The organism is Pseudomonas sp. NPDC087626 (assembly GCF_044743405.1).
Lineage (GTDB): Bacteria > Pseudomonadota > Gammaproteobacteria > Pseudomonadales > Pseudomonadaceae > Aquipseudomonas.
The window spans coordinates 167,595-282,937 of record NZ_JBIUWJ010000001.1 but is presented as its reverse complement, the minus strand read 5'-3'; the positions used below and the strand labels follow the sequence as shown (position 1 = coordinate 282,937).

General features: G+C 61.3%; 100 protein-coding genes, 1 pseudogene and 1 riboswitch (1 of these 102 only partly in view). Of the genes and pseudogenes, 56 read left to right on the top strand and 45 right to left on the bottom strand.

Features of this window, described 5'->3' with window-relative positions:
• The first annotated feature begins 25 nt into the window (after window positions 1-25).
• Window positions 26-913: an EamA family transporter RarD gene (gene rarD, locus ACIOVD_RS01305; protein ID WP_159998275.1), complete on the top strand. Its 888-nt coding sequence runs from the start codon at window positions 26-28 to the stop codon at window positions 911-913.
• Between the two features lie 222 nt (window positions 914-1,135).
• On the opposite strand, the gene ACIOVD_RS01300 is transcribed toward rarD, so the two are convergent.
• Window positions 1,136-1,654 carry a glycine cleavage system protein R gene (locus ACIOVD_RS01300; protein WP_095164307.1) on the bottom strand — a complete coding sequence of 173 codons (519 nt, stop codon included), beginning with the start codon at window positions 1,652-1,654 and terminating at the stop codon, window positions 1,136-1,138.
• Between ACIOVD_RS01300 and ACIOVD_RS01295 the strand changes: the two genes are divergently transcribed.
• Window positions 1,653-1,838: a hypothetical protein gene (locus ACIOVD_RS01295; RefSeq protein WP_143501081.1), complete on the top strand. Its 186-nt coding sequence runs from the start codon at window positions 1,653-1,655 to the stop codon at window positions 1,836-1,838. The two genes, ACIOVD_RS01300 and ACIOVD_RS01295, sit on opposite strands and share 2 nt — an antisense overlap.
• Window positions 1,839-2,155: 317 nt before the next feature.
• Window positions 2,156-4,333, top strand: a complete 2,178-nt coding sequence (locus ACIOVD_RS01290) for a malate synthase G (protein WP_095164309.1) — start codon at window positions 2,156-2,158, stop codon at window positions 4,331-4,333.
• A gap of 77 nt (window positions 4,334-4,410) precedes the next feature.
• Here the strand turns inward: ACIOVD_RS01290 and ACIOVD_RS01285 are convergent, their stop codons facing one another.
• The gene (locus ACIOVD_RS01285) at window positions 4,411-4,857 is read right to left on the bottom strand and encodes a response regulator (RefSeq protein WP_095164311.1); all 447 of its coding nucleotides are present in this window, start codon (window positions 4,855-4,857) and stop codon (window positions 4,411-4,413) included.
• A 252-nt stretch (window positions 4,858-5,109) separates the two neighbouring features.
• Here ACIOVD_RS01285 and ACIOVD_RS01280 point away from each other — a divergent pair, with 252 nt between their 5' ends.
• The 10 genes from ACIOVD_RS01280 to ACIOVD_RS01235 all read left to right on the top strand — a co-directional run bounded on the left by ACIOVD_RS01280 (window position 5,110) and on the right by ACIOVD_RS01235 (window position 16,285).
• Window positions 5,110-7,050 (top strand): putative nucleotidyltransferase substrate binding domain-containing protein, encoded by a 1,941-nt coding sequence (locus tag ACIOVD_RS01280; RefSeq protein WP_159998277.1) that lies wholly within the window; start codon window positions 5,110-5,112, stop codon window positions 7,048-7,050.
• Window positions 7,047-7,754, top strand: a complete 708-nt coding sequence (locus ACIOVD_RS01275; RefSeq protein WP_159998279.1) for a PolC-type DNA polymerase III — start codon at window positions 7,047-7,049, stop codon at window positions 7,752-7,754. Before ACIOVD_RS01280 ends, ACIOVD_RS01275 begins: the two co-directional genes overlap by 4 nt.
• 110 nt (window positions 7,755-7,864) lie before the next feature.
• Window positions 7,865-8,383, top strand: coding sequence for an RNA polymerase sigma factor (locus ACIOVD_RS01270; RefSeq protein ID WP_095164315.1), 519 nt, complete (start codon window positions 7,865-7,867; stop codon window positions 8,381-8,383).
• Entirely contained in the window at window positions 8,380-9,348 is a 969-nt protein-coding gene (locus tag ACIOVD_RS01265) for a FecR domain-containing protein (RefSeq protein ID WP_159998281.1), read from the top strand. The genes ACIOVD_RS01270 and ACIOVD_RS01265 overlap by 4 nt, the downstream gene beginning before the upstream one ends.
• 131 nt (window positions 9,349-9,479) lie before the next feature.
• A complete protein-coding gene (locus ACIOVD_RS01260; RefSeq protein WP_095164317.1) occupies window positions 9,480-11,894 on the top strand; it encodes a TonB-dependent siderophore receptor in 2,415 nt (804 codons plus the stop codon).
• A 59-nt stretch (window positions 11,895-11,953) separates the two neighbouring features.
• On the top strand, window positions 11,954-13,084 hold the full coding sequence (locus ACIOVD_RS01255) for a PepSY-associated TM helix domain-containing protein (RefSeq protein WP_401125632.1): 1,131 nt from the start codon (window positions 11,954-11,956) through the stop codon (window positions 13,082-13,084).
• Window positions 13,081-13,260, top strand: a complete 180-nt coding sequence (locus ACIOVD_RS01250; RefSeq protein ID WP_095164319.1) for a hypothetical protein — start codon at window positions 13,081-13,083, stop codon at window positions 13,258-13,260. Before ACIOVD_RS01255 ends, ACIOVD_RS01250 begins: the two co-directional genes overlap by 4 nt.
• 171 nt (window positions 13,261-13,431) lie before the next feature.
• Window positions 13,432-14,061, top strand: coding sequence for a glutathione S-transferase (locus ACIOVD_RS01245; protein ID WP_095164320.1), 630 nt, complete (start codon window positions 13,432-13,434; stop codon window positions 14,059-14,061).
• A gap of 91 nt (window positions 14,062-14,152) precedes the next feature.
• On the top strand, window positions 14,153-15,172 hold the full coding sequence (locus tag ACIOVD_RS01240; RefSeq protein WP_401125630.1) for an RHS repeat-associated core domain-containing protein: 1,020 nt from the start codon (window positions 14,153-14,155) through the stop codon (window positions 15,170-15,172).
• Window positions 15,173-15,280: 108 nt separating this feature from the next.
• Entirely contained in the window at window positions 15,281-16,285 is a 1,005-nt protein-coding gene (locus ACIOVD_RS01235; RefSeq protein WP_401125627.1) for an RHS repeat-associated core domain-containing protein, read from the top strand.
• Window positions 16,286-16,380: 95 nt separating this feature from the next.
• On the opposite strand, the gene creD is transcribed toward ACIOVD_RS01235, so the two are convergent.
• The 4 genes from creD to ACIOVD_RS01215 all read right to left on the bottom strand — a co-directional run bounded on the left by creD (window position 16,381) and on the right by ACIOVD_RS01215 (window position 20,586).
• Window positions 16,381-17,742, bottom strand: a complete 1,362-nt coding sequence (gene creD / locus ACIOVD_RS01230) for a cell envelope integrity protein CreD (protein WP_401125625.1) — start codon at window positions 17,740-17,742, stop codon at window positions 16,381-16,383.
• Between the two features lie 91 nt (window positions 17,743-17,833).
• Window positions 17,834-19,252 carry a two-component system sensor histidine kinase CreC gene (gene creC, locus ACIOVD_RS01225; protein WP_401125623.1) on the bottom strand — a complete coding sequence of 473 codons (1,419 nt, stop codon included), beginning with the start codon at window positions 19,250-19,252 and terminating at the stop codon, window positions 17,834-17,836.
• Window positions 19,252-19,932 (bottom strand): two-component system response regulator CreB, encoded by a 681-nt coding sequence (gene creB, locus ACIOVD_RS01220; protein WP_401125621.1) that lies wholly within the window; start codon window positions 19,930-19,932, stop codon window positions 19,252-19,254. Before creB ends, creC begins: the two co-directional genes overlap by 1 nt.
• 150 nt (window positions 19,933-20,082) lie before the next feature.
• Window positions 20,083-20,586: an ATP-dependent zinc protease gene (locus ACIOVD_RS01215; protein ID WP_401125619.1), complete on the bottom strand. Its 504-nt coding sequence runs from the start codon at window positions 20,584-20,586 to the stop codon at window positions 20,083-20,085.
• A gap of 285 nt (window positions 20,587-20,871) precedes the next feature.
• Between ACIOVD_RS01215 and ACIOVD_RS01210 the strand changes: the two genes are divergently transcribed.
• The gene (locus tag ACIOVD_RS01210) at window positions 20,872-21,759 is read left to right on the top strand and encodes an acyltransferase (RefSeq protein ID WP_401125617.1); all 888 of its coding nucleotides are present in this window, start codon (window positions 20,872-20,874) and stop codon (window positions 21,757-21,759) included.
• A 7-nt stretch (window positions 21,760-21,766) separates the two neighbouring features.
• Here the strand turns inward: ACIOVD_RS01210 and ACIOVD_RS01205 are convergent, their stop codons facing one another.
• A complete protein-coding gene (locus tag ACIOVD_RS01205) occupies window positions 21,767-22,312 on the bottom strand; it encodes a DUF2780 domain-containing protein (RefSeq protein ID WP_095164329.1) in 546 nt (181 codons plus the stop codon).
• Between the two features lie 266 nt (window positions 22,313-22,578).
• Here ACIOVD_RS01205 and ACIOVD_RS01200 point away from each other — a divergent pair, with 266 nt between their 5' ends.
• Window positions 22,579-23,637, top strand: a complete 1,059-nt coding sequence (locus tag ACIOVD_RS01200) for an RHS repeat-associated core domain-containing protein (protein WP_401125614.1) — start codon at window positions 22,579-22,581, stop codon at window positions 23,635-23,637.
• Between the two features lie 35 nt (window positions 23,638-23,672).
• A complete protein-coding gene (locus tag ACIOVD_RS01195; RefSeq protein ID WP_401125612.1) occupies window positions 23,673-24,695 on the top strand; it encodes an RHS repeat-associated core domain-containing protein in 1,023 nt (340 codons plus the stop codon).
• Between the two features lie 52 nt (window positions 24,696-24,747).
• Here ACIOVD_RS01195 and fdhA read toward each other — a convergent pair whose 3' ends face one another.
• From fdhA to ACIOVD_RS01155, 8 genes and pseudogenes are all read right to left on the bottom strand, one after another.
• Window positions 24,748-25,947 (bottom strand): formaldehyde dehydrogenase, glutathione-independent, encoded by a 1,200-nt coding sequence (gene fdhA, locus ACIOVD_RS01190; protein ID WP_095164333.1) that lies wholly within the window; start codon window positions 25,945-25,947, stop codon window positions 24,748-24,750.
• A 201-nt stretch (window positions 25,948-26,148) separates the two neighbouring features.
• Entirely contained in the window at window positions 26,149-27,006 is an 858-nt protein-coding gene (purU, locus tag ACIOVD_RS01185; protein WP_095164335.1) for a formyltetrahydrofolate deformylase, read from the bottom strand.
• Between the two features lie 151 nt (window positions 27,007-27,157).
• A complete protein-coding gene (locus ACIOVD_RS01180; protein ID WP_095164337.1) occupies window positions 27,158-27,790 on the bottom strand; it encodes a sarcosine oxidase subunit gamma in 633 nt (210 codons plus the stop codon).
• A 128-nt stretch (window positions 27,791-27,918) separates the two neighbouring features.
• Complete coding sequence (locus ACIOVD_RS01175; RefSeq protein WP_095164338.1) at window positions 27,919-30,936, bottom strand: sarcosine oxidase subunit alpha; 3,018 nt, start codon at window positions 30,934-30,936, stop codon at window positions 27,919-27,921.
• Window positions 30,933-31,262, bottom strand: coding sequence for a sarcosine oxidase subunit delta (locus ACIOVD_RS01170; RefSeq protein ID WP_095081389.1), 330 nt, complete (start codon window positions 31,260-31,262; stop codon window positions 30,933-30,935). The genes ACIOVD_RS01175 and ACIOVD_RS01170 overlap by 4 nt, the downstream gene beginning before the upstream one ends.
• Window positions 31,263-31,277: 15 nt before the next feature.
• Window positions 31,278-32,528 (bottom strand): annotated as a pseudogene (locus tag ACIOVD_RS01165) (sarcosine oxidase subunit beta family protein).
• A gap of 24 nt (window positions 32,529-32,552) precedes the next feature.
• The gene (glyA, locus tag ACIOVD_RS01160) at window positions 32,553-33,806 is read right to left on the bottom strand and encodes a serine hydroxymethyltransferase (RefSeq protein WP_095164340.1); all 1,254 of its coding nucleotides are present in this window, start codon (window positions 33,804-33,806) and stop codon (window positions 32,553-32,555) included.
• 282 nt (window positions 33,807-34,088) lie between these two features.
• On the bottom strand, window positions 34,089-34,805 hold the full coding sequence (locus ACIOVD_RS01155; protein ID WP_401125607.1) for a TraX family protein: 717 nt from the start codon (window positions 34,803-34,805) through the stop codon (window positions 34,089-34,091).
• A 131-nt stretch (window positions 34,806-34,936) separates the two neighbouring features.
• On the opposite strand from ACIOVD_RS01155, the gene ACIOVD_RS01150 reads away from it, so the two are divergent.
• Together ACIOVD_RS01150 and ACIOVD_RS01145 are read left to right on the top strand one after the other, a co-directional pair.
• Window positions 34,937-35,977 carry a low specificity L-threonine aldolase gene (locus ACIOVD_RS01150; protein WP_401125605.1) on the top strand — a complete coding sequence of 347 codons (1,041 nt, stop codon included), beginning with the start codon at window positions 34,937-34,939 and terminating at the stop codon, window positions 35,975-35,977.
• A 218-nt stretch (window positions 35,978-36,195) separates the two neighbouring features.
• Window positions 36,196-37,020: an SDR family oxidoreductase gene (locus ACIOVD_RS01145; protein ID WP_401125602.1), complete on the top strand. Its 825-nt coding sequence runs from the start codon at window positions 36,196-36,198 to the stop codon at window positions 37,018-37,020.
• A 126-nt stretch (window positions 37,021-37,146) separates the two neighbouring features.
• Here ACIOVD_RS01145 and gbcB read toward each other — a convergent pair whose 3' ends face one another.
• Window positions 37,147-38,247 (bottom strand): glycine-betaine demethylase subunit GbcB, encoded by a 1,101-nt coding sequence (gbcB, locus tag ACIOVD_RS01140; protein WP_095164347.1) that lies wholly within the window; start codon window positions 38,245-38,247, stop codon window positions 37,147-37,149.
• A 282-nt stretch (window positions 38,248-38,529) separates the two neighbouring features.
• Here gbcB and gbcA point away from each other — a divergent pair, with 282 nt between their 5' ends.
• On the top strand, window positions 38,530-39,825 hold the full coding sequence (gbcA, locus tag ACIOVD_RS01135) for a glycine-betaine demethylase subunit GbcA (RefSeq protein WP_095165185.1): 1,296 nt from the start codon (window positions 38,530-38,532) through the stop codon (window positions 39,823-39,825).
• 296 nt (window positions 39,826-40,121) lie between these two features.
• Window positions 40,122-40,457, top strand: coding sequence for a hypothetical protein (locus tag ACIOVD_RS01130; protein ID WP_143501085.1), 336 nt, complete (start codon window positions 40,122-40,124; stop codon window positions 40,455-40,457).
• A gap of 193 nt (window positions 40,458-40,650) precedes the next feature.
• Here the strand turns inward: ACIOVD_RS01130 and ACIOVD_RS01125 are convergent, their stop codons facing one another.
• The 7 genes from ACIOVD_RS01125 to ACIOVD_RS01095 all read right to left on the bottom strand — a co-directional run bounded on the left by ACIOVD_RS01125 (window position 40,651) and on the right by ACIOVD_RS01095 (window position 49,566).
• The gene (locus ACIOVD_RS01125; protein WP_401125599.1) at window positions 40,651-41,523 is read right to left on the bottom strand and encodes an RHS repeat-associated core domain-containing protein; all 873 of its coding nucleotides are present in this window, start codon (window positions 41,521-41,523) and stop codon (window positions 40,651-40,653) included.
• A 126-nt stretch (window positions 41,524-41,649) separates the two neighbouring features.
• Window positions 41,650-42,420 (bottom strand): electron transfer flavoprotein subunit beta, encoded by a 771-nt coding sequence (locus ACIOVD_RS01120; protein ID WP_401125597.1) that lies wholly within the window; start codon window positions 42,418-42,420, stop codon window positions 41,650-41,652.
• A gap of 15 nt (window positions 42,421-42,435) precedes the next feature.
• The gene (locus ACIOVD_RS01115; RefSeq protein ID WP_159998311.1) at window positions 42,436-43,656 is read right to left on the bottom strand and encodes an electron transfer flavoprotein subunit alpha/FixB family protein; all 1,221 of its coding nucleotides are present in this window, start codon (window positions 43,654-43,656) and stop codon (window positions 42,436-42,438) included.
• A complete protein-coding gene (dgcB, locus tag ACIOVD_RS01110) occupies window positions 43,656-45,605 on the bottom strand; it encodes a dimethylglycine demethylation protein DgcB (RefSeq protein ID WP_401125595.1) in 1,950 nt (649 codons plus the stop codon). Before dgcB ends, ACIOVD_RS01115 begins: the two co-directional genes overlap by 1 nt.
• Before the next feature lie 163 nt (window positions 45,606-45,768).
• Window positions 45,769-47,829, bottom strand: coding sequence for a dimethylglycine demethylation protein DgcA (dgcA, locus tag ACIOVD_RS01105; RefSeq protein WP_095164363.1), 2,061 nt, complete (start codon window positions 47,827-47,829; stop codon window positions 45,769-45,771).
• Window positions 47,830-47,844: 15 nt separating this feature from the next.
• Complete coding sequence (locus ACIOVD_RS01100; protein ID WP_008033249.1) at window positions 47,845-48,375, bottom strand: DUF5943 domain-containing protein; 531 nt, start codon at window positions 48,373-48,375, stop codon at window positions 47,845-47,847.
• 213 nt (window positions 48,376-48,588) lie between these two features.
• The gene (locus ACIOVD_RS01095; protein ID WP_159998315.1) at window positions 48,589-49,566 is read right to left on the bottom strand and encodes a dipeptidase; all 978 of its coding nucleotides are present in this window, start codon (window positions 49,564-49,566) and stop codon (window positions 48,589-48,591) included.
• Between the two features lie 234 nt (window positions 49,567-49,800).
• Between ACIOVD_RS01095 and ACIOVD_RS01090 the strand changes: the two genes are divergently transcribed.
• Window positions 49,801-50,199 carry a lysozyme inhibitor LprI family protein gene (locus ACIOVD_RS01090; RefSeq protein WP_320333169.1) on the top strand — a complete coding sequence of 133 codons (399 nt, stop codon included), beginning with the start codon at window positions 49,801-49,803 and terminating at the stop codon, window positions 50,197-50,199.
• Between the two features lie 42 nt (window positions 50,200-50,241).
• Window positions 50,242-50,658 carry a DUF3010 family protein gene (locus tag ACIOVD_RS01085; RefSeq protein WP_095164369.1) on the top strand — a complete coding sequence of 139 codons (417 nt, stop codon included), beginning with the start codon at window positions 50,242-50,244 and terminating at the stop codon, window positions 50,656-50,658.
• A 21-nt stretch (window positions 50,659-50,679) separates the two neighbouring features.
• Here ACIOVD_RS01085 and ACIOVD_RS01080 read toward each other — a convergent pair whose 3' ends face one another.
• Window positions 50,680-51,624: a GlxA family transcriptional regulator gene (locus tag ACIOVD_RS01080; RefSeq protein ID WP_095164371.1), complete on the bottom strand. Its 945-nt coding sequence runs from the start codon at window positions 51,622-51,624 to the stop codon at window positions 50,680-50,682.
• 194 nt (window positions 51,625-51,818) lie between these two features.
• On the opposite strand from ACIOVD_RS01080, the gene choX reads away from it, so the two are divergent.
• The 6 genes from choX to ACIOVD_RS01050 all read left to right on the top strand — a co-directional run bounded on the left by choX (window position 51,819) and on the right by ACIOVD_RS01050 (window position 57,257).
• A complete protein-coding gene (gene choX / locus ACIOVD_RS01075) occupies window positions 51,819-52,763 on the top strand; it encodes a choline ABC transporter substrate-binding protein (protein WP_095164372.1) in 945 nt (314 codons plus the stop codon).
• An 88-nt stretch (window positions 52,764-52,851) separates the two neighbouring features.
• Window positions 52,852-53,739 (top strand): 3-keto-5-aminohexanoate cleavage protein, encoded by an 888-nt coding sequence (locus ACIOVD_RS01070; protein ID WP_159998321.1) that lies wholly within the window; start codon window positions 52,852-52,854, stop codon window positions 53,737-53,739.
• A 142-nt stretch (window positions 53,740-53,881) separates the two neighbouring features.
• The gene (locus tag ACIOVD_RS01065; RefSeq protein ID WP_095164376.1) at window positions 53,882-54,847 is read left to right on the top strand and encodes an L-carnitine dehydrogenase; all 966 of its coding nucleotides are present in this window, start codon (window positions 53,882-53,884) and stop codon (window positions 54,845-54,847) included.
• Between the two features lie 138 nt (window positions 54,848-54,985).
• The gene (locus ACIOVD_RS01060) at window positions 54,986-55,462 is read left to right on the top strand and encodes a thioesterase family protein (protein WP_401125591.1); all 477 of its coding nucleotides are present in this window, start codon (window positions 54,986-54,988) and stop codon (window positions 55,460-55,462) included.
• A 21-nt stretch (window positions 55,463-55,483) separates the two neighbouring features.
• Entirely contained in the window at window positions 55,484-56,647 is a 1,164-nt protein-coding gene (locus ACIOVD_RS01055; protein WP_401125590.1) for a gamma-butyrobetaine dioxygenase, read from the top strand.
• Between the two features lie 346 nt (window positions 56,648-56,993).
• Window positions 56,994-57,257, top strand: a complete 264-nt coding sequence (locus tag ACIOVD_RS01050; RefSeq protein WP_159998327.1) for a hypothetical protein — start codon at window positions 56,994-56,996, stop codon at window positions 57,255-57,257.
• 98 nt (window positions 57,258-57,355) lie between these two features.
• Here the strand turns inward: ACIOVD_RS01050 and ACIOVD_RS01045 are convergent, their stop codons facing one another.
• Window positions 57,356-58,459: a GlxA family transcriptional regulator gene (locus ACIOVD_RS01045; protein WP_095164384.1), complete on the bottom strand. Its 1,104-nt coding sequence runs from the start codon at window positions 58,457-58,459 to the stop codon at window positions 57,356-57,358.
• A 491-nt stretch (window positions 58,460-58,950) separates the two neighbouring features.
• Window positions 58,951-60,327 carry an L-serine ammonia-lyase gene (locus ACIOVD_RS01040; protein ID WP_095164386.1) on the bottom strand — a complete coding sequence of 459 codons (1,377 nt, stop codon included), beginning with the start codon at window positions 60,325-60,327 and terminating at the stop codon, window positions 58,951-58,953.
• Window positions 60,328-60,762: 435 nt separating this feature from the next.
• On the opposite strand from ACIOVD_RS01040, the gene ACIOVD_RS01035 reads away from it, so the two are divergent.
• The 3 genes from ACIOVD_RS01035 (at window position 60,763) to choV (ending at window position 63,799) form a co-directional block, all read left to right on the top strand.
• Complete coding sequence (locus ACIOVD_RS01035; RefSeq protein WP_095164388.1) at window positions 60,763-61,710, top strand: choline ABC transporter substrate-binding protein; 948 nt, start codon at window positions 60,763-60,765, stop codon at window positions 61,708-61,710.
• Between the two features lie 65 nt (window positions 61,711-61,775).
• Window positions 61,776-62,624, top strand: a complete 849-nt coding sequence (gene choW / locus ACIOVD_RS01030; RefSeq protein ID WP_095164390.1) for a choline ABC transporter permease subunit — start codon at window positions 61,776-61,778, stop codon at window positions 62,622-62,624.
• Window positions 62,621-63,799 (top strand): choline ABC transporter ATP-binding protein, encoded by a 1,179-nt coding sequence (choV, locus tag ACIOVD_RS01025; protein ID WP_095164392.1) that lies wholly within the window; start codon window positions 62,621-62,623, stop codon window positions 63,797-63,799. Before choW ends, choV begins: the two co-directional genes overlap by 4 nt.
• Before the next feature lie 201 nt (window positions 63,800-64,000).
• Here the strand turns inward: choV and ACIOVD_RS01020 are convergent, their stop codons facing one another.
• Entirely contained in the window at window positions 64,001-65,941 is a 1,941-nt protein-coding gene (locus tag ACIOVD_RS01020) for a BCCT family transporter (protein WP_237235030.1), read from the bottom strand.
• A 378-nt stretch (window positions 65,942-66,319) separates the two neighbouring features.
• Here ACIOVD_RS01020 and betI point away from each other — a divergent pair, with 378 nt between their 5' ends.
• The 10 genes from betI to yccS all read left to right on the top strand — a co-directional run bounded on the left by betI (window position 66,320) and on the right by yccS (window position 80,900).
• Entirely contained in the window at window positions 66,320-66,913 is a 594-nt protein-coding gene (gene betI, locus ACIOVD_RS01015) for a transcriptional regulator BetI (protein WP_095164396.1), read from the top strand.
• Between the two features lie 110 nt (window positions 66,914-67,023).
• On the top strand, window positions 67,024-68,496 hold the full coding sequence (betB, locus tag ACIOVD_RS01010) for a betaine-aldehyde dehydrogenase (RefSeq protein ID WP_095164398.1): 1,473 nt from the start codon (window positions 67,024-67,026) through the stop codon (window positions 68,494-68,496).
• A gap of 128 nt (window positions 68,497-68,624) precedes the next feature.
• Window positions 68,625-70,328 carry a choline dehydrogenase gene (gene betA / locus ACIOVD_RS01005; RefSeq protein ID WP_095164400.1) on the top strand — a complete coding sequence of 568 codons (1,704 nt, stop codon included), beginning with the start codon at window positions 68,625-68,627 and terminating at the stop codon, window positions 70,326-70,328.
• 285 nt (window positions 70,329-70,613) lie between these two features.
• The gene (locus ACIOVD_RS01000) at window positions 70,614-71,309 is read left to right on the top strand and encodes an RraA family protein (protein WP_095147478.1); all 696 of its coding nucleotides are present in this window, start codon (window positions 70,614-70,616) and stop codon (window positions 71,307-71,309) included.
• Between the two features lie 87 nt (window positions 71,310-71,396).
• Entirely contained in the window at window positions 71,397-72,839 is a 1,443-nt protein-coding gene (locus ACIOVD_RS00995) for a TldD/PmbA family protein (RefSeq protein ID WP_401125586.1), read from the top strand.
• Window positions 72,839-74,176 (top strand): TldD/PmbA family protein, encoded by a 1,338-nt coding sequence (locus tag ACIOVD_RS00990; protein ID WP_159998337.1) that lies wholly within the window; start codon window positions 72,839-72,841, stop codon window positions 74,174-74,176. Before ACIOVD_RS00995 ends, ACIOVD_RS00990 begins: the two co-directional genes overlap by 1 nt.
• Before the next feature lie 98 nt (window positions 74,177-74,274).
• A complete protein-coding gene (gene mdtD, locus ACIOVD_RS00985) occupies window positions 74,275-75,702 on the top strand; it encodes a multidrug transporter subunit MdtD (RefSeq protein WP_095164406.1) in 1,428 nt (475 codons plus the stop codon).
• A gap of 105 nt (window positions 75,703-75,807) precedes the next feature.
• The gene (dbpA, locus tag ACIOVD_RS00980; RefSeq protein ID WP_237235031.1) at window positions 75,808-77,145 is read left to right on the top strand and encodes an ATP-dependent RNA helicase DbpA; all 1,338 of its coding nucleotides are present in this window, start codon (window positions 75,808-75,810) and stop codon (window positions 77,143-77,145) included.
• Window positions 77,146-77,303: 158 nt separating this feature from the next.
• On the top strand, window positions 77,304-78,482 hold the full coding sequence (locus ACIOVD_RS00975) for an NAD(P)/FAD-dependent oxidoreductase (protein ID WP_401125583.1): 1,179 nt from the start codon (window positions 77,304-77,306) through the stop codon (window positions 78,480-78,482).
• Between the two features lie 234 nt (window positions 78,483-78,716).
• On the top strand, window positions 78,717-80,900 hold the full coding sequence (yccS, locus tag ACIOVD_RS00970) for a YccS family putative transporter (RefSeq protein ID WP_095164411.1): 2,184 nt from the start codon (window positions 78,717-78,719) through the stop codon (window positions 80,898-80,900).
• A gap of 157 nt (window positions 80,901-81,057) precedes the next feature.
• Here yccS and ACIOVD_RS00965 read toward each other — a convergent pair whose 3' ends face one another.
• Window positions 81,058-81,795, bottom strand: a complete 738-nt coding sequence (locus ACIOVD_RS00965) for an ABC transporter substrate-binding protein (RefSeq protein ID WP_159998339.1) — start codon at window positions 81,793-81,795, stop codon at window positions 81,058-81,060.
• A 264-nt stretch (window positions 81,796-82,059) separates the two neighbouring features.
• Between ACIOVD_RS00965 and ACIOVD_RS00960 the strand changes: the two genes are divergently transcribed.
• Window positions 82,060-82,512, top strand: coding sequence for a GNAT family N-acetyltransferase (locus tag ACIOVD_RS00960; protein ID WP_159998341.1), 453 nt, complete (start codon window positions 82,060-82,062; stop codon window positions 82,510-82,512).
• 64 nt (window positions 82,513-82,576) lie between these two features.
• Here ACIOVD_RS00960 and ACIOVD_RS00955 read toward each other — a convergent pair whose 3' ends face one another.
• Genes ACIOVD_RS00955 through ACIOVD_RS00945 form a run of 3 tightly spaced genes read right to left on the bottom strand, consistent with a single transcriptional unit; the run spans window position 82,577 to window position 85,555 of the window.
• A complete protein-coding gene (locus ACIOVD_RS00955; RefSeq protein ID WP_095164416.1) occupies window positions 82,577-82,873 on the bottom strand; it encodes a helix-turn-helix domain-containing protein in 297 nt (98 codons plus the stop codon).
• 23 nt (window positions 82,874-82,896) lie between these two features.
• Entirely contained in the window at window positions 82,897-83,388 is a 492-nt protein-coding gene (locus ACIOVD_RS00950) for a M48 family metallopeptidase (RefSeq protein ID WP_095164418.1), read from the bottom strand.
• A 43-nt stretch (window positions 83,389-83,431) separates the two neighbouring features.
• A complete protein-coding gene (locus ACIOVD_RS00945; RefSeq protein WP_401125579.1) occupies window positions 83,432-85,555 on the bottom strand; it encodes a putative bifunctional diguanylate cyclase/phosphodiesterase in 2,124 nt (707 codons plus the stop codon).
• A 327-nt stretch (window positions 85,556-85,882) separates the two neighbouring features.
• On the opposite strand from ACIOVD_RS00945, the gene ACIOVD_RS00940 reads away from it, so the two are divergent.
• Together ACIOVD_RS00940 and alr are read left to right on the top strand one after the other, a co-directional pair.
• Window positions 85,883-86,551, top strand: a complete 669-nt coding sequence (locus tag ACIOVD_RS00940; RefSeq protein WP_401125576.1) for a polysaccharide lyase family 7 protein — start codon at window positions 85,883-85,885, stop codon at window positions 86,549-86,551.
• Between the two features lie 166 nt (window positions 86,552-86,717).
• Window positions 86,718-87,947 carry an alanine racemase gene (gene alr / locus ACIOVD_RS00935; RefSeq protein ID WP_401125575.1) on the top strand — a complete coding sequence of 410 codons (1,230 nt, stop codon included), beginning with the start codon at window positions 86,718-86,720 and terminating at the stop codon, window positions 87,945-87,947.
• Window positions 87,948-88,018: 71 nt separating this feature from the next.
• Here alr and fba read toward each other — a convergent pair whose 3' ends face one another.
• The 6 genes from fba to tkt form a co-directional block, all read right to left on the bottom strand.
• Complete coding sequence (gene fba / locus ACIOVD_RS00930) at window positions 88,019-89,083, bottom strand: class II fructose-bisphosphate aldolase (protein ID WP_027617054.1); 1,065 nt, start codon at window positions 89,081-89,083, stop codon at window positions 88,019-88,021.
• Window positions 89,084-89,199: 116 nt separating this feature from the next.
• Complete coding sequence (locus tag ACIOVD_RS00925) at window positions 89,200-89,532, bottom strand: MliC family protein (protein ID WP_095164426.1); 333 nt, start codon at window positions 89,530-89,532, stop codon at window positions 89,200-89,202.
• Window positions 89,533-89,591: 59 nt separating this feature from the next.
• Entirely contained in the window at window positions 89,592-89,813 is a 222-nt protein-coding gene (locus tag ACIOVD_RS00920) for a hypothetical protein (protein WP_095164428.1), read from the bottom strand.
• Between the two features lie 33 nt (window positions 89,814-89,846).
• Complete coding sequence (locus tag ACIOVD_RS00915) at window positions 89,847-91,010, bottom strand: phosphoglycerate kinase (RefSeq protein ID WP_095164430.1); 1,164 nt, start codon at window positions 91,008-91,010, stop codon at window positions 89,847-89,849.
• A gap of 25 nt (window positions 91,011-91,035) precedes the next feature.
• The gene (epd, locus tag ACIOVD_RS00910) at window positions 91,036-92,091 is read right to left on the bottom strand and encodes an erythrose-4-phosphate dehydrogenase (protein ID WP_095164432.1); all 1,056 of its coding nucleotides are present in this window, start codon (window positions 92,089-92,091) and stop codon (window positions 91,036-91,038) included.
• A gap of 151 nt (window positions 92,092-92,242) precedes the next feature.
• Window positions 92,243-94,240 (bottom strand): transketolase, encoded by a 1,998-nt coding sequence (gene tkt, locus ACIOVD_RS00905; RefSeq protein WP_159998351.1) that lies wholly within the window; start codon window positions 94,238-94,240, stop codon window positions 92,243-92,245.
• Between the two features lie 273 nt (window positions 94,241-94,513).
• Here tkt and ACIOVD_RS00900 point away from each other — a divergent pair, with 273 nt between their 5' ends.
• The 4 genes from ACIOVD_RS00900 (at window position 94,514) to ACIOVD_RS00885 (ending at window position 99,046) form a co-directional block, all read left to right on the top strand.
• Window positions 94,514-95,509: a metalloregulator ArsR/SmtB family transcription factor gene (locus ACIOVD_RS00900; protein WP_095164446.1), complete on the top strand. Its 996-nt coding sequence runs from the start codon at window positions 94,514-94,516 to the stop codon at window positions 95,507-95,509.
• Window positions 95,510-95,528: 19 nt separating this feature from the next.
• The gene (metK, locus tag ACIOVD_RS00895; protein ID WP_401125570.1) at window positions 95,529-96,719 is read left to right on the top strand and encodes a methionine adenosyltransferase; all 1,191 of its coding nucleotides are present in this window, start codon (window positions 95,529-95,531) and stop codon (window positions 96,717-96,719) included.
• Between the two features lie 152 nt (window positions 96,720-96,871).
• Entirely contained in the window at window positions 96,872-98,557 is a 1,686-nt protein-coding gene (gene ligB, locus ACIOVD_RS00890; RefSeq protein WP_401125568.1) for an NAD-dependent DNA ligase LigB, read from the top strand.
• A 93-nt stretch (window positions 98,558-98,650) separates the two neighbouring features.
• Window positions 98,651-99,046: a DUF1090 domain-containing protein gene (locus ACIOVD_RS00885; protein WP_095164451.1), complete on the top strand. Its 396-nt coding sequence runs from the start codon at window positions 98,651-98,653 to the stop codon at window positions 99,044-99,046.
• A gap of 79 nt (window positions 99,047-99,125) precedes the next feature.
• On the opposite strand, the gene ACIOVD_RS00880 is transcribed toward ACIOVD_RS00885, so the two are convergent.
• Complete coding sequence (locus ACIOVD_RS00880; protein WP_095164453.1) at window positions 99,126-99,575, bottom strand: cytochrome c; 450 nt, start codon at window positions 99,573-99,575, stop codon at window positions 99,126-99,128.
• Window positions 99,576-99,704: 129 nt separating this feature from the next.
• Here ACIOVD_RS00880 and ACIOVD_RS00875 point away from each other — a divergent pair, with 129 nt between their 5' ends.
• Window positions 99,705-100,877 carry a murein transglycosylase A gene (locus tag ACIOVD_RS00875; protein WP_401125564.1) on the top strand — a complete coding sequence of 391 codons (1,173 nt, stop codon included), beginning with the start codon at window positions 99,705-99,707 and terminating at the stop codon, window positions 100,875-100,877.
• A 9-nt stretch (window positions 100,878-100,886) separates the two neighbouring features.
• On the opposite strand, the gene ACIOVD_RS00870 is transcribed toward ACIOVD_RS00875, so the two are convergent.
• Both ACIOVD_RS00870 and ACIOVD_RS00865 read right to left on the bottom strand, forming a co-directional pair.
• The gene (locus ACIOVD_RS00870) at window positions 100,887-101,270 is read right to left on the bottom strand and encodes an MAPEG family protein (RefSeq protein ID WP_095164457.1); all 384 of its coding nucleotides are present in this window, start codon (window positions 101,268-101,270) and stop codon (window positions 100,887-100,889) included.
• A 38-nt stretch (window positions 101,271-101,308) separates the two neighbouring features.
• Entirely contained in the window at window positions 101,309-102,142 is an 834-nt protein-coding gene (locus ACIOVD_RS00865) for an EamA family transporter (RefSeq protein ID WP_095164459.1), read from the bottom strand.
• 193 nt (window positions 102,143-102,335) lie between these two features.
• Here ACIOVD_RS00865 and ACIOVD_RS00860 point away from each other — a divergent pair, with 193 nt between their 5' ends.
• The gene (locus ACIOVD_RS00860; protein ID WP_401125562.1) at window positions 102,336-103,511 is read left to right on the top strand and encodes an MFS transporter; all 1,176 of its coding nucleotides are present in this window, start codon (window positions 102,336-102,338) and stop codon (window positions 103,509-103,511) included.
• On the opposite strand, the gene ACIOVD_RS00855 is transcribed toward ACIOVD_RS00860, so the two are convergent.
• The 3 genes from ACIOVD_RS00855 to ACIOVD_RS00845 all read right to left on the bottom strand — a co-directional run bounded on the left by ACIOVD_RS00855 (window position 103,492) and on the right by ACIOVD_RS00845 (window position 106,840).
• Window positions 103,492-105,354, bottom strand: a complete 1,863-nt coding sequence (locus tag ACIOVD_RS00855; protein WP_401125560.1) for a DUF3857 domain-containing transglutaminase family protein — start codon at window positions 105,352-105,354, stop codon at window positions 103,492-103,494. The genes ACIOVD_RS00860 and ACIOVD_RS00855 overlap by 20 nt on opposite strands.
• 127 nt (window positions 105,355-105,481) lie before the next feature.
• A complete protein-coding gene (locus ACIOVD_RS00850; RefSeq protein WP_401125558.1) occupies window positions 105,482-106,363 on the bottom strand; it encodes a formate/nitrite transporter family protein in 882 nt (293 codons plus the stop codon).
• A 72-nt stretch (window positions 106,364-106,435) separates the two neighbouring features.
• Window positions 106,436-106,840, bottom strand: coding sequence for an acyl-CoA thioesterase (locus ACIOVD_RS00845; RefSeq protein WP_027617039.1), 405 nt, complete (start codon window positions 106,838-106,840; stop codon window positions 106,436-106,438).
• A gap of 197 nt (window positions 106,841-107,037) precedes the next feature.
• A riboswitch (S-adenosyl-L-homocysteine riboswitch) is annotated at window positions 107,038-107,140 on the top strand.
• Window positions 107,141-107,163: 23 nt separating this feature from the next.
• Between ACIOVD_RS00845 and ahcY the strand changes: the two genes are divergently transcribed.
• The 5 genes from ahcY to ACIOVD_RS00820 all read left to right on the top strand — a co-directional run bounded on the left by ahcY (window position 107,164) and on the right by ACIOVD_RS00820 (window position 113,750).
• Entirely contained in the window at window positions 107,164-108,573 is a 1,410-nt protein-coding gene (ahcY, locus tag ACIOVD_RS00840; RefSeq protein ID WP_401125555.1) for an adenosylhomocysteinase, read from the top strand.
• 200 nt (window positions 108,574-108,773) lie between these two features.
• Window positions 108,774-109,619, top strand: coding sequence for a methylenetetrahydrofolate reductase [NAD(P)H] (gene metF, locus ACIOVD_RS00835; protein ID WP_401125553.1), 846 nt, complete (start codon window positions 108,774-108,776; stop codon window positions 109,617-109,619).
• An 84-nt stretch (window positions 109,620-109,703) separates the two neighbouring features.
• Window positions 109,704-110,786 (top strand): hypothetical protein, encoded by a 1,083-nt coding sequence (locus tag ACIOVD_RS00830; protein ID WP_401125550.1) that lies wholly within the window; start codon window positions 109,704-109,706, stop codon window positions 110,784-110,786.
• Between the two features lie 56 nt (window positions 110,787-110,842).
• Complete coding sequence (locus ACIOVD_RS00825; protein ID WP_159998376.1) at window positions 110,843-111,658, top strand: ABC transporter substrate-binding protein; 816 nt, start codon at window positions 110,843-110,845, stop codon at window positions 111,656-111,658.
• 226 nt (window positions 111,659-111,884) lie between these two features.
• Window positions 111,885-113,750: a DEAD/DEAH box helicase gene (locus ACIOVD_RS00820; protein ID WP_320333189.1), complete on the top strand. Its 1,866-nt coding sequence runs from the start codon at window positions 111,885-111,887 to the stop codon at window positions 113,748-113,750.
• A gap of 66 nt (window positions 113,751-113,816) precedes the next feature.
• Here the strand turns inward: ACIOVD_RS00820 and ACIOVD_RS00815 are convergent, their stop codons facing one another.
• On the bottom strand, window positions 113,817-114,410 hold the full coding sequence (locus ACIOVD_RS00815; protein ID WP_095164477.1) for a YceI family protein: 594 nt from the start codon (window positions 114,408-114,410) through the stop codon (window positions 113,817-113,819).
• A 31-nt stretch (window positions 114,411-114,441) separates the two neighbouring features.
• Window positions 114,442-114,993, bottom strand: coding sequence for a cytochrome b (locus ACIOVD_RS00810; protein WP_095164479.1), 552 nt, complete (start codon window positions 114,991-114,993; stop codon window positions 114,442-114,444).
• Between the two features lie 300 nt (window positions 114,994-115,293).
• Here ACIOVD_RS00810 and ACIOVD_RS00805 point away from each other — a divergent pair, with 300 nt between their 5' ends.
• Window positions 115,294-115,343, top strand: the 5' portion of a protein-coding gene (locus ACIOVD_RS00805; RefSeq protein ID WP_095164481.1) for an adenosylmethionine--8-amino-7-oxononanoate transaminase. 1,357 nt of this gene lie beyond the right edge of the window; only the first 50 of its 1,407 coding nucleotides appear in the window; its start codon is at window positions 115,294-115,296; its stop codon lies off the right edge, out of view.

Below are 115,343 nucleotides of genomic sequence, written 5' to 3'. Positions count from 1 at the left end.
TTAGTTGCCTAAGCAAGGATTCTGCATGCAAGCCGCCAACCCGCGTCGCGGTTACATCCTGGGCCTGAGTGCCTACATCATCTGGGGCTTGTTCCCGCTCTACTTCAAGGCCATCGCCAGCGTACCCGCCGTGGAAATCATCATCCACCGGGTGCTGTGGTCGGCGCTGTTCGGCGCGTTGCTGCTGATGATCTGGAAACACCCGGGCTGGTGGCGCGAACTGCGGGAGAACCCGCGCCGCCTGGCGATCCTGGCCCTGAGCGGGACGCTGATCGCGGCCAACTGGCTGACCTACGTCTGGTCGGTAAACAACGGGCGCATGCTCGAAGCCAGCCTCGGCTACTACATCAACCCGTTAGTGAACGTGCTGCTGGGCATGCTGCTGCTCGGTGAGCGCCTGCGTCGCATGCAGTGGCTGGCCGTTGGCCTGGCAGCCGTAGGTGTGGCGCAGCAGGTCTGGCAAGTCGGCAGCCTGCCCTGGGTGTCGCTGGTGCTGGCATTGACCTTCGGTTTCTACGGCCTGATCCGCAAGCAGGCGCCGGTCAAGGCCCTGCCTGGGCTGGTAGTGGAGACCTGGATGCTGGTGCCGATTGCGGTCGCATGGCTGCTCTTCAACCCGACCGCAAGTAGCGCCCAAGCTGAATTCTGGACCACCTCCGAAGCCTGGTGGCTGGTGGCGGCCGGTCCAGTGACGCTGGTGCCGCTGGTCTGCTTCAACGCCGCCGCCCGGCACCTGCCCTACACCACCCTGGGCTTCCTGCAATACCTGGCGCCGACCCTGGTGCTGTTGCAGGCAGTGCTGCTGTTTGGCGAACACCTGTCCTCCAGCACCCTGGTGGCCTTCATGTTTATCTGGGCTGGGTTGGCGGTCTACAGCATCGATGCCTGGATCAGTTTGCGTCGACGCAACTGATCAAAAAACGCACAACAAGCTGCAAGCCACGGTGTACGTGGCCTGCAGCTATCCTTCCCAAGGTTATCCACAACCTGATCCCCGCCGTTTGTGCACAAGCCCTTGAAACTGCTGGTTTTTTGACCAATATCCCGTAGGCCACGGCCCGCCTGCGCTGCAGGCCTGTCTCTACAGGTTATCCACAGGCAGGTGCAGGTTTTTCTTGGATAACCCTACCTGCGCCTACGGATCGCTACGCAACACCAACTCCACCATCAAGTCATCGGCCAGGGTTTCCAGCCGCGACTGCAGCACGTCCAGCGACAGGGTCAAGGGCACCGCAAGAATGGCTTCGGCATGAAACAGCGGTTCACTGCTCATGGGTGCTGGCCGCACCTCGGTCACCAACCGCTCGAGGTTGACCCCTTGCTCACTGAGCAGGCGGGTAATGTCGCGCACAATTCCCGGACGATCGTTACCTACCAACTCCATGGCAATCGGCTTCCAGGTGCAGGACTGTTCGATCCCGCTCTCGGCAATCAATACCCGAATCCCGTGGCTGGCCAACGCCTGCAGCGCATCCACCAGTTCGTCGTAGGCCTCGGCCGGCACCCCCACCCGCAGGATCCCGGCAAATTGCCCGGCCATCCGCGACATGCGGCTTTCCAGCCAGTTGCCGCCATGTTCGGCGATACATTGGGCAATGCGCTCGACCTGACCGGGTTTATCCGGGGCGAATACCGTGAGTACGAGGTGGTCCATGGCGCAGCCCTCTAGTCATGACTTTTGTTCTGGAAAGGCAAGTATAGGCAAGGGGCTGGTGATGCTCGGCCGCGATGCGTCGGTGAGTCGATTGCCGGTGATTGGCGCAACAGCGGAAACCCTGAAAACCACAAATCGTGTACAAGTTTTTATATTTAACTGGAACAATCTCATGGTTTTTTGAGAACATCCCGTGCCCTGACGTGACTGCAATGCGTCATGGGGTCGCAGAACGACGTAATTAGTCTAATTTTCACAACCGCAATTCATCATGTAGTATGCCGCAGCGCGCACTACATAACGTTGGATCGATGTCTGCCGCAGGCCCAATCGCAACCCTGAAAGCCCCGTCAGCAAGGCCTCCAAGCCGTTGATTGGTCCCGCCCAGCCGCCCGTCATGGCATGTACTGGTAGGGCGGTTTGTGGTTTAAATGGCCAGTGGCTTCATTGTCATAATTGAAGAGCTGAAAAGCGAAATAGCTGAGCAGAGTGAGGCAAGCAATGACTGAACACGTTCAAGTCGGTGGCCTGCAGGTCGCCAAAGTCCTGTTCGACTTCGTGAACAACGAAGCCATTCCCGGTACCGGCCTCACCGCCGATAAGTTCTGGGCCGGAGCCGACAAGGTCATTCACGACCTGGCCCCGAAGAACAAAGCCCTACTCGCCAAACGCGATGACTTCCAGGCGCGTATCGACGCCTGGCACCAGTCCCGTACCGGCCAAGCACACGATGCTGTGGCCTACAAAGCCTTCCTGCAAGACATCGGTTATCTGCTGCCAGAAGCGGCCGATTTCCAGGCTACGACGCAAAACGTCGACGAAGAAATCGCCCGGATGGCCGGCCCGCAACTGGTGGTGCCGGTGATGAACGCCCGCTTCGCCCTGAACGCCTCGAACGCTCGCTGGGGTTCGTTGTACGACGCGCTCTATGGCACTGACGCCATCAGCGAAGCCGATGGCGCGCAGAAAGGCAAAGGCTACAACAAGGTCCGCGGCGACAAGGTCATCGCCTTCGCCCGCGCCTTCCTCGACGAAGCCGCACCGCTGGCCGCCGGCTCCCATGTCGACTCCAGCCGCTACGCGATCGTTGCTGGCAAGCTGGTGGTCAGTCTCAAGGGCGGCAGCAACACCGGCCTGCGCAACGACGCGCAATTGATAGGTTTCCACGGCGACGCCGCGGCACCGACCGCAGTGTTGCTCAAGCACAACGGCCTGCACTTCGAAATCCAGATCGACGCCAGCACCCCGGTCGGCCAGACCGACGCAGCCGGTGTCAAAGACGTACTGATGGAAGCGGCGCTGACCACCATCATGGACTGCGAAGACTCGGTCGCTGCCGTCGATGCCGACGACAAAGTGGTGATCTACCGCAACTGGCTCGGCCTGATGAAGGGCGACCTGTCGGAAGAAGTCAGCAAGGGCGGCCAGAGTTTTACCCGCACCATGAACGCCGACCGCACCTACACCGCGCCTGATGGCAGCGAACTGAGCCTGCACGGCCGCTCCCTGCTGTTCGTGCGTAACGTCGGCCACCTGATGACCATCGATGCGATCCTCGACAAGGACGGCAACGAAGTTCCGGAAGGCATCCTCGACGGCCTGGTGACCAACCTGGCGGCGATCCACAGCCTCAACGGCAACACCACCCGCAAAAACAGCCGCACCGGTTCGGTCTACATCGTCAAACCGAAAATGCACGGTCCTGAAGAAGCGGCGTTCACCAACGAGCTGTTCGGGCGCATCGAAGACGTCCTCGAACTGCCACGCAACACCCTCAAAGTCGGGATCATGGACGAAGAGCGGCGCACCACCATCAACCTCAAGGCGTGCATCAAGGCCGCCAGCGAGCGCGTGGTGTTCATCAACACCGGCTTCCTCGACCGCACCGGCGATGAAATCCACACCTCCATGGAAGCCGGCCCGATGGTTCGCAAGGCCGACATGAAGGCTGAAAAATGGATCGGCGCCTACGAAAACTGGAACGTCGATATCGGTCTGAGCACCGGCCTGCAAGGCCGCGCGCAAATCGGTAAAGGCATGTGGGCCATGCCCGACCTGATGGCCGCCATGCTCGAGCAGAAAGTCGCTCACCCACTCGCCGGTGCCAACACCGCCTGGGTGCCGTCGCCGACTGCTGCCGCCCTGCACGCCCTGCACTATCACAAGGTCGACGTGTTCGCCCGCCAGGCCGAACTGGCCAAGCGCACCCGCGCCTCGGTGGACGACATCCTGACCATCCCGCTGGCGGTGAACCCGCAGTGGAGCGCCGAGCAGATCAAGAACGAACTGGACAACAACGCCCAGGGCATTCTCGGTTATGTCGTGCGCTGGATCGACCAGGGTGTCGGTTGCTCGAAGGTCCCGGACATCAATGACGTTGGCCTGATGGAAGACCGTGCGACGCTGCGTATCTCCAGCCAGCACATCGCCAACTGGCTGCGCCATGGCATCGTCACTGAAGATCAGGTGATGGAAAGCCTCAAGCGCATGGCGCCGGTGGTTGACCGCCAGAACGCCAACGACCCGCTGTATCGTCCGCTGGCACCGAATTTCGACAGCAACATCGCCTTCCAGGCGGCGGTTGAACTGGTGATCGAAGGCACCCAGCAGCCGAACGGCTACACCGAGCCGGTCCTGCACCGTCGCCGGCGTGAATTCAAGGCTGCCAATGGCCTGTAAGTAAGCGCTGACGCCGGACAAAAAAAGGCCCTGATCGACAGATCAGGGCCTTTTTTCGTGGTGCCGGGTGTGACTGGTTAGAGCGACATGCCCAGCTCATGCCTGACCAACTCCAGCAACTTGCCGGTATCGATCGGCTTGAGCAGGAAGTCCACCACGCTCATGTGCATGGCCGCAATCGCGTCCTGCACGTCGGCCTCGCCGGAGACAATGATGATCGGCAGTGCGGCCCGGACCGATTCACGCACCTGGCGGATCAGATCCAGCCCATCGACATGCCCCATGCGCAGATCGGTGATCACCAGGCCGATCGAGGGGGTAGTCTCCAGCAGCTTCAGCGCGCTTTCGCCACTGGCGGCGGTCATGCACCGAATGCCGGCAAGGGCCAGGAACTGCTTGAGCAATTCGCGGGCATCCTGGTCATCATCGACGATCAATACCCGCTGGGCCGGTAAATCCGGCTCAAGCATGATTGCACTCAGCGCTTCACGCTCGGCATCGCTCAAAATATCGTGGTCGGACATAGGTCACTCAACAGTTTCAGATCGTTCCCCTAGCACAATTATCTGACATCGCTAAGCAGAGCTTAAATGTGCGCTTCGTCGGATACTTTTCCAAGAGGGTCGGGCAAAGGTTTTAGGTACCCATGACGTAGGACCGCTCCGAGTTTTTTAATCGAGGTCCCGCGACCTAGACTTACGTCCAATGGGCACCCCGTGCGCAGGGGCCGACCATGCAGATACCCCAACAACAATAAATCGAAAAAGACTGCGGTCATGGTTATGAGTAAAACGGACGCCTTCACCCAGGCTGGGAAAACCGCGGTGTTGCAGAACATCCAGGGCACCTTGCAGTTCCTGCAGCGGTTCCCGCCGTTCAACCAGATGGAACACGCGCACCTGGCATACCTGGTGGAGCAGTGCCAACTGCGTTTCTACGCGCCTGGCGACAGCATCATCAAGCCGGCCGACGGCCCGGTTGAGCACTTCTACATCGTCAAGCAGGGCCGAGTGGTCGGCGAACGTCCGCATAGCGCCAAGGGCGGCACCGAAACCACCTTCGAAATCACCACCGGCGAGTGTTTTCCCCTCGCCGCGCTGCTCGGTGAGCGGGCGACCCGCACCGAGCACCTGGCGGGCGAAGATACCTTTTGCCTGCAGTTGAACAAGCTGGCGTTCATCAAGCTGTTTGCCCTTTCCAGCACCTTTCGCGACTTCGCCCTGCGCGGCGTCAGCAGCCTGCTGGACCAGGTCAACCAGCAAGTCCAGCAGAAGGCCGTGGAAACCCTCGGCACCCAGTACTCACTCAACACCCGCCTCGGCGAACTGGCGATGCGCCACCCCGTGACTTGTAGCCCGACCACGCCCCTGCGCGAAGCCGTGACCCTGATGCACGAGCAACAGGTCGGCAGCATCGTGATCGTCGATGAACACAAGGCCCCCCTGGGGATTTTCACCCTGCGCGATTTGCGCCACGTGGTCGCCGACGGTACTCGCGACTTCGACCAGCCCATAGCCCGGCACATGACCCAGGCGCCGTTTTACCTGAGCCCGGACCACAGCGCATTCGACGCGGCCATTGCCATGACCGAACGGCACATTGCCCACGTCTGCCTGGTCAAGGACCAACGCCTGTGCGGCGTGGTCTCCGAGCGCGATCTGTTTTCCCTGCAGCGGGTCGACCTGGTGCACCTGGCACGGACCATTCGTAACGCGCCACGGGTCGACAACCTGGTGGCAATTCGCGGTGAGATTGGCCAACTGGTCGAGCGCATGCTCGCCCACGGCGCCTCCTCGACCCAGATCACCCAAATCATCACCCTGCTCAACGACCACACCGTGTGCCGGGTGATCGAGCTGACACTGGCGGAAAAGGGCGACCCGGGCATCCCCTTCAGTTGGTTGTGCTTCGGCAGTGAAGGCCGCCGCGAGCAAACCCTGCACACCGACCAGGACAACGGCCTGCTGTTCGAGGCGCGCGATGCTGCCCATGCCGCCGAGATCCGCGGCCGGCTACTGCCCATCGCCCAACAGATCAACCACAGCCTGGCGCTCTGCGGCTTCACACTGTGCAAGGGCAACATCATGGCCGGCAATCCCGAGCTGTGCCTGTCCCGAGCCGAGTGGGCCAGGCGTTTCGCCGCCTTCATCCGCGAGGCCACCCCGCAGAACCTGCTGGGCTCGAGTATCTACTTTGACCTGCGGGTGGTTTGGGGCGAGGAGCAGGGTTGCGCGCAACTGCGTCGAGCCATCCTCGACCAGGTAGCCGACAATCGCCTGTTCCAGCGCATGCTGGCTGAGAATGCCTTGCGCCAGCGGCCACCGGTGGGGCGTTTGCGCGAGTTCGTCCTGAGCAAAAAGAGCGGCGAAAAAGCCACCCTCGACCTCAAGGTGCAGGGCCTGACGCCCTTCGTCGACGGCGCGCGCCTGTTGGCCCTGGCCAACGGCATTGAAACCAACAACACCCTGGAACGTTTCCGCGAGCTGGTGGCCAAGGAAATCATCGAGCCCCTGGACGGCGCTGCCTACGAAGAGGCCTATCACTTCATCCAGCAAACCCGCATGCAACAGCATCAGCGCCAGAGCCGCGAGAACCTGCCCTACTCCAACCGAGTCGACCCGGACAGCCTCAATCACCTGGACCGGCGCATCCTGCGTGAATCCCTGCGCCAGGCCCAACGCCTGCAAAGCAGCCTCAGCCTGCGGTACCAGCTATGAGCCTGTTTTCCTGGCTGCGTGCGGCCACCCCGACCCTGACCCTCGAACAGCAACAGCGCCTGGCACAACTGCCCAGCGCACCGACCCTGGACGATTGCAGCCTGCGCGAGCAACGCTGGGTGGTGCTCGACCTGGAAACCACCGGCCTGAACCTGAGCAAGGACCTGGTGCTGTCCATCGGCGCCGTGGTCATCGAAGATGGCGCGATCGATTTCAGCCAGCAGTTCGAGCGCACCCTGCAACGCCACGCACACAAACTCGGTCCCAGCGTGTTGCTGCACGGGCTGGGGCCGAGCGCGATTGCCGCCGGCAGCGATCCGGTGGACGCCCTGCTGGACTTCATGGAGTTTGTCGGCGACAGCCCGCTCCTGGCCTTCCATGCCCCCTTCGACCAACACATGCTTGGCCGCGCCTTGAAGGACAGCCTGGGTTATCGCCTGCAACATAAGTTTCTTGATGTTGCCGACATGGCTCCACTGCTCTGCCCCCAAGCGCACATCCGCGAAGCCGGCCTGGATGACTGGATCAACTGGTTCCAGTTGCAGATCTTCGAGCGCCACAACGCCAGCGCCGACGCCATGGCCACGGCCGAGCTGGCGTTGATCCTGTTCAGCCGGGCGCGGGCGCAACAGATTCACAGCCCGCTGGAGCTGCAACAACGGCTCAGCCAGTGGAAGCGACGCCAGCAAAAACACTCCTTTTAATCCAGCTTTCGGCACAATCGACCCGACCAACGCCAATTGCGCACGGGCATGGGCTCTGAGACAATCGCGAATAATTCTCGTTAGTTTAAACGTGTATTCGGTGAAGCCATTTGTCGTCAGTCCAAAGCCCTCACAGTGAACTGGTTGGTGCGTTGTATCGCGACCATCGCGGTTGGCTATTGGCCTGGCTACGGCGCAACGTGGCCTGCCCCTCCAAAGCCGAAGACCTGAGCCAGGACACCTTCGTCCGCTTGCTCGGGCGCGAAGCCTTCAAGCAGCCCCGCGAACCCCGAGCCTTCCTGGTGGCGATCGCCAAGGGCCTGCTGTTCGACTATTTCCGTCGCGCCGCACTGGAACAGGCCTACCTCACTGAGTTGATGCTGATCCCCGAAGGCGAGCAACCCTCGGTGGAAGAACAGCAACTGATCCTCGAAGACCTCAAGGCCATCGACCGCCTGCTCGGCAAGCTGTCGAGCAAAGCCCGCGCCGCCTTCCTCTATAACCGCCTCGACGGCCTCGGCCATGCCGAAATCGCCGAGCGCCTGGGCGTCTCCGTGCCACGGGTGCGGCAGTACCTGGCCCAGGGCATCCGCCAGTGTTATGTGGCGCTGTACGGCGAGCCCGCTTGAGCCCGCTCAGCTCCAAGCCAGTCTCGGCGCGGGTACTCGACGCCGCCATCGCCTGGCAACTGTCTCTCGATTCGGGCGCCGGCAGTGCGGTGGAACGCGAGGAGTTCGCCAAATGGCACGCCGCCGATGAAGAACATGCTCGCGCCTGGCAGCAACTGGGCATGCTCGATCAGCGCTTCAGCGTGGCCAGTGGACCGGGGCGGGTAGCGCTGCTGCAATCGCGTGAAGGTATCCGGCGCCGGGTGCGCAAGCTGGGCAGCGGGATCGCCAGCGTCCTGCTGGTGATCGGCCTGGGATTGTTCGCCAGCGAACGCTACCTGCCCCTCGACTATTGGCTGGCCGACCAGCGCACCGCCACCGGCGAGCAACGCACCCTGCGCCTCGCCGACGGCACGCTGATCAACCTCAACACCCACAGCGCGCTGGACGTGCGTTTTGATGAGAAGCAGCGCCGGATCGTCCTGCAGGAAGGGGAAATCCTCATTGAAACCGCACACAACGATACGCGCCCCTTCATCGTCGAAACCCGCGACGGCCAGATGCGCGCCCTCGGCACCCGGTTCCTGGTCAAGCGCGAAGACCACGGCACGCGCCTGAGCGTGTTGCAGTCCGCGGTGGCCGCACGCCCCGAGACCCTGGCTGACGAACAGATTCTCAAGGAAGGCCAGCAGGTGTTGATGCAGCGCGACGGCCTCGGCCCGCTGCTGGCGCTCAACCCCGGCAGCGACGCCTGGACTCGCGGCATGCTGGTGGTCGACAACGTCCGCCTCGAAGACCTGGTCCACGAACTCGATCGTTATCGCCCGGGCCACCTCGGCGTCGATCCGGCCGTCGCCGACCTGCGGATCACCGGCAGCTTCCCGCTGCACAACACCGACCTGGCCCTCAGTGCCCTGCTGCCGACCCTGCCAGTGCAGATCGAGCAGCACACCTCGTGGTGGGTCACCGTGGTCGCCAAACCCTGAGGGTTGAGGACAGCCCCGGTAAGCGGGGCTATTTTTCCTGAATCGAAATTATTTCGATCCGCCCCTATCACTTTTTCAATCTCGTTCGGCACATAGGCAATTGAGAAATATTTCCATTCAGGAGCCGCCGTATGTCACGTTCGCTAGACACCTTGTTGCGCCCCAGTCTGTTGGCCCTGGCCATTGCCTTCGGCACCCCGCTGACCAGCACCCTGCTGGTGGCCGCTGAACAGACGTCCAGCGTTCGCGCCTACAACCTGCCGGCCGCGCCCCTGGCCAGCACCCTGAACCAGATCGCCAGCCAGGCCGGCCTCGCCTTGAGCCTCAACCCGTCCCTGGCTGCCGGCAAGACCTCCGCCCCGGTCAACGGCCAGTACGACGCCGCCAGCGCCCTGAGCCAAGCCCTGCGCGGCACCGGCCTGCAACTGGAACAAAGCAGCGCCGGCACCTACAGCCTGGTAGCGGTTCCCGAGGGCGTGATGGCACTGCCGGAAACCAGCGTGATCGGTATCGAGGGCAGCGAAAGCGCCTGGGGCCCAGCCGCCGGTTTTGTAGCGACCCGCACCGCTGCCGGGACCAAGACCGACACCGCCATCGTCGAAGTGCCTCGCTCGATGACCGTGATCACCCGCGAGCAACTGGATGAGCGCCAGGTGCTCAACCTCAATGACGCCCTGCGCTACACCGCAGGCGTACAGAGCAGCGGCTACGGCTCCGACTCCCGGGCCGACTGGCTGCGCGTACGTGGCTTCGACCCCTCCCAGTTCCTCGACGGCCTGCCACTGCCCAAGGGTTCGTTCTCCAACCCGAAAGTCGAACCCTGGAACCTGGAGCGCATCACTGTACTGCGCGGCCCGGCCTCCTCGGTCTACGGCCAGACGCCACCGGGCGGCATGCTCGACATGGTCAGCCGCCGTCCGCAACTCGAAAGCGCGCACCAGATCGAAGCCCAGGCCGGCAGTAACGAACATAAGCAGATCAACTTCGACAGCACCGGCAAGATCGACGACGAAGGCCAGTTTCTCTACCGCGTCAGTGGCGTGGTGCGCGACAGCAATGCGCCAGTCGACCACATCCCGGACAAGCGCTACAACATCGCCCCAAGCCTGACCTGGAACATCAATGAAGACGCGAGCCTGACCTTCATTTCCCAGTACACCCGCGACGACACCGGCATCACCGGTCAGTTTTTGCCGCTGCAAGGCACCAAGCTCGGCTCACCGGCCGGGGATATTTCCCACCACAAGAACCTTGGCGAGCCGGACTGGGACTTCTATGACCGCACCTACTACGCCCTGGGATATGCCTACGAACAGCGCCTGAACGACGTCTGGCAATTCCGTCAGAACCTGCGCTACACCAAGAGCGACCTGGAATTCCAGGCGGTCAACGTAGCCACCTTCAACGAAGTCGACGAGGCTGGCAACGTCAACCGCGAGTCGGGCATCGTCAACGAAGACATCAGCCAATTCGCGGTCGACAACAACTTCCAGGCCGACTTCGACACGGGTGCCATCCGCCATACCCTGTTGCTGGGCCTCGATCACCAGCGCGCCAATACCAACTACCAATGGCTGTACGGCATGGGCGTGCCACCGATCAACGTCAACAACCCGATCTACGGCGCGGACATGTCGGGCGTCACGTACTTCGCCATGCAGGACTACAACCAGAAAACCCACCAGACCGGCCTCTACGTCCAGGACCAGATGGCCCTGGACAACTGGCGCCTGACCCTCGGCGGTCGTGAAGACTGGGTGCACACCGGCACCACCTTCCATAACAACAACGATGTCACCAACACCCAGCGCGACAAGGCCTTCTCCGGCAACGTCGGCCTCAGCTATGTGTTCGACAACGGCGTGACGCCATACATTTCCTACACTGAGTCGTTCCAGCCGAGCATCGGCGCCAACGTCTCGGCCACCGAGGCGTTCAAGCCGACCGAAGGCCACCAGTACGAAGTCGGCGTGAAGTACCAGCCAGTGGGCAGCAAGAGCCTGTTGACGGCGGCGGTCTACGACCTGCGCCAGGAAAACGTCAGCGTCACCGAAGGCAGTATCACCCGCCAGGTTGGTGAGCTGAAGGTCCGCGGGCTGGAACTGGAAGCGACCACCGAGGTCACCGACAACCTCAAGGTGATTGGTTCCTACACCTACACCGACACAGAAATCAGCAAAGGCCTGGAGAGCGAAGTCGGCAACCGCATGGCGCTGATTCCGCGCAACCAGGCCACCCTGTGGGCTGATTACACCTGGCACGCCGGCGCGCTCGACGGCTTCGGCGTTGGAGGCGGGGTTCGCTACGTTGGCGACACCTACGGCAACACGGCCAATACCGATATCGCCCATGTCAGCTCCTACACCGTGTATGACGCCGCCGTCCATTACGACCTCGGCCGCCTGGACAAAACCATGAAGGGTGTCACGGTCGCCGTCGAAGCCAAGAACCTGTTCGACAAAGACTACCTGGCCAACTGTGATGGCTACTGGTGCTACTACGGCGATGAGCGCAACGTAGTCGCCAGCGTCAACTACAAGTTCTAAGCCGCACCCCCTGATTGAAGGGCCACCCGTACGGTGGCCCTTGTCCATTTGGATGACCGATGAAAAGCAAAACCATCCGCCGCTGGTCCTTTATCCACACCTGGACCAGCCTGATTTGCACGGCGTTCCTGCTGATGCTCGCCCTGACCGGCCTGCCGTTGATCTTTCATCACGAGATCGAGCACCTGCTGGGCGATGCGCCCGTGCTGCGACAGATGCCGGCCGAAACCCCGCATCTGGACCTGCAGCAACTGGTCGAAAAGGCCCAGGCCCATCGTCCCGACGAAGTCATGCAGTACTTCGGCTGGGATGAGGACGAGCCCAACGGCGTGATCGCGATCATGGCCAAGACCGCCGGCACCGAGCCCAACTTGTCCCACACCTACATGCTCGACGCCCGCACCGGCGAACCGGTGGCCATGCCCTCGGCCAACGGCGGGCTGATGATGGTCATCTTGCGCCTGCACGTCGACATGTTCGCTGGGCTGCCGGGCAAGTTGTTGTTGGCGTTCATGGGCATTCTGTTCGTGCTGGCGATCGTTTCCGGCGCGGTGCTGTACCTGCCGTTCATGCGCCGCCTGAAGTTCGGTACCGTGCGCCAGGACAAATCCACGCGCCTGCGCTGGCTCGATCTGCACAACCTGATCGGCGTCGTCACCTTGACCTGGGCGCTGGTGGTGGGTGTCACCGGTGTGGTCAGCGCCTGCGCCGACCTGCTGATTGCGGCCTGGCGCAGCGAAGCCCTGAGCGCGATGATCGAACCCTACCGCGACGCACCGCCCCTGACCCGCCTGGCACCCGCCAGCCAGTTGCTGGAGATTGCCCAGCGGGCCGCACCCGAGATGCAGACAGACTTCATCGCCTTCCCTGGCACCCGTTTCTCCAGCGAACACCACTACGCGGTGTTCATGAAAGGCAATACCCACCTGACCTCCCACCTGCTGACCCCGGTGCTGATCGACGCCAGTACCCTGCAAGTCACCGCGATCGCCGAACGACCGTGGTACATGGACGTCATGGGCATGTCGCAACCACTGCACTTCGGTGACTACGGTGGCATGCCGATGAAAATCCTCTGGGCGGCACTCGATGTACTGACCATCATCGTCCTCGGCAGCGGCCTGTACCTGTGGATAGTCCGGCGCCGGGCGGCAAAACCGCTGGCCGTGGCCCAGGAGAGCACCCAATGAGACCGCGCCAGTCGAACTTCTGGAAAGTCTTCGCCACCCCCACCGTGATTGCCCTGCTCAGTGCCGCAGGGTTGTTCGCGGCGCTATTGGGTGATGGGATCTGGGATGGCTTGAGCTGGATCGGCTTGGGCGTGCCGGCCGTTTTGGGACTTCGGGGGTTGTTGCGTAGGAGTTGAAATCTACTGTGTTTGAACGGGCTGAACACAAAGTAGATAAACAACCGCTAGCCCTGTGGGAGTGGGCTTGCCCGCGAAGGCGATTTCACAGGCGCCATCAACCCCCTCGCCAGCCACGCCGGAACTTACTAGGCTAAGCCTCTGCTCCCCGATGATCGCCGAGGAATGCCCATGTCCGCCCCCAGCATGACCCTGTTCCACAACCCTGCCTCGCCCTTCGTGCGCAAAGTCATGGTGCTGCTGTACGAAACCGGACAACAGGACCGCGTGGCGTTGCAGGCCAGCGTGCTCACCCCGGTCAACCCGGACCTGAGCCTGATCGACGACAACCCCCTGGGCAAAATCCCGGCTCTGCGCCTGGCCGACGGCAACATCATTCACGACAGCCGGGTCATCCTCGACTACCTCGACCAGCAGCACGTCGGTAACCCGCTGATCCCCCGCGAAGGATCGGCGCGCTGGCGGCGGCTGACCCTCGCTTCGCTGGCCGACGGGATCATGGACGCGGCCGTGCTGGTGCGCTACGAAGTCGCCCTGCGTGCCCCAGAGAAGCACTGGGACGAATGGCTCGACGGCCAGCGCGAGAAAATCCGCCGCGCCCTGGCATTGCTGGAAAAAGACGCCATCGCCGAGCTGACCTGCCACTTCGACATCGCCGCCATCAGCGTCGCCTGTGCCCTGGGCTACCTGGACCTGCGTCACCCGGATCTGGATTGGCGCACATCGAATCCGCAACTCGCCGCCTGGTATTTCGAAGTGAGCCAGCGAACTTCGATGATTGCGACGATGCCGAAGGTTTGAAGTGACACTATCAGTTCTGATAGTAGGCAACCGCTCATAAAACTCCGATGCTGAAGGTCCTGATTTTGGGACCTTGCACGGAGCTGCGTCGATGCCCTCCTCATCTCGCTTGACCAAGTTGTGCCGCTACCACTACGACCCACTGGATCGCCAGGCCGCTTGCACCCTCGCAATCGTGCAGCCGGCCACCCTCCAGCGCTTTTACTGCACAAGCCGCTTGGTCACTGAAATCCACGGCGCAGTCCGCACCAGTCTGTTCCAGCACGACGACCAGTTGTTGGCGCAACAGCGGCACCATAACGAAAAAGTCGATACCACCTTCCTGGCGACCGATCAGCAGCGCACGGTATTGAGCGCGCTCGACGCAATCCGCCCCCATCCCCTCGCCTATACCCCCTACGGCCATCGCCCGGCAGAAAGCGGCCTGCTCAGCCTGCTCGGCTTCAATGGACAACGGCCGGACCCCGTGACCGGGCATTATCATTTAGGCAATGGTTATCGGCAGTTCAATCCGGTGTTGATGCGGTTTAACAGTCCGGACAGTTGGAGTCCGTTTGGTGAGGGTGGGTTGAACGCCTATGGGTACTGTGAGGGGGAGCCGGTGCTTGGGAGTGATCCAATGGGGCACTCGAATATTTTTCGAAGCGCCTGGAAAGGAATAAAAAATACATTTTTTGGTAGAACGCCAGGTAAATACAGAAAGGCGCCCCCAGTCGCTACGACTACCGCAACCACACCAGTTTCAACAACATCAGCAAGCAAAACTGCGCTTGAGCTGGCCCCAGATCTCAACATCGAGGATCATAGAAACACACTACTCAACCAATTGACCCCCGAGGAAATAAAACTAAACTACGGAATTAACAACCCACACCCAATGAAACCAAACACTGCTAATCCGAGCACCACCCATCAAGTCACTTACAATATTCTGGTGAGAACCGATACACGCCCTCGAAGCATTCTAGAGTTGACACAATATCTGGACAACTCCCAAGCAAGACTTGATACCCAGCCGCATTCCCCCATACAAAGACAACACCGAGAGCAGCTGATTGCTCAGCTCAAATCCGATATAGCCGCAAAAATGAACGAAACTCGCAAACAATAAAGGTCAGCAAGCATCCACGAAACCCTAGCAGTTCTGCTAGTAGGCAAGACCTAATAAACCGCCGATGCTGAAGGTCCAGCTTTTTGGATCTAGCACGGAGCCCAGTCGATGCCCTCCTCATCTCGCCTGACCGAGTTGTGCCGCTACCACTACGACCCACTGGATCGCCAGGCCGGCTGCACCCTCGCACTCGTGCAGCCGGCCACCCTCCAGCGCTTTTACTGCACAAGCCGCTTGGTCACTGAAATCCACGGCGCAGTCCGCACCAGCCTGTTCCAGCACGACGACCAGTTGTTGGCGCAACAACGGCACCAGAACGACCAGGTCAATACCACCCTCCTGGCGACCGATCAGCAGCGCACGGTATTGAGCGCGCTCGACGCAACCCGCCCCCATCCCCTCGCCTATACCCCCTACGGCCATCGCCCGGCAGAAAACGGCCTGCTCAGCCTGCTCGGCTTCAATGGGCAACGGCCTGACCCCGTGACCGGGCATTATCATTTAGGCAATGGTTATCGGCAGTTCAATCCGGTGTTGATGCGGTTTAACAGCCCGGACAGTTGGAGTCCGTTTGGTGAGGGAGGGATAAACGCCTACACATATTGTGGAGGAGAACCAGTGAATAGGACGGACTCAAATGGCCATGACTGGTTAGCTCTTAAAGCATTAAGAAAGCTCAACATCATTAAAAAGAAGACCAGAGTCCCCAAAGAATTGGTGAAATACAATAGTGTCGAACATCCAATTACGAAACTTGAAAAAAAGACTCGAAAACAAATGGTTGACGACTTCAATAAAGGAATACCATCAGAAGAAAAATTATCAAGGCGCGAGGGCCGCTATTGGATTAACGAGAGAAGGAAACATGGCAAAACGCCGAGAGAATTAATTGCCGAAGCAGAAGAAAAATTTAAAAAAAATCTACCACCTGAAACCCTGAACTCCAGTCGCGAGCCTGTAAAAACTCACGTTCGTAATCGCCATGCACCACTCAAAGAAAGCACTGGAGAAGCCGCCCCCTCAACTAGACTACAGGCAAGGATCGCACGTGACCGTTTGAACGCAGGCCGATCCACGCCCCACTCTCTTTTAAGCGACATACGTGACACCTGAATACTCGACTCACACAACACTTTGGGGGAAACAGGCTGGCAATCTGCATCGCCAGCACTGCCCCCAACACCTGATCTTCCCTTAACCCCAACGACCTACTCACCTCCCACCTCCGCCTTGCTCACCTTCCCCCGCCCCATCCCATACCAATCCAATCTGCGCGTCAGCACCATAAACACCCCCAGCAACCCAAACAGCAACAACGAGCCCATCAACAACGCGTAATCCTCGGCACTCAACAATCCGTAAAGCAGCCCATACAACGCCGCCAACCCCGCTGAAAAGCTCAAGCCATGCACCGCACTGCGCAACACGTGGCAGACATAAAAGCCGATCAACAACACGCAGGCACTGGCCGACAGCAGATACGCCAGGGCAAACCCGATGTGCTCGGACAGCGACAACAGCAGCAGGTAGAAGAACGCCAGCGCCACGCCGACCAAGGCGTATTGCACCGGGTGCACGGCCAGGCTTTTCAACACTTCGAAGAGGAAGAAACCGGCGAAGGTCAGCACGATGAACAGCAGGGCGTATTTGATTGCCCGCTCGCTCTTGAGGTACTGGTCCACCGGGTCGATGAAGCTCACGCCGAAGCTGCGGCTTTTGAATTCGTCACAGCTGCCACGGGCAACACAGTTGCTCAGCGCTTCTTCCAGGTTGGTGGAGAAGAACGAGGTCTGCCAGTTGGCCGTGAAGCCTTCAGCGCTGATCGCTCGTTGGGCCGGCAGGTAGTTACCGATAAAGCTGGGGTGGGGCCAGTTGGCGGACACCGTCACGTTGCTGGTCCTGCCTACCGGGGTGACCTGCAACTGGCCGGTGCCCTGCAAGCGCAGGTCGAACGCGAAGCTCAGTTCGTTGGCTTTGCGAACATCCAGTGGCGCCAGCGTGACATGCACCCCCTCCCCCAACCATTCCTCTTGAGTGCCCGGTACAAAGTCCAGGCGCTGGCCATCGAGTTCCAGTTGCAGCGCGTTTTCGATGCCGCGGATATCACTGATGCCCACAGCCAGATAGGGCGAATCAAACGTGTAGTCGGCAAAGTCTTCATCGATCCCCAGTTGCTGCGGAATCGAAAAGTGCCCGCTAATTCGGTTATCCGCATGGAACAACCGCGCCTCGTAGATGCCACGGGCACGCAGTTCGGTCTGCACCTTCGCGTCGAGCTCAAAACGCTCCGGCAGGAAATACAGGCGCCCGCGCTCCAGGCTGGTTTCCTGATAACGCGCGTTGGTTTTTTCGTTGTGTTTCCAGGTACGCACCACCTTACGGTACGGCACCACCATCACCGGTCCGCTCAGTTGCTGGCTGTAACTGGAGCTGCGGGCGATGTCTTCGAGGACGCCGTCGCGTAGTTGCTGACGGTCGTCAATCATGCCGCTGATCATCAGTAACGGAATCAGCAACAACAGAATCAATAGGGCAATTGCCCCGAGTTTCAAGGCCAGGCTGCGGTTCATGGGGTCTCTCCCTGTTCGAATGAGGGAAAGTCTGCAAGGCCCGTGTGTGGGTTTTATGGAGGGAATATGCAGAGTGTGTGGAGAACAGCAGCTACGGTAGACGCAGCTTCACCTCAACGCCGCCCTCGACATTCCCGATCGTCAGCAGACCACCGTGCAACTTCACCACCTCTTCAACAAAATTCAGCCCCAGCCCGGTGCTTTTACGTCCACTGTCGGGCCGTGGCAGCGAGTAGAAACGCTCGCTCAGGCGTCCCAGGGCGTAGTCGGGAATCGGGTCGGCCTGATTGAACAGACTGAACTCGATCTGCTCGCCCAGCCGTTGTGCGCTAAACCGCAGGACACCGTGGGACGGGGTGAAATCCAGGGCGTTCTCCAGCAGGTTAGCCAGCGCCTGGCGCAACAGAAAGGCTTCGCCTGTCAGCGCCAGGTCAGCAGCAAGGTGTTTTGCAATGCGCAGCTGTTTGCGTTCAATACGCGCCTGTTGGGTATCGAGCAACTCATCGACCAAGGCCGCCAACGGTACCTGTACTCGCTCCTCGAGGGTTTGCCGTTGCTCGACCTGGGCCAGGTTCAACAGTCGCTCGATCAACTGCTGCATACGCGCGCTTTCAGTGTCGATGTTGCTGACGAAACGCTGGCGTTGGGTGTCTGGCATCTGCTCCTGCAACAGTTCGGCGGCACCGCGAATCGCCGCCAGCGGGCTCTTCAGTTCGTGGGTCAGGGTGTGCACATAACGCTCCACATACGCCTTGCCTTCCAGTTGCGTACGCATGTGTTCGACCGCCGTGGCCAGTTGCTCCAGCTCACCGCCACGGTAGTGCGGCAGCTCGGCCCGGCGCCCTTCGCTGACCGCCTGGGCATACTCGGTCAAGCGCCGCAGCGCCACGCTCAACCACCACGACAATGCCGCTCCGAACAGCAGGCCAAGGCCGATCAAGCCCGCGCCGTAGCCGAGCAAACGGCGCTCGGTGCGGTCGACGTAAGGCTGCAGTGAGCTGTTGGGTTTGGCCACGGTGACCACGCCGATGATCTGCCCGTTGTCGCGAATCGGCGCGCCGACGTGCATCACCGAAGAACTGGCGTCGTCAGGATCACTGCGGGTTGAACGCGCGCCGTACTCACCGCGCAGGGTCAGGTACACATCGTTCCAGCGCGAGTAATCCTGACCAACTGCAAGAGCGCTGGAGTCCAGCACCACCACACCCCTGGCGTCGGTCACGTAGATGCGATGGTTGACCTGATTCTTCGCCAGGCCCCAGATACTCGCCCCCGGCTGCCGCTCGCCATAAGCCTTGAGCAACTGCGGCCAGCGGTTCTGATTGAGGGTCCCGGCCTTGAAGTCGTCGCGCAGGATCTCGGCCATCAGATTGGCGGTGTCCACCAGGGTTTCTTCGGTGGACTGACGCACGCCGGGACGGATTTCTTCCATCACCGTGTTGAGCACAAAGTACCCGGTCAGGCCGACGAACAGCACATAGACCAGGAAGATCCGGATCGCCAATGGCATCAACTGGTCCCTGGGCTGTAGCTGTAACCGAGGCCACGGTGGGTCTGGATCGGCTCGGCATTGGCCGCCACCAAGCGCAACTTGGCGCGCACGCTCTTGATGTGGCTGTCGATGCTGCGCTCGTACCCAGCGTCGCTGGCAATGCCCAGCGCGTCGAGCAGTTGTTCGCGACTAAACACCCGCTCGGGTTGTTCCAGCAAACACTGGAGCAAGCGGAACTCATGCCGGGTCAGGCTCAATGGCTGGCCGCGATAGGTGATCAGCACGCGCTCGCTGTCCACCAGGAACAACGCACTGGTGGACTCGATCCCCGGACGCGGTGCCATGCGCTTGAGAATTGCCCGCACCCGCGCCGCCACTTCCCGTGGGCTGAATGGCTTGACCACATAATCATCAGCGCCAATCTCCAGGCCCACCACGCGGTCGATCTCACCATCACGGGCGCTGAGGAACATCACCGGCACTTCGCTGAACCGGCGCAACTGCTTGCAGGTTTCAAATCCGCTGATGTCCGGCAGGCCGATGTCGAGAATGATCAGGTCGGCGGGAGTCGCCCGCTGATGCTCAAGGGCGGCCGCCCCCAGGCTCACCCAGGTGGTGGTGAAACCCTCGCCTTGCAAGGCAAACACCAGGGTATCGGCAATCGCCGCTTCGTCTTCGACAATCAGGATATGAGGCATGGCATCCAGGCCCGGCAGTTAAGTGGGCGAACGGTGGCCCAGGATGTAATCGACGTCAATCTGACAAGTGTTATGCAACGCCAAATACCGTAAGACCTTTTCTTCCCCGCCTGTAAGAAATAGCTGAAAAGTCTCCATCAGCGGCTCGCCTCAACACTCCGGCTTATCCGCCGTAAACCTGCGAGCCGGATTCACCGCCGCGCCAAACTCACGCAGCGCCTTGGCACCGATCAGCAGCGGGTAGTTGAAACTACTGCGGTCGGTGAGGTTGACCTCGACGGTGCGCTTGACGTCGCCCAGGCACAGTTCCAAATCAACCACCGGACGCTTGGTCGGCGCTGCCACATCTTCGTCCTCGTCCTCTTCGGAGCGGGTCTTGATCTTACTGATCCGCGCCACCTTGTGTTCGTAGACCTTGTTGCTGGCATCCTTGGTCGCCAGGCGGAAACGCACCCACTCCTCGCCATCGCGGGTGAAGGTCTCGATGTCCTTGGCCGACAGCGAGGCCGTCAGCGCGCCGGTGTCCATCTTGGCCTTGAGCACTTCACCGCCGATCTCCGGTAGCTGGATGTATTCGTAACGGCCATACAGGGTCGGCTCGGCGGCCATGGCCGGCAGGGCCAGGAGGGATAACAGTGCGAGGATGGATTTCACGTGGTGGATTCCCTTGAGGAGTGAGCAGCGGGATTTTAGACAGTCTGTCAGCTATTCGTTCGCTCTTCGGAGCGCCATCGCGGGCAAGCCCGCTCCCACAGGGATCTGTGCCGAACCATTGTGGGAGCGGGCTTGCCCGCGATGAGGCCAGCGAGAACACCACTAAAACCAGATCATCTGGCGCAGCATACCCGCGCTAAAGTGAAACATTCGTCAGCCCGCAGATTTGGCCTGGGCCTCGAAGCTGCTTATCATGGCCCGCCCAAATGCTTTCAAGAGTTACTTATGCGCCGCCTGCTCACCGGCTGTTTCGTCACCCTGCTGCTGTTGCTTAACACCCTGGTCCTGATCGGGCCGCTGCTGGTGTTTGCCCTGTTCAAACTGCTCCTGCCCGGCCGTTATCGCGATGCCGCAAGCGCGGCGGTGATGTGGATCGCCGAGACCTGGGCACAAATCGACAAGCTGATTTTCGCCTGCTGCATCCCCACCCGCTGGGACATTCGTGGCGGCGAGGGACTGCGGGTCGACACCTCTTACCTGGTGGTCAGCAACCATCAGTCCTGGGTCGATATCCCGGCGCTGATCCAGACCCTCAACCGACGCACGCCGTTCTTCAAGTTCTTCCTGAAAAAGGAGCTGATCTGGGTGCCGTTCCTGGGCCTGGCCTGGTGGGCACTGGATTACCCGTTCATGAAGCGCTACAGCAAGGCCTTCCTGGCCAGGCACCCGGAGCTGCGGGGCCAGGACCTGGCGATTACCCGGGTCGCATGCGAGCTGTTCAAGCGCCAGCCGGTGACCGTGGTCAACTATCTAGAAGGCACGCGCTTCACCCAGGCCAAACGTGGCGCCCAGCAATCCCCTTTCAAGCACCTGCTAAAACCCAAGGCCGGCGGCGTGGCTTTTGTATTGGCCGCCATGGGCGAACAGCTGGATGCCATCCTCGACGTCACCGTGGTCTATCCACAGGAAAAGATTCCGGGGTTCTGGGATTTGATCAGCGGTGCGGTGCCGCGGGTGATCATCGACATCCAGACCCGTGAGCTGGATCCGGCGTTGTGGCAGGGAGATTACGAGAACGATCTGCTGTTTCGCCAAAGCGTCCAGAACTGGGTCAACCAGCTCTGGATCGACAAGGATGCACGCATCGACGCCTTGCGCGCCGGGCGTGAGTGAGGCGCGGTTATACGCCCCAGATGCTGCCCAGGCTCTTGAGCAGGGTACCGCCAACGCCTTGCTGGCCCAGGTACTGCAGCAGGATCGGGGCAAACTGGCCGACCATGCCACTGTCCATGCCCAACGCGCTGAACGCGGTGTTCAGGTCGTTGGTGTCCTTGACGTTACCCAGGGCGTTTTCCAGGCCCGCGGCCTTGCCGGACGAACCCAGCATGCCCGCCAGGGCGCCCAGGTTACCGCTGCCACCGGAGAGCTTGTCGATACCCGGCACGCTCTTGGCCAGTTCCGAATAGTCGCTGGCGCTCAGCTTGTTCTTGGCCAGGCCCAACATCGCACTGGTGCCGCCAATGGCTTGTTCTGGTTTAACGTCCAGCGCGCTCAGGGCGCTCAACAGGCCGGCAGTCTGCGAGGTCGGCGCTGCGGCGGCGGCCTTGTCGCCACCCTGCATGCCCGATACCGCACCCGCCACATCGTTCAGGCTGAAACCGGCGAAGACCGGGCTGGCGACCAATGTCATGAGCGAAGCCAAAGCAAAACCGCGTGAAATCTTCATCGAAAAACTCCTGAACCTTCAAAAATGCCCTCAAGCGGGCGCAAAGCTGGCATTTTGACTGAAAACCACCGGCTATTGTTCCGCTACTGCCTTTCCTTTCATCTCATGGACTACGCAGAGGTTTTTTTCCCCAATAAATAGGCACGCAGCTAGTGGCACCCTGCGTCCCTTCCAGACGTCGACCCTAGCAGTTCTGCCAGTAGGCAGAATCACCTGATTGCGCCACAGTACTCCCTGCATCGCCGCGCTTTCAGAGAGCCACGCCCATGCCAACCCAACGCCAAACCCTGCTCTGCCGCTACCACTACGACCCACTGGATCGCCTGGCCGATTGCACCCCGACGGCACAGACCAGCAGCCAACGCTTCTACCTCAAGGAGCGCCTGGCCACCGAGATTCAAGGCGCGCTACAGCGCTCGATCATGCAGCACGAAGATCAACTGCTGGCGCAGCAACAGCGGCAGAGCGGCACGGCGCAACCCCGCTTGCTCGTCACCGATCAACAGCGCTCGGTACTGGCCATCCTCGACGCCACCCGCTCCCATCACCTTGCCTACACCCCTTATGGTCATCGCATTCCAGAGAACGGCTTGCTCAGCCTGCTCGGCTTCAACGGTGAACGGCCGGACCCGGTGACTGGGCACTATTTGTTGGGCAATGGTTATCGGGCGTTTAACCCGGTGTTGATGCGATTCAACAGCCCGGACAGTTGGAGTCCGTTTGGCGAGGGTGGGTTTAATAGCTATGCCTACTGCTACGGAAACCCTGGAAACAAAACAGATCCCTCTGGACACACGCCAATAGCTCTATGGGCAGTCCTGCGGAAAAACTTGAAATTTTTAATTAATAAGGGTGAGCAAATAACCACTCTTGTTCGTCGACCACTAAGAGTAGCAGGCCAAGCAACCAAGCGTTCAGCTGCGGATGCTTTTGAACAGACACTAAAAGAAATACCTATACAAAAAGTTGTACCTAGTCAGCGCGCCCCCGTCTTGACAGTGCAGCCGACACCCCCACGAAACTTGCAGAATTCCATCGCCAATCAAACAGCGAACTCGGCGGCCATTGCAAACCGATCTCAAACCAATCCCGGCACCTCCGCTCTAACGACGCAAAATACTAGCGCAACATCTCCAGCCGATACAGCAAGAAATATAACAATACGCACACTAACAGACAGCGGTTATTCCGAGGCTTTCATCATTAACTTTTCAAATCGAGAAATAAGAGTAACCCCGAGCTCAAGTGGCGATAGCGCCAATTTCTCACCCCCTCGAAACAGCGGTTCTGCTAGTAGGCAAGCCCATCCGCCTAGGCCACAGTAAACCCTGTATTGCGCACTTTTCAGGGAGCCCCTTCCATGAAGCCCCACCGCGAAACCCTGCTCTGCCGCTACCACTACGACCCACTGGATCGCCTGGCCGATTGCACCCCAACGGCACAGGCCCGCAGCCAACGCTTCTACCTTAAGGAGCGCCTGACCACCGAGATTCAAGGCGCGCTACAGCGCTCGATCATGCAGCACGAAGATCAACTGCTGGCGCAGCAACAGCGGCAGAACGGCACGGCGCAACCCCGCTTGCTCGTCACCGATCAACAGCGCTCGGTACTGGCCATCCTCGACGCCACCCGCTCCCATCACCTTGCCTACACCCCTTATGGTCATCGCATTCCAGAGAACGGCTTGCTCAGCCTGCTCGGCTTCAACGGCGAACGGCCGGATCCGGTGACGGGGCACTATTTGTTGGGCAATGGGTATCGGGCGTTTAACCCGGTGTTGATGCGATTCAACAGTCCGGACAGTTGGAGTCCGTTTGGGGAGGGTGGGTTGAATGCGTATGGGTATGGTGTGGGGGATCCGGTGAACAAAAGGGATGATACGGGGCACATGCCCTTTAGGAAATGGCTCGGTTTTTTTAATAGTGGCCGAAGTATCAGTAGCCAGAATCTACTTAGTCATCCTACACAAAGTCTAAGTACCTCACAAAACAGTTTAAACGCCCCCATAGCCTCCACCAACCAGGCAGCTTCTCCCATTATCGGAAACGATGTCACCTACCGGATCCAATCAGAAGGCGCAATATACAATATTAAAAATCCAATAGCCCGAAACAAAGCAAAACTTCAGAACACAAGACATAACATTTTAAACTTAAAAAACCATCCAGACAGCTACATGGAAAGAATAATCAAACTAACTTCCGAAGAGTATGACTTCCCCATCGCAGCCACACCTCTTGCGGAAAAAGATGCGCCAGCCATTCAAAAACTTCTGAAACGCCTAATGAAACAAGAGCAACACTATGAGAACAAGTTAATCAAGCTCATGAAAAATTCCAAGTCACCTCAAGAGCTGCAAACTCCAATAAGAACAGCCCATTAACTTAACCTACAAAAAGGGCGACTTAGCGTCGCCCTGTCTAACTCCCTAAAATTTACGCCGCACTAAACAACTTATGCGGATCGATCACAAACTTCTTCGGCACACCCGCATCGAATTCGCCATAACCACGTGGCGCATCATCCAGGCTGATCACCTCAACACCCACGATGTCGGCAATATGAATGCGGTCCCACATGATCGCCTGCATCAGTTGGCGGTTGTACTTCATCACCGGGGTCTGGCCGGTGTGGAAGCTGTGGGATTTGGCCCAGCCGAGGCCAAAGCGGATGCTCAAACTGCCCATTTTTGCAGCGGCATCTACCGCACCTGGGTCTTCAGTCACGTAGAGGCCAGGGATGCCGATCTTGCCGGCGACACGCACCACGCCCATCAGCGAGTTGAGCACGGTGGCCGGGGCTTCGTGTTTCACGCCTGCATGGCCGTGGCCACGAGCTTCGAAGCCCACCGCGTCGACGGCGCAATCCACTTCCGGCTCGCCCAGCAGCGCGGCGATCTGTTCGTGCAGAGGGGTATCGAGGGACAGGTCGGCGATTTCGAAACCCTGGGCCTTGGCGTGGGCCAGGCGGATCGGGTTGACGTCACCGATGATCACCACCGCGGCGCCCAGCAGGCGTGCCGACGCGGCGGCCGCCAGACCGACGGGGCCGGCACCGGCCACATACACGGTGCTGCCCGGGCCAACGCCGGCAGTAACGGCGCCGTGATAACCGGTCGGGAGGATGTCGGAGAGGCAGGTCAGGTCGCGGATCTTCTCCATGGCGCGGTCGCGATCCGGCAGTTTCAGCAGGTTGAAGTCCGCGTACGGCACCATGGCGTACTCGGCCTGGCCACCGGTCCAGTCGCCCATGTCGACATACCCGTAGGCGCCGCCCGGGCGAGCCGGGTTCACGCTCAGGCACACGCCGGTGTGCATTTCCTTGCAGGAACGGCAGCGCCCACAAGCCACGTTGAACGGCACCGAGACCAGGTCGCCAATTTTCAGGTTCTCGACGTCGCTGCCCTTCTCGATCACTTCACCGGTGATCTCGTGTCCCAGCACCAGACCGGTCTGGGCCGTGGTACGACCGCGCACCATGTGCTGGTCGGAACCACAGATGTTGGTGGAGACCACTCGCAGGATCACCCCGTGCTCGATCTTCCGGCCGCGCGGATCCTGCATTTTCGGATAGTCGATTTTCTGTACTTCGACCTTGCCCGCGCCGAGATACACCACACCACGATTGCCAGACATGCTTTCACCTCGCTGTTGTTTTTATGAAACCGCGCTGCCCAGACAGGCAGCGCGTTAAGTGCTCGGGTACAGATGCTGTTTCTTGTGTTGCTTGTTGGGGCCTCATCGCGGGCAAGCCCGCTCCCACAATGATTCGGGTTGAGCTTGAGATTTGTGAACGACACAAAACCCTGTGGGAGCGGGCTTGCCCGCGATGGCAATCTAAAGAACGACCGTGCGATTGGCGTTCAAGAACACCCGCCGCTCAATGTGATACCCCACCGCCCGGGCCAGGGTCAGGCCTTCGATATCCCGCCCCTTGGCGATCAGGTCTTCGGGGTAATGGCTGTGATCCACCGCCTCCACGCCCTGGGCAATGATCGGGCCTTCGTCCAGGTCGTTGTTGATGTAATGCGCCGTGGCGCCGACCAGCTTCACGCCCTTGTTGTAAGCCTGGTGATAGGGCTTGGCGCCCTTGAAACCGGGCAGCAACGAGTGGTGGATGTTGATCGCCTTGCCGTCGAGCTTGCGGCACAGTTCCGGCGACAGCACTTGCATATAACGCGCAAGAATCACCAGTTCGGCACCGGACTCCTCGATCACCTGCCACACCTGCCGCTCTTGCGAGGGCTTGTCGTTGGGGTCGAGGGGGAAGTGGTAATAGGGAATGCCGTGCCAGTCGGCCAGGGGCTTGAGGTCCGGGTGGTTGGAGACCACCGCCGCGACGTCCATCGACAGTTGGCCGATGCGTTGGCGGTAGAGCAGATCGTTGAGGCAGTGATCGGCCTTGGAGACCATGATCACCACTTTTGGCCGGTGGTGCGGCGGGGTCAGTTCGAAAATCATCCCGAAAGCTTCGCCGCGCTCGGCCAGACCCGCGCGGAACGATTGCTCGTCGAAACCCTCGGGCTGGCGAAACTCCACACGAATGAAAAAACGCCCCGAAAGCCGGTCATCAAAGGAGTGGTGCTCGGTGACGTAGCAGCCCTGCTCGAACAGAAAGCGGGTCACCGCATCCACGGTGCCGAGGACGCTTGGGCAGTCGGCGGTCAGAATCCATGTGTCTGGGGCGCGGCTCATAGTGCGGTGACTCCTGTGAAATCGGTGGATGCCTACTGTAGGAGCGAGCTTGCTCGCGATGGAGGTCAACGATGACGCGTACTTCCTGACTTAACGCGTCGCTCTCAAGTCCATCGCGAGCAAGCTCGCTCCTACAGTGACGCTGGTGAGATCAAGCCTGAACGCTAAGCCCGTACTCGGCTGCCGCATCCTGCAACCACAACCACCAGTAATCCGAGAAGCTGCGACGGATCAGCAATTCCCAGGTGTCTTCTGCGGTGTGGCGGATCACCAGTTGCGACTTGGCGAACACCGTGCCCACCGCCTTGCCCACCGGGAAATTGTTGGGGTGCACGTCGTAGCTGGTGGATTTCATCAGCACCTGGCGCACGTTCGGGCCGCTCAGTTCGAGGATCTGCTGACCACCGCTGACGTTGACGATCTGGATGTGCAACTCGCCCAGGGCTTCACGCAGCTTCTGCTCGGCGACGAACTCTTCACCGCTTGGAACGATCAGCAGCCATTCATCCGGCCCCATCCATTGCAGGCTGGTCTCACCCTTGACGATGACGCTCAGCGCCCCCGGCAACTCGATGCCCAGGGCCTTGTGCACACCGGCGGCGAACGCGGCATCGTGGCCGTCGCCACGCAGGGTCAGGTGACCGAGGAGTTTTTTCTCACGCACGATCACGCCGGCGTTTTTGCGGCCCTTGCCCACCAGGCTGGCGAGGTCGGCATGCTGCAACGACGACTCGGCCTTGGCCCCGGTGGTTGGGCGTTGTTGGTACACATTGGCTACGGTCATAAAGCACCTTTCCTGAATTCGTTTCCCTGTGGGAGCGGGCTTGCCCGCGATGGGAGCAACTCGGTCTGCCTGAGGCTCCGCGTTATCGTTCATCGCGGGCAAGCCACGCTCCCACAGGTTCTGTGGTGTTAGATGTTCTGGCGATCACCCTTCGGATCGAAGAACACCGAAGAAACGATTTCCGCCTCGATCACACTGCCGTCGGCCAGCGGTGCGAACACCCGCTCACCGATGCGCTTCAGGCCGCCTTTGACCACGCCCATGGCAAACGAGTAGCCCAGGGAGTTGTGCAAGTAGCTGGAAGTCACGTGACCGACCATGCTCATCGGGATCGCCTGCTTGGTGTTGAACACCAACTGCGCGCCTTCCGGCAGCCACTTGGTCGGGTCGATCGGCTTGAGACCGACCAGTTGCTTGCGTTGCTCACGCACGCAGTCTTCGCGGTTCATGCCCCGCCAGCCGATCCACGAGAACGGTTTGGTGCGGCCCACACACCAGCCCATGTTCAGGTCGTCCGGGGTCATCGAGCTGTCGGTATCCTGGCCAACGATGATGAAACCCTTCTCGGCGCGCAGCACGTGCATGGTCTCGGTGCCATATGGCGTCAGGTTGTACTTCTTCCCCGCCTCAACAATCTTCTCCAAAACACCCATGGCGTAGTCGGCCTGCACGTTGACTTCGTACGACAGCTCACCGGTAAAGGAAATCCGGAACACCCGCGCCGGCACGCCGCCCACCAGGCCTTCTTTCCAGGTCATGAACGGGAAGCCGTCCTTGTCCAGGTCGATGTCGGTGACTTCGCTGAGCAGCTTGCGGCTGTTCGGCCCGGACAGGGTCATGGTGGCCCAGTGGTCCGTCACGGAAGTGAAGTACACCTTCAGGTCCGGCCATTCGGTCTGGTGGTAGATCTCCAGCCACTGCAGCACGCGGGCCGCGCCACCGGTGGTGGTGGTCATGACGAAATGGTTGTCGGCCAGGCACGCCGTCACACCATCGTCGAAGACCATCCCGTCTTCCTTGCACATCAGGCCGTAGCGCGCCTTGCCCACGTCCAGCTTGGTCCAGGCGTTGGTGTAGACCCGGTTGAGAAATTCGCGCGCATCCGGCCCTTGAATATCGATCTTGCCCAGGGTCGAGGCATCCAGCAGGCCGACGCTTTCGCGCACCGCCAGGCATTCACGCTTGACCGCGGCATGCAGGTCTTCAGCGTTTTTCGGGAAGTACCAGGGACGTTTCCACTGCCCGACGTCTTCGAACTCGGCGCCGTTTTTCAGGTGCCATTGATGCAGCGCGGTATACCGCACCGGCTCGAAGATGTGCCCACAGTGACGACCGGCTACTGCGCCGAATGTTACCGGCGTGTAGTTGGGGCGGAACATGGTGGTGCCCATCTGCGGGATCGTCACGTTCAGCGAACGGGCCGCGATGGCCAGGCCGTTGACGTTACCCAGCTTGCCCTGGTCGGTGCCGAAGCCCAGCGCGGTGTAGCGCTTGACGTGCTCGACCGACTCGAAGCCCTCGCGGGTGGCCAGTTCGATGGCGGCCGCGGTGACATCGTTCTGCAGGTCGACGAATTGCTTCGGCGCCCGTGCGGTGTTCTTTTCGTGCGGCACCTGGAACAGTGCCAGGGTCGCCTCTTCATGGCGGCTCAGGGCTTTGGGCAACACACCCTCGACCGTCTGGAAGCCGGCTTCGGCAGCGGCGCGGGCGCCCCCTTCAAAACCATCGGCCAGGGAATCGCCAAGGCCATAGACGCCGTTGATCCCACCCACGCACACGCGTTTCTGCGGCGCTTCACCCGGGACAAAACCGAGGATGTCTTCACGCCAGGTCGGCTTGCCGCCCAGGTGCGACGCCAGGTGAACCACCGGGCTGTAGCCGCCGGAGCTGGCCACCAGGTCGCACTCCAGCCATTCGCCAGGGCTGGTCACGGTGTGCGCCTTGACGTCGATCGCGGCCACACGGGCAGCGGTCACGTGCTTGCTGCCACGGGCTTCGATCACTGCGCTGCCGGTCAGGATGCGGATGCCCTTGGCCCGGGCTTCTTCCACCAGCGCACCGCGCGGGTTGCTGCGGGCGTCGGCGATGGCCACCACTTGCAGGCTGGCGTCGAGCCAGTCCAGGGCCACGCGGTAGGCGTGATCGTTGTTGGTGCTCAGGACCAGCTTCTTGCCCGGTGCGACACCGTAGCGACGCACGTAGGTGGAGACCGCGCCAGCCAGCATGTTGCCCGGCACGTCGTTGTTGCCGTAGACCAGCGGCCGCTCGCACGCGCCGGTCGCCAGCACCACACGCTTGGCGCGAACCCGGTGGATGCGCTGGCGCACCTGGCCGATCGGGGCGCGGTCGCCAAGGTGATCGGTAAGGCGCTCGTGAATGGTCAGGAAGTTATGGTCGTGGTAACCGTTGACCGTGGCGCGCGGCAACAGCAGTACATCCGGGGTGTCTTTCAGTTCAGCGATGACGCTGGCGACCCATTCGGCGGCCGGCTTGCCATCGAGGCTCTCACGGGAATCGAGCAGGCTGCCGCCGAACTCTTCCTGTTCATCGGCGAGGATCACCCGCGCTCCGCTGCGCGCAGCCGCCAGTGCCGCAGCCAGGCCTGCGGGGCCGGCGCCGACGATCAGCACGTCGCAGTGCTGGTTCATGTAGTCGTAGGTGTCCGGATCGTTTTCGGTCGGCGAGCGACCCAGGCCAGCGGCCTTGCGGATGTACTTCTCGTACGTCATCCAGAACGATTGCGGGTACATGAAGGTTTTGTAGTAGAAACCTGGCGGCATCAGCTTGCCGCCGACCTTGCCGAGAATCCCCATCATGTCGTTGTTGACGCTGGGCCAGCCGTTGGTGCTGGTGGCAACCAAACCTTGATACAGCGCTTGTTGCGTGGCACGCACGTTGGGGATCTGGGTGGCTTCGGTGGCGCCGATCTGCAGCACCGCGTTCGGTTCTTCGGCACCGGCGGCAAAGATCCCGCGCGGCCGCGAATACTTGAAGCTGCGACCGATGATGTCGACGCCGTTGGCCAGCAGGGCCGCCGCCAGGGAGTCACCTTCAAAGCCCTTGTACACCTGGCCGTTGAACGTGAAGCTCAAGACTTTGTTGCGGTCGATCCGTCCACCGTTGGACAGGCGATTGATCTGGCTCATACCTTCGCTCCCAGAGCCTGCGCGGCCGCTTTCGGACTTTCAGTCTTGTCGGTGAACTGCGGCTTGCTGCCGATCTTGTAGGTTTCGAGAATCTCGTAGGTCACGGTGTCGCGGGTGACGTTGAAATACTGACGGCAACCGGCGACGTGGTCCCACAGTTCGTGGTGCAGGCCACGGGGGTTGTCACGGAAGAACAGGTAGTCGCCCCACTCCTCGTCGGTGCAGGTGTTCGGATCCAGCGGACGTGGGATGTGCGCCTGGCCGGATGCGTGGAATTCCTCTTCGGAGCGCAGTTCGCCACAGTGAGGACAGAAGATATGCAACATAGGAAATTTCTCCTGTTAGTGGGCGACGGCAGCAGCGCCGTGTTCGTCGATCAGCGCGCCGTTATGGAACCGGTCGATGGAGAAAGGCGCCGCCAGCGGATGCATTTCACCCTTGGCCAGGCTCGCCGCAAATACGTTGCCCGAACCCGGCGTGGCCTTGAAGCCACCGGTGCCCCAACCGCAGTTGAAGAACATGTTCGGCACCGGGGTCTTGGAAATGATCGGGCAGGCATCCGGCGTGGTGTCGACGATGCCGCCCCACTGGCGGTTCATGCGCACCCGCGACAGCACCGGGAACATCTCGACGATGGCCTGGATGGTGTGCTCGATCACCGGGTACGAACCGCGCTGGCCGTAGCCGTTGTAGCCGTCGATACCGGCACCGAACACCAGGTCGCCCTAGACGCACTCGCTGATGTAGCCGTGCACCCCGTAGCACAAGATCACGCTGTCGATAATCGGCTTGATCGGCTCGGACACCAGCGCTTGCAGCGGGTGAGATTCGATCGGCAGGCGGAAGCCGGCGAGCTTGGCCATGTGCCCGGAGTTACCGGCGGTCACCACACCGACGCGCTTGGCACCGATGAAACCCTTGTTGGTCTCGACGCCGATGCACACGCCGTTTTCCTTGCGAAAGCCGATCACTTCGGTCTGCTGGATCAGGTCCACGCCGAGGGCGTCGGCGGCCCGGGCAAAACCCCAGGCCACGGCATCGTGACGGGCTACGCCGCCGCGACGCTGGACGGTAGCGCCCATCACCGGGTAGCGGGTGTTCTTCGAGCAGTCCAGGTACGGAATCTCGTCGGCGACCTGCTGGGCGTTGAGCAGCTCGCCGTCGACGCCGTTGAGGCGGTTGGCGCTGACCCGACGCTCGGAGTCACGAATGTCCTGCAGGGTGTGGCACAGGTTGTAGACGCCACGCTGGGAGAACATCACGTTGTAGTTGAGGTCCTGGGACAGGCCTTCCCAGAGTTTCATCGCGTGCTCGTAGAGGTGCGCCGACTCGTCCCACAGATAGTTGGAACGCACGATGGTGGTGTTGCGCGCGGTGTTACCACCGCCCAGCCAGCCCTTCTCGACTACGGCCACGTTGGTGATGCCGTGCTCCTTTGCCAGGTAGTAGGCGGTCGCCAGACCATGCCCGCCGCCGCCGACGATGACCACGTCGTAGACTTTTTTCGGGGTTGGCGTGCGCCACATGCGCTGCCAGTTTTCGTGGTGGCTGAGGGAGTGCTTGAAGAGGCCGAAGCCTGAGTAGCGTTGCATAGTCATTTACTCCAAAAACCGCGCTCAGCGATAAACCGGGAAGTCAGCGCACAGGGCCGAAACCTGCTGGGCGACATTGGCCTCGACATCGGCATCGCCGAGGTTGTCGAGGATGTCGCAGATCCAGCCGGCCAGCGTCACGCACTGGCTCACTTTGAAGCCGCGAGTGGTGACTGCCGGGGTGCCGATGCGCAGGCCGGAAGTGACGAACGGCGACTGTGGGTCATTCGGCACGGCGTTCTTGTTCACGGTGATGTGCGCACGACCAAGGGCGGCATCGGCGTCTTTGCCGGTCAGGCCCTGGCGGATCAGGCTGACCAGGAACAGGTGATTGTCGGTGCCGCCGGACACTACATCGTAGCCACGTTTGATAAACACGCTGGCCATGGCCTGGGCGTTGTCGATCACTTGTTGCTGATAAACCTTGAAGCCTGGCTCCAGCGCTTCCTTGAAACACACTGCCTTGCCGGCAATCACATGCATCAGCGGGCCGCCCTGGGCACCGGGGAACACCGCGGAGTTGAGCTTCTTCTCGATTTCTTCGTTGGCCTTGGCCAGGATCAGGCCGCCACGCGGACCGCGCAGGGTCTTGTGGGTGGTGGTGGTGACCACGTCGGCGTACGGCAGCGGGTTGGGATACAGACCGGCAGCGACCAGGCCGGCAACGTGGGCCATGTCGACGAACAGCAGTGCACCGACCTTGTCGGCGATCTGCCGAAAGCGTGGGAAGTCGAGGGTCTTGGAGTAGGCCGAGAAGCCGGCGACGATCATCTTCGGCTGGCACTCGACGGCCAGGCGCTCGACTTCGTCGTAGTCGATCAGTCCGGTCTTGGTGTCGATGCCGTACTGCACCGCGTTGTACAGCTTGCCCGAGGACGACACCTTGGCGCCGTGGGTCAGGTGACCGCCGTGGGCCAGGCTCATGCCCAGGATGGTGTCGCCCGCCTGGATCAGGGCCAGGTACACCGCGCTGTTGGCCGAGGAGCCGGAGTGCGGCTGGACGTTGGCGTAGTCGGCACCGAACAGTTGCTTGGCGCGTTCGATGGCCAGCGCCTCGACTTTATCCACATGCTCGCAGCCACCGTAGTAACGCTTGCCCGGATAACCCTCGGCATATTTGTTGGTCAGGCCACTGCCTTGTGCTTGCATGACACGCTTGCTGGTGTAGTTCTCTGACGCGATCAGCTCGATGTGATCTTCCTGGCGTTGCTCCTCGGCATTCATCGCCGCCAGCAGTGCATCGTCATAACCCTGGATCTGGTCTTGCTTGCTGAACATCGCGTCTCTCCCAGCGGCGGTGGTGCGCCATTTTGTCTTGGTGAGGCACCGGCCTGGCGGCAGTGCCCTTTGATGCGATGGTATGACCGGCGCAGACAGGTCAAATGCCTACGGACGCCACGCAAAGGTGCGTTTACGACATGGGCTGAAATGGACGCGTCGTACTCGCTCACAAGATCAACACACTCCTGTGGGAGCGGGCTTGCCCGTGATGGCGGAGGGTCAGCCGACTCTTATGCCGGATGTGACGCCGTCATCGCGGGCAAGCCCGCTCCCACACAGTTATGCGGCGATATTGCGGACGAGTAACAGAAGCAGAAAATGTAGCGGATACAAGGCATACGCCCAACGGCGCATCGGCGGTGGCTTGAGATGTTTGGTATGTCGCAACAAGACCAGACCCAGCAATGGCGCAATCAGGCAGACACCAAGAGCGACCACCGCCACCGGGTTACCCAGACGGATGGCGGCAATCAACACCTGCCACTGATTCGCCGCCAGGCAGACCAGCCCCGGCAACACCGCCCAGTACCAGGGCCGACGAATCACCAGCAATGTCGCCAATGGCAGCAGCACCCCAAAAACGCCAAACATCAGTCGCTCACTGAACAGCGTCGCCAGCAGCAGCGCGACCAGCCCCAAGCCACGCGCCTGCAGGTCCTGGTACAGCCAACCACGGGCCACCAGCAGTCCCAGCGCCAGCGTAGGCAATACGTTGAGGACATCAGGCTCGGGGATGAACAGGCGGTAGGGAATTTCACTGACCAGGCTAAACAGCAGCAACCAGCCCAGGTAACGCCACTGACCGCCGGTCGGCGCTGTCGGTGTACGTGCCAGGTTGACCGCCATCGCCAGGCAGAACCAGGGAAACGCCAGGCGCCCCGGCACATAGAGCACATCGAGCGGCCAGCCGACATAGCGCAGGTGATCGAGGACCATGCTCAACAGTGCCAACCATTTGAGCAGATCGAGTGCACCGTCACGTTGCGTCACGTGCATAATTGCCCCTCGACTGTGTAGTTTTCTGACAGACACATCGCGTGTGCTCTCCGGACGATCTTCGGTAAAGTGCGCACCATCATTGACCACGAGCCGCTTCACCATAAGCGCCTCGACCACGGAAGCCGGCCATGACCGATAAGAGCCAACAATTCGCCAGCGACAACTATTCCGGCATCTGCCCTGAAGCCTGGGCGGCCATGGAACAGGCCAATCAGGGCCACCAGCGCGCCTATGGCGACGATGAGTGGACCGCCCGCGCCTCGGACTATTTCCGCAAACTGTTCGAAACCGACTGCGAAGTGTTCTTCGCCTTCAATGGCACCGCCGCCAACTCCCTGGCCTTGTCGTCGTTGTGCCAGAGTTACCATAGCGTGATCTGCTCGGAAACCGCACACGTCGAAACCGACGAATGTGGCGCCCCGGAGTTCTTCTCCAATGGCTCCAAGTTGCTCACGGCGCGCACCGAAAACGGCAAGCTGACGCCGGAGTCAATCCGCGAGATCGCCCTCAAGCGCCAGGACATTCACTACCCCAAGCCACGGGTGGTGACCCTGACCCAGGCCACTGAAGTCGGCAGCGTCTACACCCCGCAAGAAATCCGCGCCATCAGTGCCACCTGCAAAGAGCTGGGCCTGAACCTGCACATGGACGGCGCGCGCTTCTCCAACGCCTGCGCGTTCCTCGATTGCTCGCCGGCCGACCTGACCTGGAAAGCCGGGGTCGACGTGTTGTGTTTTGGCGGCACCAAAAACGGCATGGCGGTGGGCGAGGCGATTCTGTTCTTCAACCAGAAACTGGCCGAAGACTTCGACTACCGCTGCAAACAGGCAGGGCAACTGGCATCGAAAATGCGCTTCCTCTCAGCGCCCTGGGTCGGCCTGCTGGAACACGACGCCTGGCTCAAGCACGCCCGCCACGCCAACTACTGCGCACAGCTGCTGGCAGAATTGGTCAGCGACATTCCCGGCGTCGAACTGATGTTCCCGGTACAGGCCAACGGCGTGTTCCTGCAACTCTCGGAACCGGCCATCGCTGCACTGACTGCCAAGGGCTGGCGCTTCTACACCTTCATCGGTAAAGGCGGCGCACGCTTCATGTGCTCCTGGGACACCGAGGAAGAGCGGGTGCGGGAATTGGCTGCGGACATTCGCGAAGTGATGTCCCGCTAAAGCGTTGGTTTACACCGCTCCCCCGTGGGAGCGGGCTTGCTCCGGGCGACGTTCCGACGATCAGGCCAGCACATTCAACGTTGATGTCACTGACAGTCCGCTATCGCGAGCAAGCTCGCTCCCACAAAAGCCAACATCATCCCCTCCTATTGCTTGCTCCTCGTCTACATTGTCTGTCGAGCCCTTACGCTCACATAACAATAAGCAGGAGCACGCGCATGTCACTTCAAGGCAAAACCCTCTTCATCACCGGCGCCAGCCGTGGCATCGGCCGTGAAATTGCGCTGCGTGCCGCCAGGGATGGGGCCAATATCGTCATTGCCGCGAAAAGCGCGGAACCCCACGCCAAGCTGCCCGGGACCATTTTCAGCGTGGCTGAGGAAGTCGAGGCCGCCGGCGGCAAGGCACTGGCGCTGCAGGTGGATGTGCGCGATGAAGTGGCGGTGCATGCGGCACTGGCCCAGGCCAACGAGCATTTCGGTGCCATCGACGCGCTGGTCAACAATGCCGGGGCGATTAAGCTGACAGGCGTGCAGCACCTCGAACTCAAGCGTTTCGACTTGATGCACCAGATCAACACCCGCGCCGTGCTGCTATGCAGCCAGGCCGCCCTGCCCTATCTGAAAAAGTCCAGCGGGCACATCCTCAACCTCTCACCGCCGCTGAACCTCGCCAGCAAATGGTTCGCCCAGTACAGCCCCTACACCGTGACCAAGTACGGCATGAGCATGCTGACGTTGGGCATGAGTGAGGAATTCAGGAATTACGGGATCAGCGTCAACTCGCTATGGCCACAGACGATGATTGCCACCGCCGCGATCGAGTTTCAGTTGGGGTCGAGGGAGTCGTTCAAACATGCACGCACGCCTGCGATCATGGCGGATGCGGCGCATGTGATTCTGAGCAGCGCAAACCGCAGTTTGACCGCGCGCTTGCTGATTGATGAGGAAATACTGCGGGAAAGCGGTGTGACGGAGTTCGAGCACTACCGCTTCGCGCCTGACAGCAGCGACAAGCTGATGACGGACCTGTTTGTCGACTAAACACCCTCCCCTGTAGGAGCGAGCCGGCTCGCGATGGACGTCAACGATAATGTTGGCAGCCTGACACGCCGCGGTGTTCTCAGGTTCATCGCGAGCAGGCTCGCTCCTACAGGGGATCGGTGTTGATCAGAACTCGATGCGCACGTCCCCTTTCGGCACGCTGCAGCACGACAGGATGAACCCTTCGGCTTCGTCTTCCTCGGTGATCCCGCCGTTGTGATCCATCTCCACCTCGCCCCCCAGCTTCATCACCTTGCAGGTCCCGCAGATGCCCATGCCGCAAGCCTTGGGAATCAGCAGGCCAAGCTTGGCCGCCGCCGCGTGCACGGTTTCTCCCGGGGCCACGCGGATGCTTTTGCCGGACGCGGTGAACTCCACCTGATGCAGGTCGGCGATGTCGATTTCCGGAGCGTCGGCCGCTTGTTCGGCTTGCTCCACGGCATCGGCACGAGCTTCCGGCGGCGTGGCGCCGAAGGATTCCTCGTGATAGCGCGTCATGTCGAAGCCGGCAGCCTCCAGCAGGCGCTTGACCGCATTCATGTACGGCGTCGGACCGCAGCAGAATACTTCACGCTCGAGGAAGTCCGGCGCCATCAATTCGAGCATTTTATGGTTCAGGTAACCGCGATAGCCGGCCCAGGGCTCACCCAGGCCGTGTTTTTCGCAAATCAGGTGCAGGCTGAAGTTATCGATCCGCGACGCCATGTGCTCCAGCTCGCGGTGATAAATGATGTCCTTGGGCGAACGGGCGCTATGGATAAACACCATGTCGACATTGCCATTGGTGTCGTAGAACCAGCGCGCCATCGACATCACAGGGGTAATGCCGACACCACCGCTGAGGTAGAGCACCTTCGGCGCGGTGAAGTCCATGGCGTTGAACAACCCGACCGGCCCGTGCACCGCCAGTTCCTGACCTTCGTGCAGGGTGTCGTGCAGCCAGTTGGAGACCTTGCCGCCCGGCACCCGCTTGATGGTCACCGAGAAGCTGTAGGGCACCGACGGCGAGCTGGAGATGGTGTACGAACGCATGATCGGCTGGCCGTCGATTTCCAGCTCCAGGGTGACAAATTGCCCCGGTTTGAAGAAGAACATGATCGGCTGGTCGGCCATGAAGCAAAAGGTGCGCACGTCCCAGGTTTCCTGGATGACTTTGACGCAACGGACAATGTGTCGACCATTGGCCCAGGTCTGGGTGGTTACCGGGTTCAGGAAGCTGTTGGACATGCTGATCTCCACGGCCGACTGTCGGCCTCATGTTGGCGATTCTGCGTATAGCGCCGACCGGCCATTTACCTATCTGCGACATTCACATGCTTATCGCGACCAGCCCCTTGCTACCGGGGGTTGAGCGTCGGGAACAGAGTGGGCCATGTCGCTCGTGGATAAGGTTCTGGGCGGCGGCAGCCCCACACTCGCCTCAACAGATAAACACTGTTTGTGTCTTGCGTAGCAACCGTATCAGCCACTATTCGCCGGCCACACAGAATGGCCATGAGGACTCAATCGATGGACGTCACCGCAAAAATCAGCCTGGGCGATCCTCTGGAACCCGCACGCAAGGCCACCGCCCAGATGCTGCAGGAACGTGAGCGCACGTTCTCGCTGCCGCAGCCGTTCTACTCCGATGAGCGGCTGTTCGATATCGACATGCAGGAAATCTTTCAGAAAGAATGGTTGATCGCTGGCATGACCTGCGAAATCCCGACCAAGGGCAACTACCTGACCCTGCAGATCGGCAAGAACCCGATCATCGTGATTCGCGGTGCCGAGGGGGTGGTGCATGCCTTCCACAACGTCTGCCGCCACCGTGGCTCGCGCTTGTGCACCAGCGATAAAGGCAAGGTCGCCAAGCTGGTCTGCCACTACCACCAGTGGACCTACGAGCTCGACGGGCGCCTGCTGTTTGCCGGCACCGAGATGGGTGACGACTTCGACATGAAGCAGTACGGCCTCAAGCCGGTGAACGTGAAGACAGCAGGCGGCTACATCTTCATCAGCCTGGCGGAAAATCCGCCAGCCATCGATGACTTCCTGTCGACGCTGAATCACTACATGGAACCGTACGACATGGAAAACACCAAGGTGGCGATCCAGACCACCTTGTTCGAAAAAGCCAACTGGAAGCTGGTGCTGGAGAACAACCGCGAGTGTTACCACTGCAACGCCTCGCACCCTGAATTGCTGAAAACCCTGCTCGAATGGGACGACGTCACCGACCCCCGTGCCGACCAGGCGTTCAAGGACCACGTGGCCGCTTCTGCCGCCGCCTGGGACGCCGAGAAGATTCCGTATGCCCACGCCAGCTTCGGCCTGCGTAACCGCATCGTGCGCATGCCGCTGCTCAAGGGCACCGTGTCGATGACCCTGGACGGCAAGCAAGGCTGCAAAAAACTCATGGGCCGCATCCAGAACCCGGACCTGGGCTCGATGCGCATCCTGCACTTGCCGCACTCCTGGAACCACTGCATGGGCGACCACATCATCGTGTTCACCGTGTGGCCGATCAGCGCCCAGGAAACCATGGTCACCACCAAGTGGCTGGTGCACAAGGACGCCGTCGAAGGCGTCGACTACGACGTCGACCGCATGCGCCAGGTGTGGGACGCCACCAACGACCAGGACCGGCGCCTGGCCGAAGAGAACCAGCGCGGCATCAACTCCACCGCGTACCAGCCTGGGCCGTACTCCAAGACCTATGAGTTTGGTGTGGTGAATTTTGTGGATTGGTACAGCGAGCGGTTGCTGAGCAACCTGGGGGCCGAGCCTGCGCCGTACCTCAAAGGGGTTCCAGTTCAAGGCTAAAAGCATCGCGGGCAAGCCCGCTCCCACAGGATTTGCGTTTGAACACATTATTTGTGAACAACAGAGATCACTGTGGGAGCGGGCTTGCCCGCGATGAGGCCCTCCCTTTCACTAGTTTCTTCCGCTACGCCACCCTCATCCTTAGAACTGTACGAAATATGATCTATTGCGTTCAGAGCTATGCTGCGCGCGCCTCCCAGCCTTCAGTGAACAAGTTACCCACAGCTCCACCCACAGCAAATGGGGACAACTGTGGAAATGCTGAGGGACTTCTCCACAGAAACTGAAGAAAATCCGTGACTTATCCAAATGAGTGGTTTTCGTCGGTGATTGGTTGTTTTTTGATCGAAAGCCTAAAAGCCACGGCCTGCATGGCTCTTAGCGGACCGCAAACACCTTATCCACAGAAGCGCCAACAGAGTTTGGGGGCAACTTGTGCGTCGTCTTCATTCCTTGTGGAAAACCCCGCCCAAGCTGCATATTTCGCGGGTTTGAGTAGCTTTCGAAGGGTAAAGAACGGCATTTGGCTATTTATTGATCAAATCCTTGAAAGCATTGATCTGTATGGCTTACAGCCGACAGCAAACATCTTATCCACAGAAACGCCAACAGAGATTGGGGGCAAGTCTTGAACAAGGGATCGCCTCGCCCAATGAAAAAAGCTCGAAAAAACAACCACTAGCACTGGTTGTTTTTCGTACAAAGGCTTGCAGGGCTTGCTGTGCAGGGGGTGTAGCGATGGGTAAACATGTTATCCACAGAAGCGCTAACAGGGATTGTGGGTAATTACTTAGCAGACTCTGATCAGATGGAATTAGTGGTCATCTATGTGGGATTTTGCCCTTGAGTTCTTACGGCACTAGCGATCACCGTAACGCTCTCCAAAGGAACGTCTGCGGCCCTATGGGAAACCTGACCTAAGGGTTGCCCACGAATCAAGTTGTACCCAGTGACCTCCTTAGCTGTTTCTATCGCTATACGCGAAAGGGGTTGACCCGTTTGGCGGGCAGTATTCAGGGTTTTTTGAAGCATATCGCGGTTCAGGGCGAGCGCACCGCCACCCGTCAGAGTCTGGCTGACACCATTGCCCACAACTGAAACGCCTTGCATTAACCTGGGTACCGCTTGGGTTATCGCAGCAGGAACTCCCAACGGGCGGACTACAACAGCTGAAACTCCGCCGTAAAAGCCCGCGACGTTACCCAGTCGTGCCCCCAAAGATTGTGGTAACCGGTGTACAACTGCATGTGCCACCCGATTAACCGCTGCTCCTGCAAAAATCCCACCTAACAAAGTCCCTATACCTTGTACCAAAGTAGACACCCACCACGCTCCAGAGGGGTCGACCCGAGTCACGGGTGAGCCACCGCAGTACGCATAGGCATTGACGCCCCCCGCACCAAACGGACTCAACCGATCCGGGCTATGAAAGCGCATCAACACCGGGTTATAGACCCGATGACCATTGCCCAGGTGATGCCAACCAGTGGGATGTTCACCAAGTTGCCCATTGAAACCCAGGCCCGTGCTCGTCGGGCGCAGGCTACTGGGCGAGCCATAGGCGGTGTAAGCGCGAAGGTTCGGACCGCTGCGGTCCAGTTCGGCGAGGATCGATTGTTGCAGATCGGTCGCCAGCAACAGGGTGCGCGTGGTTGCTGGCGGATGGGCAGGACAGGGGGCGTTTCCGGCGGTGGGCATCAGGTGGCCTCGCATCGATCCAGACGCCCCACAGTGCTGCTGCGGGGGGGGCTTACTCCATGCTCATCAACCTAACAAAAGCGCGTGCAATGCAACACTAGCAGTTCTGCTAGGGCGCCCTCAGGACTAGCGAACAACGCCCTCTTCAATCAGCAGCTTGAGGATCGCCTCGGCGCCTTCCTGGGCAGACACGCCCTTGAGCACCTGGCCACCGCCGCCACTGGCCTTGGCCGTGGCCGCCTTCATCCGGTCGGCACCGCTTTTGGCCTTGATCACTTTCAGGCGTTTAGGCCGTGACTTGGCCGCTTGCAGCGTGGCGACGGCGAGCAGTTCGTCGTCGAGCACTTCAACGTCTTCAGGCTGCAATACTCCACGTCGAGCCGGGCCGAACGCACTTTGCCGAGGCTTGGGCGCGGCGTTATCCACCGTTGCCAGAAACGGCAAGCGGACTTTCAAGCGCCGCCGCTGACCGCGGGGCAACGCTTGCAGCACCAGGGCTGAACCACCGTCGATGGACTCGACCTGCGCCAGCCCCACCACCAGCGGCCAGCCGAGGCTTTCGGCCAGCAGGAACGGCAACATGCCCGAGCCTTCACCGGTTTCCGCCTGGCTGCCGGTCAGCACCACCTGGGCACCTGCGCCGCGCAAATAGTCGGTCAAGGCCGGTAACGCATCGGCGCCCGCCGGGTGTTCCAGCACATGCAACTGTTCCAGGCCCATGCCCAGATAGGCGCGCAACGCAGGCTCGGCGACGTCGCCGGCATGTAGCACTTGCAGGCCGTCCCCCGCCAGTTGCAGACCGAGTTCGACCGCCCGCGCATCCTGCTCCGCGCGACGTGGCCGACCGGAAGTCGGGTGGGCGCCAATCGACACCAGGCTGATGATTTTCGTGCTCATGACCCTTTCCTTCCCTTAAGCCGCATCGCGCTTGGCACCGTTGCGGTAAGCCTCTACCGCCGCGATCAAGGCGTGAAGAATCTCGGCGCTCTCACCGATCACCGACAGGTCGGCCCGCTTGATCATGTCGCATCCGGGGTCCAGGTTGATCGCCACCACCTTGTCGCAGGCACCGATGCCTTGCAGGTGCTGGATCGCCCCGGAAATCCCCACCGCCACGTAGACCCGCGCGGTGACCCAGGTGCCGGACGCCCCGACTTGACGGTCGCGGGCCATGAAGCCGTCGTCCACCGCCACCCGCGAGGCGCCTTCGGTGGCACCCAGCGCAGCGGCGGTCTGGTGGAACAACGGCCAATCCTTGACCCCGTTGCCGCCCGAGAAAATGAACTCGGCTTCGGCCATTGGAATCGCTGCCGGGTCCACTGCCACCGCCCCCAGATCTTCAATACGCGAAAGACTGCGAGCCACGGTTGTGGATAACTCCACCGGCAAGGCTTCGTGGCGGGTTTCGCTGACCGGTTCTGCACATTCGACGGCGCCCAGAATCAAGCGTGCGAGCGGTCGTGCCAGGTCTTGCAACCCGGCACCGGCGCGGCCGATGCATTGCTGATCCTTGACCTGCCAGACCCGTGTGGCCGGGCGTTCGCCCAGGGCGGCGGCAAAGCGTCGACCCAGTTCACCGCCACCGGTACGACTGTCCGGCAGCAACCAGTGACGTGGGCTGAATTGGTTATCCACAGCCCGCAGGCCCTGGACCCGTTGTTCCGGTGCATAACCGTTGAACTCGTCCCCCTCGAGTACCAGCAGGCGATCGACGCCAGCCGTAGCGAAGGCGCTCTCTTTGTGTTCGCCGAAGACCACGGCCAGGACGGCACCGTCGTTGCCGGCCAATTGATGAGCCAGGCCCAGCAAGTCGCGGTCATGGCTGCTCAAGCGGCCGCCGACCATGTCGGGCACCACGCTGATGTAGAACGCAGGGACCACTACCTGATGCAGCGGCAATTGCACTTCCACGGCGGCAGTACGCTTGGTCGCGCCGCCCTGCTGGGCGCCGCTACGGTCAATGCGCTTGATCCCGTTGGGGCCGATGAAGCCGATGCCATGGGGGTTCTTGCGGATGACGCCGTTAGGCCCCATCCAGCTGTGTTGCGCCGGCTGCATGGCCGCGTGCAGCGGGTGCAGGCGGTTGCGGGCGATCCATTCGGCACGGGGGTCGCGGCGGATTATGTCGCTCATCAGTGCACCTGCGCAGGTTTACGTTGAGCCGGCGTGATCGGCTTGCTCGGCGCTTGGTCTTCAAGCAACGCATCGGCCACCAGTTCGGCAATATCCTTGATCAAAGGTCGCGGCTCGACCACCCCTTCCAGCATCGCCGTGCACTGCGGGCAGCCCACGGCCACCAGTTCGGCGCCTGTTTCGCGGATGTCTTCCATGCGCATGTCGGGAATCCGCTGCTTGCCCGGAATGTCAGTGATCGGCGCGCCGCCGCCGCCGCCACAGCAGCGCGAGCGGAAGCCGGAGCGTTGCATCTCTTTGACTTCGATACCGAGGGCGCGCAGCACTTCACGCGGCGCCTCGTATTCGCCGTTGTAGCGACCGAGGTAGCACGGGTCGTGATAGGTCACGCTGTCGCCCTTGTGCTGGCCGAGATTCAGCGCGCCGGCGCCGATGATTTGCGCCATGTAGGTACTGTGGTGCTGCACCAGGTAGTTGCCATCGAACGCGCCGTATTCGTTTTTCAGCACGTGGAAGCTGTGCGGATCGCAAGTGACGATGCGGTTGAAGCTGTACTTGGCCAGGGTCTGGATGTTGCGTTTGGCCAACAACTGGAAGGTCGCTTCATCGCCCAGGCGTCGAGCCACGTCACCACTGTCGCGCTCTTCAAGGCCGAGCACGGCAAAGTCGATTTTCGCCGCTTTCAGCACTTTGACGAACGCGCGCAGGGTGCGTTGGTTGCGCATGTCAAACGCCCCGTCGCCGACCCAGAACAGCACGTCAGTGGATTTCTTTTCGCTGAGCAGATTGAGGTTCAAGTCCGCCGCCCAGTTCATCCGCCCACCCGGGGCGAAGCCGCCCGGGTTGTCGGTGGCGATCAAGTTCTCCAGGACCTCGGCGCCCTTGTTCGGGGTCGCACCTTTTTCCAGGGTCAGATGGCGGCGCATGTCGACGATCGCATCGACGTGCTCGATCATCATCGGGCACTCCTCGACACAGGCGCGACAGGTGGTGCACGACCATAGGGTTTCGGCGTCAACCAGGCCGTTGACGATCGGCTGATGCGGATTACCCGCGTGTTGGCCAATCGGTTTGCCTGGATACGGGCTACCGGCGAACTTGGCATCGGTGCCTCCGGCCAGGCCGACCACCATGTCCTGAATCAGCTTTTTCGGATTCAACGGCTGGCCGGCGGCGAAGGCCGGGCACGCGGCTTCGCACTTGCCGCACTGCACACAGGCGTCGAAGCCGAGCAATTGATTCCAGGTGAAATCCTTGGGTTTTTCCACGCCCAGCGGCGCCGACAGATCGTTCAAATCCAGCGGTTTCAAACCGGTGGAACGGCCGCCACCAAAGCGTTCGGCGCGGCGGTGCCAGGCCAGGTGCAAAGCACCGGCGAAGGCGTGTTTCATCGGCCCGCCCCAGGTCATGCCGAAGAACAGCTCAGACACGCCCCACAGCACGCCGATACCGAGGATGACCGCCAACAGCCAGCCACCGAAGTGTTCCGGCAGGATACCGGCCACCGGCAGGGTCACCAGGAAGAACGACGCCGAGAACGCCAGCAGGCTTTTCGGCAAACGCATCCACGGGCCTTTGGACAGCCGGGCCGGCGGGTTGCGCCGACGTAGATAAACGAAGATCGCACCGACGAACATCACTGCCGTCATCAACAGCAGCGCGTACCCCAGGAAGCGGTTATGCAGGCCAAATCCGTGGACCAGGATCGCCAGCACCGCGGACGCCACTGCGCCGCCGGCCGTGGCGACGTGGGTGTTGGCGATGTATTTGTCACGCGCCACCACGTGGTGCAGGTCGACCATGTAGCGCTTGGGCATGGCCAGCAGGCCGCCGATCAGGTCGACTTTCGAAGCTCGGCCGCGACGCCACATAGCCACCCGCCGCAACGCGCCCAGAACCGCCAGGCCCAGGGCAGCGAACAGCAGGATGGGAAGAATTGTGTTCAACATGGGTGTTGCTCCCAAAGACCTCAGGGTCTTAACGATCTGGATACCTGACCCGACTCCTGTGGGAGCGGGCTTGCCCGCGATAGCGATAGGTCAGTCAACATTGGTGTTGAATGTGCTGCCGTCATCGCGGGCAAGCCCGCTCCCACATTGGTTTGGTGTCGTATCAGAAATCCTTGCACAGCCGCAGGGCGTCATAGATCGCAGCATGCGTGTTGCGCTGGGCCACGCAGTCGCCAATGCGGAACAGCAGGTAGCCGTCGCCTGGTTGGCTCAACGAAGGCTGGGGCTTGATCGCGAACAGGGCTTCAACGTCCATCTGGCCCTTGTTGCGCGAACCTTCCTTCAGCGCGTAATAGATTTCTTCATCCGGGCGCACGCCGTTTTCCACCACCACCTGGTCGACCACCCGCTCCTCCTTGGCGCCGGTGTATTCGTTCTCCAGCACGGCAATCAGCTTGTCGCCTTCGCGGTAGACCTTTTCCAGCATCATGTCGCCGGTCATGATCACTTCCTTGGGGTACATGCTGCGGTAGTAAGTCGGGAACGACGTACCGCCGACGGCCACGCCGGGCTTGATGTCGTCGGTGACGATCTCGACCTGGCAACCTTTGTCGGCCAGGAAGTCGGCCACCGACATCCCGGTGAACTCACAGATGGTGTCGTAGACCAGCACGTTCTTGCCGGGCGCCACCTTGCCGTCGAGTACGTCCCAGCTGCTGACCACCAGGCCTTCTGCAGCGCCCCAGTGTTCGTTCTGCTCCAGGAACGGATGCCCGCCCACTGCCAGCACCACCACGTCCGGACGCAGGTCGAGAATGGTCGCGGCATCGGCAGCCACGCCCAGGCGCAGGTCGACTTTCAGGCGTGCCAGTTCCAGCTGGAACCAGCGGGTGATACCGGCGATCTGGTCCCGTTGCGGGGCTTTGGAGGCAGTGGTGATCTGCCCGCCGATGAATTCCTTCTTCTCGAACAGGGTCACGTCATGACCACGTTCCGCCGCTACGCGCGCAGCTTCCATCCCGGCTGGGCCGGCACCGACCACCACCACCTTGCGTTTCACGCCGGTGGATTTTTCGATGATGTGCGGCACGCCCATGTACTCGCGGGACGTCGCGGCGTTCTGGATGCACAACACGTCCAGGCCCTGGTACTGCCGGTCGATACAGTAGTTGGCGCCGACGCATTGCTTGATCTGGTCGATCTGGCCCATCTTGATCTTGGCGATCAGGTGCGGGTCGGCGATATGGGCGCGGGTCATGCCGACCATGTCGACGTAGCCGCCTTCCAGAATCCGCGTGGCCTGGTTCGGGTCCTTGATGTTCTGTGCGTGCAGCACCGGAACCTTGACCACTTCCTTGATCCCGGCTGCCAGGTGCAGGAACGGCTCCGGTGGATAACTCATGTTCGGAATGACGTTGGCCAGGGTGTTGTGGGTGTCGCACCCCGAGCCGACCACTCCGATGAAGTCGAGCATGCCGGTGTCGTCGTAGTACTTGGCGATCTGCTTCATGTCTTCGTGGGACAGACCGTCCGGATGGAACTCGTCGCCGCACAGGCGGATGCCGACACAGAAGTCGTCACCGACCTCGGCACGCACCGCCTTGAGCACTTCCAGGCCAAACTTCATGCGGCCTTCGAAGGTGCCGCCCCACTCGTCAGTACGCTTGTTGACCCGCGGGCTCCAGAACTGGTCGATCATGTGCTGGTGCACGGCCGACAGTTCGACGCCGTCCAGGCCACCGGCCTTGGCCCGACGCGCGGCCTGGGCATAGTTGCCGATGACCCGCCAGATTTCTTCCGGCTCGATGGTCTTGCAGGTGGCGCGGTGCACCGGTTCACGGATGCCCGATGGCGACATCAGGGTCGGCCAGTTAAAACCGTCCCAACGCGAGCGGCGGCCCATGTGGGTAATCTGGATCATGATCTTGGCGCCATGCTTGTGCATGGCGTCGGCCAGGTTCTGGAAGTGCGGAATGATGCGGTCGGTGGACAGGTTGACCGAGCTCCACCATTCCTGCGGGCTGTCGATGGCCACCACCGAGGAACCGCCGCAAATCGCCAGGCCGATCCCGCCCTTGGCTTTCTCTTCGTAATACTTGACGTACCGATCGGTGGTCATGCCGCCGTCAGTGGCATACACCTCGGCGTGTGCGGTACTGAGCACACGGTTGCGGATGGTCAGTTTGCCGATCTGGATCGGCTGGAACATTGCTTCGAAAGCCATGGCAGGATCCTCGACTTACAACGGCTTGACGGTGAACAAGCCGTCGTCGTGGCCTTCTTCCGAGCCACCGTATACCTGTTCGGCGACGGTGCGGATCTTGCTGCCGCGCGCCTGCAGGATCTGGTCCATGGCGCCGGCGAACCAGCCGGTGAACATGTAGTCGACCTTGCGTCCAACCTTGCCGTACACATAGACAAACGCCGAATGTTCGAGCTTGACGCTGGCGGTGCCTTTGTCGAGGTCGATGTCCTGGATCTTGAACAGGCCCCAGCCGCGCTGCGACAGGCGCTTCATGTAGTGCTCGAACACCGCGACGCCTTCCAGGCCGTGGCACTCAGCTTCCTTCTCGCACCAGTGCCAGGCGGACTTGTAGCCGGCCTTGTAGAGGATCTCGGCATAGGCATCGGCGCCCAGCACTTCCTCGATGCCCATGTGGTTGTTGACGAAGAAGTGACGCGGTACATACAGCATCGGCAGGGCGTCGGAAGTCCAGACACCGGTCTCGCTGTCGACTTCGATTGGCAATTGCGGGGCGATCTTGGCCATGGAAACTAAACTCCAGAAAATTCGTGGTCAGTGCTTAGCAAAGCTTTTGCTTTGCTCTTATAAACAAGCTGTGTGAATGACTTTGGAGCCGTAGCGAGCACGTCGAGAGCAAGGAAGGACCGGAGCGACAAGCGAGACAGTACGGGACGTACGGCGAGCTTGGCGCGAGGACCTGACGCAGCTATCGGCGAGCGGAGTAGGCTCCAGAGTTATTCACTCGCCCCAGACGTCTTTGAGAACGTTGACCCAGTTCTCGCCCATGATCTTGCGCACCACGCGCTCAGGATGGCCGCGCTTGAGCAGGGTTTCGGTAAGGTTCGGGAACTCGCCCACGGTGCGGATACCCAGCGGATTGATGATCTTGCCGAAGCTGGTCAGGCGGCGGGCGTAGCCCTTGTCGTGGGTCAGGTATTCGAAGAAATCCTGGCCATGGCCCTGGGTGAAGTCGGTACCGATACCGATGGCGTCTTCGCCGACGATATTCATGGTGTATTCGATGGCTTCGGCGTAGTCCTCGATGGTCGAATCGATGCCCTTGGCCAGGAACGGCGCGAACATGGTCACGCCGACAAAACCGCCGTGGTCGGCAATGAACTTGAGCTCTTCATCGGACTTGTTGCGCGGATGCTCCTTGAGGCCCGACGGCAGGCAGTGGGAGTAGCAGACCGGCTTTTTCGATTCGAGGATGACTTCTTCCGAGGTCTTGGAGCCAACGTGGGAGAGGTCGCACATCACGCCGACGCGGTTCATCTCGGCGACGATTTCCCGGCCGAAACCCGACAGGCCGCCGTCACGCTCGTAGCAGCCGGTGCCGACCAGATTCTGGGTGTTGTAGCACATCTGCACGATGCCAACGCCAAGCTGCTTGAACACCTCGACATAGCCGATCTGGTCTTCGAAGGCATGGGCATTCTGGAAGCCGAAGAGGATCCCGGTCTTGCCCAGCTCCTTGGCCTTGCGGATGTCGGCGGTGGTGCGCACCGGCATCACCAGGTCAGCGTTCTCGCGGATCAGTTTCTGGCTGGCGGCGATGTTGTTGATGGTCGCCTGGAACCCTTCCCACACCGACACGGTGCAGTTGGCCGCAGTCAGGCCACCCTTGCGCATGTCTTCAAACAGCTCACGGTTCCACTTGGCAATGATCAGCCCGTCGATAACGATGCTGTCGGCGTGCAGTTCGGCTGGGCTCATCAGGCTGTCCCCTTATTGGTGATTCATGCGCCGAATCGTCTGCCGGCGCTTTGGGTCAGCATATGCCTCGGTGCCTGGGCAGCCGGGTGCAAAAACGACAGGGGGTTTGCCGAAAGCGTCAATCCACGACAAAGGGTTACATAGCCGTCGGTTTGCCCGTCTGTTCTTTACCCCGCGCTTGGGCCAGAATCCGCCGCATCACTGGATGCTTCACGGAATTGGGACGACAGCTCAATGAAATCGATCTTCTTCGCATTGGCACTGATCGCGACCGGGGTACAGGCAGCTGAAGACGCTGACAACAACCCTTGCGATGCGGTCGAAAACGACGTCCAGACCCTGGAATGCTCGGCGTACAACAAGACCACCGCCGAACAACTGCTCAAGGACAACTACCAGGGTTTGCTGGAGCGGTTCAGGGCCGAATACGCGAACAACAAGAGCCAACTGGCAGACATCACCAGCAAACTGCAGGTCGCCGAACAGCTCTGGGTCAAATCCAGGGACGCCGATTGCACAATCGCGCCATTCCCTGCCGCCGTGGGCAGCAAGGCCTACCTCATCGACCAGAACGACTGCCTGGCGAACAAGAGTGACGAGCGCTCGGAGTTCCTCGAATCACTGGCGCAGTGACTAAGCCACACCCCTCAACGACTATTGAAAAAGGCGACCTTCATGAAACTCTGCGGCATCGAAATCAAAGGCAGCGAAGCGATCATCGCCCTCGCCTCCCTCGACGGCCAGGCGCTCAGCCACGTCGCCCTTGCCACCAAGAAAATCGCCCTGGACGATGACGACGACGCCGCCAACGTCAAACTGTTCGCCGCACAAGTCGCTTCGTTCGTCCGCGAGAACTCGATCGACCGCATCGCGATCAAGAAGCGCAGCAAGAAAGGCGAATTCGCCGGCGGCCCGACCACCTTCAAGATCGAAGGCATATTCCAGCTGCTCGACAGCTGCGAAGTGACCCTGCTGTCACCCCAGACCATCAATGCGCAATCCAAGAAACACGACTTCGCCCTGCCGGCCACCCTCAACAAATATCAGCATGAGGCCTACAAGACGGCATGTTCGGCGTTGTTGAAGAAGTAAAGCCCCGCACTGCCCCCTCGATCATGCCTTGGCGGTACGTCGATCCTCGCGCGGGCACCGCGCAAAGCGTGTCCGATAACTGCGGGTAAAGTACGACGGCGATTCAAAGCCGCAGGCGATGCTCACCTCCAACACGCTCATGTCAGTCTGGCGCAGCAGTTGCCGGGCTTTTTCCAGGCGCAGGCCCAGGTAGAAATTGCTCGGCGTATCGTTGAGATGCAGGCGGAACAGGCGCTCCAGCTGACGGCGGGTGACTTTGATCGATTCCGCCAGCTCCAGGGTGCTCAGGGGCGGCTCGCTGTGCTGCTCCATTTCGCCAATCACCTGCACCAGCTTCTTGTTGCTGATGCCGTAGCGCGTGGCGATCTGCATGCGCTGGTGGTCCTTGCGCGGGCGAATGCGCCCCAGCACGAACTGCTCGCTGACCTCGATCGCCAGCTCTGGACCGTGGGCCTGGGCGATCAAGTCCAGCATCAAATCGATGGACGCGGTGCCGCCGGCCGAGGTGATGCGGCGACGGTCGATTTCGAACAGTTCCTGGGTCACGCTCAGCTGTGGATAAGTCTCCTTGAACGCCTCGATGGCTTCCCAGTGCAGGGTCACCCGATGGCCGTCCAGCAGACCCGCTTGGGCCAGGACAACACTGCCGGTATCGATCCCGCCGAGGGTGACGCCCTCGTGATCGAGACGGTGCAACCAGTGCTCCAGTGCCGGGTCGACGAACTTCAGCGGTTCGAAGCCGGCGACCACCAATAACGTCGCGCCTCTCTTCAATGGCTCCAGCGCCGCGTCGGCGTTGAGTGACATGCCGTTGCTGGCCAACACCGGCCCACCGTCGACGCTGAGCACGTGCCAGCGATACAACTCGCCGCGAAAACGATTGGCGACCCGCAGCGGCTCGATCGCCGAGATAAATCCAATCGCCGAGAAACCCGGCATCAACAAGAAGTAGAAATCCTGGGACATGGGGCGCACTCGGTTGACGGGTAGCGTGGGGACGTTGATACGCCACTTGCCACAGGCATTCAAGAGCACAGGTCGCTGCAGTGCAAGAGCTGGTCGCCGTGGTGCGCTTTCATCGGCCTTGAGCTGCGTAACTTGGCATCACCGGCGCACAAAGACGACCGGACCCACAATAACGAACTGCCGAGGAACCTGAGATGAAACGACTGATCAGCAGCTGTGTTCTTGCACTCAGTGGTAGCGCATTGCTGAGCGCCAGCGCCATGGCCGCCGACCCCGCTGCATGCCAGAACGTGCGCATGGGCGTGGTCAACTGGACCGACGTGATCGCTACCAGCGCCATGACCCAGGTCCTGCTCGACGGCCTCGGCTACAAGACCAAACAGACCAGCGCCTCGCAACAGATCATCTTCGCCGGCATCCGCGACCAGCGCCTGGATCTGTTCCTCGGCTACTGGAACCCACTGATGACCCAGACCATCACCCCGTTCGTCGAGGCCAAGCAGGTCACAGTCCTGGCTGAGCCCAGCCTCAAGGACGCCCGCGCGACCCTGGCGGTGCCGACTTACCTGGCCGACAAGGGCCTGAAAAGCTTCGCCGACATCGCCAGGTTCGAAAAAGAGCTGGGTGGCAAGATTTATGGCATCGAGCCCGGTTCGGGTGCCAACACCCAGATCAAGGCGATGATTGCCAAGAACCAGTTCGGCCTGGGCAAATTCCAACTGGTCGAGTCCAGCGAGGCCGGCATGCTCGCGGCGGTGGATCGTGCCGTACGGCGCAAGGAAGCCGTGGTGTTCTTCGGCTGGGCGCCGCACCCGATGAACGTCAACGTTCAGATGACTTACCTGACCGGCAGCCAGGACGCCCTGGGTCCGAACGAAGGCTCGGCCACCGTCTGGACCGTGACCGCCCCCAATTACGCCAGCCAGTGCCCGAACGTCAGCCGCTTGCTCAGCAACCTGACGTTCACCGCCGCAGATGAGAGCCGAATGATGCAACCGTTACTCGACCACAAGGACGCGTTCGAGTCGGCCAGACAGTGGCTCAAGGATCACCCGCAAGACCAGCAACGCTGGCTGGAAGGCGTGACCACTTTCGACGGCAAGCCGGCGGCCGAAAACCTGCAACTGACCAGCAAGTAAACCCCGACTCAATCACCGTTTCGCAGCCGAGCGTGGCTGCGAACGGGCTCCCTATGCCCCACAAAACCGGCCTGAAGGAAACTGCCCCATGAACCACGACGTCATCATCACCTGCGCACTGACCGGTGCTGGCGACACGACCGCCAAGAGCCCCCACGTGCCGGTCACTCCGAAACAGATTGCCGCCGCCGCGGTGGAAGCCGCCAAGGCTGGGGCCACGGTGGTCCACTGCCATGTGCGCGACCCGCAGACCGGCAAGTTCAGCCGTGACGTGGCGCTGTACCGCGAGTTGATGGAGCGCATTCGCGAAGCGGATGTCGACATCATCGTCAACCTCACCGCCGGCATGGGTGGCGACCTGGAAATCGGCGCCGGCGAGAACCCCATGGAATTCGGCCCCAATACCGACCTGGTCGGTCCGCTGACCCGCCTGGCTCACGTCGAAGCCCTGCTGCCGGAAATCTGCACCCTGGATTGCGGCACCCTCAACTTCGGTGACGGCGACACCATCTACGTCTCCACGCCGGCGCAACTGCGGGCCGGGGCTAAACGGATCCAGGAGCTGGGGGTCAAGGCCGAGCTGGAAATCTTCGACACCGGCCACCTGTGGTTCGCCAAACAGCTGATCAAGGAAGGCTTGCTTGACGATCCGCTGTTCCAGCTGTGCCTGGGCATTCCGTGGGGTGCGCCGGCCGACACCACCACCATGAAAGCCATGGTCGACAACCTGCCGGCCAATGCCGTGTGGGCCGGCTTTGGCATCGGTCGCATGCAGATGCCGATGGCCGCCCAGGCGGTGCTGCTGGGCGGCAACGTGCGGGTCGGGCTGGAGGACAACATCTGGCTGGACAAAGGCGTGCTAGCGACCAACGGCCAACTGGTCGAGCGCGCCGGCGAAATCCTCAGCCGCCTCGGCGCCCGCGTCCTGACCCCGGCCGAAGGGCGCAAGAAAATGGGCCTGGTCCAGCGCGGCTAAACCCAACCTACTTCTAACACCTGTGGGAGCGGGCTTGCCCGCGAAGAGGCCGGAGCATCCAAAACCTCTTCAGTGGTGATCCATCGCTTTCGCGGGCAAGCCCGCTCCCACAGGGATCGCCGGTAACTTTCAGGAAATCGCCATGAGCTTTATCACCGAAATCAAAACCTTCGCCGCGTTAGGCAGTGGTGTCATCGGCAGCGGCTGGGTGTCCCGCGCCCTCGCCCATGGTCTGGATGTAGTGGCCTGGGACCCAGCGCCCGGGGCCGAGGCGGCGCTGCGCAAGCGTGTCGCCAACGCTTGGGGCGCCCTGGAAAAACAAGGCCTGGCACCCGGTGCCTCACAGGATCGGCTGCGTTTTGTCGACACCATCGAGGCCTGCGTGAAGGACGCCGACTTCATCCAGGAAAGCGCCCCGGAACGCCTTGAACTGAAACTTGAACTGCACAGCAAGATCAGCGCCGCGGCCAAGCCCGATGCACTGATCGGTTCCAGCACCTCGGGCCTGTTGCCCAGCGAGTTCTACGAGGGCTCGACCCACCCGGAACGCTGCGTGGTCGGCCACCCGTTCAACCCGGTGTACCTGTTGCCGCTGGTGGAAGTGGTCGGCGGCAAGCACACCGCGCCCGAGGCGGTACAGGCGGCCATGCAGGTCTATGAGTCCCTGGGCATGCGCCCCTTGCACGTGCGCAAGGAAGTGCCGGGATTCATCGCCGACCGCTTGCTCGAGGCCTTGTGGCGCGAGGCGTTGCACCTGGTCAACGATGGCGTGGCCACCACCGGCGAGATCGACGACGCGATCCGCTTTGGTGCAGGCCTGCGCTGGTCGTTCATGGGTACTTTCCTGACTTATACCCTGGCCGGGGGCGATGCCGGGATGCGCCACTTCATGGCGCAGTTCGGTCCGGCCCTGCAACTGCCGTGGACCTACCTGCCCGCACCGCAGTTGACCGAAAAACTGATAGATGATGTGGTGGACGGCACCCGCGAACAGCTGGGCAACCACAGCATTGCGGCGCTGGAGCGCTATCGTGATGACTGCCTGTTGGCCGTACTGGACGCGGTGAAAAATACCAAGCAAAAGCACGGGATGAGCTTCAGCGACTAATGTATCGGCTGTTCTGGCGCTTTCGCGGGCAAGCCCGCTCCCACAGGTTTTCACTGCCCATGTGGGAGCGGGTCGGGCGGCGTTCCGCTTGCCCGCGAAAGCGCCAGTCCCGTCACCACCCCTATCGGAACCTGAAGCATGCCCACCCTCACCACCTACCAAACCACCATCATCCCTGACTGGGTCGACTACAACGGCCATCTGCGCGATGCCTTTTACCTGCTGATCTTCAGCTATGCCACCGACGCGCTGATGGACCAGTTGGGCATGGACAGCAACAACCGCGAGGCCACCGGTAACTCGCTGTTCACCCTCGAACTGCACCTCAATTACCTGCACGAAGTGAAGCTCGGCAGCGACGTCGAAGTGCGCACGCAGATCATCGGCCACGACCGCAAGCGCCTGCACCTCTATCACAGCTTGCACCGGGTGGGAGAGGCGCAGGAACTGGCGGGTAACGAGCAGATGCTGCTCCACGTCGACCTTGCCGGCCCGCGTTCGGCGCCATTCAGCGAGCAGGTGACGAACAAGCTGCTGGCCATGACCGCGCTGCAATCAGACCTGCCCACTCCCGCCTATATCGGCCGGGTGATCGCCCTGCCGCCAGAAAAATAATCACAATAAAAAGGAGCGCCCATGAACACCGCCGCCCCCATTGCCGACTTTCGCCGTTACCCAATGATCAGCGCGTTGACCGCCGTGCAAACCCTGGCGGATCGCGTTTCAGTGCAGTGGGCTGATGGCCGGACGAGCCCCTTCCACCATCCCTGGCTACGGGATAATTGCCCCTGCGCCGAATGCGTCTACAGCGTGACCCGCGAGCAGGTACTGGAGATCGTCGACGTCCCTGAAAACCTGCTCCCCCGCAGCACCCGGGTGGACAGCGATGGCTGCCTGCACATCGACTGGCAGGACGGCCATGTCAGCCGCTTCGACCCCGGCTGGTTGCGCGCCCACGCCTATGACGATGCTTCCCGCGCCGAGCGCCTCGCCGCAAAACCGCAAAGCCAACTGTGGGACAGCCAGTTGCAGCTGCCGGTGTTCGAGTACCAGGCGCTGATGGAAGACTCCCAGGCCCTGCTGCAATGGCTGCTGGCACTGCGCGATATCGGCCTGAGCCAGGTGCGTGGCCTACCCACCGAGCCGGGCTCACTGACATCGATCGCCAAGCGGATTTCATTCATTCGCGAGAGCAATTTTGGCGTGCTGTTCAACGTGCAATCGCGCGCCGACGCCGACAGCAACGCCTACACCGCCTTCAACCTGCCGCTGCATAGCGACCTGCCGACACGGGAGTTGCAACCGGGGCTGCAATTTCTGCACTGCCTGGTCAACGAAGCGCAGGGGGGCGAGAGTATTTTTGTCGATGGTTTTGCCATCGCCCACGCTTTGCGCCAGGAGGACCCCGAGGCTTTTCGTGCGCTGTGTGAAATCCCGGTGGAGTTTCGCAACAAGGACCGCCACAGCGACTACCGCTGCCAGGCACCGATCATTGCCCTCGATGCATTCGGACAAGTGGCGGAGATCCGCATGGCGAATTTCCTGCGCGGTCCGTTCGATGCTTCGGTCGAACAGATGCCCGACCTCTATCGGGCCTATCGGCGCTTTATCGCCATGACCCGCGAGCCCCGCTTCCGTCTGATCCAGCGCCTGCAGCCCGGCGAACTCTGGTGCTTCGACAACCGCCGGACCCTGCACGCCCGCAACGCCTTCGACCCCACCAGCGGGGCCCGGCACTTCCAGGGTTGTTATGTGGACCGCGATGAATTGTTGTCACGGATTCTGGTGTTGCAGCGCTAGCATTTATCGCGAGCAAGCTCGTTTTGCAGGCCCTTGTGGGGAGCGAGCTTGCTCGCGATGAGGCCAGCCCAAAGACTTCATACCCCCGGATTCACCGGCAAAAAAAGCCCCGATCCAGCCGTGACTGGATCGGGGCCCAAGGTACTGTTGAGGAGCCGATGCGCGAGGGTGACCAAACCTTCGTGTAGCGAGCTGGGATCAGTGTGCCCAGTCCCGGACAGGGTGAGTTAGCCGAAAACGACCTGTTCATAGGTATTGCGGCCATCACGACAATTCGCCCTTGCCCACACCCCAAGCCCCCACCAGAATCGAATCACGACACCGTTCCCTGAAGAAGGATTGCGTCATGATGCACGCCGATTTGATAGACCAGGAAGACCTGCTGGGCCAACTGAAGTCATTGGGGTTTCAAGTACCGAGCGGCTCCACCGCCGAGCAGGCGTGCGAGTGTGCGGTGCGCGGCTTGAACGATGAGCGGGCCAATACCCTGCGGACCATGATCAAGCAGATGTACACCAGCAGCGCAACCATCCTGCCGGCCGTGCGCCAGGCCATCGACAAGCAGCTGTTGCCGGCATTGACGGCGTATCAGCAAAGCCGCAGCGCCTGATAAAACGCCTTCGCGGGCAAGCCCGCTCCCACACTGGATCTGTTTCGTTCACAAATCAATGTGGGAGCGGGCTTGCCCGCGAATAAAGGCGACTCGGTTTAAAGCCTTACGCTAGCAAACGTCGACTCATTACGCGCCTGGCTCAACGCCGACATCGGCCCGGACAACGGCGCCAGCACCAGTGCCTGCGGAATCGGCATCATCGCCACTTGCTGGGAGTTGTTGGAGCCAACACGTTCGTCACGCGGTGGAATGCCGAAGTATTCGCGGTAGCACTTGGAGAAGTGCGGCGTGGAGACAAAACCGCAGACCGAAGCCACCTCGATGATCGACATCGGCGTTTGCTTGAGCAACTGCCGGGCGCGGATCAGGCGCAGCTTGAGGTAATAGCGTGACGGTGAGCAGTGCAGGTATTTCTGGAACAGCCGCTCCAGTTGCCGACGCGACACAGCGACGTAGACCGCCAGTTCATCAAGGTCGATCGGCTCTTCCAGGTTGGCTTCCATCAGCGCGACGATTTCCTGCAGTTTCGGCTGGTTGGTGCCCAACATGTGCTTGAGTGGCACGCGCTGGTGATCCTGTTCGTTACGAATGCGCTCGTAGACAAACATTTCCGAAATCGCCGCCGACAATTCGCGGCCGTGATCGCGGCTGATCAGGTGCAGCATCATGTCCAGCGGCGCGGTGCCGCCAGAGCTGGTGAAGCGGTTGCGGTCGAGGGTGAACAAGCGGGTGCTCATGGCCACGCGCGGGAAGGCTTCCTGCATCGCAGCCAGGCATTCCCAGTGCACGCTGCAATCAAAGCCGTCCAGCAACCCTGCGCAGGCCAGCGCCCAGCTGCCGGTGCACACGGCGCCGAGACGGCGCGATTGACGGGCCTGGCTTTGCAGCCATGACACGTGTTCGCGGGTCACCGTACGCTGGATGCCGATACCGCCACAGACGATGATGGTGTCCAGTGGCGGCGCTTTGTGCATGGAGGCGTCGGGGGTGATCTGCAGGCCATCACTGGCCCAGACCTGGCCGCCGTCGACGGTGAGGGTCGTCCAGCGATACAGCTCGCGACCGGACAACTGGTTGGCCATGCGCAGGGGTTCGACTGCGGAGGCCAGAGAAATCAGCGTGAAATTGTCCAGCAGCAAAAAGCCGATGGATTGAGGCGCACGGTTCTGGGGTTGAGCCCCGGAGTTGAACGACGTCATCGCGGTATCTCCTCACACAAAGCGGGTGATGGCCTCAGGCGGAGGCTCTTGTTATGGCCATCGTTCTCGCGCGGGAGACGGGCTTTGTAATGACAGAGCAATTGCCATGCCTAAAGTTGAATGGCTATTCAATAACTCCTGAAAACGACGTCGCCGTGTGTCTATATATGTCTATAGAGCCCACTGGGCGAGTAAGGATTATCGGGCTGGCAAGTGCCCTGTCCCGCAGGCTGTGAGCAAATCGGTAGCACTTGTGGGAACAGGGCTACAGGCATCGGTGAAGAGTGTCACCGCAGGCACGGCTGACAGACGGTCCGGGCCGGATTGGATCCCTTGGCGGAAGTCGTGGGCTTATCTGAGAGCGACGCGCCAAAAGGTGGCGCGTCGCGGTGTGGGTGTTCATTTAGTGCGCAGTTTTGACTGGTCTGGCGTTGTCGCGAGCAAGCTTGGCTGCTACAGGTTCGTGGGGCCGCGATCAAGGCGACTCGGTATCAGCACTCCACCGCGCTCACCGCCAAGCCACCGCGCGAAGTCTCTTTGTATTTGTCATGCATGTCGGCTCCGGTGTCACGCATGGTGCGGATCACCCGATCCAGGGAAATGAAGTGCTGGCCATCGCCGCGCAAGGCCATCTGCGCCGCGTTGATCGCCTTCACCGCGGCAATTGCGTTGCGCTCGATGCAGGGCACTTGGACCAGGCCGCCGACCGGGTCGCACGTCAGCCCCAGGTTATGTTCCAGGCCGATTTCCGCCGCGTTGCACAATTGTTCCGGCGTGGCCCCGAGAATCTCCGCCAGCCCGGCCGCGGCCATGGCGCAGGCAGAACCGACCTCGCCCTGGCAGCCGACCTCGGCGCCGGAAATCGACGCGTTCTTCTTGCACAGGATGCCCACGGCCGCGGCACCGAGAAAGTAATCGACCACATTGGCGTCGGTCACTGCCTCGCTGAACTTCATGAAGTAATGCAGCACTGCCGGGATGATCCCCGCCGCGCCGTTGGTCGGCGCCGTGACCATGCGCCCACCGGCAGCATTTTCTTCGTTGACCGCCAGGGCAAACAGGTTAACCCACTCCATGGCGCTCAAGGTCGAGCCGATCACATTGGGCTTGCCCAGCTCTTGCAGGCTGCGATGCAACTTGGCGGCGCGCCGGCGCACGTTCAGGCCACCCGGCAGGATGCCTTCGTGCTTGAGGCCCTGCTCGACGCAATCCTGCATGGCGCGCCAGAGCTTCATCAGGCCGCTGCGGATTTCTTCTTCCGAACGCCAGACTTTCTCGTTCGCCATCATCAATTCGGCGACCCGCAGGTTGTGTTTCTGACACAGCGCAAGCAACTCCACCGCGCTGGAAAAGTCGTAGGGCAGCACGGTGCGATCCAGGTCCACCACGCCACTCGACGCCTGGGCCTCATCCACCACAAAACCGCCACCGACCGAATAGTAGGTATCGCGGTGCAGCTCGCCCGCCTCACCTTCGGCCACCAGCGACATGGCGTTGGGATGGAATGGCAGGTTTTCGTCGATCAGGCGCATATCCCGCGACCAGACGAAGGGCACCGGCAAGCGCCCATCGAGCAGCAAGGTCTGGGTTTCACGCAGGATCTCGATACGGATGCCGATTAACGACGGATCGATCGCATCCGGCCATTCCCCCATCAAGCCCATGATCACCGCATTGTCGCTGCCATGGCCGATACCCGTGGCCGACAACGAACCATACAACTGCACCTCAATGCGTCGTACCTGCTCCAGCAGGCACTTTTCCCGCAGCGACTCGACGAACAACGCGGCTGCGCGCATGGGGCCGACGGTGTGTGAGCTGGAGGGGCCGATGCCGATTTTGAACAGGTCGAAAACACTGATAGCCATGACGTACGGGACTCCTCGATGAGCGGATTCCAGGCGTCAAAGCGCCTGGCGACGGAGCTGCTACGCTCAAGCAGCAATCCGTTGACTGGCCGCATCATCAGGCTTTTGCGAGGTCGTTCGACGTCTCACACCGACGTAACCATGCCCACTAACGCCGCTGGCCGCAGACGACACATTACGGCGTATTTTTTGCGGTGCAGAGCGCTGAAAAGGTCCGAATAAAGCTGTAAACGACCTCGCTGACACTGGATGCGACCCTCCCTGTACTGGATACGACGCACCCTGTAGGCGTCAGATTTTCACTGGTACATGATCGGTTACGACTCGATTGCGAGGCACCGGGGCAGAGCAGTCGCCAGGCGCCACCAACCGCAACACTTATAAGTGCGGTGTCCGGTCGGAACACCGCCAAAAAAAACACCAAGGAGTCCACCTATGAAAGGTTCCCCGTCGTTGTTGTTGGCCGCCATGCTGAGTCTGCCGGTGCTGGCTCAAGCCGCAGAACCGGCTCAATGCAGCACCGTAAACTTCTCCGATGTTGGCTGGACCGACATCACCGTGACGACCGCCACCACCAGCGTCATCCTCGACGCCCTGGGCTACAAGACCAAGACCACCATGATCTCCGTGCCCGTGACCTACAAGTCGCTGGCCGACGGCAAGAACATGGACATCTTCCTCGGCAACTGGATGCCGACCATGGAAAACGACATCAAGCCGTACCGCGAGGCCGGCACCGTGGAGACCGTGCGCGCCAACCTGGAAAACGCCAAGTACACCCTCGCGGTGCCAGAGGCACTGTACGAAAAAGGTCTGAAGGATTTCGCCGACATCGCCAAGTTCAAGAAGGAACTGGACGGCAAGATCTACGGGATCGAGCCGGGTAACGACGGCAACCGCATGATCCAGAGCATGATCGACAAGAACGCCTTCGGTCTCAAGGACGCTGGTTTCAAGGTCGTCGAATCCAGCGAAGCCGGCATGCTGTCCCAGGTTGAGCGCGCCTCGCGCCGCAACACCGACGTGGTGTTCCTGGGCTGGGAACCGCACCCGATGAACACCCGATTCAAGATGAAGTACCTGACCGGCGGGGACGAGTTCTTTGGTCCCAACTATGGCCAGGCCACCATCTACACCAACACTCGCAAGGGCTACAGCCAGGAGTGCAGCAACGTTGGCCAGTTGCTGAAGAACCTGTCGTTCACCCTGAACATGGAAAGTACCCTCATGGGTAACGTTCTGGACGACAAGATCAAACCGGACGCGGCTGCCAAAGCGTGGCTGAAGAACAACCCACAGGTCCTCGATACCTGGCTCGCTGGCGTCACCACCATTGACGGTAAACCAGGGCTGGAAGCCGTGAAAGCCAAGCTCGGGCAGTAATCGCGACGCCGGGCGAGCGTGCTCGCCCGGGCTGTTTTTTTCCTTGCATGCGGACGTTCACTACCATGCTGATTGATCAGAAAATCCCTTTAGGCCAGTACATCGCTGCCTTCGTTGAATGGTTGACGCAAAACGGCGCCAATACCTTCGATGCGATTGCCACGACACTGGAAACGATGATCCACGGCGTGACGTTTGCGCTAACCTGGTTCAACCCGCTGGCATTGATCGGCCTGATCGCCTTGCTGGCGCACTTCATTCAACGCAAATGGGGCCTGACCGGCTTCGTCATCCTGTCGTTCCTGCTGATCCTCAACCTGGGTTACTGGCAGGAAACCATGGAAACCCTGGCCCAGGTGTTGTTCGCCACCCTGGTCTGCGTGCTCATAGGCGTGCCGTTGGGCATCGTCGCTGCGCATAAACCGATGTTCTACACCATGATGCGTCCGGTACTCGATCTGATGCAGACCGTACCGACGTTCGTGTACCTCATTCCTACCCTGACCCTGTTCGGTCTGGGCGTTGTCCCGGGGCTGATCTCCACGGTGGTGTTCGCGATTGCCGCGCCCATCCGCCTGACCTACCTGGGCATTCGTGATGTGCCACAAGAACTGATGGACGCCGGCAAGGCCTTCGGCTGCTCGCGCCGGCAGTTGCTCTCGCGAATAGAACTGCCCTATGCGATGCCGAGCATCGCGGCCGGTATCACCCAGTGCATCATGCTGTCGTTGTCGATGGTGGTGATTGCCGCGCTGGTGGGTGCCGATGGCCTGGGCAAACCCGTGGTCAACGCACTGAACACCGCCGATATCGCCCTGGGCTTTGAAGCCGGGCTGGCGATCGTCCTGCTGGCAATCATGCTCGACCGTATCTGCAAACAACCCGATGCCAAAGTAGTAGGGGGTGACGCATGAGCATAATCCGCTTCGATAACGTCGACGTTATCTTCGCCAAGGATCCACGCGAGGCCCTCAAGCTGCTGGACCAGGGCATGACCCGCAATGAAATCCTGAAAAAGACCGGCCAGATCGTTGGCGTGGAAAAGGCCAGCCTGGACGTCGAGAAAGGTGAAATCTGCGTGCTGATGGGCCTCTCCGGCTCCGGCAAATCGAGCCTGCTGCGTTGTATCAATGGCCTGAACACGGTGAGCCGCGGCAAGCTGTTCGTCGAGCACGAAGGCCGGCAGATCGATATCGCCTCGTGCACCCCGGCAGAGCTGAAAATGATGCGCACCAAGCGCATCGCCATGGTGTTCCAGAAGTTCGCCCTGATGCCCTGGCTGACCGTGCGCGAGAACATCAGCTTTGGCCTGGAAATGCAGGGTCGTCCCGAAAAGGAACGGCGCAAGCTGGTAGACGAGAAACTGGAACTGGTGGGCCTGACGCAATGGCGCAACAAGAAACCCGATGAACTGTCCGGCGGCATGCAGCAACGTGTCGGCCTGGCTCGCGCCCTGGCGATGGACGCCGACATCCTGCTGATGGACGAACCCTTCTCGGCCCTCGACCCACTGATCCGCCAGGGGCTGCAGGACGAACTGCTGGAACTGCAACGCAAGCTGAGCAAGACCATCGTGTTCGTCAGCCACGACCTCGATGAGGCGCTGAAACTGGGCAGCCGCATCGCAATCATGAAAGACGGCCGGATCATCCAGTACAGCAAGCCCGAAGAGATTGTGCTGAACCCGGCCGACGACTATGTGCGCACCTTCGTCGCCCACACCAACCCGCTCAACGTGCTCTGCGGTCGCAGCCTGATGCGCACCCTGGACAACTGCAAACGCATCAACGGTTCGGTGTGCCTGGACCCGGGCGGCGATTCGTGGCTGGACCTGGCCGAAGGCAACACCATCAAGGGCGCCCGTCAGAACGGTGCAAGCCTGGACCTGCAGAATTGGGTTCCGGGGCAAGCGGTAGAAGGCCTGGGCCGACGGCCGACCCTGGTGGACTCCAGCATCGGCATGCGTGACGCGCTGCAGATTCGTTACCAGACCGGCAACAAGCTGGTGCTGCACGACAATAACCATGTGGTGGGGATTCTCGGCGACAGCGAGCTGTACCACGCGCTGCTTGGCAAGAACCTGGGATAGACCAGACAGCAGACACAAAAACGCCGCGAGAGGATCGCGGCGTTTTTGTTTATAGGGAAATCTGGGTATGCAGGTTGACGCTAGTGGCGCCATCGCGGGCAAGCCCGCTCCCACAAGGACGGTGTTCATCCTGTGGGAGCGGGCTTGCCCGCGATGAATACGGCGCAGTGCTTAAAATGAAACACCGCGCCTTATCGAAACTCAGCTATAGACACGGCCAAGGAGCTGCCGATGGCTTTCAAACTGATCGAGCACGTCACGGGTGATCTGATCCTGGGTGAAGCCCATCAAGTCGTACTCCTGGCTGCCGTTGTGCAGGTACACCTCGGCGCGGTAGTAACGGGTGCGGGTTTCGTCCGGGCTCGGCGATTCGCTTGGCGCCGCCAGGTAACCGTCCAGGCTGACTTCGTAGACAAACGGGTTGCCCTCTTCCATCTCGATCCGCAGGCCCATGCAGCGCTTGGCTTTGCCCAGCAGCGTTTGCACGTCCAGCCCTTGCGTGCGCAACTGCACCGCCGCGTCTTCCAGCGCCGGGCTCACGTGTTTGTCCATGAAACGTTGCACGATCGCCTGGGTCGGTTGCAGTTCCAGTGCCGTCAGCCGCTCGCTGAAACCACGACGACCACGCGCCGCCAGCTCGGCCTGTTCCTGTTCGATCTGCACGTCCTGGCGCATGGCCTTGTGCAAGCCGAACATGAAGCACACCAGCACCACCGAGAACGGCAGCCCGGCCAGCACCACCATGGTTTGCATGGCTTCGAAGTTACCGGCGAACAACAGGCCGATGGTCACCAGGGTGATCACGACCGACCAGAAGATCCGCAGCCAGTGCGGCGCATCTTCATCGACGTTGCCGCCCTTGCAGGACAGGTTCGCCATCATCACCGCGCCGGAGTCGGCCGGGGTCAGGAACAGCACGAAGCCGACAAAGATCGACACCCCGATCACCACTTTCGATGCCGGGTAATGCTCGAGCAGCTGATAGATCGCCATCGACGGCTGCTCGAGTGCCGTCTTGCCCAGCTCCACCGCCCCCTGGTTCATCACCAGGTCCAGGGCCGAGTTGCCGAAGATCGACAGCCACGCCAAGGTGAAACCCAGCGGAATCAGGAGCACACCGGCGACCAGTTCACGCACGGTCCGGCCACGGGAAATACGCGCGATGAACATGCCGACGAAAGGTGCCCAGGAAATCCACCAGGCCCAGTAGAACAGGGTCCACAGGCCCAGCCAGCGCTCGGACTTGGCGGTGTCGGCTTCGTACACATACAGGTCGAACGTCTTCAGCACCACGCCGTTGAGGTAGTCACCGACGTTCTGCACAAAACCATTGAGCAGGTGCAGGGTCGGGCCGAACAACAGCACAAAGATCAGCAGTCCACTGAACAGCACGATGTTCAGGTTGGACAGGCGACGAATGCCGTTTTCCACACCCGACACGGCCGCGATGGTCGCCACGGTGCTCATCACGATGATCACGATCAGCAGGTTGGTATTGCTGTGCTCCATGCCGAACAGGTTCTCCAGCCCCGACGACACCTGCAGCGAGCCAATCCCCAGGTTGGTCACCAGGCCCAGCAGGGTCACGAACATGCCGAAGCCGTCCACCGCATGCCCGGCCGCACCCTTGACCCAGCGCTCGCCGACCAGCGGATAGAGCGCAGAACGCAGCGCCAGCGGCTGGTTGTGACGGTAGGCAAAGTACGCCACGGCCAGGCCGACCAGGGCGTAGATCGCCCAGCCGTGCAGGCCCCAGTGCAGGAACGTCAACTGGACTGCCTGGCGCGCGGCCAACTGGCTGCCCGCCACGCCTTCCGGCGGGTTGAAGTAGTGATCCAGAGGCTCGGATGCGCCGAAGTACAACAGCGAGATGCCGATACCGGACGAGAACAGCATCCCGGCCCAGGCGCCATAGCTGAAGTCCGGGGTATCGTCCTTGCTGCCCAGCTTGAGCTTGCCGTAGGAGGAAAACGCCAGGCCGACCACAAACACCAGGTAGGCGGCGATCACCACCATGTAGTACCAGCCAAAGCTGCGCGACAACCAGGCCTGGGCAATCCCCAGCATTCTCCCGGCTTCTTGCGGCGCGGCAATGAGAATGGCGGTCAACAGCAGGATCAACGCGGTAGAGGTGTAGAACACCCAACCGTTGACCGTCACCTTCTCGGGTGGGGTCTTTATCAGAGAGGCAGAACTCATTGCACAGATGCTCCAGGCAGTGCGGGAGAAGGACACAAGGCAAAGCAGCACCCGACTAATCGGTTAGTGGGCAGCCGACCGACGGGTGATATAAAGACACCCCGAAAAAAGCCCGAAGCCCGCAAGCGCCAGAGCGCGTGGGTTTCGAGCATTTTTGGATGCCGTTTTTCCGCCAACCGTACGTAGGAAAAACCTGTAGGTAGCGACGATTTGTCGCAGATCTTATTCTTTGTTGATTGAACGTTCAATCAAAACAAAATAGACTGGCCTTCAATCCGACAGACGTTTTGCGCCTGTCGGAAGGCCTAAGGAGATGTGCAGATGCCCAAGGTCGGTATGCAACCCATCCGCCGCCAGCAATTGATCGAAGCCACCTTGCTGGCCGTAGATCAGGTCGGTATGGGGGACGCCAGCATTGCGCTGATCGCCCGTTTGGCTGGTGTCTCGAATGGCATCATCAGTCACTACTTCAAGGACAAGAACGGCCTGATCGCCGCCACGGCGCAGTACCTGATGAGCGTCCTCAGCGAGAACGTCACTGCGCGCCGTCAGGCGCTGGAGGACAACAGCCCGCGGGCACACCTGCAGGTGATTATCGAAGGCAACTTCGACGCCAGCCAGGTCAATGGCCCGGCAATGAAAACCTGGCTGGCCTTCTGGGCCACCAGCATGCACCACCCGTCTTTGCACAGGTTGCAGCGGATCAACGATCACCGCTTGTATTCCAACCTGTGCTGCCAGTTCCGCCGAGTGTTGCCGCTTGAACAAGCGCGCAGTGCAGCCCGCGGCCTGGCAGCCCTGATTGACGGCCTGTGGTTGCGCGGCGCGCTGTCGGGAGATGCTTTCGACACCACGCAAGCGCACCAGATTGCGTACGAATACATGGATTTCCAACTGGCCAAGCAGGCGTGCTAGAGCACACATAAAACGCTCAGCCCCTGAACTGTCGCGGATCGGTGATGCCACATCAATAAGGCAGCACCGTTGCGACCAACGCCAACCACTTATGCACTTGCGAGGACTTTATGGCCCGTTTCGAACTGCAAAAACTCTACATCGACGGCGGCTACACCGACGCTGGCAGCGACGCCACCTTCGAAGCCATCAACCCGGCTAACGGTGAAGTTCTCGCCAACGTGCAACGTGCCACTTTCGACGACGTTGAACGCGCCGTTGTCAGCGCCGAAAAAGGCCAGAAGATCTGGGCCGCGATGACCGCCATGGAGCGTTCGCGCATCCTGCGCCGCGCCGTCGACATCCTGCGTGAGCGCAATGACGAACTGGCCGCCCTGGAAACCCTGGACACTGGCAAGTCGTACTCCGAAACCCGCTACGTCGACATCGTCACCGGTGCTGACGTGCTGGAATACTACGCCGGCCTGGTGCCCGCCATCGAAGGCGAGCAGATCCCGCTGCGCACCACTTCGTTCGTCTACACCCGTCGCGAGCCGCTGGGCGTCGTGGCCGGCATCGGCGCGTGGAACTACCCGATCCAGATCGCCCTGTGGAAATCCGCCCCGGCCCTGGCGGCGGGCAACGCGATGATCTTCAAGCCGAGTGAAGTGACGTCCCTGACCACCCTGAAACTGGCCGAGATCTACACCGAAGCCGGCGTTCCAGATGGCGTGTTCAACGTCCTGACCGGCAGCGGCCGTGAAGTCGGCACCTGGCTGACCGAGCACCCGCGCATCGAGAAGATCTCCTTCACTGGCGGCACCGACACCGGCAAGAAAGTCATGGCCAGCGCCTCGAGCTCCTCGCTCAAGGACGTGACCATGGAACTGGGCGGCAAGTCCCCGCTGATCATCTTCGACGACGCCGACCTCGATCGCGCCGCCGACACCGCCATGATGGCCAACTTCTACAGCTCCGGTCAGGTCTGCACCAACGGCACCCGCGTATTCGTGCCGAGCCACCTGAAAGCCGCTTTTGAAGCCAAGATCGCCGAGCGTGTTGCGCGCATCCGTGTGGGCGACCCGCAAGACGAGAACACCAACTTCGGCCCGCTGGTCAGCTTCGCCCACATGGAAAGCGTGCTGGGCTACATCGCCAAGGGCAAGGAAGAAGGCGCCCGCGTACTGTGCGGCGGCAACCGCCTGACCGAAGGCGAATTCGCCAAGGGCGCGTTTGTGGCACCGACCGTGTTCACTGACTGCACCGACGAGATGACCATCGTGCGTGAAGAAATCTTCGGCCCGGTGATGAGCATCCTCACTTACGAAACCGAAGAAGAAGTGATCCGTCGTGCCAACGACACCGACTTCGGCCTGGCCGCCGGTATCGTCACCAAGGACCTGAACCGCGCCCACCGCGTGATTCATCAGCTCGAAGCCGGTATCTGCTGGATCAACGCCTGGGGCGAATCCGACGCCAAGATGCCGGTCGGTGGCTACAAGCAGTCGGGCGTGGGCCGTGAGAACGGCATCAGCTCGCTGAACAACTTCACACGCATCAAATCGGTACAGGTCGAACTGGGCGATTACGCCTCGGTGTTCTGATCAGCTACAAGCGGCAAGCTTCAAGCTGCAAGTAAAAGCAGTTTGTGTTTGCCGCCTCCCCTTCTATGCACCGCTCGCTGCTCTTTCTTGCAGCTTGAAGCTTGCAGCTTGCCGCCCCCGGAGGGCCTATGTCCCAAGAATACGACTACATCATTGTGGGTGCCGGCTCCGCCGGTAACACCCTGGCGACCCGTCTGACCGAAGACGAAGGCGTCACCGTCCTGCTGCTGGAAGCCGGCGGCCCGGACTATCGTTTTGACTTCCGCACACAAATGCCCGCAGCCCTGGCGTTTCCGCTGCAAGGCCGACGCTACAACTGGGCCTACGAAACCGATCCAGAGCCACACATGGACGGTCGCCGGATGGAATGCGGTCGCGGCAAGGGCCTGGGTGGCTCGTCCCTGATCAACGGCATGTGCTACATCCGTGGCAACGCCATGGACTACGACGGCTGGGCCAAGATCCCTGGCCTGGAAGACTGGACCTACCTGGACTGCCTGCCGTATTTCCGCAAGGCGGAAACCCGCGACATCGGCGCGAACGACTACCACGGTGGCGAAGGCCCGGTCAGCGTGACCACGCCTAAAGCCGGCAACAACCCGCTGTTCCACGCGATGGTTGAAGCAGGCGTACAGGCCGGTTACCCGCGCACTGAAGACCTCAACGGCTATCAGCAAGAAGGTTTCGGTCCGATGGACCGTACCGTCACGCCTAAAGGCCGTCGCGCCAGCACCGCTCGCGGCTACCTGGACACCGCCAAGAAGCGTTCGACCCTGAACATCGTCACCCACGCCCTGACCGACAAGATTCTGTTTGAAGGCAAGCGTGCGGTCGGCGTGCGTTACCTGGTCGGCAGCGCCGAAGAGCGGGTTGAAGCCCGTGCCCGCAAGGAAGTGCTGGTGTGCAGCGGCGCGATTGCGTCCCCGCAACTGCTGCAACGTTCCGGCGTCGGCCCGGCCCAGCTCCTGGAAAGCCTGGACATCCCAGTAGTTCACGACCTGCCGGGCGTGGGCGAGAACCTGCAGGATCACCTTGAGCTGTACCTGCAATACGCCTGCACCCAGCCGGTGTCCCTGTACCCCTCGCTGCTCTGGTACAACCAACCGGCCATCGGTGCCGAGTGGCTGTTCAACGGCACCGGGATCGGCGCCAGCAACCAGTTCGAAGCCGGCGGTTTCATCCGCACCCGTCCTGACTTCGAGTGGCCGAACATCCAGTACCACTTCCTGCCGGTGGCGATTAACTACAACGGCAGCAACGGGGTGAAAGAGCACGGTTTTCAGGCACACATGGGCTCCATGCGTTCACCAAGCCGCGGGCGGATCCAGGTCAAGTCCAAGGACCCACGCCAGCACCCGAGCATCCTGTTCAACTACATGGCCAGCGAGCAGGACTGGCAGGAATTCCGTGATGGCATCCGCCTGACCCGGGAAATCATGCAACAACCGGCCCTGGACGCGTTCCGTGGTCGCGAGCTGAGCCCGGGCATCGAGGTGCAAACCGACGAGCAACTGGACACCTTCATCCGCGAGCACGCCGAAACCGCGTTCCACCCGTCCTGCTCGTGCAAGATGGGCACCGACGAGATGGCAGTGGTCGATGGTGAAGGTCGCGTCCACGGGATGCAGGGCCTGCGCGTTGTCGATGCCTCGATCATGCCGCTGATCACCACCGGCAACCTGAACGCACCAACGATCATGATCGCCGAGAAAATCGCCGACAAGATCCGCGGTCGCCAGCCGTTGCCACGCAGCCAGGCCAAGTACTACGTCGCGGGAGAAGCCCCGGTACGTGGCAAGCCGCTGCGTGAAGTGAGCCGGACCGCGCAGTAATAGTTAGATCACCGCGCGTCTATCGCGGGCAAGCCGCAAGCGGGCGCCCGCTCCCACAAGGATCCAGGTGTGTCCACACATGTTGTGTCGACCCAAGAACCTGTGGGAGCGGGCGCCCGCTTGCGGCTTGCCCGCGATGGCCTGCTACCCAACGCTACTCATCCCCCGCCTACACCGCCCCACCCTTGCCCCTACCCCCCGCGCCGGCCTACTCTAGGCACCGCGCAAACGTTTCACCCCCGCCCCACCGACAAGCCGCCACCTGGCTGGCCACGAGGCTTACTCATGTTTGATGTCGTGTCTTCGAGCAAATGGCCCACCGGCTATCTGATCAATCCCAACGTAGAACCCCTCGATCCAAAATGGCTGACCGAGTTCAGCAAGATCCCCGCCGCCGCAGTCAGTGACTGCCTGGGACGCAACGTCGGAGGCCTGGGGCTCAAGGCCTTCCATGGCAATGCACCGATGCTCGGCAGTGCCCTGACTGTGCGCGTACGCCCCGGCGACAACCTGATGATCCTCAAGGCCATGCAGATGGCCCGTCCCGGTGACGTACTGGTGATCGACGGCAGCGCCGACCTGACCCGCGCCGTGTTCGGCGGCATCATGCGCGCCATGGCGCTCAAGGCCGGTATCGTCGGCGTGGTGATCAACGGCGCCCTGCGCGACCTCGACGAATGGCAGACCGGCGAGCTGCCGGCCTATGCCATCGGTGGCGTGCACCGGGGCCCGAGCACCGACGGTGGTGGCGAGATCAACGTACCGATCTCCTGCGCCGGCATGCTGGTAGCGCCTGGCGACCTGATGATCGGCGACGGTGACGGCGTCGTCGCCGCTGCCCGCGCCGAATTGCCGGAACTGTTGGTGCGTTGCCACGACCTGCTGGCCCGCGAACAGGCTACGCTTGCCGCTATCGAAGCCGGCACCCTGGACCCGGATCGTTTCGACGCCATCCTGCGCGCCAAGGGTTGCCCGGTCTGACGCCAAAAGCATCGCGAGCAAGCTCGCTCCCACAGGTTCGAGGTTGGATCACAAAACCTGTGATCCAACCCACAAGGAGGTTCGTGCATGTTCGATTTCCACCCCCAGCTCAAGCAGCGCTTCGCTGCCCTGCGCACCGGCGCTGAATTTTTTTCGCTGCGCTACGTGCGCGAGTCTGGCCAGTACCTGTCGGTACGCAAGAACGTCGCCGAGCCACCTCACCTGAGCCGCGACGAAGGCGCGATGCTGACCGCCCGGGTCAATGGCGTCGAGGCCTATGCCGCGACCAACGACCTGTCGCCCGCCGGCCTGCAGGCCGCCCTCGACCGCGCCGAACAACAGGCCCGCGCGCTCGCGGCCCACGCCCTGCTCGATCTGCGCCAGCACACCGTCTCCAGCGAACGTGGCGACTACCTGTCACCGGATCTGCAACAGCCCTTCCCGTCCCTCAGCGAGTGCTACCAACTGCTCGGCGCCGAATCCGCCGCCGTGCCCAAGGACGAGCGCCTGGTGAACTGGCAGGTCAGCATCGGCATCAACCATGTCGAGCAGATTTACCTCAACAGTGCCGGCGCCGAACTGCGCCAGGCGCAACGTTTTGTCTACCCGGGCCTGGACGTCACCGCCTACGACGGCAATGACAGCCAGACCCGCAGCCTGGGCCGCGAGAACTTCGGCCAGCAAGGCAGCGCCGACGTCATCAGTCGTTGCGGGCTGATCGGCGCCGGCCCCCTGGTCGCCGACCAGGCCCTGCAACTGCTGCTCGCCCCCAACACCCCGCAAGGCCCGCGCGACCTGCTGCTGATGCCCGACCAGATGATGCTGCAGATTCACGAATCCATCGGCCACCCGCTGGAACTGGACCGCATCCTCGGTGACGAGCGCAATTACGCCGGCACCAGCTTCGTCAAGGCCAGCGACTTCGGCCACCTGCAATATGGTTCCAGGCTGCTCAACGTGACCTTCGACCCGGACATTCCCGAAGAGCTCGCCAGCTACGGCCATGACGACGACGGTACTGCCGCCAGCAAGCAGTTCCTGATCCGCGAGGGCCGGCTGGAGCGTCCGTTGGGCGGTGCGCTGTCGCAGTTTCGCGCCGGTCTCGACGGCGTCGCCAACAGCCGCGCCTGCGGCTGGAACCGGCCGCCGATCGACCGCATGGCCAACCTCAACATCGAACCGGGCGAGCAGTCCCTGGAACAACTGATTGGCGGCATCGAACACGGCGTGCTGATGTCGACCAACCGCTCCTGGTCCATCGACGATGCGCGCAACAAGTTCCAGTTCGGCTGCGAGTGGGGCCAACTGATCGAGAACGGCGAACTCAAGGGCGTGGTGAAGAATCCCAACTACCGGGGCATCAGCGCGCAGTTCTGGAACAACCTCAGTGCCGTAGGCGACCGCAGTACGCTCAAGGTGCTGGGCACGCCGAACTGTGGCAAAGGCGAACCGAACCAGGTGATCCGCGTGGGTCATGCCTCGCCGGCCTGCGTATTCAGCAACATTGATGTGTTTGGGGGAGATGCCTGATGAGCAGCGCATTGAGTCAGGTCGAACAGTTCAAGGCCCTGGTGTCGTGGCTGCGCAGCGCCCTGCGCGAGTCGGAGCAATTCACCTTGAGCTATGCCGCCGAATCCTCGGCGTTTGTACGCTTCAACCACGCCAAGGTGCGCCAGGCCGGAGAGGTGCAACAGGCCAGCCTGGGCTTCAAGCTGATCGACGAGGGCCGGCATGCCGACCTCAACATCACCCTGGCTGGCGACCCGCAAGTCGACCAGTTGCGTCTGGCCGAGGGTCTGCAGCAATTGCGCGAGACCCTGCCCTTGCTGCCACCGGACCCGTACCTACTGCTCAACCACAATGGCTGGCAGAGCAAGCAAGTGCAGGAGCATCCGTTGCCGGACACCGCCCAGGTGGTGGAACAGATCGCCCGCGCGGCCGAAGGCCTGGACCTGGTCGGTTTTTATGCCGCCGGCCCCATCAGCCGGGGTTTCGCCAGCTCGGCTGGGGCTTTCGGTTGGCACCAGGCCAACAGCTTCAACTTCGATTTCAGCCTGTTCCACGCCAACGGCCAGGCGGTAAAGGCCAGCTACGCTGGGCACGACTGGAGCGATGCCGGTTTTGCCAAGCGCTTCGAACAGGCGCGCGAGCAACTGGAGTATCTGGGCCGCCCCCTGCATACCCTGGCACCCGGGCAATACCGGGCCTACCTGGCACCCGCCGCGCTCGACGAGATTCTCGGCATGCTCTGCTGGGGTGGGTTCTCGGCGCAGTCGATTGCCAGCAAAAGCAGTCCGTTGCAAAAACTCTACGGCGGCGACCAGCACTTCAGCCCGCTGCTGGATCTTGCGGAGAAAGTCAGCGGTTCCCTGAGCCCGGCATTTTCCGGCGAGGGCTACCCACGCAGCGACCTGGCATTGATTGTCGCCGGCGCGGCAGGTGAACAACTGGTGAGCTCGCGCAGTGCTGCCGAGTATGGCCTGACCGCCAACGGTGCCGGCGGCGGTGAGTCGCCCAGCGCCTTGAACATGGCCGCCGGCACCTTGCCCGAAGCCGAGATTCTCAAGCAACTGGGCACCGGCCTGTACATCAGCAACCTGTGGTACCTGAACTACTCGGACCAGCCGGCCGCGCGCCTGACGGGCATGACCCGTTTCGCCACCTTCTGGGTCGAGAACGGCGAGATCCAGGCACCGGTCAGCACCATGCGTTTCGACGACAGCGCCTACAGCCTGCTGGGCTCGCAACTGGAAGCGCTGACCCAGGAGCGCGAGCTGATTCTGTCGGCCAGCACCTACGACCAGCGCGCCACGGCATCGGCGTTGCTGCCAGGCGCGCTGGTCAGCCGCTTGACCCTGACCCTGTAAACACAATCCGTAGCAGCTGGCGAAGCCTGCGTTCGCCAGCCGCGACAGGGGTTCCATCGCTCTGCGGCTGATGTCATCAAATAATGCCTAGAGGTCCCATGCCCAATCGCCCCGACCTGGACGCCACCACCGCCCGCTGGATTCCCTGGGTGGTGGCGATTGCGTTTTTCATGCAGTCCCTCGACGGGACCATCCTCAACACCGCCCTGCCCGCCATGGCCCGCGACCTGGCCGAAGACCCATTGCGCATGCAGGGTGTGATCATTGCCTACATGCTCACCGTGGCATTGCTGATTCCCGCTTCGGGGTGGATAGCCGACCGCTTCGGCACCAAGAAGATCTTCTTCGGTGCGATCCTGCTGTTCAGCTTTGGCTCCCTGCTCTGCGCGCTGTCGGAGACCCTGAGCATGCTGATCGGCGCCCGGGTGATCCAAGGCCTGGGCGGCGCCTTGATGCTGCCGGTCGGGCGCCTGGTGGTGCTGCGCGCCTACCCGCGTTCGGAGCTGGTGCGGATCATGGGGTTCATCACCATTCCCGGTCTGCTCGGCCCGCTGATCGGGCCGACCATGGGCGGCTGGATGGTGCAGTACCTGACCTGGCACTGGATCTTCCTGATCAACCTGCCCGTGGGCCTGGTCGGTTGCTACGCCGTCTGGAAGTTCATCCCCGACCTGCGGGGCAGTGAGCGCACGCGTTTCGATGGCCTGGGCTTCGTGCTGTTCGGCGCGGCCATGGTGCTGATTACCATCGCTATGGAAGGGTTGGGCGAACTGCACCTGCCGCACCTGCGGGTGATGTTGCTGCTGTTTGGTGGCATGGCCTGCCTGGCGGCCTACTGGCTGCGGGCCGGACACATCGACAATCCGCTGTTCGCGCCGTCGCTGTTCAAGACCCGGACCTTTGCGGTGGGCATCCTGGGCAACCTGTTCGCCCGCCTGGGCAGCGGTGCATTGCCGTTCCTGGTGCCGTTGCTGCTGCAAGTGGCGCTGGGTTATTCGCCCTCCCAGGCCGGGATGAGCATGTTGCCGCTGGCCGCGGCCGCGATGCTTGCCAAGTCGGTGGCGCGACCGTTGATCGAGCGTTTTGGCTACCGCATCGTGCTCACCGGCAACACCCTGGCGCTGGGGATCATGCTGGCAAGCATGGGTTTGGTCAGCGAGCAGACGCCATATTGGCTGTTGCTGGTGCACCTGGGAGTTCTCGGGGCAATCAACTCCCTGCAGTTCACCGCGATGAACACCGTGACCCTGATCGACCTTGACGACGCCAGCGCCAGCAGCGGCAACAGCCTGCTGTCGGTGGTCGCGCAACTGTCCCTGAGCCTTGGGGTAGCCTGTGCCGGTGCGTTGCTTGGCGGCTTTACCGCCGAGGTCGGCAACGATGGCGTGGAGACCATTCTCGGGGCATTCCAGATGACCTTTGTCACCGTGGGCATCATGGCGATGCTGGCCGCGACGATCTTCTCCCAGCTGTCCAGAGAAGACGGACGGCGCGTCAAACGTCCGGAACAGCACATCGAACCTTAGGGCGAATGGCCACCGGGCTGGTACACTGCGCGACATTTTGTTTTGCAGGCCAGTCCCGTGACCACCATCGCCACCGCTTTTAATACTTTGCCGCTGTCCGCCGCCATGCTGGCTAACCTCGACTCTTTGGGTTATGCCGAGATGACGCCGATCCAGGCGCAAAGCTTGCCGGTGATCCTCAAGGGGATGGATCTGATCGCCCAGGCCAAGACCGGCAGCGGCAAGACCGCCGCCTTTGGTATCGGCCTGCTGAACCCGATCAATCCGCGCTTCTTCGGTTGCCAGGCGCTGGTCATCTGCCCGACCCGCGAACTGGCCGACCAGGTCGCCAAGGAAATCCGTCGCCTGGCCCGCGCCGAAGACAACATCAAGGTCCTGACCCTGTGTGGCGGCGTGTCATTCGGCCCGCAGATCGGCTCCCTGGAGCACGGCGCGCACATCATCGTCGGCACCCCGGGCCGCATCCAGCAACACCTGCGCAAGGGTTCGCTGGTCCTGCACGGCCTGAACACGCTGATCCTCGACGAAGCCGACCGCATGCTCGACATGGGTTTCTACGATTCCATCGAAGAAATCATTGCCCAGAGCCCGGAGCGCCGCCAGACCCTGCTGTTCTCCGCCACTTACCCGGTGGGCATCAAGCAACTGGCCGCCAAGTTCATGCGCAACCCGCAGCAAGTGAAGGCCGAGGCGTTCCACGACGACAGCCAGATCGAACAGCGCTTCTTCGAGATTTCCCCGGAAGAGCGCATGGACGCCGTGGTCAAGGTGCTTGCGCACTACCGTCCGCAGTCCACCGTGGCCTTCTGCTTCACCAAGCAGCAAGTGCAGGAAACCGTCGACCACCTGACCGCCAAGGGCATCTCTGCCGTCGGCCTGCACGGTGACCTGGAGCAACGTGACCGTGACCAGGTCCTGGCGATGTTCGCCAACCGCAGCACCTCGGTCCTGGTCGCCACTGATGTGGCTGCCCGCGGCCTGGACATCGATGCGCTGGACATGGTGATCAACGTCGAGCTGGCCCGGGATTCGGAAATCCACATCCACCGCGTCGGCCGTACCGGTCGTGCCGGTGAAAAAGGTATCGCAATCAGCCTGGTGGCGCCGTCCGAAGCGCACCGCGCCCAGGCCATCGAGCTGCTGCAGAAGTCGCCGCTGAGCTGGGATCAACTGAGCAACCTGCCCTCCCAGGGCGGTGGTCCGCTGCTGCCGGCCATGAGCACCCTGTGCATCGGTGCCGGGCGCAAGGACAAGGTTCGTCCGGGCGACATCCTCGGCGCACTGACCGGCGACGCCGGCGTGCCGGGTGCCCAGGTCGGCAAGATCGCCATCTTCGACTTCCAGGCCTACGTGGCCGTGGACCGCAGCATCGCCAAGCAGGCTGTGCAGCGCTTGAGCGAAGGCAAGATCAAGGGCCGCTCGTTGCGCGTGCGGATTTTGTAAGCGATCTTCATCCCAACGAAGATCCCTGTGGGAGCGGGCTTGCCCGCGATAGCGGACTGACAGACAACATCAATGTTGGATGTGCCAGCCCCATCGCGGGCAAGCCCGCTCCCACATTGGTTTGTCGGTGAATTAAAAATTTGTGTGAGGACACCGTTTTGCGCTCTACCGAAGTCGTGATCATTGGCGCTGGCGCCGCAGGGTTGATGTGTGCACTGACCGCCGCTGGGCGCGGGCGCAAGGTGTTGTTGCTGGACCACGCCAACAAGGCCGGCAAGAAAATCCTCATGTCGGGCGGTGGGCGCTGCAACTTCACCAACATGTACACCGAACCGAGCAATTTTCTCTCGCAGAATGCGCATTTCTGCAAATCCGCCCTGGCCCGCTACACCCAGTGGGATTTCATTGGCATGGTGGCCAAGCATGGCGTGCCGTACCACGAGAAGAAGCTCGGCCAACTGTTCTGCGATAACAAGTCCAGTGACATCCTCGAGATGCTGCTCAGCGAGTGCGAACAGGCCGGCGTCAGCCTGCACCTGGACACCTCGATCCAGACCATCGAGAAACTCGCCAGCGGCTACCTGCTGGACACCACCCTCGGCCAATTGACTTGCGAGTCCCTGGTGATCGCCACCGGCGGCCTGTCGATCCCGACCCTGGGTGCCACGGGCTTCGGTTATCAGGTCGCCCGCCAGTTCGGTCACGAACTGCTGCCGACCCGCGCTGGCCTGGTGCCGTTCACCATTACCGACCAGCTCAAGGAGCTATGCGGCGAGTTGTCCGGCACCTCGGTGGACTGTCTGGTGAGCTGCAACGAGCAGAGTTTCCGCGAGAACATCCTGTTCACCCACCGCGGCCTCAGCGGTCCGGCGATCCTGCAGATTTCTTCATTCTGGCAGTCCGGCGACACGCTTGAAATCAACCTGATGCCCGACCACGACGTACCGGCCTGGCTGCAACAACAGCAAGCCGAACGGCCGAACAGCGAGCTGAAAACCTTGCTTGGCGAGATCTTCACCAAGAAGATGGCCAACCTGCTGGCTGACAACTGGTTCGTCTCCAAGCCGATGAAGCAGTACACCCACGCTGAAATTGCCGAGATCGCCGACAAGCTGGCGAGCTGGCAGCTAGTACCGGCCGGTACCGAAGGCTACCGCACTGCCGAGGTCACCCTGGGCGGTGTCGACACCCATGAAGTGTCCTCCAAGACCATGGAATCGCTGAAAAGCCCCGGGCTGTACTTCATCGGCGAAGTGCTGGATGTCACCGGCCACCTGGGCGGCTTCAACTTCCAGTGGGCCTGGGCTTCGGGCTACGCAGCGGCGCAGTACGTCTGACACCCCACGGCCCTGTAGGAGCGGGTGCCCGCTTGCGGCTTGCTCGCGATGACGGATTAACATTCAACAGTGATGTTGGCCGTTAGACCGCTATCGCGAGCAAGCTCGGCTCCTACAGGGGGCGTGTTTACCAGGGAAGGAACAGATTTTGCTGTCAGATGTGATCGACGCCATTGCGTCGGCGTCATTACTGGCTCAATTTAGCGTCATTGCCCCGGAAGGCCTTCGCACTTCATGCCATCGACTTCGTTTCGTCAGTCTCTGCGTCGCCTTTGGGCACTGGATAAATTCAGCTACAGCGTGCGGGTGTTCATCGCCCTGACCGGCAGCATGGCGCTGTGCTGGTACCAGGATGAGATGGGCCTGCTGATTCCGCTGTTCCTGGGGATTATCGCCAGCGCCCTGGCCGAAACCGACGACAGCTGGCAAGGCCGGCTCAATGCGCTGGCGGTCACGCTGGTGTGTTTCAGTGTCGCGGCGTTCTCGGTCGAACTGTTATTCCCCTACCCCTATATCTTCGTGTGCGCGCTGGCGCTGGCCAGTTTCGGCCTGACCATGCTCGGCGCCCTGGGCGAGCGGTATGGGGCGATTGCCTCGGCAACCTTGATTCTCTCGGTCTACACCATGATTGGCGTTGACCAGCGCGGCGGCGCGGTCACCGATCTGTGGCACGAGCCGCTGCTGCTGGTGGCCGGGGCAGCGTGGTACGGCCTGCTCTCGGTGTTGTGGCAGGCGCTGTTTTCCAACCAGCCAGTGCAACAAAGCCTGGCGCGGCTGTTCCGCGAGCTGGGGTTTTACCTCAAGCTCAAGTCAGCGCTGTTCGAGCCCGTCCGGCAGATGGACGTCGAGGCCCGGCGCCTCGAACTGGCGCAGCAGAACGGCCGAGTGGTGGCCGCCCTGAACGCCGCCAAGGAAATCATCCTGCACCGGGTCGGCAATGGCCGGCCGGGGTCGAAGGTCAGCCGTTACCTGAAGCTGTACTTCCTCGCCCAGGACATCCACGAACGCGCCAGCTCCTCGCACTACCCCTACAACGCCCTGGCCGACGCCTTCTTCCACAGTGACGTGCTGTTCCGCTGCCAGCGCCTGCTGCGCCAGCAAGGCAAGGCCTGCCGGGCGCTGGCCGAGTCGATCCAGATGCGCCAGCCGTTCGTCTACGATGCCAGCTTCGCCCAGGCCCTCAGCGACCTCGATGCGTCCCTGGAGCACCTGCGCATCCAGAGCAATCCAGCCTGGCGCGGCCTGCTGCGCTCCTTGCGCGCCTTGGCCGCCAACCTTGGCACTCTCGACCGCCTGCTCAGCGATGCCAGCAACCCCGACAGCCTGGCCGACGCTACCGACAGCAGCCTGCTCGACCGCTCGCCGCGCAACCTCAAGGATGTCTGGGTCCGCCTGCGCACCCAGCTGACGCCCACCTCCCTGCTATTCCGGCATGCCCTGCGCCTGCCCCTGGCGTTGACCATCGGCTACGCCATGGTGCATTTGATCCACCCCTCGCAGGGCTACTGGATCATCCTCACCACGCTGTTTGTCTGCCAACCGAACTACGGCGCGACCCGACGCAAACTCGGGCAACGGATCATCGGCACCGCCATCGGCCTGACCGTGGCCTGGGCGCTGTTCGACCTGTTCCCCAATCCACTGGTGCAATCGTGCTTCGCGATTGCCGCCGGGGTCGTGTTCTTTATCAACCGCACCACCCGCTACACCCTGGCCACGGCGGCAATCACGGTGATGGTGCTGTTCTGCTTCAACCAGGTCGGTGACGGCTACGGGCTGTTCCTGCCGCGCCTGTTCGATACCTTGCTCGGCAGCCTGATCGCCGGCCTGGCGGTGTTCCTGTTCCTGCCGGACTGGCAAGGCCGTCGGCTGAACAAGGTGTTGGCCAACACCCTGACCTGCAACAGCATCTACTTGCGCCAAATCATGCAGCAGTATGCCGCCGGCAAACGCGACGACCTGGCCTACCGCCTGGCTCGCCGCAATGCGCACAACGCCGATGCCGCCCTGTCCACCACCCTGGCCAACATGCTCATGGAGCCTGGGCATTTTCGTAAGGAAGCGGACGTCGGCTTCCGCTTCCTGGTGCTGTCCCACACCTTGCTCAGCTACCTCTCGGGCCTGGGCGCGCACCGCGAGACCCAGCTCCCGGATGAAGTCCGCGAGCACCTGATCGAAGGTGCCGGCGTCAGCCTGGCGGCGAGCATCGACGAAATCGCCCAGGGCCTGGCAAGCAAACTGCCGATCGCCATTCACAGTGACACCGAAGAAGCCCTGGCCGCGGAGCTTGAGCAGATGCCGGACGAAATCGATGAAGGCCAGCGCCTGGTGCAGAGCCAACTGGCATTGATCTGCCGTCAACTCGGGCCGTTAAGGACGCTGGCGGCGCATTTGATCAAGGATACTCGCCAGGATTGATCGTCGGGGTGCCTGAGGAGGCCCCATCGCGGGCAAGCCCGCTCCCAAAGTGGTTCTGGGGTGCTCGCGAATTTTGCACGCGCCACACTCGCTTGCGGCCTGCCAGCGATAACTGTGGGGGACGGCCCCATCGCTAGCAGGCTAGCCCCACAGGGCTTTACATCCCATGCTGGCGGAGCAGCCGGTCGTAGCTGCCATCGGCCTTCATCTCGGCGATTTCCCGGTCGAACCCGGCGACTATCTTCGCGTGGTCCGGGTTCTTCAGGCTGACCAGAATGTGCAGGCTGTTTTCGCTCAAGGGCCTGGGCAGGAACTCCACCGAGTTACGTACCTTGGGTGATTCGCGCGCCAGGAAATAGCGGGCGACGTACTCGTCCTCCAGCGTCAGTTGCACCCGGTCAGCCGCCAGCATGCGCACGGCCATGGCGAAGTTATGCACCGGGACCTTCTGCAGGGCCGCGTCGCCGTCGAACTCCGGGGAATAGGCATAACCGCGTACAACCGCAATCGGGTAGGTGTGCAACTGCTGCAGGTTGTTGTATTCGATGGGTGCATCCCTGCGCTTGAGAAAGCGGATGCGATTGAGCAGGTATTCGGCCGAATACTGCCCAAGCTCGGTGCGCTCCGCGTTGTACCAGGCATTCACCAGCACGTCGTAGCGCCCTTCGCCCAAACCCAGCAACGCCCTGGCCCAAGGCACTTGCTGGAAATCACTGGCATAACCGGCCCGCGCCAGCGCGGTGCTGACGATATCGGTGGCCAATCCGCCATTGACCAACGTCGCGTCAGTGAAGGGCGGCCAGGCATCGGCAACTAGCCGCAGCTTGTCCGCTGCAGCGCTCTGGCTCAGCAACAGCAGACCAATCAAGGCGAAGGCTCGAAGCAATCGCGGCATGCCCAGGGATCCTTAGAGGGCGCGAAGCCCAGCGTATTTGTAGCCGAACTCGATATCTCGTACACCGACTGACGGCGACCGCCCAGGCTATAACAATAGCCGAGCATGGCCTCGGCGATTCGCCTCAAAACAGATTACACAAAGATGACGAAGCCGCGCGAAATGAATGATGGCATTTTGGTCTTTGTCACAGAATTTCCTGCAGGCAAGACATCCAGAAGCCAGACGCTTAGTATCAGGACCAGACTTTCAAAGGACGCGAAGATGACAGTTGAATGGGTTTGCAAACACCACAGTGACCTGGGCAAAGAGCAGCTTTATGCCATTTTGCAGTTGCGTACACAGGTGTTCGTGGTCGAACAGAAGTGCGCCTACCAGGAAGTCGATGGCCAGGACCTGGACAGCGACACCTGCCACTTGATGGCCTGGGACGGTGATCAACTGGTGGCCTATCTACGCCTGCTCGACCCCACCTCGCAAGGCGGTGACGTGGTGCTCGGCCGAGTGGTGATTGCACCGCAGGCCCGGGGCCAGGGGCTGGGTCATGAGCTAATGGCGCAGGCGCTCAAGCAGGCCGAAAAATACTGGCCGCAGACTCCGATCTACCTGTCGGCCCAGGCCCATCTGCAGGGGTACTACGGGCGTTATGGGTTTGCCGTGGCCGGTGAGCAATACCTGGAAGACGGCATCGCGCATATCGGCATGCGGCGGCCCTGAAGGCCTTTGCGCAGGGTAGGTGCTGGTTGGCCAGCGAAGACGCCAGCACTACCAGCGCAAACACTCAGGGATAACCCAACACCGCCTTGATCTGGCGCAGATGCTGTTCGATCCAGCGCGGATCGATCGCCCCCCACTCGCGAATGCAGTAACGTCCGGCGTGGTTGCGCGCGCCCTCCTCCTGCTCGAACTCACAGACCACATCCAGGTCCGCCAGGGCGGCAATGGTGTCCTGGGCCGTGCGCCGGGGCATGCCGGTGACTTCGGTCAGTGCCGGGACACTGCTGGCCAGCCCGCTGTCGATCAGGTACGCCACGTACAGGCGGCGGTAGAAGCTGCTCTTGGTCTTGCTCACGTCCATCCAGACACTCCTGCTGGTGATGATTACTGCATGTCCCGCCAGGTCAGATAAACCCGCAAATCGAATTCCAACTGGTGGTAACCGGGCAGCATGTGTTCGCACAACTTGTAGAACGCCTTGTTGTGGTCGGACTCTTTGAAATGCGCAAGCTCATGCACCACGATCATCTTGAGGAACTGCGGCGCGGCATCCTTGAACAAAGAGGCAATGCGGATTTCTTTCTTGGCCTTGAGCTTGCCGCCCTGCACCCGTGAGATTGCGGTATGCAGGCCAAGTGCACGATGGGTCAGGTCCAGGCGGTTGTCGAACAGCACTTTGTCGATCGCCGGTGCGTTGCGCAGGTATTCCTGCTTGAGCTCCAGCGCATAGGTGTACAGCGCCTTGTCACTCTGCACGGCGTGCTTGTCCGGGTAGCGTTGGCTCAGGTAGGCGCCCAGCCGATCCTGCTCGATCAGTTGATGCACCTGCTGTTGCAAGGCGGCGGGATACGCCTGGAGGTATTTGAGCGCGGTCATGGGACAACAACAAAAGTCACGAAAGGCCGCCAGTGTAGCGAATTCAGGCGCTCGCCGCGCTCCAGTCGAATGGCTGCACAAAGTCCCTGACTTCGTCCGCCATCAATGGCCGCGCCACCAGGCAACCCTGGGCAAAGGGACAACCATTGGCCAGCAGCCACTGATACTGGGCAATCGATTCGACCCCTTCGGCGATCACCAGCACGCCGAATTGCCTGGCCAGCTCGATGATGTTTCGCACCAGCGCTGCATCCCGCGGCGAGTCCAGGACCCTGGCGATCAGATGTCGGTCCAGCTTCAAGGTATCGAGCTCGACATCACGCAGATGGGTCAGCGAACAAGGCCCCGAGCCAAAGTCGTCGAGCGCCACCCGCACCCCGAGGTTGCGCAGCAGGCGCAGTTGCTTGCGCGCTTCATCGGGGTTATGCAGCAAGGCCTCTTCGGTGATTTCCACCTCCAATTGACGGGGTAGCAACTGATGGCGCTCCAGCACCAGCCGCAACTCAGTGGCCAGGTTAGGCATGCAGAACTGGGTGTTGCTCAGGCTGACCGCCAGCACCATGTCTTGGCTGAACAGCTTGTCCCAGGCCTTTCGCTGCTGGGCACTGCTCTGGTAGATCCAACTGCCGAGGCGGCTGATCAGTTGCGCTTCTTCCAGCAGCGGCAAGAACAGCCCCGGCGAAACGTCGCCGACACTGGGATGCTGCCAGCGCAGCAAGGCCTCGAACCCGCGTATGCGCCCATCGGCCAATGAAACCTGAGGCTGGTAGACCAGGTTGAAATCCTTGTGCTCGATGGCCGAACGCACGCTCTCCTCGAGCATCAAGCGGGTCCGCGCGCGGCCATTCATGTCGTGGTCGTAGAAGCGGTACTGCTGGCGACCTGCGCGCTTGGCCTCATACATGGCGATATCGGCGGTACGCAGCAAGTCGTCGAGGCTGGCGCCGCAATCCGGATACGTGGCGATGCCGATGCTCGCGCCCAGCGCTACGTCCAGCCCGTCAATCTGCTGACAGATCGACACCCGCTCTATGAGTTTCTCCGCCATTTTCGCCGCTTGCTCGGCGAACTCGAGGTCAAGTAGCGCGGTGAACTCATCGCCGCCCATGCGCCCCAGGATATCGAAGGGGCGCAGGCAGGCCTTCAACTGTTCCGCGACCCAGCGCAGCACCCGATCGCCGGCGTCGTGCCCCAACGAATCATTGACCCGCTTGAAGCCATCCAGATCCAGGTACAGCAACACCCAGACACTGCCCGCGCGCTCGCCGCGCAGCAGCAGGTTTTCCGTAGCCTGGTAGAACCCCCGGCGGTTGAGCAGGCCGGTCAGCGGATCGGTGACCGCCTGGAACTCCAGTTGCTGATGCAGGTGGCAGACCACCGACATGTCGAGCACGGTGACCACCATCGCCCGCTGCTCGGACGGCAGCGGCGCACACGACAGTGCCACTGGCACTTGCTGCCCGGACGCGGTACGCAGCATCGCATCATGGGCGCGCCAGGTTTCGCCGCGACGGTAGTGGGCATGGATGTCCGAACCGGCCCACAGGGTGATCGGCGGCTTTTGCAGAAAGTCGATGAAACCTGTCCCCTGTAGCTCGTCGACCCTGGCACTGAGCAAGCGGCACATCGCCGGGTTGGCAAAGCGCACTCGCCCGTCCTCGCCCACCACCAGGATGCCTTCGGCGGCATTCTCCAGTACCGAGGCGTTAAAGGCCCGCGCCGCCTCCAGGTCCTGGCTCAACTGCTGCAGTGCCCGGCGGCTGCGCTGATGCTCAAGCAGGGCCTGGACCTTGGGCTTGAGTATCTGTGGGTCACACGGTTTGAACAGGTAGTCCACCGCGCCATGGGCATAGCCCTTGATCACGGCGTCCGGGGATTGCTCGTTAGCGGTCAGGAAAATGATCGGGGTCAACTGGGTGCGTTGGCTGCCGCGCATCAGGCGGGCCACTTCGAAACCATCCATGCCCGGCATCTGCACATCCAGCAGTACCAGGTCGACCTCATGTTCGAGTAACAGGTTCAGGGCTTCCAGGCCCGAGGCAGCAGTCATCACCTGCCAATCCTGGCGCTGCAGCAACGCACGCATGCTGACCAGGTTTTCCGGGTAATCATCAACGATCAAAAGAACCGAGCGGCCGTCACCTGGCTTGGGTTGCGCGCATTCCATGCTGCTTCTCTTTCTGGGGAGGGGTGAAACGGCTTACCGAAAAAACCGGACAAACGTTGTGTGTTTCACTTTAGACCGGGATTTGTCCAATCAGTAGGTATCAACACGCCATCACCGCATCAAAGCAGGCGGCTCCCGACTAACGGACTGTCTTTGCAGGCCCCGCAGACCGCTACGTGTGGCACGTCGCCATTTAGCTGGCGCCAATTAACCTCCAGGCGGGCCTTAACAAAGCACCCTCCCGGGCTTATAAAGGCCGCCCCCAAGATGGGCGGGCCAGAGCTTCCCCCGCGCCATTTCAGCCAGTACTCGTGGAATTCTTTGACGATGATCGATCTCGCAACCTGGAACCTCAGCGTTCCCGTTGGCACTCCCCCGGCTACCATCGATACCCCGAAACTGGTCAGTGGTTTCAAGAACCAGTATTTCCATTCCAACACCGGCACCCTGTTTTTCTGGGCACCGGTCACCGGAACCCGCACTGAAAACGCGATCTATCCACGCACCGAGCTGCGCGAAACCTTCAGCAACGGCACCCTGCGCAATTGGCTCTACCCGGACGCCGACAACTCGTTGCGGGCCACCCTGGCGGTTAACCAGGTGCCGAGCTCGGGCAAGCTGGTCATCGGCCAGATCCACGCGTACGACAGCCAGAAACCGCTGGTGAAACTCGAGTACCAGTACAAAAGCACAACCGCCACCGGCAACATCGTCGCCAAGGTACGGATGCGCCCGGATGATGCCGAAGGCCGGGTGATCACCATCGCCAGCGGGGTCAAGCTCGACCGCGACTTCTCGTACCTGATTCATTTGAGCCCGGGCGGCGCCCTGGGGATCAGCGCCGCCGGCTCCCAGTGGGACAGCCAGATCAGCACCACCTGGCGCAACAAACCGCTGTATTTCAAGGCCGGGGTCTATGTGCAGGACAACAGTGGCAACAGCCAGGAAGGCGGCAAGGTGACCTTCAGCAAGCTGGACATCGATCACGACAAATAAACGCGTGTGGTACGGGCGAATCAGCAAGGTGACGGGAGACAGATGCAGCACCACGACGCTTTCAGACAGATCCGCGTCGAGGGGGTCGACATTTCTGTAGGACAATCTGAGTATTGCCCCGCGTAAATACGACACCCCCTACAAGAACGTCATGGAGACACACCCGATGCCCTTTACTCGCTCCCTTCTCGCACTCTCTCTGGGCATGGTTTTGTTGCACAACCCGGTCTTCGCCGCACCACCTTTGTCGATGGCCGATGGGGTGGCCCAGGTCCACGCCCAGGACAGCAACGCCTGGGTCGAAATCAACAAAAGCGCGTTCGAAAACAACATTCGCGCCCTGCAGGCCACCCTCGCCGACAAATCAAAAATCTGCGCCGTACTCAAGGCGGACGCCTACGGCCACGGCATTGGTCTGCTCATGCCCTCGGTGATCGCCATGGGCGTGCCGTGCGTGGGCGTTGCCAGCAACGAAGAAATCCGTGTGGTGCGTGAAAGCGGCTTCAAGGGCCAGCTTATCCGCGTGCGCACGGCCGCCTTGAGCGAGTTGGAAGCAGCCCTGCCCTACAACGTCGAAGAGCTGGTGGGTAACCTCGACTTCGCCGTCAAAGCCAGCCTGATTGCCGAACAGCATGGCCGCCCGCTAGTGGTGCACATTGGCCTGAACTCCAGCGGCATGAGCCGCAATGGCGTGGAAATGACCACCGCCCAGGGTCGCCGTGACGCAGTCGCCATTACCAAGGTGCCGAACCTCGACGTGCGGGCGATCATGACCCACTTCGCGGTCGAAGACGCCGCCGACGTGCGTGCTGGCCTCAAAGCGTTCAACCAGCAAGCCAAATGGCTGATGAGCGTGGCCCAACTGGACCGCAGCAAGATCACCCTGCATGCGGCCAACTCCTTCGCCACCCTGGAAGTGCCCGAGTCACACCTGGACATGGTCCGTCCCGGCGGCGCGTTGTTCGGCGACACCGTGCCGTCCCATACCGAATACACCCGGGTGATGCAGTTCAAATCCCACGTCGCCTCGGTCAACAGCTACCCCAAGGGCAACACGGTCGGCTACGACCGCACCTTCACCCTGGCCCGTGACTCGAAGCTGGCCAACATCACCGTGGGCTACTCCGACGGCTACCGCCGTGCCTTCACCAACAAAGGCATCGTGCTGATCAACGGTCATCGTGTGCCGGTCGTCGGCAAAGTCTCGATGAATACCTTGATGGTCGACGTTACCGACGTACCGAGCGTCAAAGGCGGTGATGAGGTGGTGCTGTTCGGCAAGCAGGGCAACGCCGAGATTGCCCAGGCAGAAGTCGAAGACATCAACGGCGCGCTGCTGGCCGACCTGTATACGGTGTGGGGCAACTCCAACCCGAAACTGCTGGTCGACAAATAAGCCAACGCCGAGCACAAAAAAACCCGCCTTCCGGCGGGTTTTTTCAATGCAGGTGGTGCAACGCTTAAGGCTTAGTTGACCTTGGCGTTCAGCTCACCTTTGAGGTAACGCTGGTACATCGCTTCCAGGGAGATCGGCTTGATCTTCGAAGCGTTGCCGGCAGTACCGAAGGCTTCGTAACGCGCGATGCACACGTCACGCATGGCGGTCACGGTGGCGCCGAAGAATTTACGCGGGTCGAACTCGCTCGGGTTGGTGGCCATCAGGCGACGCATCGCACCGGTGGATGCCAGGCGCAGGTCGGTGTCGATGTTGACCTTGCGCACGCCGTGCTTGATGCCTTCGACGATTTCTTCAACCGGTACGCCGTAGGTTTCTTTGATGTCGCCGCCGTACTGGTTGATGATCGCCAGCCACTCTTGCGGAACCGAGGACGAACCGTGCATCACCAGGTGGGTGTTAGGGATGCGCTTGTGGATTTCCTTGATGCGGTCGATCGCCAGCACGTCACCGGTAGGTGGCTTGGTGAACTTGTAGGCGCCGTGGCTGGTGCCGATGGCGATGGCCAGGGCATCGACCTGAGTGCGCTTGACGAAGTCAGCTGCTTCTTCCGGGTCGGTCAGCATCTGGCTGTGGTCCAGCACGCCTTCGGCGCCGATGCCGTCTTCTTCACCGGCCATGCCGGTTTCCAGCGAACCCAGGCAGCCCAGCTCGCCTTCTACCGATACGCCGCAGGCGTGGGCCAGGGCTACGGTCTGCTGGGTGACACGGACGTTGTAGTCGTAGTCGGTCGGGGTCTTGCCGTCTTCACCCAGGGAGCCGTCCATCATGACCGAGCTGAAGCCCAGTTGGATCGAGCGCTGGCAGACGTCAGGGCTGGTGCCGTGGTCCTGGTGCATGCACACCGGGATATGCGGGAACTCTTCGATCGCCGCCAGGATCAGGTGCCGCAGGAATGGCGCGCCAGCGTATTTACGGGCGCCGGCCGAAGCCTGGACGATCACCGGGGAGTCAGTCTTGTCAGCGGCTTCCATGATGGCGCGCATCTGCTCAAGGTTGTTTACGTTGAAAGCTGGAACGCCGTAGCCGAATTCGGCGGCGTGGTCCAGCATCTGGCGCATGCTGATAAGTGCCATTGTGTGTGTCTCTCCCGGTTTAGGGTCGTTAATCGTGCAAGCCTGCCGTAGCGGCGGCTGCTATTCAAGTTATTGCTGATCGGGGGTAAGGCCGACCTGCGTGTATTCGCTGTGTGTTACTTGGCCTTGCAGCCACGGCCGATCAAATCGTTGGTGGCAACCCAGTACACCAGGCCTTCCTCACCTTTGAGGTGAAAGGCCAGTTGGTCGTCGCTGTACAACGTGCCACTGCCGGCCGGTTCAAGCTTCAAGCGATGCACCTGATCATCCCCCAGCCGCACCTCCACGGTGTCCTGCGTGGCATCGGTGAAGCGCCAGTGCACCTGGGCCTGGCTGTCGCAGACCCAGTCGGTCCACGTGCCGGACGCTGCCGGCGCTGATGCAAACGGGTTCAAACTGGCGCAACCGGCAAGTACTGCCAGGGACACCACGGCGATCAAGCCTTTCATCCATCTTCCTCGGCGGTCGGCACACGCCAACCGCACTGGGCGTTAGTGAATCAGACCGGTCAGGGACAACCCTGTTCCTTGGCCGGAGTGTGCGTCTCGTACTTATCCAGGCCCTCGGGCCCGGAACGCTTGTTGAGCACCGGGTTGGTTTCCGCCTGCCAGTCGGCCTGGTAACAGCCTTTGTCGGGCGCGCCGGTGTCCGGGTCCTTGGCGGCCTTGGGATTACTCCCACAGCCGGCCAGCACTGCCGCGGCGATCAACGTCGCTAACGTCTTGACCATGTGAACACTCCTTTGCCTGGTCAACGGGCGGCCTCAGGCCTTGGCCCGGCTTTCCAGGACTTCTACGGCCGGCAGCACCTTGCCTTCGACGAATTCGAGGAATGCGCCGCCACCGGTAGAAATGTAGGAGATTTGCTCGGCAACGCCATATTTATCGATGGCCGCCAGGGTATCGCCGCCGCCCGCGATGGAGAACGCCGAGCTGTCTGCGATGGCCTGGGCCAGCACTTTGGTACCGTTGCCGAACTGATCGAATTCAAACACGCCCACTGGACCGTTCCACAGAATAGTCTTCGACGACTTCAGCAGCTCAGCGAAATGCGCTGCAGTCTGTGGGCCGATGTCCAGGATCATGTCGTCTTCAGCCACATCAGCGATCAGCTTGACGGTGGCCGTGGCGCTCTCGGCGAATTCCTTGGCAACCACCACGTCGACCGGCAATGGCACGCTGACTTTGCCGGCGATAGCGCGCGCGGTGTCCAGCAGGTCAGGCTCGTACAGGGACTTGCCGACCGGGTGCCCCGCCGCTGCGAGGAAGGTGTTGGCGATGCCGCCGCCGACGATCAACTGGTTGCAGATCTGGCTCAGGCTGTTGAGCACGTCCAGCTTGGTCGAGACCTTGGAGCCGGCCACGATGGCGGCCATTGGCTGGGCCGGGGCACCCAGGGCCTTGCCCAGTGCATCCAGCTCGGCAGCCAGCAGGGGACCCGCTGCGGCCACCTTGGCGAACTTGGCCACGCCGTGGGTCGAACCCTCGGCACGGTGCGCGGTGCCGAAGGCGTCCATCACGAACACGTCGCACAGGGCGGCGTACTGCTGGGCCAGTTCGTCGGCGTTCTTTTTCTCGCCCTTGTTGAAGCGCACGTTTTCAAACAGCACGATGTCGCCGGCCTTGACGTCGACGCCGCCCAGGTAGTCGGCCACCAGCGGCACGTCACGACCCAGCGCCTTGCTCAGGTACGCCGCAACCGGTGCCAGGCTGTTCTCGGCCGAGAATTCACCTTCGGTCGGACGACCCAGGTGCGAGCAGACCATCACGGCCGCGCCTTTTTCCAGGGCCAGCTTGATGGTCGGCAGCGAAGCCAGGATACGCGCATCGCTGGTGACTACACCGTCCTTGACTGGGACGTTGAGGTCTTCGCGGATCAATACGCGCTTACCTTGCAGATCGAGGTCGGACATCTTCAACACGGTCATGGGTCGCACTTCCTGTTAGCTCAGGTTAGAGAGCAGGTTTCTTGATAGCTGTTTGCAGATAGTGTTCTGCAACATCCAGCATTCGGTTGGCAAAACCCCATTCGTTGTCGAACCAGGCCAGGACGTTCACCAGCCGGGGGCCGGAGACGCGGGTCTGACTGGCATCGACAATCGCCGAATGTGGGTCATGGTTAAAATCACAACTGGCGTGAGGCAGTTCGGTGTACGCCAGCAAGCCCTTGAGCGGGCCGCTGGTGGCGGCCTCGCGCAGGAGCCGGTTGACCTCGGTGGCGTCGGTGTCGGTCACCGTCTGCATGGTGATATCCAGGCAGGACACATTCACCGTCGGCACCCGTACCGCTTTGGCCTGAATTCGCCCGGCAAGTTCCGGCAACAGGCGTTCGATGCCACGCGCCAGACCAGTGGACACCGGGATCACCGACTGGAACGCCGAGCGGGTGCGGCGCAGGTCCTCGTGGTGATAGGCATCGATCACCGGCTGGTCGTTCATCGCCGAGTGGATAGTGGTGATTGACACGTAGTCCAGGCCAAATGCCTGGTCCAGCAAGCGCAGCAACGGCACACCACAGTTGGTGGTGCAGGACGCGTTGGACACCAGCAGCTCAGCGCCGGTCAGGCAGTCCTGGTTGACACCAAAGACGATGGTGGCGTCGACATCGGCCTCGCTGGCCATCGGCTGGGAGAACAACACCCGTGGTGCGCCGGCGTCGAGGAACCGCTGGCCGTCGGCGCGGGTGTTGTAGGCACCGGAACATTCGAGCACCAGATCGACGCCCAGGGACGCCCAATCGATGCCTTCGGGGGTGGCACTGCGCAGGACCTTCACGCAGTCGCCATTAATATGCAGACAATCGCCATCGACCTTCACTTCGCCGGGAAACCGGCCGTGGGTGGAGTCGAAGCGTGTCAGGTATTCAATACTGGCCATGTCAGCCAGATCGTTGATCGCGACAATTTCAAACCCAGCCGCCGAGCCTCGCTCGAACAACGCCCGCAAGACGCAACGACCAATGCGGCCGTAGCCGTTGAGTGCAACTTTGTAAGGACGCGGTTGAGGCATGGGGTTCTCGATTACCGTGGTGAATCCGTTAATGCAGCGTCGCCTGACCGACCGCTATCGCGGGCAAGCCCGCTCCCACATGGACGGTGTATATCCCTGTGGGAGCGGGCTTGCCCGCGATGGCGTCGGCTCAGGCAACACCTTTTCTGGATCAGTCTTCCAGCAGCTCTTCAGCCTGGCCCAGGATGTTCTCCAGGGTAAAGCCGAACTCTTCGAACAAGGCTGGCGCAGGCGCCGACTCGCCGTAGGTGGTCATGCCGATGACGCGGCCTTCCAGGCCCACGTACTTGTACCAGTAGTCGGCGTGAGCCGCCTCGATGGCGATACGGGCGCTGACTTGCAACGGCAGGACCGATTGCTTGTAGCCGGCGTCCTGGGCTTCGAAGACGCTGGTGCACGGCATGGAAACCACACGCACTTTGCGACCCTGCTCGGTCAGTTTGTCGTACGCCTGAACGGTCAGGCCCACTTCGGAACCGGTGGAGATCAGGATCAGTTCCGGCTCGCCGACACAGTCCTTGAGCACATAGCCGCCACGGCTGATGTCGGCGATCTGCGCGTCGGTACGAACCTGGTGTTGCAGGTTCTGACGCGAGAAGACCAACGCCGAAGGACCGTCCTTGCGCTCAATTGCATGCTTCCAGGCCACGGCCGATTCGACCGCGTCGGATGGGCGCCAGGTGTCCAGGTTTGGCGTGGTCCGCAGGCTGGTCAGTTGCTCGACCGGCTGGTGGGTCGGACCGTCTTCGCCCAGGCCAATGGAGTCGTGGGTGTAGACATGGATCACACGCTTTTTCATCAGCGCCGCCATGCGTACCGCATTGCGGGCGTATTCCATGAACATCAGGAAGGTCGCGCCGTAAGGCACCAGGCCGCCGTGCAGGGCAACACCGTTCATGATGGCGCTCATGCCGAACTCGCGCACGCCGTAGTACATGTAGTTGCCGCTGGCGTCTTCAGCGCTGACGCCCTTGCAACCTTTCCACAGGGTCAGGTTGGAACCGGCCAGGTCAGCCGAACCGCCGAGCACTTCCGGCAACAGCGGGCCGAACGCGTTCAGGGCGTTCTGGCTGGCTTTACGGCTGGCGATGGTTTCGCCCTTGGCAGCGACTTCGGCGATGTAGGCCGAGGCTTTTTCCGAGAAGTCAGCCGGCAGCTCACCGCTCAGGCGACGGATCAGTTCGTTGGCTTCGCTCGGGAACGCGGCAGAATAGGCAGCAAAACGCTGATCCCACTCGGATTCGACGGCGCGGCCGCTTTCCTTGGCATCCCATTCGGCATAGATATCGGCCGGGATTTCAAACGGGCCGTGGTTCCACTTCAGCGCCGCACGGGTCAGGGCGATTTCCGCGTCACCCAGTGGGGCGCCGTGGCAGTCTTCCTTGCCTTGCTTGTTCGGCGAACCGAAGCCGATGGTGGTCTTGCAGCAGATCAGGGTCGGCTGCTCGCTTTTGCGGGCAGTCTCGATCGCGGTCTTGATCTCTTCCGGGTCGTGACCGTCAACGTTGCGGATCACCTGCCAGTTGTAGGCTTCGAAACGCTTGGGCGTGTCGTCGGTGAACCAGCCTTCGACTTCGCCGTCGATAGAGATGCCGTTGTCATCGTAGAAGGCGATCAGCTTGCCCAGGCCCAGGGTACCGGCCAGGGAAGCGACTTCGTGGGAAATGCCTTCCATCATGCAGCCATCACCCAGGAACACATAGGTGTGGTGGTCGACAATGTTGTGCCCAGGACGGTTGAACTGCGCCGCCAGGACTTTTTCCGCCAGGGCGAAGCCCACAGCGTTGGCCAGGCCCTGACCCAGCGGGCCAGTGGTGGTTTCAACGCCCGGGGTGTAACCGAACTCCGGGTGGCCCGGGGTACGGCTGTGCAGTTGACGGAAGTTTTTCAGGTCATCGATCGACAGGTCGTAGCCAGTCAGATGCAGCAGCGAGTAGATCAACATCGAGCCATGACCGTTGGACAGCACGAAGCGGTCACGGTCGGCGAACGATGGATTGCTCGGGTTGTGCTTGAGGTAGTCACGCCAAAGTACTTCGGCGATATCCGCCATACCCATAGGGGCACCGGGATGGCCGCTGTTGGCTTTTTGCACGGCATCCATGCTGAGGGCACGAATGGCGTTGGCACGCTCACGACGGCTGGGCATCGCTGTTCTCCTGAGGATTTTGAATCGAGAGTGAATAAAACGGCACGGAAAAAAGGCGAGCATTTTCCCTCAGCGGATAGCCCGGGGGCAATGACAGATAGTCGATCAGGCACATTATTCCTGTGGATAACTGCTCATTGCCTGGGTGAAACCTTTCCGCATCTGGTTTGTAGAGTAAGGTTCGGCGGAAGAAGTGCCATCCATCGAGCAATATCAAAACTTTTTGATATTGAACTTGCGATGATTTCGAGGCGTGACTAGACTGCCGGCCTTATGAACCTACGCGCGCCTTCCATTCGCCCCGACGATTGTGATGAGCTGGCGGCCCTGTGCAAGGCCGGCGGCGATCCGTTGCGCCTGAATGTATTGCGCGCCCTGGCCAATGACTCGTTTGGCGTGCTGGAACTGGCGCAGATCTTTGCCACCGGCCAATCGGGCATGAGCCACCACCTCAAAGTGCTGGCCCAGGCCGACCTGGTGGCGACTCGCCGTGAAGGCAATGCGATTTTTTATCGACGCGCCCTGCCCCACACCGAACTGCCGGGCGGCAAGCTGCATGCGGCCCTGCTTGAAGAAGTCGACAACCTGACCCTGCCCAGTGACGTGCAATCACGCATCGCACAAGTTCACGGGCAAAGGGCTGCCGCAAGCCAGGATTTTTTCTCACGGGTTGCGGAGAAGTTTCGTGCCCAACAAGACTTGATTGCTGGCCTGCCGCAGTACCGCGAAAGTGTGCTGGCGCTGCTCGACAAACTCAGCTTCAGTGACATGGCCACCGCGATTGAAGTCGGCCCCGGGGATGGCAGTTTTCTCCCGGAACTGGCCCGGCGCTTCAGTCAGGTCACGGCGCTCGACAACAGCCCGGCGATGCTCGAACTGGCGCGCCAGGTGTGTGAGCGGGAAAGGTTGACTAACGTCAGCCTGCAACTGGCCGATGCCTTGAATGGCGTGAGCCTGGCAGCCGACTGTGTGGTACTGAATATGGTCCTGCACCATTTCGCCGCCCCGGCTGATGCGCTCAAGCACATGGCTGGCTTGCTACAACCAGGCGGCAGCCTGCTCGTGACAGATTTATGCAGTCACAACCAAAGTTGGGCCAGGGAGGCCTGCGGTGATCTTTGGTTGGGGTTTGAACAGGACGATCTGGCCCGTTGGGCCACCGCTGCGGGACTCGTTCCCGGGGAAAGTCTCTATGTAGGCTTACGTAATGGTTTCCAGATCCAGGTCCGCCATTTTCAGCGACCGGCTGGCGACACTCACCATCGGTAAATTTCAGGAAAACATCGAGATGAGCGAATACTCCCAGTTCACCTCCGAGTCCGTGTCTGAAGGGCATCCGGACAAAATCGCCGACCAGATTTCTGATGCGGTGCTGGACGCAATCATTGCTGAAGACAAGTTCGCCCGTGTGGCGTGCGAGACTCTGGTGAAAACGGGCGTGGCGATCATCGCCGGCGAAGTCACTACCTCGGCCTGGGTTGACCTGGAGCAGATCGTTCGTGACGTCATCACCGACATCGGCTACACCAGCTCCGACGTCGGTTTCGACGGCGCAACCTGCGGCGTGATGAACATCATCGGCAAGCAGTCCCCGGACATCAACCAGGGTGTCGACCGCGCCAAGCCAGAAGACCAGGGCGCCGGCGACCAGGGCCTGATGTTCGGCTACGCCAGCAACGAAACCGAAGTGCTGATGCCAGCGCCGATCACCTTCTCGCACCAGCTTGTACAAAGGCAAGCCGAAGCCCGTAAATCCGGGCTGTTGCCGTGGCTGCGCCCGGATGCCAAGTCCCAGGTTACCTGCCGCTACGAAGGCGGCAAGGTCGTCGGCATCGACGCCGTCGTCCTGTCGACCCAGCACAACCCGGACGTGTCGTACAAAGACCTGCGCGAAGGCGTGATGGAGCTGATCGTCAAGCACGTACTGCCGGCCGAACTGCTGAGCAAGGACACCCAGTTCCACATCAACCCGACTGGCCAGTTCATCATTGGTGGCCCGGTTGGCGACTGCGGCCTGACCGGCCGCAAGATCATCGTCGACAGCTATGGCGGCATGGCCCGTCACGGCGGCGGCGCGTTCTCCGGCAAGGATCCATCGAAGGTTGACCGTTCGGCTGCCTACGCCGGTCGCTACGTAGCCAAGAACATCGTGGCCGCCGGCCTGGCCGAGCGTTGCGAGATTCAGGTGTCCTACGCCATCGGCGTCGCTCAGCCTACCTCGATCTCGCTGAACACCTTCGGCACCGGCAAGATCAGCGATGACAAGATCGTCAAGCTGGTGCGCGAAGTGTTCGACCTGCGTCCATACGCCATCACCAAAATGCTCGACCTGCTGCACCCGATGTACCAGGAAACCGCAGCCTACGGCCACTTCGGCCGCACGCCGCAAACCAAGACCGTGGGCGAAGACACCTTCACCACGTTCACCTGGGAAAAAACCGACCGCGCCGACGCCTTGCGCGCTGCTGCCGGCCTGTAAGCCCTACGGGCTACAACACAAGCCCCGCCCGGTTCGCCGCGCGGGGCTTGTGCTTTTTCGGGGTGGCGACACACCCTGCAAAGCACTTGGCAACGCCCGCTTCGGTCCTGATCTAGCCTTGAGTTTCTCCCCCTCGAGCAAGGACGCTCACGATGCCGGTTCGCTCCCCCCTGTTGCTCGGCCTATGCCTGGGCAGCGTCTGCCTGCTGGCCAATGCCAGCCCCTGCCCCGATTGGCCGGCCGAGCGCGCCGGGGCTGAAATCGAGGCCTTGCAGCAACAGCTCCAGCGCTGGGACGAGCGCTATCACCGCCAGGGCCAGTCACCGGTGGCGGATGAACTCTATGATCAGTCCCGCGCCCGGCTCAGCGCCTGGCGTAGCTGCTTCAATACCCACGCGGCAGCCGACAATCCGTTACTGACCGCTCGCGGCACCCTGGCCCACCCCACGCCCCATACCGGCCTGGACAAACTCAGCGACGGCCAGGCCGTCAAAGACTGGCTAGCCTCACGCCAGCAGGTCTGGGTGCAGCCCAAGGTCGACGGGGTGGCCGTGACCCTGGTCTACCAGCAGGGCCGACTGACCCAGGCCATCAGTCGGGGCGACGGCATCCTCGGACAGGACTGGACCGCCCAGGCCCGCAAACTCAGCGCCGTCCCCCAGCAATTGCCGAAAGCCATCGACCTGCTGGTGCAGGGCGAGCTCTATTGGCGCCTGACCGATCACGTGCAGGCCACGGCAGGCAGCCGCAATGCCCGCAGCAACGTGGCCGGGCTGATGGCCCGCAAGACCCTGCAGCCCCAGGAGGCCGACGGGATTGGACTGTTCGTCTGGGACTGGCCCCGGGGCCCCGTTGAGCTACCGTTCCGTGCCGCAGCCCTGACTGCCCTGGGATTCAACGACACGCAGCCCTTCAGCCAACCGATCCAGACCTTTGCCGATGCCGAGCGCTGGCGTGAGCATTGGTATCGCACGCCGCTGCCGTTCGCCACGGACGGCATCGTCCTGCGCCAGCAACAACGACCGTCCGCCGAACGCTGGCAAGCCAGGTCGCCCTATTGGGCCATCGCCTGGAAATATCCCTTCGCCCAGGCCCTGGCCGAGGTCCGCAAGGTGCACTTCAAGACCGGGCGCACCGGACGCATCACCCCGGTGCTGGAGCTTGTGCCCTTTACGCTCGATGACCGGCAGATCAAACGAGTGAGCGTCAGTTCACTGCAACGATGGCAACGCCTGGATATCCGCCCTGGCGATCATGTCGCGATAAGTCTGGCTGGCCTGACCATCCCGCGACTCGACAGCGTGGTACTGCGCAGCACTGAACGCGCCCAGGTCCTGGTGCCGCGCGCTGAAGACTTTCATCCACTGAGTTGCTGGCAACCGACGCCCGGTTGTGAAAACCAGTTCCTGGCGCGCCTGACCTGGCTCAGTGGCAAGCAGGGTCTGGCCTTGGCACAGGTAGGCCCCGGTACTTGGGAGAAGCTGGTCCAGGCCGGCCGTATCAAAGGGTTACTGGATTGGTTGACCCTCGATGCCCAAGAGCTTGCTACCATTGACGGTTTCGGCGAGCGCAACAGCGCACGCCTGCTGGAGAGCCTGCAACGTGCCCGTCAGCAACCATTCACCCGCTGGCTCAAGGCCTTGGGGGTTCCGCCCACGGGCGCGGCCAATCTGGCAGGTCCATGGCAGTTGCTGGCACAGCGAGACACCGCTCAATGGTTAGCCGAAGGTGCAATCGGCCCGGGCCGCGCGGCGCAGTTAAGCGCCTTTTTTCGCGACCCGCATGTGCAGGCCTTGAGCGAACAATTACGGGCTGCCGGTATCGACGGGTTTGAGTGACCGGGATACCTGCAGCATTGAACCCAACGAGTATCGATGCGCTCAAACAGGCCATCTGCTCGTCGACTTGATTACCTGTTAAACGGAGCTTTCATGAAACGTCTTTCACCGCTCGCCCTGTTGACCCTGTGCAGCGTCCTGGCTGCCCCCCTGATGGCGGCCGAACAAGCCCCGGAACTCACCGGCTGCGCCGCCAAGCGCCAGTCCATCAGCACCCAGATCGAGCAGGCCAAGGCCCACGGTAATGCCGAGCAACAGGCTGGCCTGGAAAAGGCCCTGAGCGAAGTCACCGCCCACTGCACCGATGCTTCCCTGAAAAAAGAACGCGAAAGCAAGGTGCTCGATGCCAAGCACGAGGTCAGCAAGCGTCAGGCCGACCTCGACAAGGCGATGAAAAAGGGCGATCCGGAGAAGATCAACAAACGCAAAGACAAACTCGCCGAGTCCCGCAAGGAATTGCAGGAAGCGCTGGACGAGCTGGATAAGTAAGCACAACGCCTAATCCTGATTGTGCAGGAGCACGCGGCGCCCGCTTGCGGCTTGCCAGCTCCCGCACACGTCAGCGCACTCAGTGGTCGCGAAACTCTTTATGACAGGCACTGCACGCGTCTTCGACTTTCTGCACCGCAGGGCCGAGGTTGCTTGCCTTGTAGGGCTGGACCTGGCTGGCGACCACCAATTGAGCGGTAGCCGCTTCCAGCGTGCGGGCCATTTCCTGGAAGCGCGCCTGTTTCTGCCAGACCTCATCCTTGGCGCTGCTGTGATCCTCCTCGCGAACCTGGGGGAAATGCTTCCACGGTTCCCGGGACAAGGTATCCAGCTTGACGGCACCTTCGGCAAAACGCGGACCGTCGAACGGTATGCGTCCGCGCAACATGCCGCCCAGGTCTTCACCGGTCTTGAGCATTTGCTTGAAGATCGCCTTGCGCTGACCCAGCGGCGAGTTCGGATCGACACCGCCACAGGCAGACAGCGTCAGGCAGGCCAGCAATACAACAGAAATTCTTTTAAGAGTCATGGTGGCTCAAGGTCACGGAAATCGGCGGCCAGTATCCTCGCCTGATCCGCAAAGACCAATAGCCCTATTAACAATAAGGGTTGCCTGAGTACCTGAAGGACTCCGGCAGCCGGTCATAGGAAGTACCGCATGAACAGTCGTTTCAAGGCCTGGCGCAAGCACCTGGGCTGGACCTTTCCGATGATCGCCCTCCTCGCCGGTTGCAACGGTGGCGATAACACCCAGCCGCAAACCCATGCGCTGGCCACCTACTCCAGCGCGACCTGGGACGCCTTACCGGCGGTGTCCGATAACGACCTGCTCGCCGGGTTCGGTTCATGGCGCAGCGCCTGCACCCGCCTCAAGGCCGATCCGGTCTGGGGCGCGCCCTGCGCCGCCGCGGCCAACGTGCCACAAGACGCCAGGGCAATCCGCGCCTTCCTCAAGGAACAACTTCAGGTCTACGGCCTGCGCTCCTCCGGCGGGAACGCCAACGGCTTGATCACCGGTTATTACGAACCGGTGTACCCCGGCAGCTTGACGCAGACCCCGGCAGCCAACGTGCCGATCTATGGTGTGCCGGAAGACATGATCATCGTCTCCCTCGAGAGCATTTACCCCGAGCTCAAGGGTAAGCGCCTGCGCGGCCGCCTCGAAGGGCGAGTACTAAAGCCTTACGATGACGCCGCCACCATCGGGACCCAAGGGGTCAAGGCGCCGATAGTGGCCTGGCTGACCGACCCGATGGACCTGCAATTCCTGCAGATCCAGGGCTCGGGCCGGGTCCAACTGGCCGATGGCCGACAACTGCGCATCGCCTACGCCGACCAGAACGGCCACCCGTACCGGCCCATTGGTCGCTGGTTGGTGGAACAGGGTGAACTGAAGAAAGAAGAGGTGACCATGGGCGCCATCAGCACCTGGGCCAAGGCCAACCCGACACGCATTCCCGAGCTGCTGGCCAGCAACCCGAGCTATGTGTTCTTCACCCGCAACCCCGACAGCAACGAAGGCCCACGCGGTTCACTGAACGTGCCGCTGACTTCGGGTTACAGCGTGGCGGTAGATCGCAAGGTGATTCCGCTGGGCAGCCTGCTGTGGCTATCGACCACGCGTCCCGATGGCACCCCATTGGTCCGCCCGGTGGCCGCGCAGGACACCGGCGGCGCGATCACTGGCGAAGTGCGCGCCGACCTGTTCTGGGGAACCGGCGATGCCGCCGGGCACTTGGCCGGCGACATGAAGCAGCAGGGACAGATCTGGATGTTATGGCCAAAAGGTGCGCCGCTGCCCCAACTGCCACAGGTGCCTGACAGCAAGTAACCGGCCGGTTCAGATCGAGACGAAAAAGAAGCTGACGATCAGCCCGACCCCGACAAACCACACCAGCGAACGCAGGATGGCCCAGTCGGCCAGGTAGCAGATGATGTACAGCAGGCGGCTGGTGATGAACAACACCGACAATACGTTGATCGTCACCAGCTCCGCGTTGCCGGCCAAATGCGCGACGATGACCGCCGCGGCGAATGCCGGGGTGATCTCGAAACTGTTGAGCTGGGCGGCATACGCGCGCTTGGCGAAGCCGTCCAGGGTCAACGCAAACGAGCGCGGGTCATGGTTGTCCCGCAGCCGGTAGCCGCCGCCGACCTTGGCGACGGCTGTGCACAGGTACGGCAGGAAAATCGCGATCAAGATGCACCACAGAGCCACAGTCATTACCGATTCCTTCTTGTTGGGGTTTTATGAGCCAGGGCTCAGAACTTCATCACGAGCATGCCAATCAGCACCAGTCCACAGGCTAAGAGTCGTGGTCTGCCGAAAGGTTCTTTGAGGTAACGCATACCGAAGAGCACCACCAGGATCACGCTGATCTCGCGCAACGCAGCCGCTTCGGCAATCGACCCCAACTGCATGGCCCAGAGCACCAGAGCGTAGCTGAACAACACGCAGAATCCGACCGCCAGTCCCAGCCGCCACTGCTCTCGCCAGAACTGCATGAATGCTGGCCGCTTGCTCACCATGGCCAGCAACGGGAACGGCCAGGCACTGAGCAGCGTGACCCAGACCAGGTAATCCAGAGGATGCGACCAGCGACGAATAGCCTGTCCATCAATGAAGGTGTAGCAGCCGATGCACAGGCCGATCAACGCCACCACCGGCAGCATCGTCCACGGCAAGCGCTCGCCACCACCGCCCTGCCACAGCAGGCAAAGCATGCCGAACGGGATCAGCAGGATGCCGAGGATCTGCTGGGTGCTCAGCACTTCGCCGGCGAAAATCAGGGTCAACGCCAACACCACCAACGGCGACAACCCGCGCATCAACGGATAGACCAAGCCCAGGTCACCCACCCGATAGGCCTGGATCAGCAGGTAGCGATAAAGCAATTCAAAGGCCGCCGAAGCGAGGATCCACGGCCAGATGTCCAGCGGCGGCAAACTCACGAACGGCAGCGCCACCGCCACGAACAACAGCGCCACGCTGTCCATGCAGGCCACCACCAGCAGACGTTCAGCGCTGAACTTGATCAGGGTATTCCAGGCCGCGTGCAACAGCGCCGCCACCAAAACCAGAACTGTCGCGAGCACGTAGCCTCCTTGCCCAAGAGAATTGATTCGCCATATGTCAGTAGCTGTTTATACTGCAAGCGACCACGCCGCACTCACTTGCGCACATACTTATTCCAATAAATTTCTGCTACTGCCTGACTCTTCAACGATTCGGGAGCCGGCAGGCGTTCGCCTGATCAAAGCGTCAAGACTACCTATAGAGACCTTGCGCATGCCACTGGCCTTGCTTGCTTTGGCCGTTGCCGCTTTTGGCATCGGCACCACCGAATTTGTCATCATGGGCCTGCTGCCCGATGTTGCCCGCGACCTCGCGGTGAGCATCCCCGACGCCGGCCTGCTGATTACCGGCTACGCCCTGGGCGTGGTGTTCGGCGCCCCGATCCTCGCGATCGGTACTGCCAACATGCCCCGCAAGGCCACATTGCTGGGCATGACGCTGATGTTCATCCTCGGCAACATCCTCTGCGCCCTGGCGCCAAACTACGCCACGTTGATGGCGGCCCGAGTGATCACCGCACTGTGCCATGGGGCCTTCTTTGGCATCGGCTCGGTGGTCGCCGCCGGCCTGGTGGCACCGAACAAGCGGGCCCAGGCGATTGCGCTGATGTTCACCGGCCTGACCCTGGCCAATGTGCTGGGCGTCCCTCTGGGCACGGCCTTGGGCCAATACGCCGGCTGGCGCTCGACATTCTGGGCAGTGTCGGTAATCGGGGTGATTGCGGCCCTCGCCCAATGGCTGTGGCTGCCCAAGGACATCGCCATGGACAAGGCCAATCTGGCCAGTGAGTTCAAGGTGCTGGGCAAGCCCAGTGTCCTGCTGGCACTGGGCATGAGCGTGCTGGCGTCCACCAGCCTGTTCAGCGTATTTACCTACATCGCACCGATCCTGCAGGACATCACCGGCGTCAGCCCCCACGGCGTGACCCTCATGCTGCTGTTGTTCGGTGTCGGCCTGACGGCAGGCAGCATGCTTGGCGGAAAGCTGGCCGACAGCCGCTTGCTGCCATCACTGGTGGGCATGGCACTGGCCGTCATGGTGGTGTTGGCAGCGTTCAGCCAGACCAGCCATTCGGTGATCCCGGCGGCCATTACCCTGGTGCTCTGGGGCATATTCGCCTTTGCCCTGTGCCCGATCCTGCAACTGCTGATCATCGACCAGGCCCATGAAGCACCCAACCTCGGCTCGACCCTGAACCAGAGCGCTTTCAATCTGGGCAACGCTGCCGGCGCCTGGATCGGCGGACTGGTTGTTGCCAGCGGCGCGGACCTGGCGGACCTGCCCTGGACCGGCGCGCTGGTCAGCGGCTTGACCGTGCTGACCGCGCTGTACTTCATCTACCGGCAACGGCGCGCGAGCGCCACGACGCTTAAAGCGACTGCACAATGATCTGACTTTTCAGGTCATTGGCCGCTGCCTCGGCCATGGTTTTCATCGACTTGAAGTCATCCGGGGTGCACACCGCACCCGGTTGCTTGAAGTCGAAACGGCGCTTGACCACCACCGTGTTGCCTTCGCGGACATAGGTCGAACTGTAGTCGAACCGCTCATGGCTCAGCGTCACGTTCTTTGGTGCCGCGAGAATGCTGACATCCTGCGGGAACTCAAAACGCGCCTGCTCTTCGGTCACCCCGGAAATACAGGTGAACGCCTGAGTCCGCTCCGGCTCCATGAGCAGGCCAAAGACGCTTTGTGCAATGCCGCCGGCAAGGCTGCTCATGGTCAGCACGCCAATCGGTCCAGGTAGATTGACCAGGTTTTCCACGCGCCCGGCCATGCTCATTGCATAGTCCTGGCCGCTCTCCTCGAACTTTCCGGCATCAAAAGTGCCACTGCCATTGAGCCCGTAGGACGCGAGGATCTGCTGGATCATCAGGTCGCGGTCGGCGGGCTTCATCGACTTGACCCCGTAGCGGTTCACTTCGGCGGCCCAGCCAATCACATTGGAGGTATGGCTGAAGTCGGCCGCGCCTTTTGACGAGACCTTGAATAGCATGCTGTTTTCCACCAAGCCTTCTTGGAGGGCCGGCGTGTGCCCGACATCACCGGACTTGCTCAAGACCACCGGCTTGTCCAGCACTGGCACCGGCAGGTAACCGGCGGCAATGCCTTCGGCGGTGGAGTCGAGATACAGGTTCAGGCTCGGCACATAGGTGATGGCGTGGTTGAGCAGCCCCAGCGTCGGCACCTTGGGTAACACATAGGCATTGCCCAGGTTGACCAGGGCCGGCGAACTTTCGATCCCCACCGCCGCCAGCATGGCTTCCAGCAGCGCAACGTGGTCCTTGCAGTCGCCATAGCGGTTGGCCAGGATCGTATCCACCGGATGCGGCACAACACCACCAGGGCCGACGTAGACCGCAACATAACGAATGTTCTTGCGGACCCAGTCGCTCAGTGCAATAGCCTTGGCCCAGGGCGTGTCGAGCCCGGCCGTGAGGCCGTTGGCGAGGTCCTGGATCTGCGGCGTCAGGGTGCTGTGGGCCCGCGCATCGTAGGCCTTGGCGAACGTGGCGAAATCGCTGAACGTCGACACGGCCAGGTATTGGCCGTAGTCCAGGTAGGACACCGCCCCCTGCTCGATGCGCGCCTTTTGCGCAGGCACATAGTCCCAGCGATAGATTTTGCGTCCCGGTCCGGCGACGGGCGTGCTCGCGGTAAAGCCCTTGGCATCGGCGTGCAGCGGCATGTCGGCCGGCAGGTCATAGATCAGGGTGAATTGCCGGGTAGGGAAAAACGCCGGGTAGGAAAGGTCTTCAAAATGGCCAGGAAACAGCGCCGTGCTGCGTTTTTTCCTGAACTGAACCACCAGCCGGTCACCCACGGCAACCTCAGGGAAGATCACCACCTTGAGCAGCGTGTCCTGGAACATCGGTGCACCCGCAGACGCTTGCTCCTGCTGCTCCTTGATCTGGTCGGCCTGAACCTGCACCTTGCGTCCGTCAGGCTTTTGCGTATACGCCTGGACCACCTCCAGGGTTTCCAGGGTCCGGTTGTAACTCATCGAACGTTGCGCCCAGGCCTTGATCGCCCGCTCTTCGTTGATCAGGTACGCCGTTTCCCAAGTAGCGACAAAACTGCCGTCGGCATTGACCACATTGGTCTGGATTTCTTTCTCGATGGTTATCGAAAGGTCAGTGCCATCGTCCTTGGCCTGGGCGGTGCCCAAAGCCAGGACAGACACCAGCAGCGCACTCAGAAGGCGCGCAGGGGAGAAGCCTGAGAACTGCATAAAGATCCGTCTTTTTATGAATAGGAAGCGTTCGCAATATACAGCAAACGCTGCGCCATCATTTAGCCTCCCTTAAATATTGTTTAAATTCAGTCTATTACCAACGCTTGATAGGTGAACCGGGGCCTCACTTGTGCAATCTGTCGGGGGCAGCCACAGACTCTTCAGCCTTCTTCGGCGGCCCGCTCTCGCTGCGAATTTGCGCATGGCTCAGCAAGGCAAAGATAAAGCTGCCACCAATGATGTTCCCCGCCAGCGTAGGACCTGCAAACACCAACCAGAAGTCCGCCCATGACAATTGGCCCGCGAACACCAGGTAGGAGACTTCGGCCGAACCGACCACGATGTGGGTGAAGTCCCCCAGCGCCATCAGGTAAGTGATGAGGATAATGATCCACATCTTGGCGCTCTCCATGGACGGAATCATCCAGACCATGGTGGCGATCATCCAGCCAGAGACGATGCCCTTGGCGAACATCTTGCTGGCGTCGTTTTCCATGACCTTGCGCCCGATATCGAGGAAGGCCAGGTCGGTCTTGGTGTCGAAAATCGGCAGGTGCAACATCACGTAGGCCACCAGCAGGGTCCCACACAAATTGCCAAACAAGACCACCGTCCACAGGCGCAACAGCCGGCCGAAATTGTTCAACGTGGGTTTGGTCATGACCGGCAGCACGGCGGTCAGGGTGTTTTCCGTGAACAGCTGCTGGCGGGCGAGGATCACCGCCAGGAACCCGGCACAGTAGCCAAAACTGGCGATCACCTTGAAGGCCTCGCCGTCCGGCAGCCGCGAATTGAGCAGCCCCATGGCCATCAGCGACAGGCCCATGGTCAAACCGGCGGCCAAGGCAGACCACCAGAGCGCAGCGACACTGCGCTCCAGCTCCTGGTCACCCTGGGTACGAATGATCTCGTGCAACACTGCCGCGCGCGGTGGCTGGTTCTTGTCGACGTCGTGCTGTTCCTGCGCCGAAAGGTTCGGGGTCTTGCCGTCGTGTGCCGAGCTCATGGGATGCGCAACCGGTGGCGGGATATCTAGCTATGACCTGCGCAGCACAGATTCCGTTCTACAGGCCTTGCATCACTCGACGCCGGCGCCATCCTGGAACTGGTCCTTGACGTACTTGATCTCGGTCCGCCCGTGCGCGGCCGGCAGACCGTCCTCGCCGAGGTTCACAAAGACCATCTTCTCCACTGTGAGGATGCTTTTGCGGGTGATCTTGTTGCGCACCTCGCACGTCAGGGTGATCGAGGTACGACCGAACTCGGTGGCGGTGATGCCCAGTTCGATGATGTCGCCCTGGCGCGAGGCGCTGACAAAGTTGATTTCGGAAATGTACTTGGTGACCACGCGCTGGTTGCCCAGCTGGACGATGGCATAGATCGCCGCTTCTTCGTCGATCCAGCGCAACAGGCTACCGCCGAACAGCGTGCCGTTGGGGTTGAGGTCTTCGGGTTTTACCCATTTGCGGGTGTGGAAATTCATGCTCACTCCTGACCGTCTTGCCGATTGATGCCGCCCATCATGGCAGAGCCCGACGCAGAGCTCTACGCAGCATCGACTATGGTCTCGATCAAGATTATCAACCAGCCGACAGAAACCCTTTGGAAGATCCGCCCAGCCCGCTATAATCGCCCCCGTTTCAAAACGGTCATCTTCAATTGCTACCGTTTTCCCGCCACCTGTCCGAGGGGCGCTGCAGCAGGCTAGACCTGTCAGGCTCGGATGGGGCGTTGCCTGGCCTTGAATGGCCGGACACTAAACGCACAACGGCGCCCATTCGCATACATTACGAATGGAGGCTCTTCATGAGCGCTGTCAACACGCCTGCAGATTTCACCGACTACAAAGTCGCCGACATGTCCCTGGCTGCCTGGGGCCGTCGCGAAACCATCATCGCCGAATCGGAAATGCCGGCCCTGATGGGTCTGCGTCGCAAGTACGCCGAAGAGCAACCGCTCAAGGGTGCGAAGATCCTCGGCTGCATCCACATGACCATCCAGACTGCCGTGCTGATCGAAACCCTGGTTGCCCTGGGTGCCGAAGTGCGTTGGTCGTCCTGCAACATTTTCTCGACTCAGGACCAGGCTGCCGCGTCCATCGCCGCTGCCGGCATTCCGGTATTCGCCTGGAAAGGTGAAACCGAAGCTGAGTACGAGTGGTGCCTGGAGCAAACCATCCTCAAAGATGGCGCGCCATGGGACGCCAACATGATCCTCGACGACGGCGGCGATCTGACTCAGCTGCTGCACGACAAGTACCCACAGGTTCTGGATCGTGTCCACGGCGTGACCGAAGAAACCACCACCGGCGTGCACCGCCTGCTGGACATGCTGGCCAAGGGCGAGCTGAAAATCCCGGCCATCAACGTCAACGACTCGGTGACCAAGAGCAAGAACGACAACAAGTACGGCTGCCGTCACAGCCTCAACGACGCGATCAAGCGTGGTACCGACCACCTGCTGTCCGGCAAGCAAGCGCTGGTCATCGGCTACGGCGACGTGGGCAAGGGTTCCGCTCAGTCCCTGCGTCAGGAAGGCATGATCGTCAAGGTTTCCGAAGTTGACCCGATCTGCGCCATGCAAGCCTGCATGGACGGTTTTGAACTGGTATCGCCGTTCATCGACGGTATCAACACCGGCACCGAAGCAAGCATCGACAAGGCGCTGCTGGGCAAGATCGACCTGATCGTGACCACCACCGGTAACGTCAACGTTTGCGACTCGAACATGCTCAAGGCCCTGAAGAAGCGCGCTGTTGTCTGCAACATCGGCCACTTCGACAACGAAATCGACACCGCTTTCATGCGCAAGAACTGGGCATGGGAAGAAGTGAAGCCACAGGTGCACAAGATCCACCGCACCGGCCCTGGCGATTTCGACGCACAGAACGACGACTACCTGATCCTGCTGGCCGAAGGTCGCCTGGTGAACCTGGGTAACGCTACCGGTCACCCAAGCCGCATCATGGACGGCTCGTTCGCCAACCAGGTCCTGGCGCAGATCTTCCTGTTCGGCCAGAAGTACGCCGACCTGTCGCCAGCCCAGAAAGCCGAGCGCCTGACCGTTGAAGTACTGCCAAAGAAACTCGACGAAGAAGTGGCCCTGGAAATGGTCCGCGGTTTCGGCGGCGTCGTGACTCAACTGACCAAGACCCAGGCCGACTACATCGGTGTGACCGTCGAAGGTCCGTTCAAGCCGCACGCTTACCGTTACTGATAGGCCGCAGGTTTGCTGGCGATTGCGGTGTGTCCTGCGCACAGCATCGCCTGCTCTCCTGTAGGAGCGAGCCTGCTCGCGATGGTCGTAAACGATAACGCGTGCTGTCTGGATGAACGCGTTGCTCTTACGTTTTTCGCGAGCAAGCTCGCTCCTACAGGGGGCCAGCCTCCGCACTACGTGTTTCCAAGGATACGACCATGTCACAAGATCGTCGCTACAGCTTCGAGTTCTTCCCGACCAAGACCGATGCTGGGCATGAAAAGCTGCTCGCCACTGCTCGTCAGCTGGCCACCTACAACCCCGATTTCTTCTCCTGCACCTATGGCGCTGGTGGTTCGACCCGTGATCGCACGATCAACACCGTGTTGCAGCTGGAAAGCGAAGTCAAAGTCCCTGCCGCACCGCATCTGTCTTGCGTAGGCGACAGCAAGGCCGACCTGCGCGGCCTGCTGACTCAGTACAAGGCGGCGGGTATCACCCGCATCGTTGCCTTGCGCGGTGACCTGCCGTCGGGCATGGGCATGGCCAGCGGCGAACTGCGCCACGCCAATGACCTGGTGCAATTCATTCGTGAAGAAACCGGTGATCATTTCCACATCGAAGTTGCCGCCTACCCGGAAATGCACCCGCAAGCGCGCAATTTCGAAGACGATCTCACCAACTTCGTGCGCAAGGCCAATGCTGGCGCCGACAGCGCAATCACCCAGTACTTCTTCAACGCCGACAGCTACTTCTACTTCGTCGAGCGTGTACGGGCGATGGGCGTGAACATCCCGATCGTGCCGGGCATCATGCCGATCACCAACTACAGCAAGCTGGCGCGCTTCTCCGATGCCTGCGGCGCGGAAATCCCACGCTGGATCCGCAAGCAGCTGGAAGCCTACGGCGACGATACCCAGAGCATTCAGGGTTTCGGCGAGCAGGTGATCACGCAGATGTGTGAACGTTTGTTGCAGGGCGGCGCACCAGGGCTGCATTTCTATACCCTGAACCAGGCTGATCCTAGCCTCGCTGTCTGGAACAATCTGAAACTGCCGCGCTGATCACGGCAGTGCATTCAGAAAAATGGCCCTGGCGAACCCCAGGGCCTTTTTTTATCTGTCACTCAACCGGGAAAACCGTAGTAGATGTCGATTCCTAGCCCAACTCCGACCCCACAACTGATCTACCTGGTCTACGGTGCCTGCACTTACCACCAGGAAGCACTCTTCAGTATTGCCAGCGCTTTGGCGGGCCTGCGCAAGACGCCGGGGGAAGCGCTCGACATCCAGGTCTTCACCGACGACCCGGCGCCTTACCGCGACCTGCCAGTACGGATTCGCCAGTTCGACGAAGCCACCCGTCAGGGCTGGATCGCCCCCCACGGCTACCACTTCCGCGCCAAACACGCGGTCATGCAACAGGTGATGGCCGAGTCGGAGCTGGCCCTGTTGATCGACACCGACACCTTCTTCCACTGCTCGCCCCTGGAATTGTTCCGGCGCATCCAGCCCGGCACCCTGCTGTGCAACACCCTCGGCATGTCCTACGGCAGCAACAAGCAGACCCGCCTCTACCAGACCCTGGCCGAGGTGCTGCAACAGCGGCAACTGGCGGACGACCAGATGCCCCTGCTGAACTCCGGGGTCATCGGCCTGTACCGCGAAGATGCCGACATCCTCGCCCACTCCCTGGCGCTGATGGACGAGTTGTATCCCCTGGCCCAGGGCGCCTACACCCTTGAGGAGTTCTGCCTGTCGGTGGTCACCTACCGCCAGCGTCAGGTGCGTGAATGCCCGGACCTGATCCATCACTACTGGAGCCGCAAGGAGCTGTTTCGCGCCAAGACCAATGCCTGGCTGGAAAAACACCGCGCCAACCCCACCAGCACCCTGGCCCTGGACGAAACGTCCCTGGTGACGGCGACTCTGCCGCGGCCACCGGCCCTGCAGCGCCTGGCCTATAAAATCGTGACCCTGGCCCTGCCCCGCCAGCAGCGCCAGTTCATGCGTGAAATCCTCTACGGCTGCTACCGCCATGCCAATCCGTTTGATCAAGCCTGTACGCCGGTCTGGTGGGAAAAGGCTCATGCCAATGTGGAAAAACGCCTGAAACGACCACTGGAAAACGATCAATTGGAACGCTGGTTCAACCACCCGATCAACCGCCTGGTGCTGGGCCGGCGACGCGAAGCCATCTACCTACATCTGATGCAGGCAAAAGGCGACTAAGCCTCGGGCTAGACCGCCTCTAGCTATTTCCCCGCCTCTCGTCGTAATCTCCAGCGATGCCCGTCATTGCCCAATTGCTGACAGCCGCGCTTCTCGTTTGCCTGAGCTTTGCTGCCCGGGCGGAAAAGTTGCGCATCGTCACCGAGCCCTGGGCACCTTACGTGTACGAGGAAAATGGCCAACCCCGGGGGCTGGACTACGAAACCACGGCCATTGTCTTCCAGCGCCTGGGAATCGAAGTGCAATGGCAGTTCCTGCCCTGGAAGCGCTGCCTGGCCATGCTTGATCAAGGGCTGGCCGACGGCGCACTGGACATCTTCCATAGCAACGAACGCGACGCCACCCTGCTCTACCCCAGCGAACCGCTGTCGCAAGTCGAGTTCGTGATGTTCTATGCCAACGCCCGCCCGCACCCGTTCAACACCCTGGAAGACCTGCGCGGCCTGACCATCGGCACCTCCCCCGGCTACCTGTACAGCCAGGACTTTCGTGAATCCACGCTGTTTACCCGAGAGCCGGCGCCGACCCATGAAGCCAACTTCGGCAAGCTGGCACGCGGGCGCATCGACCTGTTGATTACCGACCGCCGGGTTGGGCAAACCCTGCTCGACAGCCTGGACCTGCGAGACCAGATCAGCGAAAACCCGACCGTCATCAGCCGCGAGAGCCAATTCCTGGCCGTGCGCCGCAATGCCGGCATGGACCTGCTGGTGCAGCGTTTCGGCGCCGAACTCAAGCGCTTCAAGCGTGAACCGGCGTACGCCCAACTCAGCGCACGTTATGGCGCCGCACCGGCCAAGGACCTGACGCTTGTGACCCCGCAAGCCCATGAAGAAAAAACCGTTGAGCAGCAGGAAAGCAGCGCACAGTGATTGCTCTGTTATACTCCGGCCTTCCCGCCAGGCTTACGCCCGGACGCTCGGCACTGTTTCAGGCCTCTCGACATCGCTACAGCGCAGCTTTTCAGCCCGCGCGAGCACTCGCAGATGAGCCATCAGGGCCCAGCAGGACCGGACGCGATTGCGCTTCTCTCAAACGCCACTCGCGCCAGGCAAGACTATCCCATTGGGCCAAGCCCTAACTAAAACAGGATTACTCATGTCCTTTGCTTCCCTCGGTCTCTCCGAGGCTTTAGTCGGCGCCATCGAAGCCGCCGGCTACACCCAGCCTACTCCGGTGCAACAGCGGGCCATTCCCGCCGTGTTGCAAGGTCGCGACTTGATGGTTGCGGCACAGACAGGCACTGGCAAAACCGGCGGCTTTGCCCTGCCGATTCTGGAACGCCTGTTCCCCAACGGTCACCCGGACAAGTCCCAGCGTCACGGCCCGCGCCAACCGCGCGTATTGGTCCTGACCCCGACCCGCGAACTGGCCGCCCAGGTGCACGAGAGCTTCAAGCTCTATGCCCGCGACCTCAAGTTCGTCAGTGCCTGCATCTTCGGCGGTGTTGGCATGAACCCTCAGGTTCAGGCCATGGCCCGCGGTGTTGACGTGCTGGTAGCCTGCCCGGGTCGCTTGCTCGACCTGGCCGGTCAAGGCAGCGTCGACCTGTCCCACGTGGAAATCCTCGTGCTCGACGAAGCCGACCGCATGCTCGACATGGGTTTTGTCCATGACGTGAAGAAGGTCCTGGCCCGTCTGCCGGCCAAACGCCAGAACCTGTTGTTCTCGGCGACGTTCTCCAAGGACATCACCGACCTCGCCGGCAAGTTGCTGCACAACCCCGAGCGCATCGAAGTCACGCCACCGAACACCACGGTCGAGCGGATCGAGCAACGTGTGTTCCGCCTGCCGGCAAGCCACAAGCGTTCGCTGCTGGCGCACCTGATCACCGCTGGCGCCTGGGAACAGGTACTGGTCTTCACCCGTACCAAGCACGGCGCCAACCGCCTGGCCGAGTACCTGGACAAACACGGCCTGAGCGCCGTAGCCATCCACGGTAACAAGAGCCAGAACGCCCGCACCAAAGCCCTGGCCGACTTCAAGGCCGGTGAAGTGCGGATCCTGGTTGCCACCGACATCGCGGCACGCGGCCTGGACATCGACCAACTGCCACACGTGGTCAACTTCGAACTGCCGAACGTCGACGAAGACTACGTGCACCGCATTGGCCGTACTGGCCGTGCCGGTCGTTCGGGCGAGGCGATCTCGCTGGTCGCCCCGGACGAAGAAAAACTGCTGAAAAGCATCGAGCGCATGACCAAGCAGAAGATCGCCGATGGCGACCTGATGGGGTTTGATGCCAGCAGCGTCGAGGCCGAGAAGCCAGAAGTGCGCGAGCGTCCGGATGTGCGTAACCCGCGCAACCCACGTGGCCCGCGCGGCGACGGTCCGAACGGCGGCGGCGGTGGTGGCGGTCGCAAGGACAAAGGCAAGGACAAGGGCGGCAAGGAAAAGCCGGCAGCCAGCCGTGGCGAGCGCCCGGCGCAAAAGCCGCGTGAAGGCACGCCTGCCCGCGAACAGCAGCGCCCTGCCCCACGTGCGACCGCTGATCGGGCACCGGACGAGTTCCTCGACGACGATGTGGATAACTTCGGTAACCGCGTCGACTACGTGCCACAACAGAAACCGGCCCAGGGCCGTGGTCGCCGTCCAGGTGCCCCGGCACAAGGCACAGGCGCAGGCGCCGGTGCTCCACGCACTGGCCAGCCACAGGGCCGGCAGAACGGTCCACGCAACAGCAGCGGCGCCAGCACTGGCACCCCGCCTGCCAAGCGCAGCGGCCCACGCAGTGGCGCCCCCCGTGACGGCCAGGCCCGTCGCGAGGAGTCCCGCAACCGTCGCCCAGCCCGTGATGATCAGCCACGCCAGGAACCTGCGGTACAAAACCCGCGCGGTGGTCCGGCACCGAAGATCATTCACAAGGAGTCGAAGACCGACCGGTTCCCGACACCTGAGCAACTCGATCAACTGCCAAGCCGTCCACGTGGCGAAAAACCAGCGCTGCTGACCCGCAACCGCTGATTTTTCCTGCGTAAAAAAAAACGCCCCGGCTCTTGTGAGCCGGGGCGTTTTTTGTAGCGGCGAATATTACTTCGCTTTCACACCTTCAAACGTAACGTACAGCTCGACTGCGTCGGAAGCAGGGCCCAGGTCCTTCTGCTTGCCGAAATCGCTACGCTTGATCTGGGTAGTACCTTCGAAGCCAGCACGGTAGCCGCCCCATGGATCCTTGCCTTCACCCAGGAAAGTGGCCTTGACCACAACTGGCTTGGTCACACCCAGGATGGTCAGGTCGCCTGCGACATCAGCGGTTTCCTTGCCATCGGCATTCTTGCCAGTGGATTTGACGCTGGTGGAAACAAACGTCGCCTTGGCGAATTTGCTCGCATTCAGGAAGTCAGCGCTGGCGATGTGCTTGTCGCGCTCGGCGTGGTTGGTGAATACGCTGGAGGTATTAACGTTGAATTCGATCTTGCTGGCTTCAGGCTTGGCAGCGTCAAAGCTGAACTTGCCGTCGATATCCTTGAAAGTACCGGTGATGAAGCTGTAGCCCAGGTGGCTGATCTTGAAGTCAACGAAGGCGTGCTGGCCTTCCTTGTCGACAACGTAATCGGCTGCCATCACGTTAGCCGACAGCAGAGCAGTACCGATTGCCAGAGCGGCGAGAGACTTTTTCAACATGCTTTCTATTCCTTGGAGTCGAGGTTGAACATCAGGCTTTGCGACCCAGCATGCGTGCCAGGGTCACATCACGATCGATAAAGTGGTGTTTCAATGCTGCCAACGCATGGAGGCCGGAGACAATCACCAGCGCCCATGCCAGGTAGAAATGAATCACACCGGCCAGGTCTGCCTGGTCCGGTAGTCCGGAAATCAGGGCAGGGACTTCAAACAGGCCAAACACCGGTATCCCGACACCGTCAGCGGTGGAAATCAGGTAACCGGCAATCATTACCGCAAACAGGCTGAGATACAGAAACCCATGACCGAGCTTGGCGCCGACGCGAGTCAGGCGATCGTAGCTGGCCAGGGTCGGTGGTGGCGGGCTGATCAAACGCCAGAGCACCCGCAGCAGCATGACCGCGAAGAGCACCAGACCGATGCTTTTATGCAGGTCCGGGGCGTCCTTGCGCCAGGTGCTGTAGTAATCCAGCCCGACCATCCACAAGCCCAGGGCGAACAGACCCACCACTACCAGGGCTACACCCCAGTGCATGAAAATACTGACCCAACCGTAGCGGGAGGAAGAGTTACGTAGCTGCATTGCCCAAATCCTGTAAGAACTGCGACCAAGACTATCGAGTTATCTATCGAATTAAAGCGGAAAAATTCGCTTTGAAATATCGAGAAATACGATCTGGAGTCTGGTGTCGGATGGTTAAGGAAAGATTAACCACGTCCGACACTTGTCCTCCTAGCACCACAAGCGCGCCCTCCAAAGCGGGTTTCTCGTCAGCCCAGGTAACTGAAAAAACCACAATAGGTTGTCCGCATGCCCAGCATTGCATAGGCTTGCGCGATTGTTTGCCCGCGAAACCAGCGCGCCGTCTCGAGGAGAATTTACATGGGCTTGAATAATCAGTGGATGCAGCGCGATCTCGCGGTGTTGTGGCA

Coding starts and splice junctions, on each gene's coding strand:
- rarD (WP_159998275.1), top strand. CDS start 26: ATGCAAGCCGCCAACCCGCGTCGCGGTTACATCCTGGGCCTGAGTGCC.
- ACIOVD_RS01295 (WP_143501081.1), top strand. CDS start 1,653: ATGGCGCAGCCCTCTAGTCATGACTTTTGTTCTGGAAAGGCAAGTATA.
- ACIOVD_RS01300 (WP_095164307.1), bottom strand. CDS start 1,654: ATGGACCACCTCGTACTCACGGTATTCGCCCCGGATAAACCCGGTCAG.
- ACIOVD_RS01290 (WP_095164309.1), top strand. CDS start 2,156: ATGACTGAACACGTTCAAGTCGGTGGCCTGCAGGTCGCCAAAGTCCTG.
- ACIOVD_RS01285 (WP_095164311.1), bottom strand. CDS start 4,857: ATGTCCGACCACGATATTTTGAGCGATGCCGAGCGTGAAGCGCTGAGT.
- ACIOVD_RS01280 (WP_159998277.1), top strand. CDS start 5,110: ATGGTTATGAGTAAAACGGACGCCTTCACCCAGGCTGGGAAAACCGCG.
- ACIOVD_RS01275 (WP_159998279.1), top strand. CDS start 7,047: ATGAGCCTGTTTTCCTGGCTGCGTGCGGCCACCCCGACCCTGACCCTC.
- ACIOVD_RS01260 (WP_095164317.1), top strand. CDS start 9,480: ATGTCACGTTCGCTAGACACCTTGTTGCGCCCCAGTCTGTTGGCCCTG.
- ACIOVD_RS01255 (WP_401125632.1), top strand. CDS start 11,954: ATGAAAAGCAAAACCATCCGCCGCTGGTCCTTTATCCACACCTGGACC.
- ACIOVD_RS01250 (WP_095164319.1), top strand. CDS start 13,081: ATGAGACCGCGCCAGTCGAACTTCTGGAAAGTCTTCGCCACCCCCACC.
- ACIOVD_RS01245 (WP_095164320.1), top strand. CDS start 13,432: ATGTCCGCCCCCAGCATGACCCTGTTCCACAACCCTGCCTCGCCCTTC.
- ACIOVD_RS01240 (WP_401125630.1), top strand. CDS start 14,153: ATGCCCTCCTCATCTCGCTTGACCAAGTTGTGCCGCTACCACTACGAC.
- ACIOVD_RS01235 (WP_401125627.1), top strand. CDS start 15,281: ATGCCCTCCTCATCTCGCCTGACCGAGTTGTGCCGCTACCACTACGAC.
- creD (WP_401125625.1), bottom strand. CDS start 17,742: ATGAACCGCAGCCTGGCCTTGAAACTCGGGGCAATTGCCCTATTGATT.
- creC (WP_401125623.1), bottom strand. CDS start 19,252: ATGCCATTGGCGATCCGGATCTTCCTGGTCTATGTGCTGTTCGTCGGC.
- creB (WP_401125621.1), bottom strand. CDS start 19,932: ATGCCTCATATCCTGATTGTCGAAGACGAAGCGGCGATTGCCGATACC.
- ACIOVD_RS01210 (WP_401125617.1), top strand. CDS start 20,872: ATGCGCCGCCTGCTCACCGGCTGTTTCGTCACCCTGCTGCTGTTGCTT.
- ACIOVD_RS01205 (WP_095164329.1), bottom strand. CDS start 22,312: ATGAAGATTTCACGCGGTTTTGCTTTGGCTTCGCTCATGACATTGGTC.
- ACIOVD_RS01200 (WP_401125614.1), top strand. CDS start 22,579: ATGCCAACCCAACGCCAAACCCTGCTCTGCCGCTACCACTACGACCCA.
- ACIOVD_RS01195 (WP_401125612.1), top strand. CDS start 23,673: ATGAAGCCCCACCGCGAAACCCTGCTCTGCCGCTACCACTACGACCCA.
- fdhA (WP_095164333.1), bottom strand. CDS start 25,947: ATGTCTGGCAATCGTGGTGTGGTGTATCTCGGCGCGGGCAAGGTCGAA.
- purU (WP_095164335.1), bottom strand. CDS start 27,006: ATGAGCCGCGCCCCAGACACATGGATTCTGACCGCCGACTGCCCAAGC.
- ACIOVD_RS01180 (WP_095164337.1), bottom strand. CDS start 27,790: ATGACCGTAGCCAATGTGTACCAACAACGCCCAACCACCGGGGCCAAG.
- ACIOVD_RS01175 (WP_095164338.1), bottom strand. CDS start 30,936: ATGAGCCAGATCAATCGCCTGTCCAACGGTGGACGGATCGACCGCAAC.
- ACIOVD_RS01170 (WP_095081389.1), bottom strand. CDS start 31,262: ATGTTGCATATCTTCTGTCCTCACTGTGGCGAACTGCGCTCCGAAGAG.
- glyA (WP_095164340.1), bottom strand. CDS start 33,806: ATGTTCAGCAAGCAAGACCAGATCCAGGGTTATGACGATGCACTGCTG.
- ACIOVD_RS01155 (WP_401125607.1), bottom strand. CDS start 34,805: ATGCACGTGACGCAACGTGACGGTGCACTCGATCTGCTCAAATGGTTG.
- ACIOVD_RS01150 (WP_401125605.1), top strand. CDS start 34,937: ATGACCGATAAGAGCCAACAATTCGCCAGCGACAACTATTCCGGCATC.
- ACIOVD_RS01145 (WP_401125602.1), top strand. CDS start 36,196: ATGTCACTTCAAGGCAAAACCCTCTTCATCACCGGCGCCAGCCGTGGC.
- gbcB (WP_095164347.1), bottom strand. CDS start 38,247: ATGTCCAACAGCTTCCTGAACCCGGTAACCACCCAGACCTGGGCCAAT.
- gbcA (WP_095165185.1), top strand. CDS start 38,530: ATGGACGTCACCGCAAAAATCAGCCTGGGCGATCCTCTGGAACCCGCA.
- ACIOVD_RS01125 (WP_401125599.1), bottom strand. CDS start 41,523: ATGCCCACCGCCGGAAACGCCCCCTGTCCTGCCCATCCGCCAGCAACC.
- ACIOVD_RS01120 (WP_401125597.1), bottom strand. CDS start 42,420: ATGAGCACGAAAATCATCAGCCTGGTGTCGATTGGCGCCCACCCGACT.
- ACIOVD_RS01115 (WP_159998311.1), bottom strand. CDS start 43,656: ATGAGCGACATAATCCGCCGCGACCCCCGTGCCGAATGGATCGCCCGC.
- dgcB (WP_401125595.1), bottom strand. CDS start 45,605: ATGTTGAACACAATTCTTCCCATCCTGCTGTTCGCTGCCCTGGGCCTG.
- dgcA (WP_095164363.1), bottom strand. CDS start 47,829: ATGGCTTTCGAAGCAATGTTCCAGCCGATCCAGATCGGCAAACTGACC.
- ACIOVD_RS01100 (WP_008033249.1), bottom strand. CDS start 48,375: ATGGCCAAGATCGCCCCGCAATTGCCAATCGAAGTCGACAGCGAGACC.
- ACIOVD_RS01095 (WP_159998315.1), bottom strand. CDS start 49,566: ATGAGCCCAGCCGAACTGCACGCCGACAGCATCGTTATCGACGGGCTG.
- ACIOVD_RS01090 (WP_320333169.1), top strand. CDS start 49,801: ATGAAATCGATCTTCTTCGCATTGGCACTGATCGCGACCGGGGTACAG.
- ACIOVD_RS01085 (WP_095164369.1), top strand. CDS start 50,242: ATGAAACTCTGCGGCATCGAAATCAAAGGCAGCGAAGCGATCATCGCC.
- ACIOVD_RS01080 (WP_095164371.1), bottom strand. CDS start 51,624: ATGTCCCAGGATTTCTACTTCTTGTTGATGCCGGGTTTCTCGGCGATT.
- choX (WP_095164372.1), top strand. CDS start 51,819: ATGAAACGACTGATCAGCAGCTGTGTTCTTGCACTCAGTGGTAGCGCA.
- ACIOVD_RS01070 (WP_159998321.1), top strand. CDS start 52,852: ATGAACCACGACGTCATCATCACCTGCGCACTGACCGGTGCTGGCGAC.
- ACIOVD_RS01065 (WP_095164376.1), top strand. CDS start 53,882: ATGAGCTTTATCACCGAAATCAAAACCTTCGCCGCGTTAGGCAGTGGT.
- ACIOVD_RS01060 (WP_401125591.1), top strand. CDS start 54,986: ATGCCCACCCTCACCACCTACCAAACCACCATCATCCCTGACTGGGTC.
- ACIOVD_RS01055 (WP_401125590.1), top strand. CDS start 55,484: ATGAACACCGCCGCCCCCATTGCCGACTTTCGCCGTTACCCAATGATC.
- ACIOVD_RS01050 (WP_159998327.1), top strand. CDS start 56,994: ATGATGCACGCCGATTTGATAGACCAGGAAGACCTGCTGGGCCAACTG.
- ACIOVD_RS01045 (WP_095164384.1), bottom strand. CDS start 58,459: ATGACGTCGTTCAACTCCGGGGCTCAACCCCAGAACCGTGCGCCTCAA.
- ACIOVD_RS01040 (WP_095164386.1), bottom strand. CDS start 60,327: ATGGCTATCAGTGTTTTCGACCTGTTCAAAATCGGCATCGGCCCCTCC.
- ACIOVD_RS01035 (WP_095164388.1), top strand. CDS start 60,763: ATGAAAGGTTCCCCGTCGTTGTTGTTGGCCGCCATGCTGAGTCTGCCG.
- choW (WP_095164390.1), top strand. CDS start 61,776: ATGCTGATTGATCAGAAAATCCCTTTAGGCCAGTACATCGCTGCCTTC.
- choV (WP_095164392.1), top strand. CDS start 62,621: ATGAGCATAATCCGCTTCGATAACGTCGACGTTATCTTCGCCAAGGAT.
- betI (WP_095164396.1), top strand. CDS start 66,320: ATGCCCAAGGTCGGTATGCAACCCATCCGCCGCCAGCAATTGATCGAA.
- betB (WP_095164398.1), top strand. CDS start 67,024: ATGGCCCGTTTCGAACTGCAAAAACTCTACATCGACGGCGGCTACACC.
- betA (WP_095164400.1), top strand. CDS start 68,625: ATGTCCCAAGAATACGACTACATCATTGTGGGTGCCGGCTCCGCCGGT.
- ACIOVD_RS01000 (WP_095147478.1), top strand. CDS start 70,614: ATGTTTGATGTCGTGTCTTCGAGCAAATGGCCCACCGGCTATCTGATC.
- ACIOVD_RS00995 (WP_401125586.1), top strand. CDS start 71,397: ATGTTCGATTTCCACCCCCAGCTCAAGCAGCGCTTCGCTGCCCTGCGC.
- ACIOVD_RS00990 (WP_159998337.1), top strand. CDS start 72,839: ATGAGCAGCGCATTGAGTCAGGTCGAACAGTTCAAGGCCCTGGTGTCG.
- mdtD (WP_095164406.1), top strand. CDS start 74,275: ATGCCCAATCGCCCCGACCTGGACGCCACCACCGCCCGCTGGATTCCC.
- dbpA (WP_237235031.1), top strand. CDS start 75,808: ATGCTGGCTAACCTCGACTCTTTGGGTTATGCCGAGATGACGCCGATC.
- yccS (WP_095164411.1), top strand. CDS start 78,717: ATGCCATCGACTTCGTTTCGTCAGTCTCTGCGTCGCCTTTGGGCACTG.
- ACIOVD_RS00965 (WP_159998339.1), bottom strand. CDS start 81,795: ATGCCGCGATTGCTTCGAGCCTTCGCCTTGATTGGTCTGCTGTTGCTG.
- ACIOVD_RS00960 (WP_159998341.1), top strand. CDS start 82,060: ATGACAGTTGAATGGGTTTGCAAACACCACAGTGACCTGGGCAAAGAG.
- ACIOVD_RS00955 (WP_095164416.1), bottom strand. CDS start 82,873: ATGGACGTGAGCAAGACCAAGAGCAGCTTCTACCGCCGCCTGTACGTG.
- ACIOVD_RS00950 (WP_095164418.1), bottom strand. CDS start 83,388: ATGACCGCGCTCAAATACCTCCAGGCGTATCCCGCCGCCTTGCAACAG.
- ACIOVD_RS00945 (WP_401125579.1), bottom strand. CDS start 85,555: ATGGAATGCGCGCAACCCAAGCCAGGTGACGGCCGCTCGGTTCTTTTG.
- ACIOVD_RS00940 (WP_401125576.1), top strand. CDS start 85,883: ATGATCGATCTCGCAACCTGGAACCTCAGCGTTCCCGTTGGCACTCCC.
- alr (WP_401125575.1), top strand. CDS start 86,718: ATGCCCTTTACTCGCTCCCTTCTCGCACTCTCTCTGGGCATGGTTTTG.
- fba (WP_027617054.1), bottom strand. CDS start 89,083: ATGGCACTTATCAGCATGCGCCAGATGCTGGACCACGCCGCCGAATTC.
- ACIOVD_RS00925 (WP_095164426.1), bottom strand. CDS start 89,532: ATGAAAGGCTTGATCGCCGTGGTGTCCCTGGCAGTACTTGCCGGTTGC.
- ACIOVD_RS00920 (WP_095164428.1), bottom strand. CDS start 89,813: ATGGTCAAGACGTTAGCGACGTTGATCGCCGCGGCAGTGCTGGCCGGC.
- ACIOVD_RS00915 (WP_095164430.1), bottom strand. CDS start 91,010: ATGACCGTGTTGAAGATGTCCGACCTCGATCTGCAAGGTAAGCGCGTA.
- epd (WP_095164432.1), bottom strand. CDS start 92,091: ATGCCTCAACCGCGTCCTTACAAAGTTGCACTCAACGGCTACGGCCGC.
- tkt (WP_159998351.1), bottom strand. CDS start 94,240: ATGCCCAGCCGTCGTGAGCGTGCCAACGCCATTCGTGCCCTCAGCATG.
- ACIOVD_RS00900 (WP_095164446.1), top strand. CDS start 94,514: ATGAACCTACGCGCGCCTTCCATTCGCCCCGACGATTGTGATGAGCTG.
- metK (WP_401125570.1), top strand. CDS start 95,529: ATGAGCGAATACTCCCAGTTCACCTCCGAGTCCGTGTCTGAAGGGCAT.
- ligB (WP_401125568.1), top strand. CDS start 96,872: ATGCCGGTTCGCTCCCCCCTGTTGCTCGGCCTATGCCTGGGCAGCGTC.
- ACIOVD_RS00885 (WP_095164451.1), top strand. CDS start 98,651: ATGAAACGTCTTTCACCGCTCGCCCTGTTGACCCTGTGCAGCGTCCTG.
- ACIOVD_RS00880 (WP_095164453.1), bottom strand. CDS start 99,575: ATGACTCTTAAAAGAATTTCTGTTGTATTGCTGGCCTGCCTGACGCTG.
- ACIOVD_RS00875 (WP_401125564.1), top strand. CDS start 99,705: ATGAACAGTCGTTTCAAGGCCTGGCGCAAGCACCTGGGCTGGACCTTT.
- ACIOVD_RS00870 (WP_095164457.1), bottom strand. CDS start 101,270: ATGACTGTGGCTCTGTGGTGCATCTTGATCGCGATTTTCCTGCCGTAC.
- ACIOVD_RS00860 (WP_401125562.1), top strand. CDS start 102,336: ATGCCACTGGCCTTGCTTGCTTTGGCCGTTGCCGCTTTTGGCATCGGC.
- ACIOVD_RS00855 (WP_401125560.1), bottom strand. CDS start 105,354: ATGCAGTTCTCAGGCTTCTCCCCTGCGCGCCTTCTGAGTGCGCTGCTG.
- ACIOVD_RS00850 (WP_401125558.1), bottom strand. CDS start 106,363: ATGAGCTCGGCACACGACGGCAAGACCCCGAACCTTTCGGCGCAGGAA.
- ACIOVD_RS00845 (WP_027617039.1), bottom strand. CDS start 106,840: ATGAATTTCCACACCCGCAAATGGGTAAAACCCGAAGACCTCAACCCC.
- ahcY (WP_401125555.1), top strand. CDS start 107,164: ATGAGCGCTGTCAACACGCCTGCAGATTTCACCGACTACAAAGTCGCC.
- metF (WP_401125553.1), top strand. CDS start 108,774: ATGTCACAAGATCGTCGCTACAGCTTCGAGTTCTTCCCGACCAAGACC.
- ACIOVD_RS00830 (WP_401125550.1), top strand. CDS start 109,704: ATGTCGATTCCTAGCCCAACTCCGACCCCACAACTGATCTACCTGGTC.
- ACIOVD_RS00825 (WP_159998376.1), top strand. CDS start 110,843: ATGCCCGTCATTGCCCAATTGCTGACAGCCGCGCTTCTCGTTTGCCTG.
- ACIOVD_RS00820 (WP_320333189.1), top strand. CDS start 111,885: ATGTCCTTTGCTTCCCTCGGTCTCTCCGAGGCTTTAGTCGGCGCCATC.
- ACIOVD_RS00815 (WP_095164477.1), bottom strand. CDS start 114,410: ATGTTGAAAAAGTCTCTCGCCGCTCTGGCAATCGGTACTGCTCTGCTG.
- ACIOVD_RS00810 (WP_095164479.1), bottom strand. CDS start 114,993: ATGCAGCTACGTAACTCTTCCTCCCGCTACGGTTGGGTCAGTATTTTC.